Source organism: Bordetella genomosp. 11 (assembly GCF_002261215.1).
Classification (GTDB): Bacteria; Pseudomonadota; Gammaproteobacteria; order Burkholderiales; family Burkholderiaceae_B; genus Bordetella_C.
Genome location: NZ_NEVS01000001.1, coordinates 1310640 through 1425419, shown reverse-complemented (window position 1 = coordinate 1425419; position 114780 = coordinate 1310640). Strand labels below are relative to the sequence as shown.

Here is a 114780-nt window from a genome sequence, read left to right as displayed (position 1 = left end):
GCAGGGCCTGCTGGATCAGCCGGGCGTTCGCCGACACCGGATGGACTCGGTTGATGAGCAGATGCAGCGGCGGCGGCTCGATGCCCAAGTGGCGGTACGGCGCGATGTCCTCCAGCAACTGCATGGTGCCGCGCCGCAGCTCTCGGGCGGCGAGGATTTCCGGGGTCACGGGCGACAAGGCGAGATCGGAGGCGAGCACCGCCATCTCCAGCGTCACCGAGCGTGCGCCCTGGGTGTCGATCAGCACCAGGTCGTAGAGGGACGTCAGTGCCGGCAGCAGGTGCCGTAGTCGCAGGCGTCCGTCCGGCGCGTGCAGCAGCAAGGTGTTCAGCTCGCCCCGGTGGTCGTTGGAGAGCACCAGGTCCAGGCCTGTGATGATCGTGCGGGACACGAGCTGGCCGAGGTCGCGCTCGTTGAAGGCCAGCAATTCATAGATGCCGCCAGGCGCGCGGTGGGCCAACTCGTAGTACGAGGACAGGGTGGGCTGCACGTCGAGATCGAGCAGCAGCACGCGCAGCCCCGCGTCGGCGACGAACCCGCCCAGGTTGGCGGCCGTGGTTGTCTTGCCGACGCCACCTTTGGTTGAAATGATGGATACGACCTGCATGGCGTTCTCCGTGTGAGGATGGACAGTCCGCGGGAGAACGGGTCAGGCCCGGTTGTTGACGCGCTCGGCGATCCACTCATCGATCTCGATGGAGTCCCAGCCGACGGCGCGCACGCCAAGGCGCAGCGCCTTGGGGAATTTGCCGGCGCGCATCAGGTTGTAGAGGTGGGCGCGCTTGAAGCCTGACTTCGCTTCGACCTCTTCCAGGCGCAGGATGCGGCGCTCGTTCGGTGGCAGTACAGGTGTTTGCGACATGTCGGTCACTCCTGAACGCTCAGTGGCGTTTGTTGGCGTGACCTCTATTCAATAGACTTGACTGCGGAAAGACATTGCAAATGCAATCTCCGCGACTGCACATACAAGCTGGAAAATCTCAGAAGGTGGCGCTATGCAGCCGACGCCTGGCGGTGGCGAACTTGCCGTTCAATGTCCGCTCGGCGATCCCCATGACGCCGCGGTGGTGGGCGACTAGTGCGCTGACCACGGCCTCCTGGGTCTTGAAGCTGGAGTACGGCGCGCCCGAGGGCGACTGGCCGAGCATCAGCTCCAGCATGCCTCCGATGATGTTTAGGTAGGTGGCCTCTGCCCGATCGCTGATTGGGCACTGTGCGCAGGCTGGGATCACCGTGGCCTGCTTGAGCAGCGCATCGTGTTTTTCCTGCAGCTCGCGAAGTTGGCGTCTGGACTGCTCCAAGGCGGATTTCAGCGCCAACTGTTCGACCAGCATGGCTTGCCCAGTCTCCAGCGAGATCATCGGATGGGCGATGCGTTCGCTGCGCGAGAAGAGAAAGCCCGGCCGGTGCTCGGGGTAATGCTGGTGCATCCAGCGCTTCAGATCGACGTGGCGGACGGTGAGATCAGGCGAGTCGATCAATGCGGCATCATGTGTCGTGATGCCGTTCTGCCCGAAGGGCAGTTCCCCATTGAGGATCCCATCGTAGATGCGGTCGGTGTACAGACGAAGCTCGCTCCAACGAGGGCAATCCAACGAGTTAGGCAGGTTCCTTGGCGACGAGATCGAGGCCAGGATCACATGCTTGAACCGCAGCAGCCCGGCCCACCTAATGGAGGCTTCAATTGGGCGATAGAACACCTTCGATGTCGGTGCATCATTCTTGTTGTCGTGCATGCCCCGTCTCCTTCCAGGAGAAGAACTACATGGCCGACTCCTTTGCCGCCGTTCTTGTGGTCAGGCTTGGTGTGGGCAGGCAGCGAGTCCCGAAGCAGCTCCGCCACCGGGCTTGAGTGGATCTCACCGTTTCATGCGACCAGCAGCCGTCGTGCGCTCGATAAGTCCGGCACCAGAACATAAAATGGTGGAGCTGCCAGCCGGTGGCGATGCTCAAGGCTGAAGCGTTATAGGTTGCTGCGCTTTCAGCAAATCCTGTTTGGTATCGTCTGATACAGAGATGGTTTCACACCTGCCCCCGCGGACCTTCAATCGACAAGGGCCCAACGGGTGTGAGCCGTTTTCGCGGCCTTCCATGCATTCTGGGAATCCTGATATACCGACATAGCATCGGTGGCAGGCAGTCGGTTCGGTCGCGTCCCACACACCAAGGAGACTCAGATGGAAACGCATTCTAAGAACGAGCACAGTCAAGCGCATGCCGGGATGGGCCCGTACGCGAAGTTCTGGGTGAACATGATCCTGGGGCTCGCCGTCATGTACGTCGTGATGTTCACCATGATCGACGGCATCGGGGACTTCAGGAACAACCTCAACATGCTCTACATGGCAGTCACGATGTGGGCGCCTATGGGCATCTTCATGCTCGCGACAATGCCAGGCATGTTTCCGAATCGAAGACTGAATCTTGCGCTCTACGCAGTTTTTGTTGTGCTGACGTTGGGCTCTCTTATGGCTACACGGGAACAGGCTCTGATAGGCGACCGACAGTTCTTGGCTTCCATGATTCCTCACCACTCGGGGGCCATCCTTATGTGTCGCGAAGCGAAGCTTTCGGACCCCGAGCTTGTTGCCCTGTGTCAATCAATTTCAAGTGGGCAGCGGCAAGAAATCGAGCAGATGAATCGTATTGCGGCGCGTCTTCACTAAGTTGTGGATGGCGATCGCCAGCATCGTTTGCTGGTAGCGCAACAGCCCAGCTTCAGCAGACTGATGCTTCAGCGGGAGGGGAAGCTCGCCGCATCCGAACTACACCGGCAGAGGACGCATCGGGCTCCTCCTCGTGATGGCGGATGTTGGGGGCAGAGAGAGGGGCGAGGGGGGGGGGGCGGTCAGTTCGAGACCGCGGTGGACCGGGTGCGCGAAGCGCTGGGTTGATGCGCTGAGTGCTGATCTATGGAAGTCCTTGGACTTCTTTGGACGATCTTGTTGCCGGGGACGAAAAACAAGGCTACAATTGAGGTCTTCGCTGAGCACCTCGGCGAAGAAAGTGTTCGGGAAACAACGACTTACGCGCCTAGTGCAAGTCTCGTTTCCCGCTCCAGAATTCGATCGGCAGGGTTCCATCAAGGTCCAGGAATAACTGCCATCAGCGCCAAGAAAAGGCCGCAGCAAAAAGGAGCGAAATCGCGAGATTCGCTCCTTTTTTCATTCCACCCTCCTTCGTCTCGCCCTTCCTCGTCCGTCCTTTTCGTTCCAGCATCCGGCGAACGTCGTCTCGATCCGTCCGCGGCGCCGACATTGTCGGCAGATCCCTCTCTTGCAAAGCAAAAACGAGGCACGCCGTCGGGCGCGCCGAACCGCCCTCTTACGGCTGCAGTTCAAGCTCCCACCGCACCCAGTCGCCCCGATAGATCATGTTCGCGTAGTAAAGAGTCGAGCCTTTCTTATCGCGCCGGCCGATACGCCCGCGCCCATCGTCGACAAGCTGAATGCCGCCCGGCTTTCATTGCGACGAACGACATTAAAAAAATACTTTAATGTGATTTTCCAGGATGAAAGCAAGCTTTAATACGACCACGAGATCGGCGGGGCCTTGATGCTGTGCATCTGGCTTTATGGACGGCCATACAGGCATCGGTTTCTCTGCCGGACCCGGCCCGGCCCTACTCCAGCGGCGCGAAATATCGCGAATCGAGCATGACCCGCCGCGCAATGCCGACCAGAGCCTCTATCCCTTCGGACATGGACGCGTTGCGGTACGCCGCGCATATCTGCAACGGCTTAAACGGCGTCGCCTGCCGATAACTCACGACAGAACCGCGCTGGATTTCATTTCGCAGGATGCACGTGGGCAGCACGCCGACGCCCACGCCCGCGGCGACCAGCCGCCCCAGCATGGCCAGGCTATTGCAGGTACTGACCCGCAGCCCCTGCCCGCCTTCCCGTTCCCACCAATTGACCATCATCTCGTGCAGGGGCGAGGGCTCCGGCATGCAAAGAATGGTGAATCGCGACAGCGATACCGGATCGACGAACGCGTCCGGCAGCGAGGTGGAGCGGCTTCCCATCCAGGCCAACGGCGCGAGCGCCAGCGGTTCTACATGCGTCCCGGTCAAATGGCCGGGGTCGGCCAGGATCGCCAGGTCCAGTCGGTTATGCGCCAGGCCCTCCAGCAGCACAAAGCTATTGCTGACCGTTAATTCAACCTTGAGGCGAGGATAGCGCTCGCCCAGCAGCGTCACGATCTTCGGCAGCACGGCGATGGCGATGGTCTCCGAAGACCCCACCCTTAGCGTGCCGTGCAGAGGATCGCCCGTGCGCAGACGGGTTTCCAGCTCGTCCAGCAGCCGCAGTATTTCGTCGGTGTATTGCACGGCGACGGCACCCGCGGCGCTCAGCCTGGCCGCGCGCCCGTCCCGCTCAAAGAGCTTGGTGCCCAGCGCGTCCTCCAGCTCGCGTACCCGTAAAGAGACGGTGGGCTGGGTGACATTCATGTGCCGCGCGGCCGCCTGGAACGAGCCCAGCTTCGTAATGGCCGCCAATGCCTCGATCTGGGCCAGGGAATACCGACGCATCAGTTTTTCCTATGAAATCTGCCTAAAAACTTTAATTAGTTTAATAAATGAGGCGTTGCTAGGATACGCGCACCAGTCTGGAGCATGGATTCCCGAATCTCGATCGCGCTCCGGAGCTGGCTCAGGAGACAAGGCAATGACCAAGACAAAACAACTCCGCGCTGCCATCCAGGCGCCGCAGATCCTCGTGCAGCCCGGGGTATTCGACGGCTTCAGCGCGCGATTGGTGGAGCACATGGGTTATCCCACTGCCTTCATTACAGGCAGTGGGGTAAGCGAGAGCCGCCTCGGGCAGGTCGATGTGGGCATCATGGGCATGGAAGAAAATGTGGCCGCTGTACGCAGCATTGCCGCCTGCTCGAATCTCGCGCTGCTGGCCGACGGGGATACCGGCTACGGCAATGCGATCAACGCCTACCACACGGTCCGCGCGTTCGAACGCGCAGGCGCGGCGGGCATCATGCTGGAGGACCAGGCCTGGCCCAAGCGCTGCGGCCACATGCGCGGCAAAGAGGTCATTCCCCAGGATGAAATGGTGCAGAAGCTGCGCGCCGCCTGCGAAGCGCGCACCGACCCCGACTTCGTGATCAAGTCGCGCACCGATACGCTGGCCACCCATGGCCTGGACGAAGTCATCCGGCGCCTGAATGCCTACGCGGAAGCCGGGGCCGACCTGCTGTTCGCCGATGCGCTGCTGGATGCGGGACAGATCCGTACGGTGGCGGCCAATGTGCCCAAGCCGCTTTGCGTGAACATGGGGTTCGGCATTCGCCAGCGCTCGACGACGCCGCTGTTGTCCGCCGCGCAATTGCAGGACCTGGGGGTGGCGGTTGTCATCTATCCGCGCCTGCTGACGGCCTGCGCATTGGCCGGCATGAAAAATGGCCTGGAAATACTGGGCCGGTCGCTGGCGACCGGTCAGCCCGAGGATCGCCCGGACGCCGCGCTGAGCTTCGAGGAACTGAACGACATCATGGGGATGGCGGAGGTCAAAGGCCTGGAAGAGAAGTTCCTGACCGACGATCAGAAGGCCGCGAAGTACGGCGGCGAGCCGGTCGGCGCGGTCCACGCCACGGCGAAGGCGGCAGGCCATGCATAGCCCGGCCACTGCCTCCGGCGTATTGCCCCCAGGTTCGGTCGACTGCCATGCCCACGTGATCAGGAAGGATCTTCCTTTGGTCAGCGAGCGGCATTCGCAGCCTGGCCGCGACGCAACTGTCGAAGACTACCTGGATACGCTCACCGCCCACGGGGTGGCTTATGGCCTGCTGACCGCGCCCAGTTTCTACGGACCCGATAACCGGGTCCTGCTGGAGGCGCTGCGGGCATCCAAAGGCAGGTTGCGCGGCACGGCGATCGTGCAGCCCGATATCGACGAAGCCGCTCTGGCATCCATGCAGCGGGAGGGCGTGTGCGGCATCCGGCTGAACTGGGTGAAGCGGCACGCGATCCCGGATATCCGGTCCCGGGAATACCAGGGCCTGCTGGCGAAGGCCAGGAACCTGGGCCTGCATATCGAGGTGTATCTGGAAGGCGAACACCTGGCGCCCGTGCTTGCCGCCCTCCGCGCCAGCGGGGTGCGCACGGTGATAGACCATTTCGGCAATCCGCCCGGCAACGAGGGCGAACGCAGCGAGGGCTTCGTGGCCTTGCTGGACGCGTTGGAAGCCGGGAATACGTGGGTGAAGCTATCGGCGCCATTCCGCCTGCGGGGCAGCGATGCGCGGGTTCTTGCAACGCGCATCGTCGAGCGATCGCACGGCGAGCGCGCCCTGTGGGCGACGGATTGGCCGTGGGTGGGCCATGAGGACGCGGTGACGTACCGGCAATGTATCGAAGGACTGTTCGAATGCGTGCCGGACAGCGGCATCCGCGACCGGATCCTGACGAAGAACGCATACGAAGCGTTTGGATTCGGCGAGTAGCAAGGCACGCGCCGGCCTGGCGCGTGCATCTTCAATTCAGTACCCATCGAGGAGACGACACGATGAGAAAGCATAAGCTTCTGGTCGCAGCATTATTTTCAATGATCCTGGGCGCGGGCAATGTCGCGCTGGCCGGCGACACCGTAAAGATGATCATTCCGACAGCGCCCGGCGGCGGGACGGACTCCCTTTTCCGGGCCGCCGTGCGTTACGCGGAACCCTATCTGGATGCGACCATCGTCGTGCAGAATGTCGGCGGCGCGGGCGGCGCGATAGGTGTGGGCCAATTGGTGCGTTCGAAGCCGGACGGCCTGACCATGGCGGGGGTCTGGATGGGCCCCATCACCGTGGCGCCGCATTCCATCCCGACGACCTACGGGCTGGACGACTACATTCCCGTTATCCAGCTGGATGCCGCCCCCTACGTGCTTTGCGTACGCAAGGATTTCCCGGCCAACAATGGCAAGGAAATGCTCGATCAGCTCAAAGCCCAGCCGGGTCACTACACCTTCGGCACCGACGGGGTGGCGGGCCCCGGCCAGTTGGCGGCCGAGCGTGTCTTCCAGGCTTTCGGGGTGAAGGCGCGCGACATTCCCTACCGCGGCGCGGGCGAGAGCATGACCGCCCTGATGGGGAAAGTGGTCGATATCTACGTGGGTTCGGTCCCGCCCGCGGTTGCCATGGAGAAAGCGGGCGAGGTCAAGTGCCTGCTTGCCACGAGCGCCGATCCCGTGAAGGCCTTGCCGCAGGCCACGAGCTTGACCGCCCTGGGAATTCCCGAGAAAGAAACGCTGCTGTGGCACGGAATCGTCGTACCCGCTGGCACTCCCGATGCACGGGTGGAGCATATCGCCGACGCATTCGAGAAGGCCGCCAACACGCCGGAAATGGTCAAGTTCTTCGAGACGGCAGGCGTCGAAAAGAAGATCCTGCGCCGCAAGGCGTTCGCCGCGCACATCCGCAAGGAATACGCGGAGCTGGGCCAGCTGGTCAAGGAATTGGGCCTGCAGAAGCAATGATGCGGCATGGCGCGGCGCCGCCGCGCCCCGCGCATCACGGCTGCGGCAAGGACTGCGCCACCAGCAGCAGATTTTGGGGCTGCACACGGATGATGCCGCCTCGCGGGCTGTCGATGTCGGCGATAAGCATGAAAGAGAGCGACACCACGACCGGCATGACGAACAGGAAAACCCTGCGCGTGCCTTGCCCGCGGGAACCATAGCCCACCAGCACATTGGACAGGACGCCGATCAGGATCATCAGATACCACACGGCGGGCGGGATGCGATTGGTCCATTCGGCTTGCGTGTAGCCTTGCCGGTTGATGACGTCGTTCATTCCGGAAAGCACCAGTGCGGCAACGGGCGTCGGTTCCAGCGACGCGCCCACGCGGGTCGCTGCCCACATCTCGCCTTGCAGGAGGACGCTCGCGCGATTGATGGCCTCGAGTTCCCGCCTGTCGCGGTACTGGTAATACAGGATGCGCTGCCGCAGGTACTTTTCCAGCAGGGATCTCAGCTGGGCGGCCTGGGCCGCGGGCAGAAGATCGGCGCGCAACACCTGCGTCCCGATCGCATTCGCTTCTTCCTCTTCATAGTCTTTGCGCTGGTCGTAGCGGCCGACAGCCATCGACAGGCTGAAGCCGATCACCAGCGCCAGCAAGGTCAGCGTGGCCGACTGCACGACGCCGAAATCCTCGCGGGCGGCGCTATCCAGATGCGTGTGCCGCTGCGCGGCCACCCCTATCCACGCCGCGAACATCATGAGCAGCAGCGATACGACGAAAAACAAAATCGGACGGCTGACAAGTTCGATCATTTCTTCCTCTTTGTTCGTGTGACCTGGACCCGTTGCTACTAAAGGCAAAATTCAAAACACGCCACGTCCGGTGCGGACTCGCAGGACCGGCATGCCCCCGCCAGCGGCGCGTGTGGCTGACACCGCGCGTATGCGCTGGGCAGGAAGCGTAGTACCGCCTGGCCCGCAAGAGGTGTAATTTCCGCATCGCCGGGCACACCCTCCCGTCCGCCGGCGTCGCCGGGAGAACTCGCCTTTCCGTGCGCGGTTTCCTAGAATGGAACGTCACGACATAACAAGCCCGCCCCGAAGGCATGGCGCGGCGAGACAAAGGAGGACGCATGAGCGGAAGATTGTCCGGAAAGGTCGCCGTCGTATTCGGCGCCGGCTCCATCGGGCCCGGCTGGGGCAACGGCAAGGCGTCGGCGGTGAAATACGCGCGCGAAGGCGCCCGCGTGGTGGTCATCGATATCAAGCTCGCGGCCGCGAGCGAAACCGCCGCGATCATCGACGGCGAAGGCGGCCAGGCACAAGCCCTGGAGTGCGACGTGACGGATCAGGCGCAGGTGGCCGAGCTGGTTCCGGCCATTATCCGTGGCCACGGGCGCATCGATATCCTGCATAACAATGTGGGCGCGCCTATCATGGGCAGCATCGAGGACATCCCCATCGCCGATTGGGATCGCGCCCAGGACCTGAACCTGAGGGGCACCTTCCTGACCTGCCGCGCCGTGCTGCCCCATATGAAGGAAAACCGCGGCGGGGTCATCACGAATATCTCGTCGATCGCGGCGATACGCCACACGGGATATCCGTACGCCGCCTATTGCGCGAGCAAGGCCGGACTGAACCAACTGACCGTATCGATCGCGCTGGAATACGCCCCTTTCGGCATACGCGCCAATACCATCATGCCCGGCATGATGGACACCCCCCATATCTACCAGGCCATCGCCGGCCAATACGAGAACGACCGGCAGGCCATGGTGGCGCAGCGTTCCGCCCTTTGCCCGATGGGCCGCATGGGCACGGGCTGGGACGTGGCCAACGCCGCGGCCTTCCTGGCCTCGGACGAAGCGGCATACATTACCGGGGTCAACCTGCCGGTGGATGGCGGAATCACTTGCCGCATATAGCGCCCTGGGAGCCGTCGCAGGTCTTTTTAAGCGGAGCACCACTAGAATTCCCGGGCAAATCCATCGCCGCCGCAAGGCTTCAAGCCCGACCTACTGCCCGTGCCCGCCTCCTCCCCAGGTAAACCCGAAGCACCCCTATCCACCCCGGACCCGCGCCGGGACGACCGCATCGATCCGCAGGTATGGAAAATCGCCGGGGTGGTCATGCTGGCCCCGCTGATGGCGCAACTCGACTCCACCGTGGTCAACGTATCGCTGTCGACCCTGGCGTCCGAACTGAATACCAGCCTGACCACCATCCAGTGGGTTTCCAGCGGCTACCTGCTGGCGCTCGCGCTGACCCTGCCGTTGACCGGCTGGCTGGTGGATCGCCTTGGCGCCAAGCGGGTGTACCTGATCTGCTTTTCGATATTCACGCTGACTTCGCTGTTCTGCGGTATCGCGACGGACGCCAGCAGCCTGATCGTGTCGCGGGTCCTGCAAGGCATGGCCGGCGGCCTGCTGACCCCCATGTCGCAGATGATGATGGCGCGCACGGCGGGACGCCACATGGCGCGGGTCATGGGGTTCGCGGTCATGCCGGTGATGATCGGTCCCATCCTGGGGCCGACCCTGGCCGGACTGATCCTGCAGCATGCCGGGTGGCCGTGGATCTTCCTGGTCAACCTCCCCGTAGGCATACTGGCAACCCTGCTTGCGTGGCGTGTGCTGCCGCCGGACCGGGACCTGCGCGTCCGGCGCAACTTCGACGCCCTGGGCTTCATCATGCTCGCGCCCGCGCTGGCAATGCTGCTGCACAGCCTGGAGACCCTGGCCAGCGCGGAGGGTTCCGCCACCGGGGACGGCATCCGTCTGGAACTGGGCATCGCCGTGCTGCTGCTTCTGGCCTTCCTGTGGCACGCCGCGCGCCGCGGCGCGTCCGCCTTGATCGACATCCGCCTGTTCCGCGCGCGCTCGTTCGCGCCTTCGGCCGCCACGCAGTTCCTGTCGAACTGCATGACCTACGGCGGGCAGTTGCTGTTCCCCCTATACCTGATCGCCGCGCGCGGCTACAGCCCCTCGCGCGCCGGTATCCTGCTGGCCGCGATGGGCGTCGGCCTGCTATGCGCCTTTCCCTGGATGGGCCGCCTGACGGATCGCTTCGGCTCGCGCCGCGTGTCCACGGCCGGCGCGCTGATCGGGCTGGCGGGCACCCTGCCCTTTGTGCTGGTCAGCGTCTACGACCTGCCGGACATCGTGATTTGCCTGCTGCTTTGGGTCCGCGGCGTGGGATTGGGGTCGATCAATATCCCTTCGATATCGTCCGCCTATGCCGGCATCCCCAAAGAGGAGCTGCCGGTCGCCACGACGGCGCTGAATATCGTGCAGCGGCTGGGCGGTCCCGTCGCCACGACCTGCCTGGCAATCTGGCTGCACGCCAGCCTGGAGACACACCCCGCCTCGCAGGGCTCGGCGTTTTCCAGCACATTCGCCGTATTCTGCGCGATACATGCGCTGGGCGTGGTCGCGGCGCTGACGATTCCGGCGCGGCGCGGGTAATTCCGATGCGGGGCCACCCCAGCACTTAATCGATCAGCAGTGGCTCGGTGTTCCGGATCTGTTCGATGAAATGCCGCACGGCGGGGGAACGCTCGTGGCGCCGGTACAGCGCGGCGATGGAGGACGGGATGCCGGGCCCGGCGACCTGCCGGAACACCACATCCGGCAAGGCGATGACGCGCTTGACTACGCTGGGCAGGATCGCCACGCCCGCTCCCAGCGATACGTGGGTCAGGACGGACAGCAAAGAACCCGGCACCGCGGCGATGCGCGGCGCGAAGCGGCCCCGCCGGGCGACTTCGCGCAAGCCGAGGTCCTGCTCCGGGACAATGAATGCTTCCTTCGCCAGGTCGCGCGCGCGGATCGGGTCACCGCCCGGGCGCCCGTCGCCGGCCAGCCGGTGACCGGACGGCAATGCCAGGCAAAAGTCATCCCTGACGAGCACATGACTGGCGATTGCCGCTGGTAGCGACACGGGCAGCCGAACGAACCCGATGTCGACGGTTCCGGCCTCCAGGCGCCCCGGCAGTTGGTCCATGGGCAGCTCGCTGGCATTGAGCATGACGTCGGGCCAGGCCGCGCGAAAGCGGCGCATCTGATCCTGCAGCACGCCGGTAAAGGCGGCCGAGCCCACGTGCCCCAATTCGACCCGCCCCACCTGGCCGCGGCCGGCGCGCCGGCCGACGTTCACGGCGCGGTCGTAGCGCTCGAGGACGGCGACTGTTTCCGCCAGAAAAGCCTCGCCCGCCGGGGTCAGCGCGACCGAGCGTTTGGTCCGGTTGAATAGGCGGGCCTGCAGCGCCCGTTCCAGTTCCTGGACTTGCAGCGTCAGCGTGGACGAGGACACGCCCAGCATTTCCGCCGCGCGCGCGAAATGCAATTCGCGCGCGGCAACGACGAAGGCACGGAGGTGGCGCAGTTCCAAGGAAGCTCCAGTATTCGATTTTTCTGAATTATTTTGCCGTACTGCTCTATTGAACTCAATTACCGCCCGATGATGCAATGGCATGGAGGAGTCACGGCATGCGCCGTGACGGATGATAAGGAGTTCCCATGTACAAATTCGGTTGCGCCCTCCTGCTGGGGGCGCTGGCGTGGCCCATGGGCGCGCGGACGGCGAACGCGGTAGAGCTGGCGACACAGCCCGTCCTGACACTGGCGGCCGCGCGGCAAGTGGCCCAGGCCGCCGAGGAAAAAGCCAGGACCTCCGGCTGGCCCGGCGTCATTGCGGTGGCCGACAGCGCCGGCTTGCCGATCCTGTTGATCCGCATGGACGGCGCCGCCGTGCCGGCCGGCGTCGAACTGGCGCCGGGCAAGGCAAGAACCGCTGCCCTATTCCGCCGCGCGACCGGCGCGCTGGAAGATGCGGTCAACGGGCAACGCCCCGCCGCGATCACGGCACGCGGCTTCGTGCTTATGCGCGGTGGCCTGCCGATCGTGGTCGATGGACAAACCGTGGGCGCCATCGGCGTATCGGCGGATACGCCGCAGCACGATGAAGAAATCGCGCGGGCTGGCGTGGCGGCGTTGAGATGAAGCCGGCCGATCCGCCGGCGCCGCGTGGACGCGGAGGCCGCTCATGGAAACCGTAATGGAGGCCCGGCCCGCCCGCGGCGGAACAGCCGTACTGCTGATCGCCTCGCTCGGTTGCGCGATGACGGTGCTGGACACCAACGTCGTGGGTATCGTCCTGCCGACCATTGCGCGGGACCTGGGGGCGTCTTTCGCCCAGGTCGAATGGGTCATCAGCGCCTATGTGCTGTGTTTCGCGTCCTTGCTGCTGCCGGCCGGAACGATCGCCGACCGCTTCGGACGCAAGCGGGTGTTCCTGTACGGCATCGCGCTGTTCGCGCTGACTTCCCTGGGCTGCGGACTGGCGCCGTCGGCGCCCGTGCTCTACGCCGCCCGCGCGGCGCAAGGCGCGGGGTCGGCTTTCCTGCTGGCGCCGGCGCTGGCGATCGTCGGCCATGCGTTCCATGACGAAGGCGCGCGTGGACGCGCGTGGGCGCTCTGGGGGGGCATCATGGGCTTGACCATGGTCCTGTCACCACTGTTGGGCGGCATCGTCAACAGCGCGCTGGGATGGCGCTGGGCCTTCCATGCCAACGTGCCGATCTGCGCGGCCCTGGGGATCGCGGTGCTGCGCCGGGTGGACGAATCGCGCGATCCAACACCGCGCCCCCTTGATTTTCCGGGGATCGCGCTCTTCGCCGCGGCCATGTTCGCCGTGACCTGGGCCTTGATACTCGGCCCCGGGTCAGGCTGGACCAGCGGCGCGGTGCTGGGGCGCGTTGCCGCCGGGGTGGCGCTGTTCGGCGCATTTTGCCTTGCCGAACGGCTGCGGCCGCACCCCATGCTGGATCTGGACCTGTTCGCGTCCCTGCCTTTCGTGGGCGCGGTCCTCGCCATGTTCGCCTACGCCGCCTCGGCGCAAGTCATGGCATCGGTGCTGCCGCTGTTCCTGCAGAACTCGCGCGGGCAAAGCGCGTTGGCGGCGGGCGTCGGCATGCTGCCCTTTGCCCTGGCCATGCTGGTCTTCCCCCAGGTCGGGCGGCGCCTGTCTCCATGGCTGGGCGGACCCGGCATCCTGGCGCTGGGCCTGGCCGTCGTTGCCCTGGGGAATATCGTCATGGCCTACGCCGCGCATCGGGCTGGGCCGGCCGCGGTCGTCATCGGCATGGCCTTGCTGGGTACCGGGGGAGGCTTGCTCAATGGCGAAACGCAGAAAGCCATCATGGGAACCGTGCCGCCAGACCGCGCCGGGATGGCATCCGGCATCAGTACCACCGCGCGCTTTTCGGGCATCCTGCTCGGTTTCTCGGCACTGGGCGCCGTTCTGGCCAGCAATGCCGGCGCGGCCATACGGGCGGGCATGACCGCTTCCGGCATCCGCGTGGACGAAGCCTTCATCGGCCGCATCGTGGCCGGGGATATCCAGAGCGCTATCGCGGCCTATCCGCCCACCATGTCGCGCATCCTGTGGGCGATCGCGCATGGCGCATACGCACAGGGGTTCTCGCGCGCGTTCCTGCTGGCGGCGGGCACCGCAATGGGCTGCGCCGTTATCGTCTTCCTGGCCATGCGCAAGCCGCGGCGGCGCGATCGCGCGGATACCGGGCGACGGGCGCCGGCGCGGTAGGCCGGTTGGAATGTTCAGGAAGGGGTCGAGGCCCGCCCCGATTCGTTTTCCGCAATGTACTGTTCGATCACGGCGCGATAAGAGACATCGGGCTTCAGGCCCAGCGCCGCCGCGCGCGGGCTTTCGAAGCGCGCCGGCCATCCGCCCACGATGCGGGCGATGGCGGCATCGGGTGCCGGTGTCACCAGGCCGGCGGTTTGCTCCCCGGCCACGGCCCGCAGGGCATCGAGCATCTGGCGCACGCTCACCGTCAATGCGGGAAGATTGATCGCCGTACGGCCACCCAGGGCTTCACGGTCCGCCTGCGCGACGGCCAGGATGCCCGCCACGGTATTGGCGGGCGAAGCCAGCGCGACCTCTGTGGCCAGGCCGACCGGACATACCGTCGGAATGCCCGCCAAAGGTTCGCGGATAATCCCGGACAGGAAACTGGACGCCGCGCCGTTGGGGCGTCCGGGCCGCACGGACACCGTCATCAGGCGCGCCACGCGGCCGTCGACATAGCCCTTGCGGGTGTATTCCGCGATCAATTGTTCGCAGATGAACTTCTGCGTGCCATAGCTGGACTGCGGCGTGGGCAGGGTATCGTCGCGGATCACCGCCGGCAGGGGAATGCCGGGATCCGCGCCGAACACCGCGACCGAGCTCGAAAAAAACAGCACGGGCGGCCGCCCCGAGCGCAGCGCCTGCGCCCGCAGGCCGTCCAGCAATGCGCGCGTCGTATCCAGGTTGGATCGCAGCCCGAGATCGAAATCCGCCTCGCATTCGGCGGACACCGCCGACGCGAGATGAAACACCGCGTCGTGCCCGGCCGCCAGCAAGGGGGGCATGCGTTCCAGCAGATCGCCGATGTCCACCGTGACGCGCGCGTCCGTGGCGACATCCGGGTGCGCCGGCGCGACGCGATCGGCCAACGTCAGGCTGGCGATGGGCCGCCCGCGGAAATGCCCTTGCTTCAATAAGGCGCGCGCCAGTTGCGTGCCGAGGAAACCGGCGCCGCCGGTGATCAGTATTTTCATCCCGTTGTCGGTCGCCATGGCGTCAGCTCCCCAGCCCGGCAGCCCGGACATCGCGCAACCAGCCCAGCCCCTCCCGGGTGCCGGCGGCAGGCCGGTATTCGCAGCCTATCCAGCCGTCGTAACCGACTTCGTCCAGGACACGGAACAAATGCGGGAAGTTGACCTCGCCCGCATCCGGCTCGTGCCGGGCCGGCACGCCCGCAATCTGGATATGCCCCACCCGGCCTGTCGGAACATACTGGCGGATGCGCATCTCCAGATCGCCTTCGACGATCTGGCAGTGATAGAGATCCATCTGCACCTTCAGGTTGGCCGCGCCGATCTCTTCGACCACCGCATGCGCGTCGGCCTGGCGATTCAGGAAGTAGCCCGGAATGTCCCGCGTATTGATGGGCTCGATCACGACGTCGCGGCCCGCCTGCGCGGCAGCTTCCGCCGCCCATGCCAGGTTGCGCACGTACGTATCGCGCAAGCGGGCGCGATCCACGCCCTGGGGCGCCAGTCCGGCCATGACATGCACGCGCGGGCAGGATAGCGCCTGCGCATAGTCCAGCGCCCGACCGATGCCGTCGCGGAATTCCGCTTCGCGCCCCGCCAGGCACGCCAGCCCGCGTTCGCCGGCATCCTCGCGGCCCGGCGGGGCGTTGAACAGCGCCTGGGTCAATCCGTGCGCGGCCAGGCGCGCGGCCAGATCCCGGGCCGGCCAGGCATAGGGAAACAGGAACTCCACGCCTTTGAAACCATCCTCGGCGGCGGCCTGGAAACGATCCAGGAAACCGTGTTCGGTGTAGAGCATGCTTAGATTCGCCGCGAACTTGATCATCGTGTCTCCTTACCATTGCGCCGCGAAATTCCGGCGCAGTTCTTCGATGTGGGATTCGTCCAGCGGCTGGGCGCGGCAATCGCCCAACAGCCATAGACTGGCGGTTTCTTCGAGTTCTTCCAGTACAGCCATCGCGCCGGCCGGTGTTTCATGCCAGACCTGCGGGCCGAGGCGATCGCACATCACGGCGCGCAGTTGGCGGCCCTCGTCCGCATGCCGGGCGACCAAGTCGGCGACGATATCCGCCACCGCGGGATCGCCGGGACGGAAATAGGGCACCAGCGGCACGTGCCCGACCTTCATCACCTGGTACGGCGTCAGCGGCGGCAGGATATCGTCGTCGCGCCATACGCCCCGCAAGGTCAACGCCACCAGATGGCGCGAATGCGTGTGCAGCACGCAGCCCGCGTGGGGTGCCGCCTGGTAGATACGGCGGTGCAGCGCCAGGGTTTTACTGGCGCGGTCGCCGGCGCGCTGGACGCCATCGTCTCCCACCCAGGCGAGCCGGGCCGGATCCAGGTTGCCAAGGCTGGCGTCGGTGGGCGTGATCAGGAATCCGCCGCCCGCCTGCGCGGGAACGCGCGCGCTGATATTGCCCGTGGTGCCATGCACATAGCCGCGCGCGTACAGGCTGCGGCCGATGCGGCAGATTTCCTCGCGCAGCGTTTTCAGATCGGTGTCCATTGGGTCTCCATGGCGCCGGCCGGCATCCATCCGCATGGGGCGCACTGGGGCGGGACGATCTTATCACCCGCCATCGGCGCCCGCGGGCGCTGGCAGGGCCCACGCGATCGCCTTATCCGGCCTCCAACAACGAAAAAGCGCGGATGAAGAAATCGTCGGCGCCGAAGTTGCCGGACTTCAGCGCCACATGCAGCGCCGGCACGTAGGCATCGGTACCCCGCGCATGGCACCACGGCACTCCCGGATCGATCTGCGCGCCGATCTGCAATTGCGTCAGTCCCAACGCCTGCACGCAGGCACCCGATGTCTCGCCACCCGCCACGACTATCTGCCGCACGCCCGCCTGGACCAGGCCGCGCGCGATACGCGCCAGGGCCTCTTCGACCAGGGCACCGGCGCGGTCGGCACCCAGGCTTGCCTGCACTTGCCGCACCGCGTCCGGCGGGGCCGATGAATAGATCAGCACGGGCTCGCGCGCCACGCGCGGACGGGCCCACGCCAGGGCCCGTTCCACTTCGTCCATGGCCGGGTTCGCGCCCTGGAGCAGGCGCGCGGGATCGATCGCCAGGGCCGCGCCGCCAGCGTCGATATAGTGGCGGACCTGGCGCAACGTGGCCTGCGAGCAACTGCCCGAGACGATGGCCCGCGCGCCCACCGGCGGCGGCAGGCGCGCGGCCATGGGCGATGGCCGCAGGCCGAAATTCGCGGGCAAGCCGATCGCCAGCCCGGACCCGCCGGTTACCAGCGGCAGGTCGCGGACGGCTTCCCCCAGGCGCAGCAGATCGTCATTGGAGATGGCGTCGACGATGGCCAGCCCGGTGCCGTCCCGGCGCAGGTCATCGATACGCGCGCGGATGGCGGATACGCCCGCGGCCACCGCGCGGTAATCGATCAGTCCCACCGGGCGGCTGCTTTGCGCCTGCAGCACGCGCACCAGATTGGCATCGGTCATGGGCGTCAGGGGATGGTCGCGCATGCCGCTTTCGCTCAACAGCGCGTCGCCGACGAACAAATACCCCTTGAAGACGGTGCGTTGGTTATCGGGAAACGCCGGGGTGGCGATGGTGAAATCGACGCCCAGCGCGGCCATCAGCGCCTCGGCCACCGGGCCGATGTTGCCGCGCGGCGTACTGTCGAAGGTGGAGCAGTACTTGAAATAGATCTGCCCGGCACCCTGCGCGCGCAGCCATTCGAGCGCGCGCAGCGACTGCGCGACGGCGTCTTCGGGCGGCGTGGTGCGGGACTTCAGCGCCACCACGACGGCCTCCATGCCTTCCATCGCGGGCGCGCCCTCCGGTACGCCGAAGGTCTGCACCGTGCGCATGCCGGCGCGCACCAGGTTATTGGCCAGATCGGTGGCGCCGGTGAAATCGTCGGCGATGCAGCCCAGGCGGATCATGGCCGCGCTCCGGGCAGCTGGATGCCGGGGAATATCTTGATCACGGCGCTGTCGTCTTCCGCCGCATGGCCGGCGCTCGATGCCTGCATGAACATCTGATGGGCCGTCGCGGACAGCGGCAAGGGAAACTTGCTGGCGCGCGCCATATCCAGCACCAGGCCCAGGTCCTTGACGAAAATGTCCACCGACGACAGCGGTGTGTAGTCCGCCGCCAGGACATGGGCCATGCGGTTCTCGAACATCCAGCTGTTGCCGGCGCTATTCGTGATGACTTCATACAGCGCTTCGGGATCCACGCCTTCGCGCAGGCCCAACGCCATGGCCTCGGCGGCCGCGGCGATATGCACGCCGGCAAGCAGCTGGTTGATGATCTTCACCTTGCTGCCCGCGCCGGCGCGATCCCCCAGTTTGTATACGCGCGCGGCCATGGCGTCGAACAGGTGCTCGCACTTGGCATAGGCCTGCGGCCGCGCCGCGGTCATCATGGTGATCTCGCCGCTGGCCGCGCGGGCCGCCCCTCCGGAAATCGGCGCATCGACGTACAGCAGGCCCAGGTCCTCCAGGCGCGTTTCCAGCGCCGCCGACCAGTTCGGATCCACGGTCGAACACATGACGAATACCGAGCCGGCCGCCAGGGCAGCGGCGCAGCCCTGTTCGCCGAACAGCACCGATTCGGTTTGCGCCGCGTTCACGACCACTGAAATCACGACCTCGCAGTGGCGCGCCAGCGCGGCCGGACTATCGTGCGCCCGGCCGCCTTCGCGGGCGAAAGCCGCCGCCACGTCGGGACGCACATCGTGCACCTGCACGTCATGGCCCGCGCGGCGCAGCGAACGCGCCATGCCCGCGCCCATCGCGCCCAGGCCGATGACTCCGACGGACTGTTTTTTCATCCTGGTCTCCTCGTCTTGTATCGCCTCGCGGGGCCGGCGCGATCGCGTCAGCTCACCAGGCGCGGCCGGCTGTGCCAGCCTCCGCGTGCAAACGTAACACAGCACGTCGATCCACGGATGGCTTTGAACCGGACCCCGCATGGCCGATCTTGTCTGCCCTATCGGACAAGCTCGGCCATGCAATACGGCAAGAGACCCGCCGGACGCGGCTGCGTGGAGGATGGTCAGGCAAATGCCCTGCGCTGATCCAAAAGAAATGGCCGATCGATCTGGGCGGCCAATGACTCGATGTCGGCGGCGCTCACGTGGGCGTGTGCGAAGTGCTGCTTCCATCCGGAAATGACTTTGCAAACCCGACGAACCTGCTTCCTGGCCTCGTCTTTGTCGAGGCCGAACAGTTCGCACTCGGATAAAGCGTTATCGAGCGTCGAGTCGCCCGCGGCCGCGCCGACTCGCATCTGCTGGAAGCCGAGGGCCTGTCCGGACGGCAGAACGTCGAAAGCGGGAGAGAGTTCGTATTCGCCACTCGGGGTCATCAACAGCACATGGTTTTTCTCATGATCGTCTGTGTTGTCCATCAGGATGTTGAACACCATACGCCGGAAAATCTCTTGCATCTGCGCCACGTTCCGATTGCCCGCGGTAACCCCGCGCCTGCGCAGCAGTTGGGCGAGTTCCGGATACCCCAGTTCCTGCCTGGCTGCCTTCAGCGCTACGTTGGCCGACAGGGCGTGCCTGCGCGTGCCGTTTTCCCGATCGAAACGCTTCACGGCGACTGCGTGCCCGTGGCGCACCTTCACCGCTTGCGTAGGCGCAACATGAATGGCGGCGTGTACGGCAAGCGTCATCGTGGCGTGCTCCACCAGCGACATATCATTGAGTTCGCCGGGCTCGTTGAATTTCAATACCCATTGATGACCCTGCAGGTTCAACAGCGCCTTCGGACGCGCGCCGCCCAAGGTGGTACCGGGCGTGATCAGGCGGCGCTTCTGCTCATCCACCGGTTCGCCGTTCATGACCTGGCGCACCAGTTGCTCCATCTCGGCGGCGTCCGCGAGCCTCGGCAATGGGCCGGTGGATCGTGCGATGTATTGGTCCGCGGAAACGGACACGCCCAGCGCACCGAAGCGCTCATCGCCCGCGTAGAACAGAAAGTCCAGCACCGAAAGACGGGGTGGCTTGTCCAAAAAGCGGATAAGGCGCTCGCCCCAGCGATCGGGGCGGGCATCGTCGACCGCACCCGCGGCAGTTTCCTTTTCCCTGGGAGAAAGTTCGGCGGCAATCAGGGGCAGGTCTTCGCTAAGAGGAAAACCCGACTTCAGCCAGGCTGGAGCGTAGGTCAGCGAGACGCCCTTCAAGGCGCGCACGATATGCAACTCACCGATCAGGCGCGGCGCCTCGGGGTTTGCAAGCCACCACAAGTAGAGCGCGTCCCCGGCCTGGTAATCCTTGATATCGAACTCGATCATGGTTCGGCGCCTTCGTCGTGATCGGATTGTCGTGCGACCTCGTACAGCACTGGCCGTTTGCGTATGGACCGGGCCTTGGCTGCGCGTACCGCATCCTCCAGGGCGCCTCGATCGTATTCGGGCGCCGCGAGCTCGACCAGCGCGTCGGATCGGCCGACGAGCCACAATGCCGTGGCGTAAACACCCATGGAAACGCTCGGATCGCCCTTCTCCATGCGCATGAGCGTAGGCTCGGAAACGCCGATGCGCTGGGCCCAGGACTTTAATGGCTCGCGACGGCGTTTACGGGCTATAGAGAGATTCTCACCGAGCAAGCGCAGGTCCGCCAGCACGCCGGGCGGCATGGAATTAAGAGCGGCAGATCGCTTTGGCATATTTACATTTTAGTAAATTGCCGAAAAAACACAATTATATGTTTGTTTAGAACGCCGGTCTGCCTATTCATCCATACCTGGATCCGTGGCGGCGAAAGGCTTCAGGCCCAATGCGTGGACGAGCGTGTCGTCACCACCAGCGGATCGTGCATCAGTATCGTGGCGAACTGGTGAACCAGCTCGGCCTGTGCCGGCACGCGCTTCATGACCAGGTGCAGCTCGCGGAACGCCCAATGATCGAGCAGGCTTACCGCGCCGACGCGCCCGTCGCGCAAGGCAGGCTCCGCCACGCTCATCGGCACCAGGGCCACGCCCACGCCGGCCGACACCAAATGCATCACCGCCGCGAAATCGTGCGCATACACGCGCGCCTTCACGGGCTTGCCGATTTCGACCGCACGCTCCAACAGGAACTGCGTATTGCTGCTGGCGAGGTCGCGGCAAACGAAATCGTTGTCCAGGATATCTTTCAGGCTCGCCCGCGAACGCTGCACCAGCGGATGCGCCGGTGGCGTGACGCATACCAGCCTGTCCATGGCATATAGCTCGCACACCAGGTCCGGGTCGTCGACCTGCCCCGCGAATACGCCGATATCGGCTTCGCCTTCCCGGATATAGCCGGCGATGTCTTCGCTGGCCATCTCCTGGATCTCGACATCGACGCGCGAATTGGCCGCGAGGAATCGCGCCACGCTGGGGATGATGAAACCATGCAAGGCGCTGCTATTGGCCAGCAGCCTTACCTTGCCGTGCAACTCCTGGGCGTGCGCGCCCACTTCTTCGTGCATGGCATGCAGGTTCGTGAACAGCACGTCCACATGTTTTGCCATGGCCTCGCCGGCCGGCGTCAGGGTCATTCCGCGCGGGCCCCGCACGAACAAAGGGCAGCCCGCGGTGTATTCGAGGCTTTTCAAGCGATAGCTAGCCAATGACGCCGTCATATTCAGCGTCGCCGCGCCCGCGGCCAGATTGCGGGCCTTGGCCACGGCCTTGAAAAGGCGCAGGTCCTTCAGGTCATAGGCGTAGGGCATCGGTTTCTCCTGACGCCGCCCGGCAAGGCGGGCGGTCCCGGTTTGCGGCATTCCCGTAGCGAGCCTGGCGCTGGCTGGCGGGATGCCCCTGTTTGGCTTGCCCCAGAACTGTATTGCACCACCCCGGCTCTTTGCACGCCCCGGCGACCCCTGCGGGTATCCCCCTTATGGGCGATACGCACCAGATTAATGCATCTACGCACCATCGGCGTGCTTCCAGGCGTCGGGGCCCGCTTCGACATGGTGCCGCCCCTTCGGCGGCACGGCCCGCGAGGACCGGCGCCACCCGGACCGGTTGATGACGGCCACGCCGCGTTCGCGGACGGCGGAGATCCGCCACCCGCGATCACAAATTGGCACAGGTTTTGCTTTTGGCCAGGATGCACCTGCGTCATCGCTCCGATGCGCATGTGGCCGCTGCACGAAGCCTTGCCATGCACTCCCGCCGGCGCCAGCCGGCTCATCGTTAAGGATCCCGACAACATGAACCGCAGACACGTACTCAAACAATTGACGGCCGCCAGTGTGATGGCAATGACGGGATGGCTGCCGGAGGCCCTGGCCGCCGAAGACACCATCAAGGTCGGCATCCTCCATTCGCTGTCCGGCACGATGGCGATTTCGGAGACCTCGCTGAAAGACGTCGCCCTGATGACGATCGAAGAGATCAACGCGGCCGGCGGCGTGATGGGCAAGAAGCTCGAGCCCGTCGTGGTCGACCCCGCCTCGAACTGGCCGCTCTTCGCCGAAAAGGCGCGCCAGCTGCTGTCGCAGGAAAAAGTCGCCGTGGTGTTCGGCTGCTGGACTTCCGTATCGCGCAAGTCCGTCCTGCCGGTTTTCAAGGAGCTGAACGGCCTGCTGTTCTATCCCGTCCAGTACGAAGGCGAAGAGCTCGAACACAATGTTTTCTACACCGGCGCGGCGCCCAACCAGCAGGCCATTCCCGCGGTGGAGTACCTGATGAGCGAAGACGGCGGCGGCGCCAAGCGCTTCGTGCTGCTCGGTACCGACTACGTTTATCCGCGCACCACCAACAAAATCCTGCGCGCCTTCCTGCATTCCAAAGGCATCAAGGACGACGCTATCCAGGAGGTCTACACGCCCTTCGGCCACTCGGACTACCAGACCATCGTCGCCAATATCAAGAAGTTCGCCACCGGCGGCAAGACCGCGGTTATCTCCACGATCAACGGCGATTCGAACGTGCCTTTCTATAAGGAATTGGGCAACGCGGGACTGAAGGCGACCGACGTGCCGGTCGTGGCGTTCTCGGTCGGAGAAGAGGAACTGCGCGGCGTCGATACCAAGCCGCTGGTCGGCCACCTGGCCGCCTGGAACTACTTCGAATCCATCAAGAATCCGGTCAACGCCGAGTTCATCAAGAAGTGGAAGGCCTACGCCAAGGCGAAGAACCTGCCCAATGCCGACACGGTCGTCACCAACGACCCGATGGAAGCCACCTACATCGGCATCCATATGTGGAAGCAGGCGGTCGAACAGGCCAAGACCACCGATGTGGCAAAGGTCATCGCGGCCGTGGGCGGCCAGAAGTTCAACGCGCCGGACGGCTACACCATCGAGATGGACAAGACCAACCATCACCTGCACAAGCCCGTGTACATCGGCGAAATCCGCGCCGACGGCCAGTTCAACGTGGTCTGGAAAAGCAAGGGACCGATCCGCGCGCAACCGTGGAGCCCCTACATCCCCGGCAACGAAGGCAAACAAGGTCTGTAAGGAACCGCATCGTCATGCGCATCGCGCTCATCGCAACCATTCTTCGCCGCCTGCTGGCCGCATGCCTGCTGGCCATGCCCATGGCGGCGGCGCTGGGCGCGGGGCTCGATGCCTCGCTGCTCGCGCCGCTGGCCGGCGACGACACCGACGCCAAGGTTCAGGCGATCCGCCAACTGGGCCAATCCACCGACCCCGCCGCCGCCGATGTCCTGGCGGCGATGGGCTCGGACCGGCTCTACGCCACCGCCGACGGCCGCGTGCTGATCGACACCGGCAAGGGCGCGCTCGACCCGGCTACCGGGCAGAGCCAGCCCATGCCGGCGGATGCGGGCTCCGTCATGATCAATAACCGCCTGCGTCGCGCGATCGATGGGGCGCTGGCGGAATCGCGCCTGCACGCCGCCGATCCCGCGCAGCGCCTGGCCGCCGCCCAGCGCCTGCAGCAAACGTCGCAGGCCGCCGTCCTGCCGCTGATCGTTGCCGCGTTGGACAAGGAGAAGGACCCGCAGGTGCGTAGCGCGCTGGAGATCGCGCAGGCCAATCTCGAATTGAAAAGTCCGGACGCCAACGTGCGGCGCCACGCCGTCGAGATCCTGGGACGCAGCCTGAACACCGGTTTCATTCCGGTGCTGACCGCGATGGCCGGACGCGACGCGCAAGGCAACTACGCGGAACCGGACGCCGGCGTGCGCGATGCGGCCGCGGCCGCCCTGCGCGCCATCGACCGCCACCTTGCCGCCATCGAATGGGCCGGCAATCTTTTCTACGGCATCAGCCTGGGCAGCGTGCTGTTGCTGGCCGCGCTGGGCCTGGCCATTACCTTCGGCCTGATGGGCGTCATCAACATGGCCCACGGCGAACTGCTGATGATCGGCGCCTACGCCACCTTTGCCGTGCAGGCCGCCTTCCGCGCCTGGGCGCCCGCCTGGCTGGATTGGTACGTGATCGCCGCCCTGCCCGTCGCCTTTGTCGTGACGGCGCTGGTGGGCATGGCGCTGGAACGCACGGTCATCCGCTGGCTATATGGCCGCCCCCTGGAAACGCTGCTGGCGACCTGGGGCATCAGCCTGATCCTGATGCAGCTGGTGCGTTCGCTGTTCGGCGCGCAGAACGTCGAGGTCAGCAATCCCGGCTGGATGAGCGGCGGCGTCACCGTCATGGGCGGGCTGGTGCTGACCTACAACCGCCTGGTCATTGTCGTGTTCTCGCTGCTGGTTCTCTTCTTCGTGTGGCTGCTGCTGAACCACACCCGGCTGGGCCTGTTCGTGCGCGCCATCACGCAGAACCGCCGCATGGCCGACTGCGTCGGGGTGCCCACCGGCCGCATCGATATGCTGGCCTTCGGCCTGGGCTCGGGCATTGCCGGATTGGCGGGCGTCGCCCTGTCCCAGCTGGGCAATGTGGGACCCGACCTGGGCCGCGGCTACATCGTCGATTCCTTCATGGTCGTCGTGCTGGGCGGCGTCGGCCAGCTCGCCGGCACCGTCATCGCCGCCCTGGGCCTGGGCGGACTGAACAAGATCATGGAGCCCTACGCGGGCGCCGTACTGGCCAAGATCGCCATCCTGGTACTGATCGTGCTGTTCGTGCAAAAACGCCCGCAGGGCCTGTTCGCCCCGCGCGGTCGGAGCGTCGAATGAAGATGTCGCCTTCCATGGACCTGGCCGCGATGGCGCGGCCTCCCCTGTATTCCCGTCGCGCCTGGCTGGCCCTGGCGCTGGCCGCGCTGATCCTGGCCCTGCCGCCCCTGCTGAACCTGGCCTTTCCGCCGGGCAGCCCGCTGCACATGTCCTCCTATGTGGTGGCGCTGCTGGGCAAATTCATGTGCTATGCGCTGGCGGCCCTGGCCCTGGACCTGGTCTGGGGCTACGCGGGCATCCTGTCGCTGGGCCACGGCCTGTTCTTCGCGCTGGGCGGCTATGCGCACGGCATGTACCTGATGCGCGCCATCGGCCACGACGGCGTATACAAGAGCGACCTGCCCGACTTCATGGTGTTCCTGAACTGGAAGTCCTATCCCTGGTATTGGTCCTTCACCGAGCATTTCTGGTATGCGGCGCTGCTGGTGGTGCTGGTACCCGGCGTGTTGGCCTTCGTGTTCGGCTACTTCGCCTTCCGCTCCCGTATCAAGGGTGTGTACTTCTCCATCATTACCCAGGCCCTGACCTTCGCGGCGATGCTGCTGTTCTTCCGCAACGACACCGGCTTCGGCGGCAATAACGGCTTCACGGATTTCAAGCGCATCCTCGGCTTCGACATCACCTCGGCCGGCACGCGCGCGGGCCTGTACTGGATCACCCTGCTGGTCCTGGCCGGTTGCCTGGTGGTGGCGCGGGCCGTCACGCAATCCAAGCTGGGCCGGGTATTGACCGCCGTGCGCGACTCGGAAAACCGCCTGCGCTTCCTGGGCTACGAACCGCTCGGATTCAAGCTTTTCGTGTGGACGCTGTCGGCCGTCATGTGCGGCATCGCGGGTGCGCTCTATGTGCCGCAGGTCGGCATCATCAACCCGGGCGAAATGTCCACCGAGAACTCCATCGAGATGGTCATCTGGGTCGCTACCGGCGGGCGCGGCACGCTGATCGGCCCCATTCTGGGCGCCGGCGTGGTCAACGGATTGAAGACCTGGTTCACCAGCGTGTTTCCCGAGTTCTGGCTGTACGCGCTGGGCCTGATCTTCGTGCTGGTGACGCTGTTCCTGCCGCAAGGCATCGTCGGCCTGGTGCGGCGACTGGCGGCGGCCCGCGGGACGAAACGCGCGACCCCCGCCGACGAGGCGCCCGACGGCGACAGGAGGGTTACCGAATGAACGCTGCAACACCGGATCGCGGCCTCGCGGCCGACGCCGCCACGATGGACAACGACGGCGCCGGCGGCACCGCCAGCTACGGCCGCGTCAATCCCAAAGAGGTCGATACCGCCCACGGCGCCATCCTTTACCTGGACGGCATCACCGTCAGCTTCGACGGCTTCAAGGCGTTGAACAACCTGACGCTGGACATCAGCGTGGGCGAGCTGCGTTGCATCATCGGTCCCAACGGGGCGGGCAAGACCACGATGATGGACGTGATCACCGGCAAGACGCGCCCGACCTCGGGATCCGCCTACTTCGGCCAGAACATCGACCTGACGGCCTTGAACGAGGCGCAGATCGCGCATGCCGGCATCGGCCGCAAGTTCCAGCGGCCGACGGTATTCGAGAACCATACCGTGTTCGAGAACCTGGAACTGGCGATGAAGACCGACAAGCGCGTACGGCCCACGCTGTTCGCCCGCCTGGACAGCGCGCAGGCCGACCGCATCGCCGAAACGCTGGCCCTGATCCGGCTGTCGGCGCAGGCATACCGGCCCGCCGGGCTGCTGTCGCATGGCCAGAAGCAATGGCTGGAGATCGGCATGCTGCTGATGCAGGAGCCGCGCCTGCTGCTGCTGGACGAGCCGGTGGCAGGCATGACGGACGCGGAGACGGAACGCACCGGCGAACTGCTGAACGAACTGCGCGGCCACCATTCGCTGATGGTGGTGGAGCACGACATGGACTTCGTCACCCGCATCGCCGGCGGCGGCAAGGTCACCGTGCTGCACGAAGGCTCGGTGCTGGCCGAAGGCACCATGACGGACGTGCAGTCCGATCCGCGCGTCATCGAAGTCTATCTGGGCCGCTGACCGATGAAACCCACCCCGAAGAGGCCCACCCCCGAAGCGCTGCGCGCTTCCCCCTCAAGGGGGCGACGCCAGAGGACCGGCGGAGCCGGATCCTCGGCGTCCCCGGTCGGCTGCACCTGTTTCTTGCGTGGGGAGAGGCCCCACCCCCAAGCGCTGCGCGCTTCCCCCTCGAGGGGGCGACGCTGGAGGACCGGCGGAGCCGGATCCTCGGCGTCCCCTATCTGGGATACCGGTTTTATGCGGTTCAGGTTGCGTGTAGCGCCAATGGATAACTGACATGCTCGATGTACAAGCCATCAACCAATATTACGGCGGCAGCCACACGCTGCGCGGCGTCTCGCTGGACGTGAAGCAGGGCGAATGCCTGGCGCTGCTCGGACGCAACGGCGTGGGCAAGACCACGCTGCTGAAATGCCTGATGGGCGTGCTGCCGCTGGCCAGCGGCAAGGTGCTGTTCGACGGCCAGGATATCTCGCGGATGCCGCCGCACCGGCGCGCGGCGATGGGCATGGCCTACGTGCCGCAGGGACGCGATATCTTCGCCCGTTTGACCGTGGAGGAAAACATCGTGATGGGCATGGCGGCGTTTCCGGGATCGAAGGCGCGGCGCATCAAGGACGAGATCTACGAACTGTTCCCCGTCCTGAAGACCATGCTGGCGCGCCGCGGCGGCGACCTGTCCGGCGGCCAGCAGCAACAACTGGCGATCGCCCGCGCGCTGGTGGCCGAACCGCGCCTGATCATTTTCGACGAGCCGACCGAAGGCATCCAGCCATCGATCATCAAGGACATCGGCCGCGTCATCCGCCTGCTGCGCGAACGCGGCAACATCGGCATTCTGCTCTGCGAACAGTACTTCGACTTCGCCCATGAACTGGCCGACCGCTTCGTCGTCATGTCGCGCGGCGAAGTCGTGGCCCGCGGCGAACAGGCGGCCATGGGCGACGCGGAGGTGCGGCGGCACCTGTCGGTCTAGGGCCGCGCGCGGCGCCGCAGGCCGGATGCGCCGCGTGCTTACCAGCTCACCCCCAGCCCGGTCCCATAAGTCGATTCGGTCATGCTTTGGCGCGTGCCGCTGACCTGGTCGCGCGCGTATTTCACGTACAGGGACAGCGTCTTGTTGATGTTGTAGCGCAGCCCGACCTCGCCGTTCATTCCGAATCCGGCGGCCCCCAGGGCCCGATAGACCTCGCCCATCGTGTACACCTGGAACTGCTTGCCGCTCAGGTAGCGCGAATAGTTCCATCGCAGGCCGGCCGCGTAGAAGCCTTCGTTGCCGCCGTCGCTGTAGCCGTATTCCATGCGCCCCGCCAGGGCGGACAGCGAGAACGCGCCCAGCTCGTCGTCCCAGAACTGGTAGCCGGGGCCGGTGCCGTAGGCGGTCTGTCGGCTGACGTCTTCGACGAAGTCGCGCTTGTAGCGCAGACGTCCCTGCCAGAAGGCCTTGGCGCTGAAAAAGCGGTCCAGCGTGTAGTCGCCGCCGTAGTTGTCGGCGCCGATGTCGTCGCCATCCTTGCTGCGGTGGTAGCCGGCGGTCAGGATGTTGCGCCACAGGCCCCGCCGCGCATCCACGGAAAAGTCGGCCGCATAGTCCTGGGAATTCACGGAGGCCGTCTTCTGGTTCACGGAAAGGTCCAGCTTGCCCTTGACCGCCGTTTCACCCCAAAGGGGTTTGGGCGCGGTCATGCTGTCCAGCGACGACAAGGCCAGATCGGTCTTCACATCGTTTTCGCCATCGGGGCTGCGCTCCACGCCGTCAACCACGACCTTGCCGGTATCGGCACGCACCAGCTTGGCGTAATAGTCGTGCTGCAGCGTCTTGTCGCGGATGACCAGCTCTTTGTCGCTCTGCAGGGTCTTTACGTGCTTGAACTGCAGGCGCACATCGCCGCCATAAGGCGTATTCACCAGCAGGATGCCGTTGTCCAGGGAGAGTATGTCGCCCGTTATGCGGTCGCCGTTGTCCATCCAGACCGTGCCCGCCTGGGCGCAGGCGGCGAACAGGGCCAACCATGAGAGCAGGAAAAATCGGTGGATACGGCGATGCGCCGCCGTGCAAGCGTGTTTCGGCATGGGCGTGAAGGAAGGAGTTGACCAGGAGCGGCGAGCCGCGCGCCGGCTTCGCCATCGACCGAGTACTCATCCTAGAGATTTCACGCGAATGGATGTAACGATAGGCTGAGCAGGTAAGCGGGCGTAGCGCGACGGACGAGCATCCCCAGGCGCGCCGGTGGGACCTGATGCGTCTTGTAGCGACACCGCCGCTACGCTGAGCGGCCCGCGTCCTCCCCGCCCCGGCCGGACGAAAGCGTGCATTTTGGTTTCATGTATAATCTCGTTCCTGCTGACGACCGCGGCCTAGTGCCGCGGTAAAAATTTGGCCCAGGCGAATCGCGCCGATGCCAACGTCGTGCGGCAACGCGGGAATAGCTCAGTTGGTAGAGCGCAACCTTGCCAAGGTTGAGGTCGCGAGTTCGAGACTCGTTTCCCGCTCCAGAATTCAGTTGCCTGGGCATCGTTCCAGGCAAGGCAAAAAGGAGCTCCGGCTCCTTTTTTCGTTTCCGCGGCCGTCCATCCGCTGTCCGGCTGGAACGTATCTCCGGACACGTCCGCCCTTCTGCAACACACCGCGATACCGCGGCCTGGGCGGCACGCGTGAGGCGGCTGGCAAGCAAACACAGCAATCCTTCGCGGGCGTGCCGGCGAGCGGCGGCCTGAAGGCAACCGCAACGGCCGATATTGCCCAATTCGACCACCGCCGCGAAAAATGCCCGGCCGCGCCGCTTCAGGATGCTATTTCGGCGTCGAGCGCCATGGCGCGCTGGACCGCGGGCCGGGCGCGGAAACGCTCCACGTAGGCCTGTACCGGCGCTGACGCCGGTATCAGCTTGAATGCGAGTATCCAGCCAAGGGCGCTGGCCCACAGGACATCGGCCGCCGTATAGCGGTCTCCCAACAGCCAGGGACCGCGCTCCAATTGCCTCTCGATGAGGCGAACGACCATCTCGTAGCTGCCATAGGGACAACTGGACGCCGCTCCCGGCTCGCGATCCATGGATTTATCGATCATCGCCGGCTCGAAGCATGAACCGTAGAACACCATCCAGCGCAGATAAGGCCCACGCAAGGGGTCGCCGATGGCGGGCGACAGGCCGCGCTCGGGATACAACTCGGCCAGGTACATGAACACGGCGGCCTGCTCCGTGACGACCACGTCGCCATGGCGCACCGCCGGCACCTTGCCCATGGGGTTCAACGCCAGGAATTCGGGCGTGCGCTGCTGTCCCTTCTTCAGGTCCAGCAGGTGGATCTGGTAATCGGCCTGCAACTCCTCCAGCAGCATGCGCGTGCCGGCCGAACGGCTCTGGGGCCAATGGAAAAACGTGATGTGTTCTGGATGCATACGGGACTCCTCGGCGAAACGAACGGATCGGGTCTATAAAATGGCTGGACCGCCGTTATAGTGCGGCGGCCCTTTCCAGTATTGGAAAAACACGCATGAGCCAGCCTCCTCCCCGGGTCGCCGAGCGACCCAAGGGCGTCGTCGACCCCGCCCTCGCGCGCCGCATGTTCCGGCTGGAACGCTACCTGCCTTCACCCGCGTTGAGCCCGCACCTGGACCATTTCTGGCTGGTGGAGTGGGATCTGCGCGGCAAGCCGGACTACACGCAGCGCACGTTGCCCTACCCCTGCGTCAACCTGGTCTTCGATGCCGGCCGCACGGCGATCTTCGGCGTCATGCGCGGCGCGTTCGATTACACCTTGACCGGAGCCGGGTGCGTGCTTGGCCTGCGCTTTCGCCCAGGCGCATTCCGTGCGCTGCTCAAGCGCCCGCTGCATACGATCACGGATCGCATCGTGCCGCTGAGCGAAGTCTTCGGCGTGGATGCCGTTGCGGCCGAACGACAGGTGCTGGGCGCCGGGGACGATGCGACCATGATCGCGGCGGCGGAGGCATTTCTCGCACCGCATGCGACGGCCGGCGATCCCAAGGTCGATGAACTGGGCGGCATCCTGGCAGCGATCGAGGGCAATCCGCTGCTGAACCGCGTCGAGCAATTGGCCGGGCACACCGGGCTGGGCATGCGCACGCTCCAGCAACTGTTTTCCAACTATGTCGGCGTCAGTCCGAAGTGGGTGATCCGGCGCTATCGGCTGCATGAAGCCGCCGATCGTCTCGCCAATGGCGCCGCCGTGGACCTGGCGGACCTGGCGCACGCATTGGGCTATTACGATCAGGCGCATTTCACGCGGGACTTCCAGAAGCTGGTGGGCAGGCCGCCACAGGCGTACCGGGAAGCGCAACCGCCGACTACCCCCCGGTAGACACCTCCCGCTATTCCAAGGCCTGATAGGCCACGGTACTGCCGCGGTTGCGCGGAGTTCGCCTTCCGGCACGCCCGGGCGCTCCGCCCCCCCCGGGCCTATGGTTTTCCCCAGAAATTATTGCTATGTGGGAAAACCCCGGAATCCCGTTTGACCGTCTTTTCGGCCCGCGCCTAGGATGCATTCACAGCAGACGAATGGCTGACGGCCGTCCAGGCATGCACATGCGGACAGGCCAGCCTCCTTCCCAAACTATCCAAGTCCCGGAGCCGGCACATGGCGGAAGCGCTTCTGATCGACCAGGTCACGGATGTGACGCATGGCATGTACCAACCTTACGGCTGGCATCACTGGCCGGCCTTCCCCTGGATGAGCTATCAATTCCGCCGCGCCCTGGGCGAAACCCAGGAGGGCGGCGGCGCGGTGTCCGAATGCTTCCTCGCCGCCAGCCGCATGATTCCCGGGGACCGGGAAAGCTGGCACCGGGAATGGAAACGCATCGCGGATTTCAACCAGGCTCGCGGTGACGAGGCGGCCGGCAAGGGACACATCCGCACCGCGATGAACTGCTGGCTGCGCGCCGCCAATTACTATCGCCACACCGAATTCTGGCTCGACTACTCGGACCCGCGCCGGCTCGTCGCCTTCACCGACATGGAGGCATGCTCGCGCAAGTTCATCGAGAACCTCAACCCCGCCGGCGAGGTACTGCAGATTCCCTACGAAAACGGCAAGTCGCTGTACGCCTATTTCGTGCGCGCGCCGTTCGACAACGGCAGGCAGCCCGTCCTGATCTGCATGGGCGGGTTGGACTCGATCAAGGACGAGATGTGGTTCATGCAGGCGCACGGCGCCCTGCAGCGGGGCATTTCCGTTCTCATGATCGACGGCCCCGGCCAGGGCGGCACGCTGCGCCGCCACAAGATCCCCACCCGGCCGGACTACGAAGTGCCGATCGGCAAGTGCATCGACTATCTGCTGACACGCCAGGATATCGACCCCGCCCGGATCGCCGTCTGCGGATCCTCCCTGGGTGGGTACTACGCCGCGCGCGCCGGCTGCTACGAACCGCGCCTGGCCGCGGCGATCTCGCACGGCGCGATCTGGTCGATATCGGAACTGTGGGCCAACGCCGGGGAAGACCATGGCCTTGCCGATCACATCAAGACCGTGTTCGGTGCCGGCTCGATGAAAGAGGCGCTGGAAAAAGCCCGGCCATTCACGCTCGAAGGCCATCTCGATCATATGCGGTGCCCCTATCTGATCGTGCACGGCGGCCACGACGTCCTGGGTGTGGCCTCGGCGCGCAAGGTCGCCGATTACGCGCAGTCCAAGGGCGTCGATGTGACGCTGCGTTTCGTGACGGAAGACGAGACCGGCGCGGACCACTGCCAGCACGACAATCCGACCATCGGGCAGGAACTGATGATCGACTGGCTCGCCGACGTTTTCGGCATCGACGAGCGCGAGCTTCGCAAGACCGGGATGAATCCACTGATCTGAGGGCGCCGACGTGAAGCCCGTCATCGGGCGCGCGACAGTCGATCGGCTCACCACGGCGCGGACACCGCGCCGAAGCTCCGCTTCCAAGGGGAAAACCATCGTGCAAAACCGCCACGCCGCCCTGGCAATGTTCATTATCCTGCTTGTGTCCTACGTGCTGAACGCCGTTGACCGGACCTTGTTCTCGGTCCTGGCGATCGAAGTGCGCACCGCGATGAATCTGTCGTTGCCGCAAGTCGGCCTCGCTTCGACCGTATTCACGCTGGGCATGGGCCTGGCCGCGATCCCGACCGGCTACCTGCTAAGCATCCGCACGCGCAAATCGGTCGTGTTATTGGGCCTATTGGTCTTTTCCGTGGCAACGCTGCTGACCGCTTACGCGCAGGGCCTGCCGGATCTTCTGATCTACCGCTTCGTATCCGGCCTGGGCGAAGCCATGCAGGCGACGGCGATCATCGCCATCGGCGCCAGCTATTTCCACAAGAACCGCGCGCTGGTGACAGGCTCGGTGTCGTTCGCCTACGGCATCGGCGCCTTCCTGGGCCCCACGACCACCGCCGCGCTCTTGAACGCGTTCGATTGGAAGAAGCCGTTCGTGGTCTTCGGCCTGGTGGGCGCGGTGGCAATGGTACTTGTCTGGCTGTGGATCAAGCCCTGGTTCAGCGAAAGCCGGGACAACGAAGCGGCGGCGAACGGCGCGGGCACTGCCGGCGCGCGACTGGGAAATGAAACGATCTGGAACCCGACGTCCGTCACGTTGGGCATCGCATCGATCTGCGCCGGCGTAGCGGTCTACGGCTTCTCCGGCCTATACCCGACCTACCTGCGCAATGAACTCGGCTTCACGCCGGCGCAGGCCGCCTACGTAATGAGCGCCATCGGCATCGGTGGTTTCGCCGCCCCGCTCAGCGGTTGGCTGGGCGATCGTCTCGGCTATCACAAGGTGCTTTTCCTGGCGCTTCCGCTCGTGGCGCTGGCGGGCGGGATCTCCTTCACGGAGCTGAACCGGTCGGTCTTCCTGCATGCCCTGGCCGCCGGTGTCTTCGGCGTGTCGGTCCTTAGCCTGCTGTACTCGAACCTGTCCGCCATCATCATCGAATCGATGAGCCCCGCCAAGACCGCGCAGGGCTCCGGCCTGTTCATCGCCAGCTACTACATTCCCGCGGCGTTCGCGGGCTACCTGCTGGCGGAACTGAAGGAACTTCTGGGCTGGACAGTCGCCGGCATTGTGCAGACATCCGGCTTTGCCATCCTTTCCATGATCCTGATTCTGATCGCGACAACGATGCGCCGCAAAGCCGCGCTGTCGCCCCCGGATGTCGATCTCGGCGCCCACAGGCTCAAGGCCTAGGCAGCCCTTCACCCAAAGGAGTCCCGCAATGGCAGGAAACAACGCGCACACGCCGTCCACCGCATCCCCGGACGAGGCCGGAAAAATCGTCGGGGTCATGCCCGGAGGCGGCACGGTGCCGCTACGGCTGCCCGCCGGTGCCTTGGACTATCTCGACCGCAACCAGTACATCTCGAATATGGAGGTCATCGACTTTTTCCCGTCGATCAAGCTGACGATCTTCGGGGATGAGCATTCCTGCATGTGGGCGAAGGGCTCGCGCCGCCTCATCGCCTTCCAGGGCGGTTGGGTGGATATCACGGATCCCAGGCGGGCGACGGTGATTCCCGAACCGGACCTCGCCACGTTCCAAAGCTGCGTGTACAACACCAAGCTGCGGAAATGGATCCGCGTCGTCGCGCACCAGATGCCGCTGACGCCGGGGACGATGCAGTACCCGCGCGGCAAATATCACGAGGAATACGCGAAGAAGGCGATCGGCGATCCCGGCTTTCGCGGCATCAAGACGTACGACGTCACCAACCCCGAGAAGCCGGTGCTGCTGAATGAATTCGAAACCGGGAAAACCGGCCACGGGGTGCACCTGCCCTTCTATGACGGCGGCCGGTATGCCTATCTGGCCTGCGGCTGGGACGACCAGCTGCGCATGGAAAGCACGGAACGCGTCTACAGCAACGGCCTGATGATCGTCGATATGTCCGATCCCGCCAATGTGAAAGAGGTTTCTCGCTGGTGGGCGCCGGGCCAGATGCTGGACGAGGAAGCCTACTATCGCGCGACCTATCCCTTTGCCGGCGATCAATGCTCGTGGACCTGCAACCGCACGCCATGCATCGTACCCGTCAGGGTCGAAGACGGAGGCACGGTCGGCTATGGCGGATGGGGCCATTTCGGCATGTATGTCCACGACCTGTCCGACATCCGCAACCCCAAGGTGTATGGCAAGGTGACGCATCCGCTCGAGGCCATCGGCGGGATTCCTTACCATCATGTAGTGCCCGTGACCGCCGACCCGCAGCGCTATCCGCAGTTGCAGAACCTGGTTATCGCGATACCCGAAGCCCTGGAATCCGACTGCCGCGAGCCGTTTCACACGAGCTACGTCGTGGACGTCAAAGACCCGGCGAACCCGCGCATCGTCGGCCTCTTCCCCCGTCCGCTGCCGCACCCGGACGCGCCCTACAAGGACTTCGCCATGGCGCGGGGCCGGTTCAGCTCGCGCGTCATGCAGCACTGGATCGCCCCGGGACAATCCCGCCCCGATATCGTCGCACTGTCATATCTGAATGCCGGGCTGCGCGTCTTCGATATTTCGGATCCGACCGCACCGAAAGAGGTGGCCTACTTCGTTCCGCCGCGCGACGGCGATATCGACGACTACATGAGCTGGCGCCGCGGCACGTCGGAAGCCGTCTTCATCGAATGGGACCGCAAACTGATCTGGCTATCCACGCATGCGGGCCTCTATTGCCTGTCCGCGCCGTTCCTGGGCACACCGGTGCTGGAGCCCATGGCCGTCAGCGCATGGTCGGTCCCGCACGTCAACGCCGGCTGGGAAGGATAAGGCCATCCTTATGCTGATCGATATCCATAGCCACGTCATTCCCGACCGCATCGTCGCGGCAATGGCGGCCGACCCCGACCGGTTCCAGGCCCGGATCGCCGGGGAAGGCGCCGCGCGCAAGGTCATACACGACCAGGGCTACGTCTACCCGCTGTTCGATGAATTCCATAAGGTGGATGCCAAGATCGAGGCCATGGACCGCAAAGGCGTCGATATTTCCGTCATCTCGCCGGCGCCGCCGATGTTCTATTACTGGGCCGACGCCGACCTGGCGCTCGAGGTCGCCGGCCTGGTCAACGACGGCGTCGCCGACATGGTCGGCGACAAGCCGGAACGGCTGCGCGGCATGGCAACCGTTCCGATGCAACATCCCGATGCCGCGGTCGCCGAATTGGAACGCGTGGTGCGGGAGTACGGCTTCAAGGCGGTGGAGATCGGCACTTCCATCGAGGGCGCGCAGCTATCCGAAGAACGCTTTCGCCCCTTGCTGCGACGCGCCTCCGAACTGGGCGTCTTCGTGTTCGCGCACCCCTATTACGTCGGCGCCAAGAGCGGCCTCGAAAGCTTTTACCTCACCAATCTGATCGGCAACCCGCTCGACACCACGGTCATGATCGCGAACCTTATGTTTTCGGGCCGGCTGGACGAACTGCCGGACCTGAAGATCGTACTGGCGCACGGTGGCGGTTTTGTTCCGTACCAGATCGGACGGCTGGTGCACGGACACGCGGTACGCAGCGAGACGCATGGGATCAGCAAGTCCTCGCCGAAGGAACTGCTCAAACGCATCTATTTCGACAGCCTTGTTTTCGAGCCGCAGGCGCTGCGTTATCTTATCGATCTCGTCGGTGCCGACCAGATCTGCATCGGCACGGATGCGCCCTTCGATATGGCCGACGACCGTCCCCAGGCTACCCTCGATGCGGTCCCCCGCATCACCGCCACGGAGCGACAGTGCGTCTGCTGTCGCACGGCGCTGAAGCTGCTTCGCGAGGGCTGAGTCCATCAAGGAACCCCTGCCGGAGAACGAAAGTCCAATGGCATACCGGCGATGGCGCGCAAGCCATTAACGGACGGACGAGGAAGAGAATCGTGACCAACGCCACATCGACGTCACAGACGGTCGGCAGGGCCATCCAGCTGATCCGCCTGGTTGCATCCAGCAAATCGCACAACTTGCGCCTGGTCGATATCGCCGAAATGGCTTCGCTGGATAAATCCACCGCGCATCGCCTGTTGCAGCGCCTGGTGCAGGAACGCATGCTGGCGCGCGATCCCGGCCGAAGGGGGTACAGGCTGGGCCCCCTGCTTCACGAACTGGGCCTCGGGGCGCTACCGGAGACCAACGTAGAGGAAGCCGCGGAGCCAGCGCTGCGGATGCTGGCCCGGACGACGGGGGACATGGCATTCCTGAGCGGCCGCAGCGGGCTTGAGATCGTCTGCCTGAGACGGATCGCCGGCCACTTCGAAATCCAGACCTTGGCGCGTAACGTGGGCGACCGGCATCCGCTGGGCATCGGCGCCGCCGGTCTCGCCATCCTGGCCGCGATGAACGATCGCGACGCGGATGCCACGATCCAGGCCATTGCCCCCCAGCTCGGGCGCTACAAGCTGACGGAAGAGGTATTGCGCGAACGGCTGTCCCAGACCCGCCGGCGCGGTTACGCGCTGGACGAGGGCAGCGCGGCGCTCGACATCGTCGCGCTCGGCAGAGCCGTGCGCAACCGCGGCGGCGTGCCCAGCGCGGCCGTGTTCGTGGCCTCCATCAGCGGCCGCATGACCGAGGCGCGGCAGCGCCTGATCGACAAACACGTCGCGGATTGCGTGGACGCCATCGAGGCGACCCTATGGCGCTGCGGCCATCCCGCGTCCCACGCGCTTCGCGGTCAGGCCACCTGCGCCGACGACCGTGCCACGGACGATCCCGCCGTCACGCAGTCATCGAGCCTGTTGGCGACGGGCACATCGGATCGCTCCCTATCCGCAGGACCCGGACGACCGAGACTGACGCTTCCCGGGCGATAGGACTGGCGCCCCCGTTCCGGCCCAGTCACGACCGCCCGGAATAAAGCGGCGCGCAACCGCGATGAGCGGCACTTTCCGGGAACCGGCACGGAACTTGTTCTTGACGAGATCCGGCACGGCCTTTACTTTTTTGGCTGGTCCGTGCCCGTTGCACGGCTGCGGCGATCCGATCGAACCACCGCGCATTGGCGCGCCAGGCCTGGGAAAATGAGCCATCTCGTCCTATTGCTGCTGGGTGTCGACTATCTGCGCAAGCGCGCGCAAGCCCTCGTCGTCGCCGGCTGGATATTCCTGCTGGCGGGCATCGTCGTTTTCATCGACGCGCTGGACGGCGCCCTGTATTTCCCCCTCAATTTCTTCGCGGTACTGTTCGTCATCGAAGGCCTGGCGACGCTGGCCATCGCCAAGTCGGGGGTGGGCGGGCAGCGGGTGCTGCGCTATGTCAAAGGCGTGTTCGTGCTGGCCGCCGGCGCCCTGATCCTGGCCGGCCACCATCACGGGCATTTCGTGCTATCCATGATGTTCGGCCTGCTGTTCCTGGTGGACGGCCTGATACAGTGCACCGCCGCCTACGTGGTGCGCTACGAGCGCTGGCGCTACGTCTTCGCCTCCGGGGTGGCCGAAGTACTGCTGGCGATCTTCTTCTTCCAGCCCTATCCCACCCACTATGTGGGCACCGTGCCGTACTGCCTGGGGCTGTTCCTGGCCTTTGCGGGGATCAAGCTGTTGTCGCTGGCGCGCCGCGTCCGCCACCTGGACTCCAACCCCGCCCTTGCCGACAACCCGAACCCGGAGTTCATGCCCACGCGCGAGGACGCTGCGGCGCGGACGGTGTTCGAAGGACCGCCGCTGGCATCCGAGCGGGCGCTGACGGTGCATGTCTGGACGCCGTCCGGCTCGGCCAAGGCGCAGACGCGGAACTACCCCGTGGTGGACCGGTATATCGCCGCCGTCGACGTCAATGGAGTGGTGTCCACCGGCCATGCGGCGCTGGAGTCGCCCGAAGGCGTATACGTCAGCCTGTATCCGGCCGCGGAAATCGATCATTCCCCTGAGCAGTTCGGCACGCTGCTGCGCGCCACGGCCGAAAACAACGTCCCCGGCATCTTCCAGCCCGACTACCGCACCGAATCGAAGGCATGGTGCCCATCCACCGTGCAAGTACGCATCCGCAACTATGACGCCGCCAAGCTGCAGGCGTTCTGGGACGGCTATCGCGAGAACACGACCTACAACCTGACATATCGCAATTGCTCCAGTTCGGTGTCCAACGCCCTGGAGGCGGCGCTGGACGGCGTGGTCGGCCGACTGCATGGCGCGCGCGCCGGCTGGGGCCTGCTGCTGCGGCTGCTGCTGACGCCGGAACTATGGGTGGCGGCGCAGATCCGCAAGCGCGCCCTGACCATGGCCTGGACGCCGGGCCTGACGCTGGACTATGCCCGCGCACTGAGCATGCTGGCCGACCCGCGTCCCTTTGGCTGGTGGAAGATGTCGCAAGCGGCGATCCGGCAGATCGGCCAGCGGCGCGCCGGGTGGCGCCGCCAGGACCGCGAGGCCGTCGCACGCAATGCGCGGCCGCAACCCACCACCGAGTCTCGACAATGATGAGGCGCATCGCAGCCGCATGCCTGTGGTCCCCGGTACTCGCGCAATAGCCGGCTCCGCCGCGGCCGATCCTGTCCCGCGGATGACGGCCCCATGATCCTGCAAAGCGCGATCGTGCCGGCAATACTGGCGTCCGCCATCTGGGGCGCCTTCGCGCTCTGGTTCCAGGCGTCGCGGGCAGGCTGGGCGCGCGTCCTCCTGCCCCTGGGCTGGCTCGCCGTCGCTACCGCCGCGCTGATCGGTCTGGCGCGCGGCCATCATCTGCCCGCCTGGCTGTTCTGCGCGGCGCTACTGGTCCTGCTGGCCTGGTGGTGGCTGGGTGTGCGGCCTTCCAACGAGCGCCAGTGGATGCCCGAGGTGGCCCGGCTGACCCAGGGCGCGGTCGACGGCGACATCGTCACCCTGCACAACGTGCGCAACTTCGCCTGGCGTTCGGCGACCGATTACGACGCCCGCTGGGAAACGCGCGTCTATCGACTGTCGTGCCTGCGATCGGTGGACCTGGTGCTGTCGTATTGGGGCCGGCCGGCGATCGCCCACGCCATGGTGTCGTTCGGTTTCGACGGTGGGCAGTACGTGGTGTTCTCGGTCGAAATCCGCCGCAAGGTGGACGATGTTTTTTCCGAGATCGGCGGCTTCTTCCGCCGATACGAGCTGGCGGTACTGGCTTCCACCGAAGAAGACAGCCTGCGCGTGCGCACCAACGTGCGGGGCGAGGACAGCTATCTGTACCGCGTGCGCATGCCCGAGGGCGCCGCCCGCTCCCTGTTCCTGTCGTATGTGGACATGGCTACCCGCCTGGCGGCAAAGCCGCGTTTCTACAACACACTGACCGCCAATTGCACGACCATCGTGTACCAGCTGGCCAAGAGGATCGTGCCCGGCCTGCCGATGGATTACCGGCTGCTGCTATCGGGCTACCTGCCCGAGTACCTGTATCGCCTGGGCGCGCTCGAGGGCGCCGGCAGCGTGGCGGCATACCGGCGCGCCGGCCGCTATACCGAACGCGCACGCGCCACCCTGGACCCAACGCGGTACTCGCACAACATCCGCGTTGGCGTGCCCGGCGTGGCGGCAAAGGCACGTGTCGACCCATCCTGAATCCCGGGAACACGACGCTCGCGGCTTCTTTGGCCGCCGCCATCCGCGCCAGCTTCGCGACGGTATTCATTCCAGGTAAAGCGAGGCCGCGGCATACGGCCTGGCCATGCGCCCATAAACGCCGCTGTATAGCCTCATAGAGCCGCCCGGGCTGGCGCGCCCCGGCCCCCTTCCCTACCATTTCCGCATCTTTGGACATGAGGGCGGAGGGGAAGATGTACAGAATCGGTGTCGACGTGGGCGGGACATTTACCGACCTGGTGCTGGTGCACGCGGAAAGCGGCCGGACCGTATTCCACAAAGTGCCTTCCACCCCGGATGATCCTTCGGAGGCGATCCACCGCGGCGTCACCGAACTGATCGCCGAAAACCGCCTGGACCCCGCGGAAATACGCCACATCGGCCACGGCACCACGGTGGCCACCAACCTGGTCATCGAGCGCAAGGGCGCGCGCTGCGCGCTGATCACCACGAAGGGCTTTCGCGACATCCTGGACATCGGACGCCAGACGCGGCCGCACAACTTCGATTACGGCGTGCGCAAGCCCGAGCCCCTGGCGCCGCGCCGCTGGCGCAAGGAGGTGCGCGAGCGCGTGGAGGCCTCCGGCGCCGTGCTGGAGCCGCTGGACGAAGAAGAAGTACGGCGCGCCGCGCGGGAACTCAAGGCGGAGGGCGTGGACGCCATCGCGATCTGCTATCTGCATTCCTATCGCAATCCGGCGCATGAACAGCGCAGCCGGGACATCGTGCGGGAGATTCTGCCGGATGCCTACATCTGCCTGTCCAGCGAAGTCCTGCCGGAATTCCGCGAGTACGAGCGATTTTCCACGACGGTCCTCAACGCCAAGGTGGGACCGCGCATGGAAAGCTATCTGGCGAACTTCCTGAATCGCGTGAAGGAAGCCGGGGTACGCCAGGAGCCCTTCACCATACATTCCAACGGCGGCCTGATGTCGGTGGAGGCCGTGCGCCGCTTTCCGGTCAAGACCTGCCTGTCCGGCCCGGCGGCCGGCGTGGTAGGGGCGGCCATGATGGGTCGCGCCATCGGCTATCCCAACCTGGTCACCTTCGATGTGGGAGGCACCAGCACCGACGTATCGCTGATCGCCAACGGCCAGGCCATGTTCAGCGCCAGCCGCAGCGTGGCCGGCTACCCGGTGAAAACGCCCATGGTGGATATCCATGTGATCGGCGCCGGCGGCGGCAGCCTGACCTGGCTGGACGATGCCGGCTCGCTGAAGGTAGGTCCGCAAAGCGCGGGCGCGGTGCCCGGACCGGTCGGCTATGGCCGCGGCGGCGAGCAGCCGACGCTGACCGACGCGCAGATTTCGCTGCATCGCCTCAATCCCCAAAGCGTCCTGGACGGCAAAATGCCGATCCATGCCGACGCCGCCAAGGCGGCGCTGCGCGAGCGGATCGCCGAGCCCCTGGGCATCGGCCTGGAAAAAGCGGCCGAGGGGGTTATCCGTATCGCCAACGCGAATATGAGCCGGGCCATCCGCGCCGTATCCACCGAGCGCGGCTACGATCTGTCGGAGTTCGCCCTGTTCGCCTTCGGCGGCGCGGGCCCGCTGCACGCATTGGGCGTAGCGCGCGAGTGCGGCATTCCCACCGTCATCGTGCCGCCGGCACCCGGCAATATGTGCGCGCGCGGCATCCTGCTGACGGATATTTCCTTCGACTTCGTCGCCAGCGAGATCGCGCTGGTGCAGGCCGGCAACTGGCCGCGCATCGGCGACCGCTTCGACGGCTTGCGCGCGGCCGCCGACCGTTGGCTGGACGACGAACAGGTGCCGCCCGCCGACCGCCGCTATCAGTGCTTCATCGACGCCCGCTACGTGGGACAGAACTTCGAAGTGCAGGTGCCGATGGAGGCGGTGGCCGACGATGGGCTATCCCGTTTCGAGGCCGCGTTCCACGACGCGCACAGGAAGGAGTACGGCTACGACGTGCCGACCCGGCCGATCGAGATCATCAACTGCCGCATGAAGGCCATCGGCACCATCGCCAAGGCGCCGATGGCCCTGCTGGCGGACGGCGGCGGCGACCGGCCACGCGGCAGCCGGGAGATCCATTTCGGCGAACGCCACGGCTGGATGCCGGCCGCCGTGTACCACCGCGGCGACCTCGCCGCCGGCGCCCGGCTGACCGGTCCCGCCGTGATAGAGGAGATGAGCTCCACCACCGTGATCGAACCCGAACACAGCCTGACGGTGGACGCCTACGGCAACCTGATCATCGACATCGCATAGACCCACGGCCCAGGGGACGGAAATGAAACAGCAGGAAGCAGTGCACGATCCCATCGAGATGGAAGTCTTCAACAACCGGCTTCTGTCGATCACCGAGGACATGAACAACACGCTGGTGCGCTCCTCGTTCTCGACCAATATCAAGGAGCGCAAGGACTGCTCCGTGGCGCTGTTCGACGCCGCCGGCCGGCTGGTCGCTCAGGGAACCCAGATCCCGCTGCACCTGGGCTCGCTGAACGGGGCGGTCAGGACGGTACTGCAACGCTACGGAACGGACGGCATCCGCGACGGCGACGCCTATATCTGCAACGATCCCTACCTGGCCGCCGGCAGCCACCTGCCCGACGTCAATGTGGTGACGCCGGTCTTCCACGGCGGCCGCCTGGTGTTCTTCGCCGCCAACATCGGCCATCACTCGGACTTCGGCGGCGTGGTGGCCGGCTCCATCGCGGGCGGCCTGCGGTCCATCTACGCCGAAGGCCTGCGGCTGCCGGTCATCCGCATCCTGCGCGAAGGCGTACTGGACGAGGACTTGCTGAACCTGATCTCCCACAACACGCGCGATCCCGAGGAACGCACCCTGGACCTGAAGGTGCAGATCGCCACCAACGAACGCGGCGCGGCCGCGGTCAGGAAGCTGATCGGCCAGATGGGCCTGGAGAAAACCCTGCGCGCCGTGGAGGACGTCATCGTCTACACGCGCAATCGCCTGCGCATGCGTATCGCCGAGCTGAAACAAGGCACCTACACCTTCGAGAACTGGCTGGACGACGACGGGCTGGGCGACGGCGATCCGATCGCCATCCGGGTGTCCGTGACCGTGGACCGCGACCGGCTGGTATTCGACTTCGCCGGATCGGGCCGGCAGGCGCGCGGCGCCATGAACCTGCCGGTGAACGCGCTGAACGCCTGCGTCTACTATGCCGCCAAGGCCCTGCTGGATCCGGCCCTGCTGGCCAATGAAGGCCTGTTCGAGCCCCTGGAGATCCGCCTGCCGCCAGGCAGTATCGTCAATCCGGATTCGCCGGCGGCCGTGGGCGCGCGCTCGCTGACGGCGCAGAAAGTGGCGGGCGCCATCTTCGGCGCTTTCCGGGGCGTGCTGCCGGAAAGCCGGGTGATGGGCGCCGGCAACGATGTCTGTCCGGCCATCGTTTTCTCCGGACGCAACGCCCATCGCGCGGGCGAGTTCGTCTATCTGGAATCGATAGGCGGCGGGTCGGGCGCGACCGCCGACGCCGACGGCATGGACGGCATCCATGTCCACATGACCAACTCGTCCAACCTGCCGGTGGAGGCGCTGGAGAACGAATACCCGTTGCGTGTGGATGAATACGCCTACGTGCAGGATTCGGGCGGCGCCGGCCGGCGCCGGGGCGGCATGGGGCTGCGGCGGCAGATCCGCAGCCTGGCCGACGGCATGGTCTTCACCGCACGCGCCGATTCCCATAAGGTCGGCCAGGCCACGGGCGCGCTGGGCGCGGGTCCCGGACGCCGCGCGCGGCTGGAACTGCACGAGGCCGATGGCACGGTACGCGAACTGTCGTCCAAGCCGGCCGCCATGACCTTGCTGGCCGGGCAAAGCGTTCGCATGGAGACCTCAGGCGGCGGCGGGCTGGGCCCGGCGCCCGAGCGCGCCGCCGCCGACGTGGCGGACGACCTGGCCGACGGCATCGTGTCCCGCGAGTGGGCGGAAACCCATTACGGCGAGCAGATGCGGCGCCTGCGCGGCTGAGGCTGCCGCGCGAAGGGCTTCATTGCGCCGGCGCGGCGCCCGCCGTTGCCGTGACGTTGCCAGGCACCTGCTGCAGGATGAAGCGGCGCAGCCACGCGTGCGCGGGATCGCTCTGGTGGCGTCCATGCCAGAACATGGCGATGCGCAGGCGGGGCAAGGGCAAGGGGGCCGGCAGCACCACGGTGCCGCTCAAGGGCGCCAAGGCGCCGGCCATGCTGGCGGGCAAGGTCGCGATCATGTCGGAAGCGTGCAGCACGAAGGGCACGGCCAGATAACTGGACAGCACGATGCCGACGCGCCGGCGCCGCCCCTGCGCCGACAAGGCGGCGTCCAGCTGCGTGTTGAAGTAGCCGGCATGCCCCACCGCATCCATGTGCTCGTGATCGAGGAAAGTGTCCAGGTCCCAGGGGCGGGCCAGCAGAGGGTGCCCTTCGCGCACCAGGCAACAGGCGCTCTCTTCGAACAGGACACACGCGCGCAGGCTATCCGGTGGGTCCGGGTAATGGCCGATGTACAGCTCGATGTGGTTCTGCGTCAGCATGTCCTGGCCGCCATGCAGCGTGGGCGGCAAGATGCGCAGGCGCAGATGCGGCGCCGCCGCGCGCAGCTTTCCGACCAGCGCGGGCAGCACGGCGAACTGGATATAGTCGCTGGCGTAGACATTGAAGTCCTTGTGCGCGGCGGCCGGGTCGAAGTCCACGGCGCCGGCCGTTTCGGTAAGCCAGGCTTCCAGCAGCGGCCTGAACTCCCGATGCAGGTGCATCGCGCGCTCGGTGGGCCGCAAGGAGTTGCCGTGCCGGGTCAGCAGCGGATCGCCGAACAGGTGGCGCAGGCGGCTTAGCGCGGAACTCATCGCGGGCTGGGTAATCCCCAATTGGGCGGCGGCCTTGGATACGCTGCGCAGGGAAATCAGCGCGTCGAAATGCGGCAGGAGGTGTAGGTCCACGGACTGCATCGTGTCTGATCTATAGGTCTATAAGCGCCACTATGTGTGGCAGGCCGCGCGTTGTTCGTACCATGTCCGGGGGGATTTCCCCTGCGCATGTCTTTTTACTACGACTCGATGAGAAGGATCTCAATCATGAGCACAAGGGGAAAATTCGGAACGTTGCTGGCACTGGCCGCGGCGCTCTGCGGGACGCCGGCCGGCGCCCAGGAAACGGCGGCGAAGTGGCCCGACAGGCCGGTCCATTTCATCGTCCCGTTCGCCGTCGGAGGATCGACGGATCTGGTGATGCGGCGGGTGGCCGATGAACTGGGCAAGCAGACCGATCAACCCATGATCGTGGAAAACCGGGTCGGCGGCGGAGGGCTGGTCGGCTCGTCGTGGCTGACCCGGCAGAAGCCGGACGGTTATACCCTGATGATCGGCACCATCTCCACGCATGCCATGCATCCCAGCGTATTCAAATCCCTGCCCTACGACATCTTCAAGGATTTCACGCCCATCACCATGATCGGCAGCATTCCGGACCTGATCGTGGTCAATCCGGCCGTTCCCGCCAGGACGTTGCAGGAATTCATCGCGCTGGCGAAATCGGAGCCGGGGCGCATCAGCTACGGCTCGGGCGGCCCGGGAACATCCAGCCACCTGGGCACGGAATACTTCGCCGCCGAGGCGGGCATCAAACTCAACCATATCCCTTACAAGGGCAGCGGACCGGCGCTGGTGGACGCGCTGGGCGGTCACGTCGACATGATGCTGGACGTCATCATGACGTCGCTGGAGCCGGTCAAGAGCGGCCGCATGCGCGCGCTCGCCGTCACGTCGTTGCAGCGCTCGCCGCTGATGCCCGATGTGCCGACCGTGAGCGAACTGGGCATCAAGAACTTCGAGGCCATCATCTGGTTCGCCATTTACGGGCCGGCCGGCCTGCCCAAGGATCTGCAGCAGCGCATCGCCGACAAGGTGGATGCCGTGTTGGAGCGCCCGGAGATGAAGGCCTACCTGCTGCAACAAGGCATACAGGTCGTGGCCGCCGGTCCCGCCCAGTTGTCGGCGCAGATGAAAGCCGACTACGCCAAATGGAAGCACGTCGTGGAGATTTCGGGTTTCCAGCCGCAGTAGCGCCGGTCCGATCCCCTATTGCTGCGTCATCAGGTAGATGATCCGCCCCAGCGCGCCCAGCACCAGCACCGTGGTGGCAAGCGCCTGGATGGCGAAGCCGGGGAAGCGCTTTTCGGCCGCCGCCACATAGCCGGCGAAGTAGATCAAGCGGCCAACGATCCAGACCAGGCCCAGGATGGTCGCCCAGAACGGACTCCAATAGATCGCGAACAACCACAGGGCGGGCAGGAAGATCATCATCCATTCCAGCGTGTTCGCATGCGTCCGCACCGTGCGATCCAGCAGCGGGGCCCCGGTCATCGCCGGCGGCGCGATGCCGGTTTTCATATGCGCGCGCGCGCTGGCCAGCGCCATACCGAAACAAAGCAGTCCGGACAGTAGCGTCACGAGGGCGACGCTGTAATAGGCATCCATACAAGGCTCCTGTTCAATGTCTACACCACACCGTTCCGCATCCCCGGCACGGCACCCTCCGCGCGTGTCAATAGTCCGCGCTTGTCCGCCCGATGCCGAGCTGGCCGGCGATTTCGTCGGCCTCCCGCCGTAGCAGCGCCGCGATCGCCAGGTAACGGTCATCCTTCATGACGCGGCTGCTCAGGGCCGCCACGCTCAGGGCGGCGTAGGGCCGCCCCGCCCGGGTGGGGATCGCCACGCCGACCGCGCTGACTTCCGGGAGGATGTTGTCGTGATTCAGCGCGAAGCCCAAACGGCGGGCATTCGCCACCATGCGGCGCACGACGTCGGCGTCGAGCATGCCGTAACGGGCGATGCGCGACGCATTGCGCTCGATATAGGCCTCGCATTCCGCGGCCGGCATATGCATCAGCAGGGCCAGGCTGGCGGCTGCCGCGCCCAGCGGCCGCCGGTTGCCGACGTCGATCGTCAGCGCGCGGACCGGATAGCCGCCTTCATGGCGGGCGATGCATACCGCATCGGCGCCGCTGCGCACCATCAGAAAACAGGTATCGCCGGTTTCGGTGGAAATGCGCGCCATCGAGGCCGCGGCGATTTCGCGCAGGGGGAATTGCTGTTCCGCGGCCAGCCCGAGCTCGAATGCCAAGCCGCCCAGATAGTGCCGTCCATCGCCATCCCGCATCGCCAGTCCTTCCGCGCACAGGCCGCGCAACAGCCGATGCACGGTGGCGCGCGGCAAGGCGGTGCGCGCCACGAGGTCGACAATGCGCGCGCCCTCGCGCGTGTTCTCCGCCAGGGCACGCAGCACCCGCGCCGCGAAGCTGACCAATTGCGCCCCGCGCACGGGCTCGCGCGCCTCGCCGGCCGGATCCCCCGCGTCGGCCGGCCCGGCGGCGTCCATCATGTTCACATAGTGTTCGTTATTCAATGGTTTTCACCGATTTCATTGTCCGGTCAGTTTCCTGAACTTATTATTTCCCGGCAGGCGACACAGACCGCCGCGCTATGAATATACACATAGTGATCACAAGGAGGAAGACAATGAAGCTTGCGCGTCTCTATACGCTCGGCCTGGGGGTGGCGGCCGCCTTATCGCTCGGATCGCCCTCCGCCCATGCGGCCGAACCCTATCCATCCAGGCCGATCCGCTTGATCGTGCCCTACGCGCCTGGCGGCGGCACCGATATTTCGGCGCGCGCGCTGGCGCAGCATATGGGGCAGGAGCTGGGACAGCCCGTCATCGTGGAGAACCGGCCGGGCGCCGGGACGCTGGTGGGCACGGCCTTTGTCGCCAAGGCGGCGCCGGACGGCTATACGCTGGTCTACGGTTCGGTGACGCACACCATCGCGCCGGCCCTGTACAAAAACAAGATGCCCTTCGATGCGATCAAGGACTTCACGCCGATCTCCCAGGTCGCCACCTTTCCTTTCGTATTCCTCGTCCAGTCCACCTCGACGATCACGTCCATCCCGCAACTGATCGCGGACCTGAAGGCCAGGCCGGGCGCGTTGAATTATGCGTCCGTGGGCAACGGCACTGGCACCAATCTATCGGGCGAGATGTTCAAGCTGATGACGCATACCAGGATGACCCACGTGCCATACAACGGTTCCGGTCCGGCCATCACCGCATTGCTCGGCGGCCAGGTCCAGGTCGCGATCAGCGACCCGCCCCCGGCCATGGGCTTCATCAAGGACGGCAAGCTGCGCGCGCTGGCCGTGACGACCGCGCAGCGCTCGTCCGCCCTGCCCGGCGTGCCCACGCTGGCCGAAGCCGGCGTACCGGGATTCGAGTTCACCTCCTGGTGGGGCGTGTTCGGCCCCGCGGGACTGCCGGCGGACGTCACCCGGCGGCTGAACCACGCCATCGTGAAGTCCCTGCAATACCCGGACGTGAAGGCCGCCCTCGCATCGTTCGCCGCCGAACCCGTCGGCAGCTCGCCATCGGACTTCGGTGCCACCGTGCGCAGCGAGGTCGCCAAATTCGCCAGGATCGTCCAGGACGCGCACATCTCCATCGACTGACGCTTCTGAGAGGCACGGCCGGGATCCCCGCGCCTCTCGTTCTCGCATTCGTTCCCATGTTTCATGACTTTCCGCCGCCCATGCAACCATCATTCCACTCACCCATGAAGCCCGTGCTGACACTGGACGCCGCCAAGCGCGTCGCGCAGCATGCCCTGGATACCGCGCGCCAATACGCGCTGAAGGTAGCGGTCGCCATCGTCGACGACGGCGGACGGCTGCTGTATTTCGAACGCATGGACGAAGTGCCCTGGGGCAGTGGCGAGGTCGCCCTGGCCAAGGCCGCCAGCGCCGCCGCCTACCGGCGCGATACGGCCGTCTTCGACGACCGGCTGGCCAACGGGCGCCTGGCGGTGCTGGGCCAGCCCGAGGCATTTCCCATCCAGGGCGGCGTGGCCCTGCGCATCGGCGGCCTGTGCGTGGGCGCCATCGGCGCCAGCGGCGCCCTGGCATCGGAAGACACCATGCTGTGCCAGGCGGGCGCCGCCGCCCTGGCTTCCGTGGAGAACGATCTTGGCTGACACGTCCGCGACATCCGCGCCGCTGGAGCGGCGTCCTTTCGGTTCGACCGGCCTGCGGCTTTCCCGCCTGGCCCTGGGCGGCCACGAATACCTGCCCGACGGCAGGTCGCGCGGCTTCAACGAAAACATGAAGCAGGCCGTCTCGCCGGGCTACGTGGGCGAGGGCTATGGCGGCCCCAAGCGGCGCCAGGTGCTGGCGGCCGCCTACGACCTGGGCATCAATGTCTTCGACGTGACGATCGATTCGGAAAAGGAAGCGCTGGGCCGCAACCTGCGCGAGATGCCGCCCCCTTACGACATCCACATCCAAACCCGGCCGGAAGGCATGTGCTACGGCTACGACGAGAACAACCGCAAGCTGCTGGACTACGCCCTGTTGCGCGCCGAAGTCCAGCGCGGCCTGAAACTGCTGGGCCGCGATTGCATAGACCTGTTCAACGTGGGCCTGCTGAACTGGTCCATCGACAACGATCCGGACTACATGGCCACCCTGGCGGGCAATCTGGCGGCCCTGAAGCGCGAAGGGCTGATCCGCCATGCCGTGGCGGATTCGTTCTCCGGCGAACGCCTGTACCTGGCCATGATGCGGAGCGGCGGGTTCGACGCCGTCAACGTGGACCTGAACCTCGGCGACGCGCAAGCCCTGCAAACGGTGTTGCCGGCGGCGCGCGCGGCCGGCCTGGGCTGCGTCGCGCGCGAAGCTTTCTTCAAAGGGGCGTTGTTCCAGATCGGCGCCCAGGCAGGCATCCCGGACAAGGCACTGCTGGCGCAGATGGCTTTGAAATGGGTCAACCTGCACCGTCCCGACGTGTTGATCGTCGGCGTGGACAACGCCGATCAGCTGCAGACGAACGCCCACAGCTTGCAGGCCGGCGCATGGACATCGGAAGACGAGGACCTGCTGGTGCGCCTGCGTGCCTCGCCGGCCTTTCGCCGATACGAGGCCGACAAGTTCCGCGAATTCTTTCCCCATCCCGTGGAGACGAATAGCCATGACGCCTGACCTGGACCATCGTTGGCTGAAAGACAGCCTGGCCATGATCACGACCATGCGGGCGGACGACGCCTCGCGGTGGGATCCCGGAAAACTGGTCGAGCTGGCGCGCTCGTTCTCGCTCGGGGCGCTCGGCTTCAGCGTCGGCGGCGTGACCGCGTTCTACCCGACGCGTTTGCCGGACCACCCGGTCAGCCCGTCCCTGGACGGCCGCGACCTGGTCGGCGAAACGATAGCCGCGCTGCACGCCGCCGGCATCCGCGCCATCGGCCGCATCGACCCCAGCCTGGGCAGCCCACAGGCCTACGCCCGGTATCCGGAACGCTTCGCACGCGACGCGGACGGCCAGCCCATCAAGCTGCACGATTTCTACCTGACCTGCCCCAACGGCGACCATTTCCGCGTTTTCATGATCGACGTCGTGCGCGAGATCGTCGAGCGCCATGCGCTGGACGGACTGTGGGCCAACGCCGCGCAATTCTCGCCGTGGAGTACCGGACGCTGCTATTGCGATCGCTGCCGCACCTCGTTCCGCGAGGCCTTCGGCAAGGACTTCCCCGAACGCGAAGACTGGAACGATCCCGTCTGGAAGCAATACAACGAGTGGCGCTACACGCGCATCGCGGATTGGAACCGCATGGTGAAGGCCGTCATCGACGAGGTCCGCCCCGCGTGCGCGTGGCTGCCCTTGAGCCAGGTCATCGAATCCTGGGACCACACGCGCAAGGGCGGCTGGGACATCGACATGACGATCCCGCACGCCGACGGCGTGGTGCTGGAGGCGCAGCGCCGCTACTGCAATCTATGGTGGCCCGGCATGGAAGCGCGCTACGCGCAAGGCATGGACGATCAGCGCGGGTCGGGCATCACCATCAGCTATTTCTATCCCTGGTGGCGCTTCACCCACGCGCCGGTCGCGGAGAACCGCGTGTGGGCCGCGCAGATGGTCGCCAATGGGGCGCGTCCGTGGCTGCACCTGACCGGCTATTTTTCCGAGCACTTCGACCGGCGCGGGCTGGAGCCCATGCGCGCGCTGTTCCGGTTCTTCCACGAACGCGGCGACGTCTATCAGGATCGCCGCTCCGCCGCCGAAGTCGCATTGGTGTATTCGCGCACCTGCCTGGACTATACCGGCGCGGCACAGCCCGACCTGAACTACCTGGACGGCTTTCGCGGCGCCTACAACGCCTTGATGGACGGCCGCCTGCCCTTCGACCTGCTGTCCGACAAGAATCTGTCGGCGCGATCGCTTGCCCGCTACAAAGCCGTGCTGCTGCCCAATCTGGCATGCATGGACGAGGCGCTGGCGCGGATTCTGCAGGACTATATGGAAGGGGGCGGCCACGTCGTCGCGACCTACCGCACCGGCTTCTGCGACCGCTGGGGCAATCCCCGCACGGAACCCCTGATCTCGAGCCTGCTGGGCGCCCGCTATACCGGCGAAACCCGTACCGACCTGAAAGCCGCCTATGCGCTCATCGGCCGCCGGGATCATCCGGTACTGGCGGACACGGGCGACACCGACCTGCTGCCCCTGGCCGGCGGTGTGTGCCGCTTCGAAGCCGGCCTGGCGGACGATGCCGACGTCCTGCGGCTGGTGCCGCCCGTGGAGGCGCGGCCCGGCAGCGGCATGAGCGTGCCGGAATTCAATGCCGCGGCAGGCATCACGGATATCCCGCTGTTGCTGAGCCGCAGGATCGGCGCCGGCAGCCTGGTGTATTTCCCATGGGAGCCCGACCGCATCGGCTTTCATTTCGGCCTGCGCGACCCCATGCGCCTGCTCGCGCAGGCCTTGCGTGCCGCGCCCGGGTGGTCGGATCTGGTGACGATCGACGGCCCGGGGCTGATCGATACCTCCGTCATGGACAAGCCCGGAAGCCGCGTGGTCACGCTGGTGAACTTCAACACCCACGGCGGGATGCGCAGCGGCAATCGCCGCGCGGTCGAAGAAGTCATCCCGCTGCACGAGCTGCGGCTGGCCGTGCGGCTGCCCGCCGGTGCGCGCTGCGTGGGCGCCGAGCTGGCGGTAGCCGGCACGCCTGTCCCCTACCTTCAGGAGGGCGAGCGCGTGCGCGTGACGATACCCCGCATGACGGAGTTCGAATCGCTGGTACTGTCCTGGGAGACATAGCCGCGCGTTACCGGCATTACCCGCCCTTCTTCGCGGCGCTGGCGCGCAGCGCCGCGATGGTGGTGCGCGGGGACAGCGCATCCTGGCTGACCGGCAGTTCGAGCAACGCGGGCCGCCCCGCCTTCGCGGCGCGGTCGAAGGCGGCCGCGAAGTCCCCGGTGCGTTCGACGCGCTCCGCATGCAGGCCGTAGGCTCGCGCCAGCGCGACGAAATCGGGATTCGTCAGGTCCGTGGCGCATACGCGCCCGGGATAATGCCGCTCCTGGTGCATCCGGATGCTGCCGTACATCGCGTTGTTCACGACGATGACGATGATGTTCAGCTTGTAGTGCGCCGCGGTGGCAAGCTCCTGGCCATTCATCAGGAAACAGCCGTCGCCCGCGAAGCAGACCACCGTGCGTTCCGGGTGGCGCAGCTTGGCCGCGACCGCGGCGGGCAGGCCGTATCCCATCGTGCCGCTGGTGGGAGCCAGCTGCGTGCGCACGCCCCGGTACTGGTAAAAGCGCTGCACCCACAAGGTATAGTTGCCCGCGCCGTTGGTGATGATGCTGTCCGGCGGCAGCGTCTCGCGCAAATGCGCGACCACCGCGCCCAGGTCCATGCCGCCCGGCATGGGGCCGGGTCGCAGATTGTCCAGGTAGTCGGCGCGCGCGGACTCCGTCCATGCCGCCCAGCGGCGCACGGCCGGTGCCTCCAGGCGCGCGGCTTCCCTGGCGAAAGCCGCCACCCCGGCGTTGATGGGCAGGTCCGCCTGGTACACGCGGCCCAGCTCTTCGGGATCCGCATGCACATGCACGAGTTTCTGGCGTGGCCGCGGCACGTCCAGCAGGGCGTAGCCGTTGGTGGTGGTTTCCCCCATGCGCGGTCCGATCGCCAGGATGAGATCGGCCTGGCGGATGCGATCGGCCAGCCTGGGGTCCATGCCCAGCCCCGCCTCGCCCACATAGCAGTCATGCCGGTTGTCCAGCAGGTCCTGGCGGCGGAAGGCGCAAGCGACCGGCAGTCCGTGAGCGTGCGCGAACGCCGCGACGTCTTCGCTGGCCTGCCGTGTCCAGGCGCCGCCGCCGAGCAGCGCCAGCGGCCGTTGCGCGGCGGCCAGCAGATCGCGCAGTTCCGCCATGGCCTGCGGCGTCGGGCCTGCCTGGGCGGTACGGTAGGGCGGCGCATCGTCGACCTGCACGGCTTCGGCCAGCATGTCTTCCGGCAGCGCCAGCACCACCGGGCCGGGCCGCCCCGACGTGGCGACGTGAAAGGCCCGGCTGATGTATTCCGGGATGCGGCGCGGGTCGTCGATCTGGTCCACCCATTTGGCGATGTGGCCGAACATGTGGCGGTAGTCGATTTCCTGCCAGGCTTCGCGGCCCATGCAATCGCGCGCCACTTGTCCCACGAACAGGATCAGGGGCGTGGAGTCCTGCCGGGCGGTGTGCACGCCGATACTGGCGTTGGTGGCGCCGGGGCCGCGCGTGACGAAACAGATGCCCGGCTGCCCGGTCAGCTTGCCGTGCGCCTCGGCCATATGCGCCGCGCCGCCTTCCTGCCGGCAGACGATCAGGCGGATGACGTCGCGCGCGTCGTGAAAGGCATCGATGGCGGCGAGGAAGCTTTCGCCGGGCACGCAGAAGGCGGTATCGACGCCGTGCAGGCGCAGCGCATCGACCAGGACCTGGCCGCCAGTGCGGGAAGCGAGCGTGGATGCGGTCATGATACGGAAAACTCCTCGGTCAACGGTTCGGGGGCGGACACGCCTTCCCATCGTGAAGCGCCCGGCGCCAGGCCGGCGGCGGGACAGATGAACTCGTGATTCAGCCCCGCCACGGCGGGGCAGCCCAGCAGCGCCAGGTCCACATCGATCTCGCGCGACAGCAGGCGCAAGGCATGGTGCACACCCTCCTGCCCACCGGCCGCCAAACCGTACATCGCGGGGCGGCCGATGAAGGCGGCGTGCGCGCCCAGGGCCAGCGCCTTCAGGACGTCGGTGCCTCGGCGCACGCCGCCGTCCAGCAGGATGGCCAAGCCGGGCGCGGCCGCGGCGATGGCGGGCAAGGCGTCGAGCGAGGCGACGGCGCCGTCCAGCTGGCGTCCGCCGTGATTGGATACGAACAGGCCATCCACGCCGATGCCGCGCGCGCGCCCGGCATCGGCGGCGCGCAGCACCCCCTTGACCAGCAACTTGCCCTGCCACCGTTCGCGTATCCATGCGATTTCGGCCCAGGTCATGGACGCGCGACCGGCGCGGTGGTCACCCTTCGCCGCCGTGATGATGCGGCCGCCGCGCTGCGCCGTGAAGTTCTCGAAGCGCGGGATACCCTGCCGCCACAGTGTGCGCGCGAAAGTAGCCGCCATCCAGCGCGGCCGGATCAGGCCGCCCCAGACCAGTTTCGGACTCAGGCGCAGGGGGATGCTGAAGCCGTTGCGCAATTCGTTTTCGCGGGTCGAGGCGATCGGCACGTCGACCGTGACGACCAGCACGCGCACGCCGGCGTTCGATACCCGCTCCAGCAAAGGCTGGATGACTTCCGGACGCGCCGGCAGATAGGCCTGGTACCACGTGTCCGGATTGGCCTGGACCACGCGCTCCAGCGGCGTGGTGGACGCCGCGCTCAACACGTAGGGCACCTGGGCCTGCCGGGCGGCCTGTGCCATCGCGATATCGCCCTCGTAGCCGCACAGCCCGGCCACGCCCATGGGACTGATGCCTATCGGAGCGGCGTAGCGCACGCCGAACAGTTGCACCGACTGGTCCCGCGCCGAGACGTCGACCAGCGGCCGGGGCAGGAAACGCCAGCGCGCGAATGCGGCCCGGTTGGCCCGCAACGACGATTGGTCCTCGCTGCCGCCATGGACATAGCCATAGATGCCCGGCGGCAAGCGCCGCCGCGCCACCGCCTGCAGATCGGCAATGGAAAGGGCCTGGTCCGCACGCATCGCGTCAGGCTCCCTGGCGTGCAGGCACGCTTTCCAGGCGCCCGATGGTTTCGGGCACGACAAGCGCGCCCAGCAGGAAGACCAGGCTGATGCCGCCTGTGAAGAAGGCCAGTGTCGTGGGCAGGGCCGCGGGCGTGGCCGAGGCCAGCGACACGGCCGTGGGCATCATGCCGCCGATGGCGAAGCCCAGGTTCCATGACAGGCCGGTTCCCGTGGCCCGTATCGCCGTTGGAAACCGTTCGTTCAGGAAGATCAGGATGGGCGCGTAGCCGGAACTGCCCAGCGCGCTCAGGATGATGGCGTACACGCCGATGGCGAGTGGACTTTGCGCGGACGGCAGCAGGTGATACAGGGCGGGCATCGCGAACAGCTGTATGACGCCCACCAGCAGGAACGTCCGCTTGCGGCCCAGATAGGTGCTGAGATGCCCCACGGCAATCGCGGCGATGACCACCGCCACGCTGCTGGCCATCAGGATGGCGGCCGCCACGCCGCCCGGCGCCTGGTTCACGACCTTGAGAAACGTGGGCAGGTAGCCGGAGGTCAGGTAGTACGCGCTGCCGCCGCCGATGGTCAGCAGCAGGTTCACGAAAAGAATGCCGCGGTAGTCAGGCGAGAACAGCGTGCGCAGCGGCGAAACCGGGATCTGCGTGGCGTGTTCGAGACGGGCCTGCGCCGCCCGCGCGGCCTTTTCCGCGGCCAGCTTCTTCCATAGCGGCGATTCCTCCAGGCGGTTGAAAATGAACACGCCCAGCACCGAGCTGATGATGCCGGTGAAGAACATGCAGCGCCATCCCCACTGGTCGAACTGCTCGCCCGGAAAGATCTCCGTCATGACCATATAGGTAAGCGAGGCCATCAAGGCGCCGATGCCCGCCCCGCCGCCGCCGATCAGTCCCGAGACCGCGCCGCGGTATCGCGGCGCGACGGACTCGGTGCCTATGGTATGCGTGGACGCCACCACGCCGCCGACGAATACGCCCTGCACCAGGCGCAGCACCACGAACAGCACCGGCGCCAGCAGCCCCACCTGCGCCACCGTGGGCAGCAGGCCGAATGCCGCGGTGGCGAGACCGACGCCGACCACGGCGACGATCATGGCCCCCTTGCGGCCCTTGCGGTCGGCGTAGGAACCGAATAGCGCGGAACCCAGCGGGCGCATCAGCAGCGTCACGGCGAAGGACGCGTACACCGCGGCCAGCGACAGCATCGCATGTTCCGACGGGAAGAACAGGCGGCCGACCACCGGCGCGACGAACAGCAGGACGAACAAATCGAACAGATCCAGGGCCCAGCCCAGGCAGGACGCAACGACCGCGCCCATGACCTGCCGGTTGCCCGCCGCCGGCTCGGCGGCCATGCGTTCCACTCCTATGGACATCGTTATCTCCTCTGGTTTTATGCATGCGCGCGATTCAGGTCGAACCGCGCGCCGCCTGCCGCGCCATCGCGTCGGCGATTTTCTCGGCGATCATGATCGTCGGGATATTGGTATTGGCGGACGGCAACGCGGGCATCAGCGATGCATCCACGACGCGCAGCCCGGACACCCCGTGCACGCGGCCCTGGACGTCGGTGACCGCGCCGGCGTCGCCGGCCCCGCCCATGCGGCAGGTGCCGCTGGCATGCCACACGCCGAAGACCTGACGGCGCACGAAGGCCGCCAGCGCCGAGGCATCCTCCAGGATGGCGGACATCGTCCGCCCCCCGTTGAAGAAGCGGCCGATCATGGCCCGTCGCAAGGGGGCTGGCGCATCCAGCAGTCCACCCGCCAGCCGGGTGAGCAGCGCATTGGCGCGGGTGTGGCGGCTCAGCGCCTTCACGCGCGGCGAAAATGCGGCGGGGAAGAAATCCCGCTCGTCGGCGGTCAGCGCCGATGCGCCGACGATGCCGGCCAGCAGGCGCACGCCAGCCGCCATCCGCGCGACGTCGCGTTCGTCGTCCAGCAGATTCAGCTCTACCTTGGGCGGCAAGTCCGGATCGGCCGATGCGAGCGTGACGCTGCCGCGCGAATACGGCCGGTTGCACCACAGGAAGAACAAGCCCAGCCGGTTGCCCAGGCCATGCCACGCCGCGCGGGTTGCGCTGGACAGGTACAGGTCGGAAGGCTCCGCGCCCGGAAGGCCCGAGGACAAACGCGCCGCCAGCATGCTGGCGCGGCGGCGGCTCAAGGGCATGCGCAGGCCCGGCGGCAGGAAATGGCAGAACGTCAGCGTGGGATGGTCCTGCAGATGGCGCCCGACACCCGGCAGATGGGCGACACAGTCCAACCCGAGCGCCGCCAGGGCCTCGCCATCGCCAATACCCGCCCGCATCAGCAGCGCCGGCGATTGCAGCGCGCCGGCACACACGATGACTTCGCGCGCCTCCAGCCGCAACGGCGTACCGGCGGCATCGACGGCATCCACGCCGGTGGCACGCGTCCCCGCCATGCGAAGGCGTCGCACGCGGGTACGCGAAAAAATGCGCAGATTGGGCCGCGCCCGCGTCGCCGCATCCAGGTAAGCGGTGGCCGTGCTCACGCGCCGGTCATGTTCATTGGAGAACGCCGCGGGGAAGTAGCCATCGCCGAACTCGGCGTTCTGGTCTTGCAGCGCCGCCAGGCCGCTGCGCTGCAAGCCTTGCGCGAATGCCTGGCAGAAAGGCGGCCAGTCGCCTGGGGCGATGCGACGGATGGCGATGGGGCCGTCCCCGCCATGCAGGGGATGCCCCGGAAAATCCAGATCGCGCTCCAGCTTGCGGAAGTACGGCAGCACGTCGTCCCAGCCCCAGCCGGCGGCGCCGGCAGCCGCCCAGCCGTCGTAGTCGCGCGGCAGTCCGCGGTTGGCGGATTGCACGTTGATGCTGGAGCCGCCGCCCATCACGCGTCCCTGCTCGTAGACACGCGGCGCGGCGCCACGCGTCGGCGTGGCCGCCAGCCCGGGCCAGATCCAGCGGTCGCCGCAGAAAACCGGCATGGGATAGCTATCGAGGATCTCCGCCGGCACGGCGCCGGGCGGGGTGTCCTCGCCCGCCTCCACGAGCGCGACGCGGCAGGCGCGCAGCGCGGACAGCCGATGCGCCAGCACGCAGCCGGCCGAACCGCCGCCCACGATCAGGTAGTCGAACGAACCGCCAACCGAAGACATCTTGCTAGCTGCCCCGGAACTTGGGCGCGCGCTTGCCGTGGAAGGCTTCCACGCCTTCGCGGAAATCGTCGCTGCTGCGCAGGCGGCTGTAGCAATGCCCTTCCAGTTCGATGGAGGCCGAGAGCGAGGCGTCCTCGGTGTCGTTCAACAGCTTCTTGGCGGTACGCTGCGCCAACGGCGAGAAGGTCAGCAGCTCGGCCACCAGCCGGTCGGTCGCCGCCTCCAGTTCGCCGTCGGGCACGACCTCGGTCGCCACGCCCCAGTCGTAGGCCTGGCGCGCGCCGATACGGCGCGAGCGCATGACGATGTCCTTGGTGCGCGTAATGCCCACCATCTTCTGCAGCCGCGCCGAACCGCCCGAGCCCGGGATCTGGCCCAGCTTCTGTTCCGGCAACGCATATTGCGCCGTCTCGCTGACGACGCGGAAGTCGCAGGCCAGCGAAATTTCGAAACCCACGCCGAAGCAATAGCCTCGCGCGGCGGCGATCACCGGCTTGGCGCAGCGCGCGGGCGCGGCGATATTCCAGGCCAGCTTGGACACGTGCTCGGGCGATGCTTCCAGAAAGCCCTTGATATCGCCGCCGCTGGAGAAGTGCTCTCCTTCGGCGCGCAGCACGATGACGCGCACGCGCGCATCTTCGTCCAGCGCTTCGAACACCAGGCGCAACTGGTCGCGCTGCGGCATGGAAACGATATTGAACGGCGGACGGGCCAGCACGATGTCGGCGCGCTGGCGGTCGGCGTCGATCTCGACGCGGAACCCGTCCAGCTGGGCGGGCAGGTCATGGGCGGGATGCTTGAGAGTCGTCACGGGTTTGCTCCTTCGGAATGGGAAAATCCGGATGCCGGCGCGGCGGCGGGCTTGCGCAGCCCTTCCCATCGCTCCAGCAGATCGTCATGGTGGATGCCGAACAGGTCCAGCACCCTTCCCACGGTATGGTTGACCACGTCGTCCAGCGTGGCGGGCTGGTTGTAGAACGCCGGCACGGGCGGGAAGACGATGCCGCCCATCTCGGTCACGCTGGTCATATTGCGCAGGTGCGCGAGGTTCAGCGGCGTTTCGCGCGCCAGCAGGACCACCCTGCGCCGTTCCTTGAAGGCCACGTCGGCCGCGCGGCTGACCAGGTTATCGGCCAGCCCCAGCGCAATGGCCGCCAGTGTCTTCATCGAACATGGCGCGACAACCATGCCTTCGGTGCGAAAGGATCCGCTGGCCACCGAGGCGCCGATGTCCTTGACGTTGTGCACGACATCGGCAAGATCCTCGATCTCGCCACGCTTGAGGTCCAGCTCCTGCGCCGCGGTCAACGCGCCGGAGTGGGACAGCACCAGGTGGCTCTCCCAGTCCGGGCAGCGGCGCAGGTACTGCAGGATGCGCACGCCGTAGATGGCGCCGCTGGCGCCGGTGATCGCCACGACCAGCCGTTTGCGAGGCGCCTTGCTCATCGATCGGACACCGCATTGAAGTCCACGCCGGCATCCGTCTCGATCCAGGATCCCAGATCGATCTCTTCCTCGCCGGGAATCCGGACCTTGGTGAACACGTGTTCGTGGTAGGACACGGGACGGGTGGCATCCAGTCCCATCTTGGCGCTGATGCCCTGCAAATGGGCGGGCACGGTATCGGCGCCCGCGCCGGCGGCCACCGTGGTCGACGGGTCCAGGACCGAACCCTGCGCGCCCGATATGACCACCAGATCGCGGTCGGCCTGGAAGCGCGTGGCCACGGCCCACTCCACCTGCCGCGGATCGTGTACCTCCACGTCCTCGTCCACCACCACGACCTGCTTGATGTCGTAGTGCGCGCCGAAGGCGCACAGGATGACGTTCTTGGGCTGGCCCTCATGCGTTTTGCGCAAGCGCACGAACAGGTGATAGCGCCCCACCCCGCCGATCGACAGGTGCACGTCGGACACGCCGGGGAAACTGCGCTGCAGGTGCGCCAGCAGCGTCGCTTCGCGCGGGATGGACCCCAGCAGCAGGTGTTCCATCTCGGCGGGAACAATAGTGTGGAATACCGGATCGCGGCGGTGGGTGACCAGGTCCACCGCGATCACTTCGCGCTGTTCGCGCGCGCTGTAATAGCGGGGGAACTCGCCGAACGGCCCTTCCGCTTCGCGCACGTCGTGCAGGATGCGGCCTTCGATGACGATCTCGGCGTCGGCGGGAACGTGGATATCGCTGGTCATGCAACGCGCGACCGGCAGGGGACGCCCCTGCAGCGCGCCCGCGATTTCCAGCTCGTCGTGGTCGATCGGCATAATGGCCTGCGAGGCCAGCAGCGTCAGTGGATCGGCGCCGATGACGATGGCCACCGACAGATCCTGGCCGCGCTTTTCGGCCTCTTTGTAGAAGGCATGCAAATGCCGCGGCAGCAGCAGGATAGCCATGCGGTCGCCCGCATGCACCTGGATGCGGTTGATCGAGACGTTCTGCACGCCCGTCACGGGATTGCGCGCGATGACCATGCCGGCCGTGATGTAGGGGCCGTTGTCGTGTTCGCTGTGCGTGGGCACGGGCAGCAGGGCGCGCACATCGGGGTCGCGATGCACGACCTGCTGGCAGGCCGCCTGCCCCGCCGGCACTTCTTCACAGGGCAGCGGCGCCTCGGCCGCGCGGCGGTAGGCCGCCAGCAGGCCGGATTCCGGCACGCCCATGGCCTCGGCGATCCACGCGCGGCGCGACATGAAGCCGGACACCACCGGCATCGGATGGCCGCCCGGCTGCTTGAAATAGGCAGCCTGCCGGCCGTCCAGTCTTTTGGCGATGGCCGCCACCTCGTGCTCCAGCGCGGCGCCGTCGCGGATGACGGCCATGCGCCCGGTGGCGGCCAGGTTGTTCAGCCACGCGCGCAGGTCGGTGTAGGGCGTAGCCGGGGTGGAAGTTGTCATGGAATGCAGCTCCGGGACGGATTAGGTTCGGTAATGCCGGGTCAGGCGGACTTGCCGCCGGCGGGCGCGGACGCGGCGGACGGTTCCGCGGATGCGGACGGCCCGGCCGCCGCGGCACGATCCGCGTCGTACTCGCCGGCGATCAGCTTGCGCCGCAGCACCTTGCCCACCGGCGATTTGGGTATGGCCTGCACAAAGACGTACTCGCGCGGGCGCTTGAAATTCAGCAGGTCGGATTGCCGGCAGTGGGCATCCAGCGCCGCCTCGTCCACCGGCGCATGCCGCTTGACGAACGCCACGACGCGCTGGCCCCAGCGTTCGTCGGGCAGCCCGGCGACCGCCACTTCGTCCACCGCCGGGTGCAGGGACAGGACCGATTCGATATCCACCGGCGATATGTTTTCGCCGCCGCTGATGATCATGTCGTCGACCCGGCCGGTCACGAACAGATCGCCGTCCTCGTCGATGTAGCCGGTGTCTCCGGTGCGATACCACCCGTCCAGCATGGACTTGGCATTGGCATCCGGGCGGTTCCAATAGCCTTCGAAGGCTTCGTCGCCCATCAGGTCGGCGATGATTTCGCCTTCTTCGCCGCGCGGCGCGATGGCGTCGGGCGACGATGCGCCCAGCCGCATGACGCGCAGGCGCGTGTTGATGCCCGCCCTGCCCGCGCTGCCCGGCTTGCGCGACGCGTCGGGATCCACGGCGCAGGTGTAAACCTCCGAAGACCCGTAGTGGTTGACGAACAGCTCGGGCGCGAAGACCGCCTTCAGGCGCTGCAACAGGGCGTCGTGCATGGGCGCCCCGGCAAAGCCCAGCTTGGTCACCGACGATACGTCGCCGCCATGCCGTTCGCGATGCGCCAGCATATCGTGGTACAGCGTCGGCACCAGGTACAGGCAGGTCAACCGGTGTTCGGCGATTGCCGCCAGCGCCAGCCCGGTATCGAATTTCGGCAGGCAGGCGAACAGGCCGTCCACCATCGCCATCGACAGCAGCGAACGCACCCCCATGGTGTGGTACAGCGGCATCACGCCCAGCGTGCGTTCGCCGCGCCGATACAGGTTCTGCGCGACATGCGCCAGCGCGGCGGCGCGCTCGTGGCGGTGGCGGCGCGGCACGCCCTTGGGCTTGCCGGTCGTACCGGACGTGTACAACATCAGCGAGAAATCGTCCGCCTGCGCCTGCGGCACCAGCGCCGCGCCCGCATGCGCGGCAAGCAGCGCCTCGAAGGTGACCAGGGCGCCCGGGGCTCCGCCGGCCGCCACTTTGGGCAGGCTGGCGGCGGCCGGGCTGCCCAGCACGGATTCGGCGCTGACCGGTTCGTAGAACACCGCGCGCACCTGCGCATCGCGCGCGCAATACTCGACCTCGTCGGGTTTCGCGCGCCAGTTCAGCGGCGTGACGACGATGCCCTTGAACTGGCATGCCCAATGCAGCGTCGCCATCTCGAAGCGGTTCTGCAATACCGCCAGCACGCGGTCGCCGCGCCGCAATCCCAGCGCATCCAGGCCCGCCGCGAGCGCGGCGATGTCGGCGTGCCATAGCCCATAGGTGCGCACGAGCGTCCCGTCGGCGATTGCCGGCGCGTCGGGGCTGCGCTCAACGCTTTGCAGAAAAGTTCTACCGAGATCCAGCATGCCTTACTCCCCCTGGGGCGATTCGGGTGCGCCCGCCGCGCGCCGCACGGCGGCGGTTTCCATGACCGCGTTGACGATATTGGTGTAGCCGGTGCAGCGGCAGAGATGACCGGACAGCATGTCGCGCACATCCTGCTCGGTCGGGTCGGGCTGGCGGCGCAGATAGTCCTGGCAGGACATCAGGATGCCCGCCGTGCAGAAGCCGCATTGCAGGGCGTGATGGCGGCGAAAGGCCTGCTGCAGGTCGTTGAGCATGCCGTCGGCATCGGCCAGACCCTCCACCGTATCGACCTGGCGGCCCTCTATCTGGACCGCCAGCGTCAGGCAGGCGCGCGAGGCGACGCCGTCGATCAAGACGGTGCAGGCGCCGCAGACGCCGTGTTCGCATCCCACGTGCGTGCCGGTCGCGCCGAGTTCGTGCCGCAGGAAATCCGACAGCAGCATGCGCGGCGGGCAGGCGCCGCGGCGCGGCGTTCCATTGAGGACCACGTTCAGCACGTGCTCACGATCGTGTTCGAGTCTTTTCATGCCATCACCTTGCGCAGGACGCCGGCGCCCAGGCGCCGCACCAATTGGCGGCGAAAGGCCGCGCTGACGTGGGGGTCGTCCTGCGCGCCCAGGTCCCACGCGAAATCGTTGACGGCCGCTTCCAGTTCCTTGCCGTCCAGGCGCGGCCAGCGCCGCGCCATCGGCCGGTCGGCGACCCCGCCCACGGCCAGCGTGATCCCGCCCGCATCGGCCAGCGCCGCCACGGCCACCAGCGCGAAATCGCCGTGCCGCGCCGAGAACTCGTCGAACGCGTAACGCGTTCCCGCCCGGGCCAGCGGGAACCGCACTTCCTCGATCAGCTCTTCGGGGCCGCGCGCGGTCATCAGCATGCCCTGGAAGAATTCGGCGGCCGGCAGGGTCCGGCGCCGCCGCCTGCCGCGCAGCACCACCTGGCCTTCCAGCGCGGTCAGCACCAGGGGCAGCTCGGCGCTGGGGTCGGCGTGCGCGACCGATCCGCATACCGTGCCGCGGTTGCGGATCTGGAAGTGCGAGATGAAGGGAAACGCCTGCGCCAGCAGGGGCACCGCGTCGGCCAGGCCGGTGCGCCACTCCACGCTGGCCTGCGTGGCCGCCGCGCCCACGGCCAGGCAGCCGTCCTGCTCGCGCACGTAATCGAGGTCGCCGGCGCGGGATATATCGATCAGCGCCGCCGGCTGGGCGAGCCGCATGTTCAGTACCGCCATCAAGGACTGCCCGCCCGCCAGGATGCGGCCATCGCTGCCCAGTTGCGCCAGCGCGTCCACGGCGTCCTGCGCCGATTCGGCGCGGATATAGTCGAATGCCTGTGGTTTCATTGCCGCGACTCCCGGCGGCCCAACAGGCGCCGCCACCAAGAAGGGCGCTTGCCTCCGCCCGCCTGCTGCCCCAGTTGTTCGAACAGCTGCCGCAGGACGACGCGCGCCGCGCCCTCCAGCATGCGGCTGCCCACCGCGGCAACCTTGCCGGACACCTGGGCCTCGTAGTCGTAGGTCAGCCGGGTGCCGGCGCCTTCCGCGTGCAGCGTGACCAGGCCGCTGCCCTGGGCGGTGCCCACGCTGGAAAGGCCGGTGCCGGCCAGCCGCAGGCTGCGCGGCGGATCCAGCTCGGACAGCGCGACCTCGGCCGCATAGCGGGCCTTGATCATGCCCACGCCCACGGTGACGTCGGCGCGATAGCGATGCTCGCCGATCGGCGTAAGGGCATTGCAGCCGGGGATCACCCTGGCGAGCGCCTGCGGATCCAGCAGGACGGCAAACACCTTGTCCGGCGGCGCGTCCAGGCGTACCTCGCCCTGCGCGGACAAGGAACGGCCGGCACGTTCGCCGCCTTCGCGGGCCTGCCCCGCCGGCACATGTCCGCTGGATGGCGGCGGATCCTGCACGCCGATCAGGTCCATCACGCGCGCCGGCGTCAGCGGCAGGGTCACATCGTCCACGCCCAGCGCGTCGGCCACGGCATTGGCGATGCATACGGGCGTGCTCATATTGTTGCCCTCGCCCAGGCCCTTGGCGCCCAGCGGCGTGAAAGGGCTGGGCGTCTCCATGTGCAGGATGACCGGTTCGGGCACCTCGCAGGTCGTGGGCACAAGGTAATCGGCGAAGGTGCCGGACAGGAAGCTGCCGTCCGGCCCGTATCGGAATTCCTCCATCAAGGCCGCGCCCAGGCCTTGCGCGAACGCGCCGCGTATCTGGCCGTCGGCCAGGGCCGGATTCAGGATGCGGCCGGCATCGTGCGTGGTCACATAGCGGTCGATGCGCACGCGCCCCGTATCGCGATCGATCTCCACCGCGCAGACGTCGAAGGCGAAGCCGTAGGTGGCCGACGTATTGATGCGGTCCTTCCCGTCGGGCGGGGTCAGCGATTCGGGCGACCAGAACACGGTCTCCCGCAGTCCCGGCTCGATGTCCTTGGGCAGCAGGCCGGGCGCCCAGTGCGGATTCGCGGCCAGGCGCGTGAACGGCACGGCGGCCTGCGGCGCATGGCGCGGCGCGATCGTGCCGTCGCGGAACACGATGTCGCCGGGCGCACAGTCCATTTGCGCCGCCGCGATGGTGGCCAGCTTGTCGCGCAGCCGGCACGCCGCCAGGTGCACCGTCCCGGCCACCGCGCCCGCGAAGCGGCTGGAATAATTGCCCGCGGCCACCGACCAGGCATCTTTCTGCGTATCGAACTCGACGCTGACCATGATGGCATCGGGATCCACCCCCAGCACGTCGGCCACGACCTGCGCGCAGACGGTGCGATGGCCCTGCCCCGCGGGCGCGGATGCGATCACGACGCCGACCCCGCCCAGCGGGTCCACCGACACGGTTGCCGCGGCGATGCCGCCGTTCTTGGGCCCGGCCTTGTCGCGCGCTTCGCGCGGCATCACCGTGGTGATATAGCCCATATTGGAAATCGAGGGCTCGACAATGGCGGCGTAGCCGATGCCGTACAGCCCGCCGCGCGCGCGGACTTCCTCGCGCCGCGCGTACAACGCTTCCAGGCCGCCCTGCCGCCACGCCAGGTCCAGCGCGCCGTGGTAGTCGCCGGAATCGATCAGCGCGCCCGCGGCGGCGCGATAGGGGAAGGCATCCCGGCCGATGAAGTTGCGGCGATACAGCTCCAGCGGGTCCAGCGCCAGCTCGCCCGCGATACGCTGCATCAACCGCTCCAGCGCGAAGTACACCTGGGGTCCGCCGAACCCGCGCACCAGGCCGGCCGGGGTCTTGTTGGTCAGCACCACGCGATTGCGCACGGCCAGGTTGGGGATGTCGTACGCCCCCGTCAGGCAGCCATGCATCCGATAGAAAGTCGCCGGTTCGGGGGCGCGCAGATAGCCGCCGCAATCGTCGTACTGGTCATAGGACAGCGCCTGGATGCGCCCATCCGCCGACACCGCCGCCTCGATGTGGCACAGCCGCCCGGTGGCCGAGGTGGCGCCGGCCAGATGCTCCAGCCTGTCCTCCACCCACTTGACCGGCGCGTTGGCCTTGCGCGCGGCCAGGCACATCAGTACCGCATATGGAAACACCGCCTGCTTGACGCCGAAACTGCCCCCCGAATCGGCGAAGGTACGATGCCGCAGCCGGTTGCCCGGCACCTTCAGCGCCAGCGCCATGACGGTATGCAGGGAGAACGGCCCCATGAAATTGGAGCGGACGTCGTAGCCGTCCTGCGCGGACACATATTCCGCGATCACCACGGCGCACTCGATGGGCGTGCAGGAATTGCGCGGGTAGCGCACGGTCAGGCCGATGCGATGGTCCGCGCCGGCGAAGGCGGATTCCGGATCGCCATAGCGGAAAGAGCGGTCGCTGACGATATTGCTTCCCACCTTATCGTGCAGCACGGCCGCGTCGGCGGCGATCGCGTCCTCGATGGACACGGCGGCCGGCAGCGGCTCGTATGCCACGTCCACCAGGTCCACGCCATCCTCGGCCGCGTAGCGCGACTCGGCGATCACTACCGCCACCGGCTCGCCGACGTAGCGCACCTTGTCCATCGCCAGCGCCCACTGCTCCATCGGCTGCTTGACGCCCACGACGAAGGGCCGCGACCAGCCCGCCACGTCGTCGGGCGTGAGCACGGCCCGCACGCCGGGCAGCGCCATGGCGCGCGCGCCATCGACACGCGTCACGCGGGCGTGGGCATGCGGGGAACGCACGATTGCCGCATGCAGGGTGCCGGCATGCGTGGCGGCATCGTCGCCGTACTGGCCGCGCCCGGTCAGGATGGCCTGGTCCTCCACGCGCATGCGGGGTGATCCCACGTGCGCGCGCGGCGCCGTTTCGTCCATCGCGGCCGTGTCCCGAGTTTCAGCCCTGGCGTCCATGCACTGCTCCCGTCATTCCGCCTGTATGCCCGCCGCCTGGATCACCTTGGACCACTTCGACATCTGGGCATCGAAAAACTGGCGGAATTCCTCCAGCGATCCCCCCACCGGCTCCACCCCTTGCTCGGCGAATATCTTGCGTACGTCCGGCGCCTGCAGCGCCTTGTTCAACTCGGCGTTCAGGCGCTCCACGATGGGGCGCGGCGTGCCCGCCGGGGCGGCCAGCCCGTACCAGACGGAAACCTCGAAACCGGGGTAGCCCTGTTCGGCCACCGTCGGCACGTCCGGCGCCAGCGGCGAGCGCTTCGCGCTGGTGACACCCAGCGCGCGCATCTTGCCGGCCTTGATGTGCGGCAGCACATTCGGCGTGTTGTCGAACATCGTGTCGACCTGGCCGCCCAGCAGATCCGTGACCATGGGCGCGCTGCCCTTGTACGGCACCTGCACCAGCCGGATGCCGGCTTCCTCCTGGAAGTAGGCCATGGTCAGGTGATTCGACGTGCCGGTACCCGCGGTGGCGTAGTTCAGCTTGCCCGGCTGCGCCTTGGCCCGCTTGACGAGGTCCGCCAGCGACTGCACGGGCGAGGACGCCTTCACCACCAGGAAGTTCGGCGTTTGCGCGCCGACGATGATGGGCTCGAAGTCCTTCTTCGCGTCATACGGCAGCTTGCGATACAGGAACTGGTTGGACACCAGCGGGAATCCGACGATGACCAGGGTGTAGCCATCCGGCGCCGCGCGGGCGCCCGCCTCCGTACCGATCACCGTGCCCGCGCCCGGCTTGTTCTCGACAATGAAAGGCTGTCCCATCGCCTCCTGCAGCTTCTTGGCGAAGACGCGCGCCATGGTGTCGTTGAAGCCGCCCGGCGTATACGGCACGATGATGCGCACGGCCTTGTCCGGATATCCGGCATGCGCCGGCCCCGTCATCGCGGCCGCGGCCGTCAATGCCGCCGTTGCCAGGCATTTCCCCAGTTTTCTTATCATCCTTGTCTCCACGTTTTTACGTTGTCATTCGCGAGCCGGGCCATCCGGATACCGGGTGGCGCCGGCGCCGCGCCTTAGCGGGCAGGCTGCCCGCCGTCCAGCGCACGCGGCGCGACCACGCCGGCGTCCTGGTAGATGTGCTTCACTTCCGTGAAGTCGATCAGTGCGTCGTAGCCGTGCAGGCGGCCCAGGCCGCTGCGCCGGTAGCCGCCGGTCTCGGCTTCGGCATACAGCTTGTTGTGATCGTTGATCCATACCGTGCCGTTGCGCAGCGCCCGCGCCACGCGCATGGCGCGCGCCCCATCATGCGTCCATACGCTGGCCGACAAGCCGAACTCCGTATGGTTGGCGCGCGCGACCGCCTCGGCCTCGTCCTGGAATGTCTCCAGCACCAGCAAAGGCCCGAAGATTTCCTCCTGGATAAAGAAGGCACCGGTGTCGCGGTGCGCCACCAGCGACGGCGACATGAAGCAACCCGCGGCCAGTTCGCCGCCCGGGCGCTGCGCCGCCAGCACGACTTCGTCGGCGCATTGCTGGGCCTGCTCCACGCGCGCCCAGACCTGCTCCCGCGCGGCTTCGTCGATCAGCGGTCCCATTTGCGCCTGCGGCTGCATGCCCGGACCCAGGCGGATCGCCGCGAGGGCCTCCCGCAAGGCGCGTTTCATCGCGTCGTAACGCGATGCATGCACCAGCACCCGGCGCGCGGCGGTGCACTGCTGTCCCGAGATAATCGTCGCGGCGGCCGCCAGCCGGGGCGCGGCCCAGTCCGGGTCGATGTCCTCGAACACCAGGCAGCACGATTTACCGCCCAGTTCGAGCGACAGCTTCTTCATCGTGGGCGCGGCCGCGGCCATGATGCGCTGTCCCACCTCGTTCGACCCGGTAAAGCTGATGACGTCCACATCGGCGGAAGCCACCAGCGTCCGCGCCACGTCGCTGCCGGTCTCCGTCAGCATATTGACCACCCCGCCGGGCATATCCGCATCCTCGGCAAGCGCGGCGATGATGGCCGCGCTCAGGCCCGCCGTCTGCCACGCGGGCTTGACCACCACGCTGCAACCGGCCGCCAATGCCGGGGCCAGGGCGCGCACCAGCAGCACCGCCGGCGCATTCCAGGGGATGATCAGGCCGGCCACGCCGGCCGGCTCCTTGATCAAGGTAGAGAACACGCCCGGCTCCACTTCGAAGGCATGCCCGGGGATGTAGCGCGCCAATCCGGCGTAGTACCTGATTTCCGAAATCGCCGCCGCGATCTCGCCGCGGGACTGCGCCAGTACCTTGCCGTTCTCGCGGGTCAGGGCTCGCGCCAGCGCGTCGGCCCGCGTCTCCATGCGATCGGCCCAGCGCAGCAACGTCATCTGCCGCACGCGCGGGCTTTGCGCCCAGGCCGTGGCATCGAAGGCGCGGCGCGCGGCGGCGATGGCATCGCGCGCGTCCGCCTCGCCGCTTTCGGCGAAGCTGCCCAAGGCCGTGCCGTCGGCGGGATCGCGGCGCCGGCCGCTTTCACCGGCGGCTGCCCGCACCCATTGCCCGCCGATCAGGTTCTTGCCTTCGCTATCTGCCATGTGTGTTGCTCGCTCAGACATACGCCGGGCCTTCGATGGCCGGATGCGCGGCGATGAAGGCCTCGTCGACCTCCACGCCGATACCGGGCTTGTCCGACGGACGGACGCATCCATCCGTATCGAGGGTGAAAGCGCGGTCCACCAACGCGTCGCGGAACAGATTGCCCTTGGACACATCGGCCTCGAAGTACCCGGCGTTGTCGATGGCGGCGAGCACGTGCACGGTCGCCGCCATGTTGATGCCGGTCATGGACGAATGGATATGGATGGGAAGCTTGCGCACCGATGCCATGGCGGCGATGCGCAGGGTCTCGGTGATACCGCCGGTTTTCGAGAGGTCCGGCTGCCATATCGTGACGTTGCGCTCGTCGAACAGCCGCTCGAACTCGAAGCGGGTGTAGTGGTTCTCGCCCGCCGCCAGCGGCAGGCGGCCGAAGCGGCGGGCCTGCGCGTAGCTGGCCGCGTCGTGGGCGGGAAACGGCTCTTCCAGCCAGCCGATGTTCAATTCGTCCAGCACCGGCATGACGGCACGCGCGTCATCGACGCGGTAGGCGGCATTGGCATCCGTCAGGATGGCGATGTCCTCGCCCAGTGCCTCGCGCACGGCGCGCACCCGCGCAAGGTCGCGCTGCACGGTATCGCCCAGCCGCAGCTTGACGGCGCGGTAGCCAGCTTCGACATGGCGCCTGGCCTCCGCCACCAGCGCCTGCGGATCCTGCCAGCCCAAGGCCACCCCGCCCGCATAAGCCGGAATCGCGCGCCGCGAGCCGCCCAGCAGGCGGTAAAGCGGCCAGCCCACCGCCTTGCCGCGGATATCCCACAAGGCCATATCCAGGCCGCTCATCGCGATGGCAGCGCCGGCGCCCAGGCCATGGCTGGCCAGCTGGCGTTCATAAATGCGCTGCCACACGCCCACGGTGTCCGTGGCGTCCATGCCCAGCACCATGGGCTTCAAGGCGCTGTTGATGAAGTGCGCCACGGTGGTGTGCGCGCGGCCGTGATGCGATTCGCCGTATCCGACCAGGCCGCCGGCCGTGGTCACCTTCACGATGACCGCGTCGCGCTTGACCGCCCGCCCCACGCCCAGCGTGACGCTGTTCTGCGCGGGCACGGGGAAAGAGACGGCATGGGCCTCGATGTCCCGTATCGCCAGCTCCGATGGCGAAGCCGATGCGCCCGGCGCGCGGTGGGTCTCCTGCATCCTCGTCTCCATTCCTTGTTTCTCGTGCCGTGCCGTTTGCCGGCCGGTCGTGTGAAGAAAGTCTAGGGAGGCGGGTATATCAGGTCAATTAATCTTTAATGATCATCAAAATCAGTTTTTATGATGATATGGCCATGCCATCGGTTGCCCTTGCATTGAAGGGGGGTCGGTTTCTCGTGTTCTCCATGCCCCGCTGCCCATGCAGCGTCGCGATGGTCCCTGTCCTGGCACATAAGTGTTACTGATGGAAAACGGCTCGCCGCGCGCCTCCCCCCAGCTGTTGAACGGTTTCTCGACAGCCGGGCGGCAAGCTCCTATACTGAAAATAGACATCATGTCTGAAAACGAGGAGACAAATAAATGAGAATGTCGATGCGGCAGGCGTGTGCCTGCCTGGCGAGCCTGTTGTCTATCCTGGGCGCCGGTACCGCACGCGCAGGCGATGCCCTGCCCGAGCTGATCAAGGTCATCGTGCCTTTCTCTCCCGGCGCCAGCAACGATGTATTCGGCCGTGCCCTCAGCGCGCGCCTGTCCAAGGAATTGGGGGTGAACGTTATCGTCGAGAACAAGCCGGGTGCCGGCGGTGTCATCGGCGCCGCGGAAGTGGCGCGCGCCAAGCCCGATGGCGCCACGCTGCTGTTCTCGTCGGTGTCCTTCGTGACCAATGCCGCCACCCAGGAGAAGCTTCCGTACGACGCGCTCAAGTCGTTCGAGCCCGTTGCGGTGGTCGCGCGCGGCGCCATGGTCCTGGTGGTCGGCAAATCGACGCCGTACACCAGCGTGCCGCAGTTCATCAAGGACGCGAAAGCCCGCCGCGGCAAGCTCAATTACGGCTCGGCCGGCATCGGCTCGATCGGCCAGATGGGTGCCGAATTGCTGAACATGGAAACCGGCGCCGATATGGTCCACGTGCCCTACAAAGGCATTTCCAATGCGGTCACCGACATGATAGGCGGGCGCCTGGAATCCATGATCACCACGCCCGCGTCGGTCAGCGGTCCCTTGCAGGCCAAGGAAATCCGGGTACTGGGAACGACCTCCACCACGCGGTCCCGCTTCTTCCCCGACGTGCCGACGATCGCCGAAACCGTACCCGGCTATTCAGTGGACGTGTGGTGGGGCATCTACGCGCCGGCGGGAACGCCCGTGGCCTACGTGGACAAGCTTAACGCCGCCATCCGCAAGGTCAGCGCCGAACCCGACATGCGCGAACTCTTCGCGCGCGAGGCCACCGAGCCGACCGGCATGGATCGCAAGGAAGCCACCGCGTACGTGGCATCCGAGTTGGCGAAGTGGCGCCGCCTGGCCAGCGAACGCCATATCGTGGCGCCCATGTAAATCATCCACGCCCCGTCCGCGCGTTGCGGCGGGCGTGGCGACAGCCGCCGCTCAGGAAGGGAGTTTGATCCCTTCGAGCTTGGCATAAGGCGGCGCATACATCGCGGCGTCGCCGCCCAGGTCGGCCGTCAGCCTGGCCGCCGCCGTCATCACCAGGGGCAGGGATTGATCGAACACCGCCTTATTGAATCGGAATAGCGGAATACCCAGCGACACCGCGCAGACCAGGCGTTGCCTGACACCGAATACGGGGCAGGCGATCGCGGCGCTTTCGGACTCGCGCTCCGCCAGCGAGACCGCGTAGCCGGCCTTGCGGATCCGGTCGTAGACAACGCCTTTTTCACCGCCGAAGGCCAGCAGCACTTTGCCGGCGGCCCCCTTGTACAAGTCGACGCGTTCGCCTTCGCGCACGTGCATCCGGACCGAACGCGGCTGCGCCATGCGATGCAGGCAGATCCGCTCGTTGTTTTCCCTTATGTAGATCGCCGCGGTTTCCTTGGTTTCGCGTATCAGTTCGCGCAGCACCGGCGCCGCGTAGTCCCATAAGCGGAAGGACTCCTGGTACAGCATGCCCAGGTAAAAGGGCGCGGGTCCGAGCATATAGCGGCCGTCCTCGAGCCGCTTGATGAAGCGGAACTGTTCGAGCGATTCGCAAATGCGCAGGATGGTGCTGTGGTAGAGCCCGGTGGCATTCATCAGGTCGGTCAAGGTCATGCCTTCGACGCTGTCTTCGAATGCCATCAGGATGGACAAGGCCCGGTTGACGGACGCGACGCCCGCGTCGGCGGCTTTCGCCATGATTGACTCCTAGGTTCCGGTGTAGCTACGAGGCGCGGACCCTATACCGCCTGGATCCGTGAAAACGCGCGGGGACGATGGAGACGCGCGTTCCTGAAGCGACGGACATTGTATATTCTGCAAAATAGACATTATGTCTATTTTCTTGGTAAGCTGGAAAAATGGAATCGACAACCACACATCGCGCATCGCTCAAGCGCAAGGATTTCTCCGCCCAGGCGCAGGGCCCGCTGCGCGGGCTGCGCGTCATCGACCTATCGCGGTTGGTCGCGGGCAACATGCTGACGTTGCAGCTGGCCGATTTCGGCGCCGACGTCATCAAGGTGGAGCCGCGCAACGGGGACACCCTGCGGGCATTCAAAACCGGGGGCGTCGAGGCGTTCTGGAAGGTCTATTGCCGCAACAAACGCAGCGTATGCATCGACTTCCGGCATGCGACGGGCATCGATCTGCTGCGCCGCATGCTCGACAAGGCCGATGTGCTCGTTGAAAGCTTTCGTCCCGGTGTGCTCGAAGAGATGGGCCTGGCGCCGGACACCCTGCATTCGAGCAACCCGCGCCTGGTGATCGTACGCATTTCAGGGTGGGGGCAAACCGGCCCGTTCAAGCGGCGCCCGGGCTTCGGCACCCTGGTCGAAGGCTACTCCGGTTTTGCCAGCATGAACGGCTTCGCGGATCGCGAACCGGTTCTGCCCCCCATGTTCCTGGGCGATATGACCGCGGGCCTGTATGGCGCGAGCGCCGTCATGACCGCCCTGTGGGAAGTCAGGGTCAACGGCGGCAAAGGCCAGGAAATCGACCTTTCGCTGTTCGAACCGATGATCTCGGTGCTGGGCCCGCAAGCCGCCAACTACCGCATCACGGGCAAGGTCAAAGCCCGCACCGGCAGCCGCTCCAGCACGACCGCGCCGCGCAATACCTACCGTACCGCCGACGGCCGCTGGGTCTGTGTGTCGACCTCCACGCAAACCATGGCGGCGCGCCTGTTCCGTGCCATCGGCCGCCCGGAAATGAACACCGATCCACGCTACAGCAGCAATGTGGCCCGCCTGGAGCACGTGGCGGAAGTCGACGCCATCGTGGCGGATTTCGTCGGGCAGCGCACCCTGGACGAAAACCTGCGCGTATTCGAGGCGGCCGACGTCACCGTCGGCCCCATCCATGACGCGTCCGATCTGCTTTCGGACGGCTACGTCATCGCGCGCGAGAGCCTGGTCGACGTGCGGGACGAAGAGCTGGGCTACATGCCCATGCACAACATCGTGCCGCGCCTCTCCGCCACCCCGGGCACCCTGCGCCGGCCGGCGCCGCGCAAGGGCCAGCACACCGCCGAATGCCTGACGGAACTGCTGGGTGAAATCGATCTGCGGCCGTTGGTCGACGACGGCGTCATCTTTCCCGAGGCGCCCCCGGCGGCCTGATTTGCTTAATGGAGACGAGCGAATGAGCATGATAGGAAAACCCATCGCTTCTCCGGGCGCCTGGAAGGGCCCGGAGATCGACTGGACGAAGGAAGGGTTGCATGTGCTGTCCGACGCGGAACAGCGCGAGATCGATCTGGCCCTCAAGCACCTGCTGGCGCAGGGCAACCTGGACTTCCCGGACATCACCCCCGAGAACTTCCCGCTGGACAAGGTTGGCGAGCTGATGCGCGGCTTGCCCGAGCGCCTGCGCCATGGCCGCGGCTTCCTGATGCTGCGCGGCCTGAATCGCCAGGCGTATACCGATGACGACATGACGCGCATCTACTTCGGCCTCGGCTCGTATCTGGGCAGGCCCATGACGCAGTCCTACCTGGGCGATATCCTGGGCCACGTCATGGACGTAAGCGACTACGAACCGAAGTCGCGCGGCTACCGCAAGGGCGGCGGCCAGCTGATGCATACCGATTCCTGCGACATCATCGGCCTGATGTGCCTGCGTTCCGCCGTCTCGGGCGGCGACAGCCGCATCGCCAGCGCGCTGGCGGTACACAACGAGATGGCCGAGCGCTACCCCGCACTGCTCGAGGTCCTGGCGCGCGGGCTGTTCCTGAAGCGCACCGACGAAGACGGCCGCCGCGCCACGCGTACCTTCAGCGCCGAACGCGTGCCCTTCTTTCATGAAGAAAACGGCGAAGTCACCTGCTACCTGCCCACGGGCTACGCCCGCCTCGCGGAAAAAAGCGGTCAGTGCGGCTACACGCCTGAAGAATCCGAAGCGCTGTATCGCGTGCGCAAGGTCGCGGCCTCGCCGGAGCTATACCTGGACATGGGTTTCAAGGAAGGCGATATCCAATTCCTGAACAACCGCATGATGGTCCACGGCCGCACCGACTACGTCGATGCCAAGCCGCTGGAGCAGCGCCGACATCTGCTGCGCCTGTGGTTCGAAGTGCCGAGCTGGCCCGCCATGCCGCAAAAGCAGGTTTTCCACACGGCCGAAGACCGGCGCCTGTGGAGCCAATACCGCAAGCCCCTGATCGAATTGCCGTCCATTCATTATCAGATGCTGCTGGAAGGCAAGCTCGGCGAGATGGTGGAGTAAGCCGTGCCCGGTATTGCCGGCGCGCCATCGAGCAGCCGGCAATGCCGCTTTCCCATGCGTCTCCAGGCAAAAGCGCGGCAGGCCGTCTGGCCTGCCGCGCTCAACCGCCTGGCACCGCCGGTTCGTGCCACCCGGCGGATACCTTCTAAATGACGTACAGATCCACGTACTCGTGGACCGGCATGGCTTCCAGCTTCTTCTGGTCGAGCGACACATCCAGGATGCGGTTTTGCTGCCGCGCCGGGAACTGGCGAGCCAGATTGGTGCGGAACTTGGCCTCCAGCAATGGGATGCCGTCCTGGCGGCGGCGCCGGTGCCCGATGGGATACTCGCACACCACTTCGCCCAGCGTGCTGCCGTCGTTGAACTCGATGGTCAGCGCGTTGGCGATCGAGCGCTTGTCCGGATCGTGATAGTCCCGCGTGAACGCAGGGTCCTCCACGCATTCGATCTTCTCGCGTAGCGCGTCGATGCGGGGATCGCGGGCGAACTCATCCTCGTAATCCGCCGCCGTCAGGTGGCCGAAGATCAGCGGCACAGCCACCATGTACTGGATGCAGTGATCGCGGTCCGCCGGGTTGTTCAGCGGGCCTTTCTTGTCGATGATGCGGATGCAGGCTTCGTGCGTGCGGATGGTGATCTTCTTGATGTCCTTGGCCTGCTTGCCCTGCGCGGCCATCTGCTGGTGCAGCTGCATCGCGCATTCCACCGCGGTCTGCGAATGGAATTCGGCGGGATAGGAAATCTTGAACAGCACGTTCTCCATCACGTAGCTGCCGTACGGGCGCTGGAACTTGAACGGCTGGCCCTTGAAAGAGACGTCGTAAAAGCCCCAGGTCTTGGCGGTCAGCACGGACGGATAGCCCATCTCGCCGGTGCGGGCGATCAGGGCCAGGCGCACGGCGCGGCTGGTGGCATCGCCCGCCGCCCAGCTCTTGCGGCTGCCCGCGTTCGGGGCGTGCCGATAGGTGCGCAGGCTTTGGCCATCGACCCAGGCCAGTGACACCGCATTGATGATCTCTTCGCGGCTCAGGCCCAGCATTTCGGCGACCACGGCCGTGGAGGCCACCTTGACCAGTACGACGTGGTCCAGCCCGACCTTGTTGAACGAGTTCTCCAGCGCGATGCAACCCTGGATTTCGTGGGCCTTGATCATGCCCGTCAGCACGGTGCGCATGCTCAGGGCGGGCTTGCCCGCGGCGACCGCGTTGCGCGACAGCCAGTCCGCCGTGGCCAGGATGCCGCCCAGGTTGTCCGACGGATGGCCCCACTCGGCGGCCAGCCAGGTGTCGTTGAAGTCCAGCCAGCGGATCATGGCGCCGATGTTGAACGCCGCCTGTACCGGATCGAGCTGGAACTGCGTGCCGGGCACCTTCGCCCCATTGGGCACCACCGTGCCGGGAACGATGGGCCCCAGCAGCTTGCGGCAGGCCGGATATTCCAGCGCTTCCAGCCCGCAGCCCAGCGTGTCGATCAGGCAGTTGCGCGCGGTCTCGTAGGCCAGCTCGCTCTTGATTTCATAGTTCAGGACGTAGTCGGCGATGTCGACCAGGACCTGGTCCGGCTGCGGCCGGACATTGGAGATATGCGAGGACATGATGTTGCCTTCCCGTTGCGTGAGGCGGATTACTTGCGCTTTTCCAGGGGGACGAATTTGCGGTCTTCCGGCCCCACGTAGTTGGCCGTGGGCCGGATGATCTTGTTGTCCACGCGCTGTTCGATGATGTGCGCGGCCCAGCCCGCCGTGCGGGCGATCACAAAGAGCGGCGTGAACATCGCCGTGGGCACGCCCATCTTGTGGTAGCTGACCGCGGAATACCAGTCCAGGTTGGCGAACATCTTCTTGGCGTCCCACATCACGCTTTCGATGCGTTCGGCGATGTTGTACAGATGCATGCTGCCGCTGTGCTTGGACAGCTTGTGCGAGATCGCCTTGATGACTTTGTTGCGCGGGTCAGAGACCGTATAGACCGGATGCCCGAAGCCGATGACCACTTCCTTGTTCTCCACGCGGCGGCGGATGTCCGCTTCGGCCTCGTCCGGCGTCTCGTAGCGGCTTTGCACTTCGAAGGCGACCTCGTTGGCCCCGCCGTGCTTGGGACCGCGCAGCGCGCCGATGCCGGCGGAGATCGCCGAATACATATCCGAACCGGTCCCCGCGACGACCCGGCAGGTGAAGGTCGAGGCATTGAACTCGTGCTCCGCGTACAGGATCAGCGAGCTGTGCATGGCCTTGACCCAGTCATCGCTGGGCTGCTCGCCGTGCAGCAGGTGCAGGAAATGGCCGCCAATACTGTCGTCGTCGGTCTCGACGTCGATGATGCGCCCATTGTGGCTGTAGTGATACCAATACAGCAGCGCCGAGCCCAGGCTGGCCATGAGGCGGTCGGCGATATCGCGCGCGCCCGGCTGATTGTGATCGTCCTTCTCCGGCAGGATGCAGCCGAGCACCGACACGGCCGTGCGCATCACGTCCATGGGATGGCTGGACGCGGGCAGGGCCTCCAGCGCAACCTGCAACTGCGCCGGCAGGCCGCGCAGCGCCCGCAGTTTGCGCTTGTAGGCTTGCAGTTCGGCTTTATTCGGCAGCTTGCCGTGGACCAGCAGGTGGGCGATCTCCTCGAACTCGCTGGTGTCGGCGATGTCCAGGATGTCGTAGCCCCGGTAGTGCAGGTCGTTGCCGCTGCGGCCCACCGTGCACAACGCCGTGTTGCCGGCCACCACGCCCGATAGCGCGACCGATTTCTTCGGCTTGAATCCCGTTGTAGCGCTTGCTTGGCTCACTTTGCCTCCTCCTGGTGTGACAAGGCCCCTGTCGGGGCCGGATTTACAGTCTACGCATCCCTGGTCGCCATGTCAGGTTCATCTACGTGAAGGTTGGTAAAGCGCGCAGCGCCGATTTGCGAAGTTTGCGAATATCATGGATATCCCGCGAACTCTTCGAACCGGGTTTTACCGACGATGCGCAAGATTTTCATGGGGGTGCGGCTGCGCCGCCTCCGCGAGGAACGCAAGCTGACGCAGGCCGCGCTGGCCGGGCTGCTGCGGGTCTCGCCCAGCTATCTGAGCCAGATGGAGAAAAACCAGCGGCCCCTGACGATGCCCGTGCTGCTGCGCCTGCAGGAAGTCTTCGGCGTGGGCGCCGACGCGTTCTCGGAGGACAGGGAACGGCGGATGGTGGCGGCCTTGCGAGAGGTCGCCGCCGGCCTGCCGGCCACGCATGGGGACGGGCCCAATGACGCCCGCATCTCGCTGGCCGAGATACGAGAAGTGGCGGCCAGCATGCCGGCCGTGGGACGTGCGCTTATCCAGCTGCATCGCCGGCACCGGGAAGCGGTGGACCGCCTCGAGGCCATCGCTGAAATGGTGGGCCCGGACGAGGGCTCGCCCGACATCGACAGGCCCGTCATGCCGCCGCCCCCGTACGAAGAGGTGCGCGACTTCTTCTTTACGCATCACAACCATTTTGCCGAACTGGACCTGCGCGCCGAACGGTGTCACGAGTCATGGGGTCTGGCGGACTGCACGCCGCAAGGCCTGGCGGAGCGGCTGGCCCGGCGCCTGCGCGAGCGGCACGGCGTTTCCATCGAAACGCCGCGGCTGGCGATGGGCCTGCAGCGGGCCTACGATCCGCAAGAGCGGCGCCTGCTCCTTCCCGCCCATCTGGAGCCCGGCCAACAGGCCTTCCAGATGGCTACTCAGCTGGCCTTCCTGGAAACGGACGGGGTGCTGCGCCGCATGGCTGACGCACCGCGCTTTTCGGGCGCCGCGGCAAGGCGGCTGGTACGCATGGGCCTGGCCAACTACTTCGCGGCCGCGCTGATCCTGCCCTACGGCCGCTTCCTGGAATCGGCCGAAGCCCTGCGCTACGACATCGACCTGCTGGGCCAGCGCTTTGGCGTGAGTTTCGAAACGGTTTGCCACCGCTTGAGCACCATGCAGCGGCCGGAAGCGCACGGCGTGCCCTTCTTTTTCATTCGGGTCGACCGCGCGGGCAATATCTCCAAGCGGCAGTCGGCCACGCATTTTCATTTCTCGCGCGTGGGTGGCACCTGCCCCCTGTGGAATGTGTACGAGGCCTTTTCCCAGCCGGGGCGCATCGTGCGCCAATTGGCCCGCATGCCCGACGGCCGCGTCTATCTGTGGGTGGCCCGCACGGTATCGCGCCACGCGGGCGGCTTCGGCCAGCCGGGCAAGGTTTTCTCCGTTGCGCTGGGCTGCGATGTCGAACACGCGCACCGCCTGGTGTATGCCAAGGGCCTGGACTTGCACGACGCCGAAGCGCCCACGCCCATCGGCATGGGCTGCAAAGTATGCGAACGGCCGGACTGTCCGCAGCGGGCCGTGCCCTATATCGGCCGCGAGCTCGACGTCAACGAAAACGTCAGCAGCTTTACCCCGTACCCGATGGCCAGGTAAGGGCCCCCGCGGCCCCTGCCCCATTCGCGTTCGGCATGCCGGCGACGGCGATTCACTCGGCCGCGGCGCCGGCGGCGCGCGCCAATTCCAGGCGATTTCCGCCCAGCGACTTCGCGCGGTACAAGGCGCGGTCCGCGGCCGCGAGCGCGTCGGGCAGCGGGGGAATACCGCTTTCGAAATACGCCAGCCCGATGCTGACCGTTGCCGGTATCCCGTGGCTGTCGACTTTATCCACCGCCGCATCGGCGAAGCGCTTTGCCACGGCTTCGCCCAGCTCCCGGGCATCAACAGCATCCTTGCCGGACAACAGCGCGGCGAACTCTTCCCCGCCTATACGGGCAAGAATCGCATCGGCCCCAAGAACCGCGCGCGCGGTTTCCGCGAACGATTTCAGTACCCGGTCGCCGATGTGATGGCCATGCAGGTCGTTGATCGCCTTGAATTGATCCAGATCGAAGGCCAGGACCGCCACGGGCCCGTACCGCTGCCCGTCGCCCATGATGCGGGCGCCCTCTTCGAAAAACCATCGGCGATTGCCCAGGCGGGTCAGGTAGTCGGTTTGCGATTCGCGCAACAGCTGGCCGTGGGTCTCGTCGCGGATGAGCTTGAGCAGGGCCATGGGCAATACGACCGAGTACAGGACGCCCTCCAGCATGGTGATCTGGCTGGCGATCGACTGGGTCGCCGCGCCATACGCCGCCACCAAAGCGGGAAGGAGGACAACGCGCACGGCGTAGACCAGGGCATGCAGCCCGGCCAGCGCCACGACGACGTACCGCGACGGCAGCGCGGCCATCGCCTGGCAGCGCATCATCTCCCAGGCCGTCAACCCGCTCGCGATGGCGATGGGCGCCGCGCTGAGGTAATTCCAAACGACGTCCTGCCATCGGGCACCGCCGACCGCCCACATCAGCGCGGCCGCCATCAGCAAAACCGCCGACGCCCCGCGATACCGCCGGCCGCTCAACGAGCCGACACCGCCAAGGATGAGCAGATACCCCGACAGGATGACGAGGTTGCTGATGGCAAAACCCGCCGGCGCGGGCAAAGCCCCGCGGAAGAACACCGACGCGCAGCCGATGCCCAGCGTGGCATATCCCGCTGCCAGAATCCGCAACGTCGCGCCGCGCCTTGGATTGGAGCGATGTTCCCAGAACGTCATGCCGGCACTGGCGAAAAGCGTTCCGATCGCAAGGAAATAAAGGGTCAGGAGATCGAAGTGCATCCTGGATATAAAGGCACTGCGCCGATGTGTCCCGGCGGCTGGGCGATTTTACGTTGAAACGCGGTGCCATACCCGCCCTCCGCCCCCTTTGCGGGCGCCCGGAAATGCGCGTACAACGGAAATCCCCCAAGCCGCACGGTCCCTATCGCGATGGAAGAAACCTTCGAGCCCCTGCTCTCGCGCCGCGGCATCCTGATCGAGCGCATTACTTCCCATGGCAACGTCACGCCGGCGGACCGCCCCTATCGCCAGGAACGCGATGAATGGGTCACGGTCGTATCCGGTGCCGCGCGGCTGCTCATGGAAGGCCAGGAGCACACGCTGCGTCCCGGCGACCATCTGTTCATTCCGGCCGGCGTGGAGCACTGGGTTACCTACACCTCGCCCACCGAGGCAACGGTGTGGCTGGCCGTGCACATGCCGGCCGGCTAGCCGGCCACGCTCCGTACCCCGACACGATTGTCACTCCGCCGCCGGGATCCGCGGTGCCAGAATGCCCGTACCGCACACACCGCGCGATACGCGCGAACGGCCGCGGGCCGCGCGTGCCTCGCGCGTTCCGTGACATCGCACCGCAACCAGGAGAAGGCCATGACCGCATCAACCGGAAACGCAACCCAAGCCAAGCAATCCTTCATGCGCACGCCGCCCGTCGTATCGCCGCGGGATTGGGAGGCGGCCCGGCAACGCCTGCTCGTAAACGAGAAAGCGCACACCCGCGCCCGCGATGCATTGGCCGCGGAGCGACGGCGCATGCCCTGGATGGCCGTGGACACCGCCTATACCTTCCTGGGCCCCGCCGGCAAGCTCAGCCTGCTCGACCTGTTCGATGGCCGCCGCCAATTGATCGTCTACCGGGCCTTCTTCGAACCGGGCGTGTACGGATGGCCCGAGCACGCCTGCCGGGGCTGCTCCATGGTTGCCGACCAGGTCGCGCACGTGGCGCACCTGAACGCCCGCGACACGACGCTGGTCTTCCTGTCCCGCGCGCCCCAGCCGGATATCGCCCGGCTGAAACAGAGCATGGGCTGGCATATGCCCTGGTTCACCATTACCGACAGCTTCGATGCCGACTTCGGCGTTCATGAATGGCATGGCACGAACGTGTTCTATCGCGACGGCGACCGCGTGTATCGGACCTACTTCCTGAACAATCGCGGCGACGAACAGATGGGCGGCACGTGGAACTACCTGGACATCACGCCGCTGGGCCGCCAGGAAACCTGGGAGGACTCGCCCGAAGGCTACCCCCAGACGCCGACCTACAAGTGGTGGAACTGGCACGACAGCTACGTCGCGGACGCCGCGCCGGACCGGAAGTGGGTAGAGATATCGGATGCCGGCGAGGCGGCGTTCCGCAAGGAAAGCGCGGCGAAAAGCGGCAAGCCGGATGCCGCCCCGCCGGCGGCATGCGTGCATTGCCGCGACGACTGAATCACGCCTGGCCCGGCAAAGTCCGGGCCGCGTTCCATCCCATGGCGTTGTACACGTGGTAGCGGGCGATACCGATGTACTCGTGCAAGGCGAAATCGGCCACCGCGAAGTTGTACGACAGCGGCAGCCAGGACGATACGGCCGTCAGATAGTCGGCGCGTGCCGCGATGGCATCGATACCGAAATGCGCGAAGTACATCAGGCTGCGCCGCATATGTATGCCCGAAGACACCAGCAGCACGCGATCCGCGCCATGGCTTCGCAGCATGGGACCGGTGAACTGCGCGTTCTGCCATGTGTTCAGGCTGTTCGGTTCGAGCAGGATATCCACGGCGGGTATCCCCAACCGGACGAGGGCGTCCCGGTAGACCGACGCTTCGGGTTTGCCGTATCGCTGGGCGTCGCCGCCGCTGGCCACGATCTTGCAATCCATGCGCGCTTTGCGGCAGTCCAGGTAAAGGCTGGCGGCTTCGACCAGGCGCGGATACGCGAAAACGCCGGGTTCGAACTGGCCCGTGCCCGGGATCCTCGCGGTACCGGCGCCCAGCAGGACGATGGCATTGCGCGTCCCCCACTCGAAGGCCGGCCGGCCCTGGTAGGGGGATTGCAGGCCCCCCAGCAACCACGCCGGCACCGGGCCGCAGCCCACGGCCAGGAACAGGACGAGTGCCGCCAGGTACAACGCCGCGCCGACGCGCCGCCGATGCAGCACGATGCATAGCGTGGCGATGGCGAGAATGGCGATCAACAGGGTTAACGTCATACGGTGCGTCGGTGCTTTCGGGCTGCATGGGGTCGCGGGATTCGCGACGTGGGACCACAAAGTACCATCGCGGGCGCGATCGTTCCCACCGCGCCCCCGCGCACGGCGCACCGCGGCGCCGGATTCTGACAATCCCATGAAATCGCCGCGCGCCCCGTTTTGACAAGGCGCGGGCGTCTGGCCGAGAATCTAGCCCCATCCCTGCCCGCGGCCCATGCGCCCGGAGCGTCCCTTCCGGAACGGCGGCGATCGCCCCCTTCCCCTACCGCAGCATCCTGTGAACCCGCACAGCAACTTTCGCGTCATCGCCGTGGTGGTCGCCACGACCCTGTTCATGCAGAACATCGACAGCACCGCCATCGCGACGGCGCTGCCGGCAATGGCGCGGGACCTGGATGTCAATGCGGTGCACCTGAGCGCCGCCATCACGTCCTACCTGGTGGCCATGACGGTCTTCATTCCCGTCAGCGGCTGGGTGGCGGACCGCTTCGGCGCCAAGCGCATTTTCATGTGCGCGATCTTCCTGTTTACCGCGGCATCGTGCGCCTGTGCCCTGTCCAACGGACTTGGCGGATTGGTCCTGGCGCGCATCGTGCAGGGCGCCAGCGGAGCGATGATGGTCCCGGTGGGGCGGCTGGTGCTGCTGCGCGGCGTGCGCCGGGAAGACCTGCTTTCGGCGACCACCTGGCTCTCGATGCCGGCCATGGTCGGCCCGGTGATCGGCCCGCCGCTCGGCGGATTCCTGACGGACACCTTCTCCTGGCGCAGCATTTTCTGGATCAACCTGCCTATCGGCATCCTGGGCCTGGTATTGGTCTGGCGGCTCATTCCGCATACGCAGACCGAACGGCCGCCGAAGCTGGATATTCCGGGCATGACCTTGATGGGCCTTGCCATCAGCGTATTCATGATCGGCGTGGAGACCGTCGGTCGGGGTATCGTGGCGCCGGAATTCCCCTGGCTGGCGATTGCCCTCGGGCTGCTGCTCTTCGGGCTGACGGTCAGGCATTGCCGGCGCGTGCCGAATCCGGCCATCGATTTTTCGCTGCTGTCGATTCCCACCTTCAAGGCCGCCACCGCCGCCGGCAGCCTGTTCCGCGCGGGCGCGGGCGCCCTGCCCTTCATGGTGCCCCTGACGCTGCAGCTGGGGTTCGGCCTCTCCGCATCGCGCAGCGGCATGCTCACGCTGGCAAGCGCGGTCGGCGCGTTCTGCATGCGTCCCATGGCGCAGTTCTTCCTGCAGCGGTTCCGGGTGCGCACCATCCTGCTGGGCGGCTGTTACGCCTTCGCCGTCACCTTGCTGGTGTGCGCGACGCTGACGGCGGACTGGCCGGAGACCGCGATCTTCGCGCTGCTGCTATGCGGCGGACTGGCCCGCTCGCTGAACTTCGCCTGCATGAACGCGCTGACCTACGCCGATGTGCCGCCGCAAAAGCTTTCCGCCGCCACGTCCTTTTCCGGAACGGCGCAGCATCTGCCGCGCGCGGCGGGCGTCGCGGTGGCGGCCGGGGTCATGCAGGTGTCGATGGTGCTGTCGGGCCGCGACCATGCCGCCCATTGGGATTTCGCCTGGTCGTTCATCGCGATCGCGGCGGTGGTGCTGGCGTCCGTGCCGGGCTATGCGGCGCTCAGGCCGGAAGCCGGAGCGGGCATTTCGCGGGGACGCTCGCGCAAGGCCGCCTGATCGCCCCGTCCGCCCACATGGCGGCGGCATGCATCCCCGCGCGCGGGCCATCGGCCAACCTCGCCGCGCGGCGCGCGACACCCGTGCCTACCATCCCGCCACTTCGATGACCGCGTTGGCGAACTCGCGCGGCGCTTCCTGCGGCAGGTTGTGCCCGATGTCGCCGGGCAAATCGATGTGCCTGTACTTGCCCGTGAACTTCTTCGCATACGCCGCGGGCGATGGATGCGGGGCGCCGTTGGCCGCGCCTTCCATGGTAATGGTCGGCACGGCGATGGCGGGCAGGACGGCCAGGCGCCTTTCCAGCGCGTCGTACTGCGGTTCGCCTTCGGCCAGGCCGAGGCGCCAGCGGTAGTTGTGAATGGTGATCGCCACATGGTCCGGATTGGCCAGGGACGCGGCGGAACGTTCGAAGGTGGCATCGTCGAACTGCCACTTCGGCGAGGCGGTCTTCCAGATCAGTTTGGCGAAGTCATGCCAGTTCTTTTCGTAGCCCAGCCGGCCGCGCTCGGTGGCGAAATAGAACTGATACCACCAGGCCAGTTCCGCCGCCGGCGGCAGCGGCTCGCCATTGGCTGCCTGGGTGCCGATCAGGTAGCCGCTGACCGACACCATCGCCTTGCAGCGCTCGGGCCATAGGGCGGCGATGATGTTGGCCGTGCGCGCGCCCCAATCGTAGCCGCCGATCACCGCGCGGCGGATCTGCAGCGCATTCATCAGGGCGATGACGTCCGCGGCCACCGCCGATTGCTGGGCGGTGCGCCTGGTGTCGTCGGACAGGAAGCGGGTGGTGCCATAGCCGCGCAGGTGCGGCACGATCACCCGGTATCCCTTGGCCGCCAGGATGGGTGCCACTTCGACATAGCTGTGGATGTCGTAAGGCCAGCCGTGCAACAGAATGACCACCTGCCCGTCGGCGGGTCCCGCCTCCGCGTAGCCGATGTTCAGCGCGCCGGCGTCGATCTGCTTGATGGTGGCGAACGCGGCGGCGCGGGCGCGGCCGGCTTTGCCGCCCTCCGGCGGGACAGCCTTTCCGGCCGGGGCGGCGGTATCGGCGTGGGCCAGGCCGGCAAGGCCGAGTTCCATGGCGCCGATACCGGCGGCGGCGGTACCGAGAAAACGGCGGCGGCGATTATTGATCTGGTCCGACATGCTTGACTCTCCCTGTGCAATTTGACGGGGCGCCGCGCTGTCCACAGCGGGCGGCCCGGCCGCATCCGGACAGTTCTCCCTCCCGGTCCCGGCTTGCACGCATTACATCGGGCCGATGTATCGGGCGTTTCTCGGCCGGGGCCCCTCCCGTATCGCCATGTAGCCGCCCATGCCGCCGAATACAGTGCGATACATTCCGGCGGACAGGCCCGCCCGCGCCAGGTATCCGCCACTTCGCTAAGATACGGGCGGCGCCATTGCATCGTATGGGGCGACGGTAGTTCATCACCACGGAGCGAACATGCAGCCAGAAAGCCACGCCGCAATGCCGAGATCGGCCTGGGTCTATCCCCTGCTGGCCGTGGTCTTCTATATCGCGGCGTCCGCCTACGGATACGCGACGCCTTTCGTCCCCACCCTGGGCAATGGGGCGATCGCCATTCTGCTGGCCGTCGTGCTCTTCGGCACCATTTTCGCGGCCGTCTACCATGCCGAGATCATCGCGCACGTCACCGGCGAACCCTACGGCACCCTGGTCCTGACCGCCGCGGTGACGGTGATCGAAGTCGCGCTGATCGCCTCCATCATGATTTCCGACGAAAGCGGCAGCCCGGCGCTGGCGCGGGACACGGTGTTCTCGGTGGTCATGATCGTCTGTACGGGCCTGGCCGGCATCTGCATCCTGGGCGGCAGCCTGCGGTTTCGCGAACAGCGCTACGGCAGCGTCGGGGCCTCCGCCTATCTGACGGTGCTGATCGTCCTGGCGACGCTGACCCTGGTCCTGCCCAATTACACCCAGGAGGTCAAGGGCCCGTCCTATTCCGACATGCAGCTGGTCTTCGTCGCCGTGATGACCCTGGTGCTGTATGCGGCGTTTCTCTACATCCAGACGGTCAGGCACCGTGAATACTTCATCACGCTGTCCGACGATACCCCGGACCACACCCATGCCATCTCCGGCCGCATGGTGGCGACCAGCATCGTCCTGCTATTGATTGCCCTGGGCGCCGTCGTGCTGCTGTCGAAGAAATTCGCCAACGTGGTGGAGTTCGGCCGCGAGGCCATCGGCGCCCCGCCCGCCGTCACGGGCCTGGTGGTCGCCATACTGGTGCTGCTGCCGGAGGGCATCTCGGCGTATCAGGCGGCCCGGCGCAACGAACTGCAGAAGTCGCTGAACCTCGCCCTGGGCTCGTCGCTGGCCACGATAGGCCTGACCTTTCCCGCCGTGACGGTACTCAGCCTCGCCCTGCACAAACCGCTGGTGCTGGGTTTGGAGCCGGGGGAAACGGTACTGATGACGCTGACCCTGGTGGTCAGCATCCTGACCCTGGGCAGCGGGCGGACCAACGTGCTGTACGGATTCGTGCACCTGGTGATCTTCGGAACGTTCATTTTCATGACATTCCTGCCTTGACGGCCAACCCGCCCGCGGCCCGGGGCTCCTTCAGTTGGGCTGTATCCCCGCGTCCTCGGCGATCTTCTTCCAGAAAGGGATTTCCTGGGCGATACGATCGGCGAAGGCCTTGGACGTACTGCTGGCCGGTGTGATGGACATGCCTTCCACCCGTTTGCGCACGTCCTCGTCGGCCATGATGGTCTTGATCGTCTGCTCCAGCCTGGCCACCACGGGCGCCGGGGTCCCGGCGGGCACGAACAGGCCGCTCCACAACTCGACGTTCATATCGATGCCCAGCTCCTTCATCGTGGGCGTATCCGCCAGGAAGCTGGTGCGTTGCGGCGACGTCACGGCCAGCGCGCGCACCCTGCCGCCGGACATGCCTTGCATCGCGGGCCCGGAATCCACCAGGGTCATGGTCACGTCGCCGGTACTGACGGCCATCATCGACTCGTAGCTGCCCTTGTAGGGGATGTACTCGAATTGCGTCTGCGTCCGGCGCTTGAACAGCTCGGTGATCAGCTGGAACGAGGCAGAGCTGGCGCTGTAGTTGGACTTGCCGGGATGCGCCTTGGCGTAGGCGACCAGGGCCGGCAACGAGGCGGTATCGGGATTGGCTTTCTGCGTAAGCAGCACCAGAGGGAAGGTACCGACCAGCGAAACCGGCGTCAGGTCCTTTTGCGGATCGTAGGGCAGTTTCTTGTACAGGGAAGGATTGAACGAGATCGGCCCGCTGGCGCCCATCAGCAAGGTGTAGCCGTCCGGCCGGGCCTTGGCGACGAAGTTCGCGCCGATGATAGAACCGGCACCGGGTTTGTTCTCCACAATGACGGGCTGCTTGAGCAGCATGGACATTTTCTCGCCCACCACGCGGGCCAGAAGGTCGTTGGCGCCGCCGGTGCTATAGCCGACGATGATGGTGATGGGCTTGGACGGATAGGCGTCTTCGGCATGAACGGCGGGGGTGCCCAGCACGGCGGCCATCACGGCAACCGCGCCCAGGCAGCGCGTGGGGAAACGCGTCAGGGTCATCGATGTCTCCAGGTGTTATCGCTACTTGCATCGGCTTCTACGGCCGCATGGCGGATTGGATCGGGGTCAGGCACTGTGGGCGGGCAGGCTCTCCTTCAACTGGATGGCGCGGGCCAGCTCCAGCCCCTTCACCAGTCTAAAAACGGTGCGGCACGCGGTCACGTCGACGCCCAGGCGGTCGCCCTCGCGCACGACATAGCCGGTCAGTTCATCGATCTCGGTGGGCACGCCCCGCGCCAGGTCCAGCGCCATGGAACCGGCATGCCGCGTGATGGGACGCTGCCCCGCGCGGGTCTGCTTGACCAGTTCCATGGGGTCGAAGGCCAGGCGGCCGCCCAATGCCGTGACGACGGCGACGCATTCGCGCGCCAGGTCGTCGATCAGGTCGCGCACCTCGGGCGCGTCGTAGCGGGCGCGGTTCACGCCCAGCAACAAAGCGCCCACCGGGTTCATCACGGCATTGAAAACGAATTTCGACCACACCGCGTCCATCGGATCCGGGATGGCCTGCGCGGGCAGCCCCGCGTCGGTCAAGAGCGTCGCCAGCCATGCGCAATCGTCCACCGTACCGCGCACGGGCCCGATCCAGGTGGCATTGCCGCGGATCAGGTGTTCGACGCGGCCCGGGCCCAGGAAGCGGCCCGCGTCCAGCGTGACGCCACGGGCGACCGGGCCGTTCCCGCCGGCCAGCAGGGTCTCGCTGTTGCCCATGCCGTTCTGCAAAGTCAGCAGCAAGGGCGTGCCGTCCAGGACCTCGCGCAGCGCGGCCCACGCGGCGGCGGTCTGGCCGGACTTGGTCAGGAAGACGACGGCGTCGAAGGCCACGCCGGCCAGCTCGCCGGCGCCCGTCACGGCCCGCAGCGCGACCGTGCGCGGTTCGGCCCCTTCGACGCGCAGGCCCTCGCGGCGGATCGCCTCGACATGGGTCGCGTTGACGTCCAGCACGGTCACCTGCGCGACCGCCTGCAGGTGGGCGGCGAAAATCCCGCCCATCGCGCCACAGCCGACGATCAATATGCTCCGCATCGCCGCCTCCTTACAGCGCGGCGACGCGCACGTGCATGACCGCGGCCTGCCCCGCGTCGACGGCGGCCAGGCAGCGGGTGATCGCGGCTTCCAATTGTTCGGGCTCGGCGACGTATTCGCCGTGCGCGCCGAAGGATTCCGCCACGCGGTCGAAGCGGCGTTCGCCGCGGACCGCCAGTTTGGCCTGGAAGTTGTCCACGCCGGCGGCTTCGCCGTCGGGATAGACGCGCAGCACGGCTTCCTTGACGGCCTGCCAGCCGCCGTTGTCCAGCACCACGGTGAAGATGGGCAACTGGTATTGCTGCGCGACCGCATAGACCGACGTCGGCGTGGAAAAATGGAAGCCGCCGTCGCCGACGAACTGCACCACGCGCGCGTCGGGCCGCGCCAGTTTGACGCCCAGCGCCATGCCGCCGCTATAGCCCAGGCCGCCGCCGGAACATCCCAGCAGGCTCAGCGGCTTGCTGCGCGGAATCTGCCCCAGCACCGCCGGCGAGTTGCGGATCGCCTCGTTCACGACCACGTCATCGCTGGAGATGGCGCGGCCGACGGCGGCGCACACATATTGCGCGGACAGCGCCTGCGCCGTACCCGGCTGCGAGGCGGCGCGCGCCAGGTTGGCCTTGCGCTGCTCGTTGTCCGCGGCCCAGCCGTCGCGGCGCTGCCGCGCCCGCTGCTCGAACTCCGGCGAGGCCAGGCGTTCGACCGCTTCCAGCACCTGCTCCAGCGCGCGGCCGCAATCCGCCTGCAGGCGGCGATGCGTGGGAAACCCCCACATCTGGAAATCCTGCTTGACGGGGTCCACATCGATGTGGGTCCACGCGGTCCGCGGATTTTCGCGGGCGAAAGCAGGCAGCCAGGGCACATCCACATCCAGCAGCATGCCGAAGTCCGCGCCCGCCAGCCCGGCCTTGGGATCGAAGCCGCCGAAGCAGGCCGCGTCGCGCGGCACGTTCATGTAGGTCGGCATGAATTCGTAGACGCGCATGCCGCAGCGGTCCGCCAGACGTGTCAGGGCATCGACCGCGCGCGCACTGCGGCCGAGGTAGGCGGTCACCACGATGGGCGAACTCGCCGCGATCAGGTCGCGCGCGACGGCTTCGGCGTGTTCGGGATCGATACCGCCCAGTGTCACCGCGCCGTAGCGGTCCGCGGGATAGGCCGGCATCTTCGATTCCGGCCAGGATTCGGCCAGCGTCTCGCGCGGCAACGTCATATAGACCGGCCCCGGAGGATCGCTTTGCATCATCGTGTGCGCGCGGCGCAGCGCCTCCTTGGCGACGACGCCGGACGGCAGCGTGTACTCCCACTTCACATAGGGGCGCACCAGGCTGCCGATGTCGAAGGGGTCCTGGACGAAGTGCACGTAGTTGTCGCGCGAGGCAGGCAGTTCGCCGCGCAAGGTATACGGCGCCTTGCCGGCCATCAGCATCACCGGCAGGCGGCTGCGGAACATGTTGTGCATGCCCATCGCCGCGTTGGCGGTACCCGCGTCCACATGCACCATCACCGCCTGTCCGCGCCCCGTCATGGCGGCGTAGCCGGCTGCCATATGCATGGCCACGTTCTCGTGCGGGCAAAGCACCGTGGCCGGCGCGCGCCGGCCTTCACGCTGCCAGCGGGCCAGTTCCTCGATGAGCGTCACATGGTCGGTGCCCAGGTTCGAGAAGATGTACTCGACGCCGGTATCGGCCAGCCCTTCCAGGAAATAATGCGCCGCCGTGCGCGTGGTTGCCGCGCCGGACGCTGCGTGCTGCTTGTCCATATGGTCTCCGTTGTTGTGTCGTTGCTGTCGTGGCCGACGCCACTGCTGCTGTCGTTGTTACTGGCGGTGCTGCCGCGGTCGCTTTGCGGGGTGCTCCGGCTCAAACGCCTGTCTCGAAGTAGTAGTGCTTGGTCTCCAGGAAATCGTTGAGCCCTTCCGCGCCGTGCAGGCGGCCGTACCCGCTGTCGGCATGGCCGCCCGTTTCGGCCTCGGCGAACAGGCGGTTGTGGGTGTTGGCCCAGACCGTGCCGAAGCGCAGCCTGGCGCCCACGCGTTCGCCGCGCACGCCGTCGCCCGTCCACACGCTGGATGCCAGGCTGTAGCGCGTGGCGTTGGCGCGGTGGATCGCGTCCTCTTCATCCTTGAAGCGTTCAACGATCAGCAGCGGGCCGAACAACTCGTGCTGCACATAGTCGGAATTCAGGTCCTCGATGGCCACCAGGCTGGGCGTCAGGAAAGCACCCTTTGCAAGCGCGCCGCCCGGCGCTTCGCCGCGCACCAGCACCTCGCCGGCATCCGCGGCGCGCGCGACGAGACCGGCGATACGGTCGCGGTTGGCGATATCGATCAGGCTGCCCATCTGCGATTGCGGATCGCTGCCCACTCCGACTCGAACCGCGCGGAAAGCGTCCGCCAGGCGCCGAGTGAAGTCGGCGTAGACGCTGTCCTGCACCAGGACGCGAGCGATGGCGGTGCATTGCTGCCCGGCCATGATCAGGCTGCCTGCCGTGATGCCCTTGACGGTGGCATCCGACGCGCCGTCGGCGAAAACCAGCGCGGGCGCCTTGCCCCCCAGTTCCAGCGACAGGCGCTTGAGCGTGCCCGCGGCTGCGGCGGCGATCTTCTTGCCCACCGCCGTCGATCCCGTGAAGCTGACCACATCCACATCGGGCGACTCGCACAGCGCCTGGGACACGGCGGAACCGCTTTCGATGACGGAATTGACGATGCCGGCGGGCAGGCGCGGATCGGCCGTCAGGCACTCCAGGGCCAGGTTATGCGCCAGCGCTGTCTGGAAAGCGGGCTTGATCACCGTCGCGCAGCCCGCGGCCAGCGCCGGGGCCAACGAACGCACCAGCAGGGTAATGGGCGCGTTCCATGGCAGGATGATGGCCGCCACGCCGGCCGCTTCGCGCCGCAGCGATGCATGGCAGCCTGGCTCGACCTCGATGACCCGGCCGAACAGATTGCGCGCCAGACCGGCGTAGTACTTCAGTTCGGAGACGCCGGCCAGGATTTCACCCAGCGCCTCGCGCCGCAGCTTGCCGTTCAGCGTGACCAGCCAGTCGGCGATCTCTTCCTTGCGGGCTTCCAGGCGCACGGCGAAATCCCACAGCACGTCGGCGCGCAGGCGCGGCGACCGACGCCAGCTGGGCTGTTCGAAGGCGCGGCGCGCGGCATCGATGGCGGCCCGCGCTTCGTCGATGCCGCCGTCGGCGAAATGCGCCGCGGGCTCGGATGTCGCGGGATTTTGCGACAGGCCCTGCCGGCTTTGTCCCGCCACGGATTCGATCCAGGCGCCGTCGATATAGTGCTTGGCAAGCTGCATGCGTGTAGTCCTCCTGTATTCGGTGCAAATGTGGCGCGGCACGGACAACGTCGCGGCGCCGCGAAGGCGTGCGTATCCATCGCGCTCGGTCGCCCGCTGTCTCGGCGTGGCGGCCGGCACGTTCTGCTTGGGTAGTCGGTAGGCGTCGCGGGGGCATGCCGCTTTGGCGCGCCTTCGCCGCGTGACGGATTGCGCTATGAAGACCGGCCTTGCGCCAGACCGGGCGCAAGCGTGTGGGAGAAATCCGGCACCCGACCGGGCGCGCGGCGGCATGCCAGCGAGGGCATCAACGCAGGGCTGCGAAGTAAAACAGAATGTACGAGGGCACGGCGGATGCCGGCGCTGCTACACATGGCCATGACAGTCTCCATATAGCTGGCCGCACCGCGCGGCCGCTATGCCCATGTCCGGCGACATCAGTCGCCCCGGGCTCTTGGCGGATTCATCGTGCCGGCCTGTGCCGCCGCGATCGTCCGTCCTCTTTGTCTATCGTCTTCGACGGAAATTATCCTGTCGGAGCCATGCATTCCGAAATGAATTTAAATTATCAACCATAACGCCCGGGATATACCTCGCCGGGCGTTGGGGGGCGACAGCGCCGCCCTCCCGTGGGGAGGCGTCGCGTAGCGACAGGAGGGCAGCGGCGCCGCGCGGGATCAGCCTTTCAGGCACCCCAGCGCCTTCAGGCGCGCGTCGACCCAGCTGGTGTCATGCGTACCGGCCGCGATATTCGCGAAGGTCTTTTCCTCCGCCGCGTTCTTGGCCTTGCCCGCTTCGTAAACGGCTTCGACATCGGCATAAGGAATGCACAGCAAGCCATCCTCGTCGCCCAGGATCAGATCGCCGGGTTCGATCGTCATGCCATCCAGCGCGATCGTGCAGTTGATTTCGCCCGGGCCATCCTTGTACGGACCGCGGTGCGTGATACCCGCGGCGTAGACTGGAAAATCGCTGCGGCGCAGCGCGCCGGCATCGCGTATGGATCCGTTGATCACGATCCCGCCCAGCTTCCGGCTCTTGGCGTAGGTCGCCATGATCTCGCCGATGATGGCATTGGTCAGGTCGCCGCCGGCATCGACCACGATGACGTCGCCGGGCGCCGCGACATCGAGCGCCTTGTGCACCATCAGGTTGTCGCCGGGCCGCGACCGCACTGTCAGCGCCGGGCCGGCCATGTACGTGCCGTCATGCATGGGCCGCAGGCGAGGGCCGCCGGCCGTCATGCGCGACATGCAGTCGCTAAGATTGGCCACCGGCATGCCGACGAACTTGGCGGCGACGTCGGCGGAGACGGCGCGTTGGCGGGGGTGGATTGCAAAACCGATCATGAGAGATTCTCCGTGTGTGGCTCGTTCGGTAACAGATTCGGGCCGCCGTCAAGCGCCCAGCGGCGGCAGGGCAGTGCCCACATCGTAATCGACCGAAGCTGGCGACGCGCTGGCAGTCGGCTGCCCGCCGCCGCCGACCGTGGCTGAAAACCGGTATTGACAAGTTTTTATTGTCAATCAAGTCAGTGTTCCGTGGCTAGGCCGACCGGCTCCGGATCCCTAAAGTGGCATCCAACGCGGCACCGGACTTCAAGCAAACACGCCGCGCCCCACTGATCTCAAAACCTACGGGAGTACCGCCATGACGACCTCATCCTCTTCCTCCATCAAGCGTGTCTGGTTCATCACCGGCGCCGCGCGCGGCCTCGGCGCCCTGATCGCCGACGCCGCGCTGGCCGACGGCAACGCCGTCGTCGTTACCGGCCGCAACGTCGCCGCCCTGGCGGAACGCTTCGGAGATTCGCCCAACGTCCTGCCCGTCCAGCTGAACGTGACCGACGCGACTCAGGCGCAGGCCGCCGCCAGTGCCGCGGTCGCGCGTTTCGGCCGCATCGACGTCGTGGTCAATAATGCGGGCTTCGGCCTGCTGGGCGCGGTGGAAGAAGCCGACGACGCCGACGTGCGCCGGATGTACGACACCAATGTCTTTGGCCTGCTGAACGTGACGCGCGCCGTCCTGCCCCATATGCGCGAACGGAAGACCGGCCATATCGTGAATATCTCGTCTATTGGCGGCTACCGCGCCGCTGCCGGCTTCGGCGTGTACTGCTCCACCAAGTTCGCGGTAGAAGGCCTGACCGAAGCCCTGCACGACGAACTGGCGCCGCTCGGAATCCACGCCACCGTGGTCGAGCCGGGCTATTTCCGCACCGACTTCCTGGATGCATCGTCCCTGGTCAAATCGCCGGCCGTCATCGCGGATTACGCCGAAACAGCCGGCAAGGTGCGAGAGCATGCCGCGCGGATCAGCCACCAGCAGCCGGGCGATCCCAAGCGCCTGGCAACGGCCATGATCAAGCTGATCGACGCCGAACGTCCGCCGCTACGCATGCCCTTTGGCACCGACACCCTGGCCGCCATCGCCGGCAAGAATGCGTATGTCGCCGAGGAAACCGCGGCTTGGCGCGAACTTGCCGCCTCGACGGATTTCCCGAAGCAAGAGATAGCCGCCAGCATCACACCTTGAGCCGAATCCTTCGCCTGGGCGCCTGCTTGCCGGCGCCCAGTTCCTCTTGGTTCAAGTGCCATTCCGTGCTGGCCAGAAGCCGCTCCGTCATGAAGTCGATGAACAACCGCACGCGTGCCGGCATCTGCGTGCGCCGGGCGTAGCACAGATACATCGCGATCCGCTGCACCGTGTGCGGCAGCAGCAACGGCACCAACTGCCCAGCCCGGATCAACGGCACCGCGGTGAAACTGGCCAGCTGCCCTATCCCCAGCCCCCCCAGCACCGCGCGGGTTTCCAGTTCGGGATCATTGATGCAGAAGGACGGCGGGATATCGCGATAGACGATTTCTTCTCCCACCTGGAATTCCCAAGGCGCCACCTTGCCGGTATTGGGTTGCAAATAGCCGGTGCAGCGGTGCGAAACCAGGTCATCGATGGTCGCGGGAGCGCCATGCCGCACCAGATAGTCCGGCGAGGCGCAGACGATCAGCTGGATGGGCAGCACCCGCCGCGCGATGATTCTTCCGTCCGGCTGCTGGCCCGCCCGAAAGCCGACATCGATGCGTTCGGCCACCCAGTCCTGGAAACGATCCTCCATCTGGATGTCCAGCTGCACGTCCGGGTATGCCTGCGCGAATGCCTCGAACAACGGCCACAACACGGTACTGCCCACGCTGCGCGGCGCCGTGACACGCAGGGGGCCGCTGGCCAGATCCGCGTGACGGGCGCTGGCCATGGCGTCGTTCAGCGCCTCCAGCGGCGATTGGACCGACTCCAGGAAGCGCCGCCCCTCGTCGGTCAGACTGATCTGCCGCGTGGTGCGGTGGAACAGGCGTATGCCCAGGTGCTTTTCCAGCTGCGTGACAGCCAGGCTGGCGGCCTGCGGCGTCACACCTTGCTCGATGGCGGCCTTGCGCAGGCTGCCCAGCGTGGCCGTCCTGACGAACAGCGAAATGGCGCGGATTTCGTTCACTGGATTCCTTACTCTGCCGCTGGACAAGGATGCCGCATGAAGCGGCAGGTCGCTTGTCAGCGCGGAATGATGCGAATTTCCATCGTCTCCGCCATCAATCCAGCCCTTCCGGCCGCCGCTCGTGCCAGCGCGTCGCCTGCTCGTATGCATATGCGGCACGCAGGATCACAGGTTCATCGAACCCGCGCCCGACGAATTGCACCGACAACGGCAACCCCGCCGGAGAAAAACCCGACGGCACCGCGATCGAACACATATCCAGCAGATTGCCCATGCGATTCAGGCGCGCCAGCGTCGACGTGGTCTGGTCCACCTGGTCCACCGGAATCGCGGGCAGCGGCGTCGTCGGCAGCAGCAGGAAATCCGCGCCATCCATCGCCGCCATCATTTCGGACTTGGCCCGCTCGCGCGCCTTGAGCAGATTCAGGTACTCCGCCGCGCCGATGGCCCGTCCCGACAGCACCCGCCGCCGCACATATGGATCCACCACCAGGTCGTCGCGTTCGGCGATGGCACCCAGATTGGCATAGCCTTCGGCGCTCATGATCCCGCCCGCCATGTTCATGGCTTCCACGGACCCTTTCGGCAAGCGCCGCCGCACCACGCGCAAGCCCAGCGACTGCAGCGTGTCCAGCGCCTGGTCGTAGGCTGCCAGCACGGCCTCGTCGACGCCTTCGCGTTCCTCGTCCGGCATGGCCCAGACCCGCATGCCATCGGCGCCAACGCGCAGGCCCGGCAGCACGGACCGTACCGGCGCATGGCGCGAAGCCGGATCGAGCGGATCCAGACCGGCGATCGCATCCAGCATCAAGGCAGCGTCCGCGACGGTGCGCGTCATCGGCCCCACGGTATCCAGGGTCGCGCTAAGGGGCATCAAGCCGTCCCGGCTGACCAGCCCGACCGTCGTCTTCAAGCCCACCAGTCCGCACATCGACGCCGGAATGCGCACCGAACCGCCCGTATCCGTGCCGATCGCCGCGCAAGCCAGCCCGCCGGCCACGGCCACGCCCGATCCGCTGCTCGATCCGCCCGGCACCCGGTGCGTACGCATGTCCCAGGGGTTGCGGGGCGTTCCGAAGGATGAATTGGTACCCCACCCGCCAAAGGCAAACTCCACCGTCTGCGTCTTTCCCAGCACGATCGCGCCCGCGCCTTGCAGCCTGCGGACCACGGTCGCCGTATGGTCGGAGATGCGTGCCGGCAGCGACTTCGAGCCGTACGTCACCGGCCGGCCGGCGATATCGAACAGATCCTTGATCGCCACCGTGACGCCATGCAGCGGCCCCAGCACGATGCCCGCCTCGCGCAACTGGTCCGCGGCCCGCGCCGCGGACATCGCCGCGTCGGCGTAGACGTCCATGTAAGCGTGGAGCGCGGGATCCAGCCGCTCGATCCGGTCCAGCCGCGTGCGCACCAGCGCCTGGCTGGTCAACGCGCCGCTGTCCAGTTCGCGGCCGATCTGTTCAAGGGAAGCAAAGGCATCAACGGAACTCATGGGTTCCTCCAGGCTGGGGGAGCGGGCGATGTGACGCGACATCGTACCTCCGCACGGGGCCCGTAGGACGGTCTTGCGGACGATCTCGCCCAACGGGATAGCGAAGACTGGTTTGATAGCCCGCGGCACCGCGCCCCATCCCCCCGGAGGCCGCCTCAAACGGCCCGAACCGGGCGGCCGTGCAGCTGTCGCCGGATGATGTTAGAATCTTTGGCTTCCTTCCGGCGCCCCTGTGGGCGATCGCCAGGAGAAAATAAAGGCGCAATGGCAGAGTGGTTATGCAGCGGATTGCAAATCCGTGTACGTCGGTTCGATTCCGGCTTGCGCCTCCAGACACATCAAGGCCCGCATCGCTCGATGCGGGCCTTTTCGTTTTGCCTGTACGGCTGCCAGGCGCAAGCCGGCAGACCCATTCCGATTTTGTTGGGACTGGCGACTGGCCAGCGGCCACTTAAGGCAGCCACCTAAGGTAGCCACTTAAGGCAGCCACCTAAGGTAGCCACTTAAGGCAGCCACCTAAGGCAGCCATTCAAGGCAGCCACCTGCACCGTCAGGCAATTTGGCGATGATTTCCAAATTACCACCCATGGCAGATCAAATACGTACAGCGTTTGATAGGGTGCCCATCAAGCTGCCGAATCAAGCCAGCACATCAAGCCCGTGCTTCTTTATGACCTGTAGCAGTCGCGCCGCGATACCGCTCGGCTGCTTCGCGCCGCTTTCCCACTTCTGCACGGTGGAAGTGCTTGTGTTGAGGTACTTGGCGAACACGGGCTGGCTGACTTTTGCTGCCCTGCGAATCTTCACAATGGCCTTTGCGTCGAAGTGCGGGGGCGCAGCGAGACACATCTCATCGAACTCTCGCATCGTTTGTTTGCTCACCACACCAGAACGCTGAAGGCCGGCGGCCGCGCTATGAATAGCCTCGAACGCATCACTTTTGAATCGAGATTTAGTCGCCATTACTGACAATCTCCCTGAGTTCCTTGAGCTTGAGCTGGTCATCGAGCTGCGCACTGCTCATGGCCGCGAACAGCGTAGCAAATCGTTTGAACGCAGCCTCTTCAGCCTGATCGATGTTCTCACGATCATTCTTTGCGTACAGATACACGAAGAACCAGTGGTCCCCCACCTTCTCAACGACAATGCTGCGATGCATGTTCTTGTGGAGGCGCTTTTTCCAGACATTACCGCCCAGGTTGTCGCCTTTGCCCTCGGCCAGATCTTTGCCGGCGCGCAGCAGTTCTTCATCGAGAATCTGTGCCTTGGCAGCAAGCTTGGCAAATGCCTTGGTCTTGAAAAAACGGGGTTGTTTTTTGCGCATTGCATCTGCCATCTGGATTTGCAAATATAGCACTGGGTGCTAGATTTTTAAAATCGGTTCCGGCTTGCGCCTCCAGACACATCAAGGCCCGCATCGAGCGGTGCGGGCCTTATCGTTTTTCCCCACTTACCCCAGTTGCTGCATCAGCCGCGCCTCGACGGCACGCTTCAGCCGGGCCAGGGTTTCGGCCGAGGTGGGATCCTCCACGTCGATCATGACTTCGGTCCAGGTGTCGATCGGTCCCATGCCGGCTTGCTGGGCGAACGGGGATTTTGCGTCGATAGTCCAGACGGGCGAGCTATTGCCGTCGTCGATGCGGTCCTTGATGGCCCCGACGTACTTCACTTGCCGGAAATCGCCCGTTGGAATCTGGTTTTCGGTAATTACTCGCTGCATGGCTATCTCCCGGTGGGTAAGCCTTCGATGGTACTCCACAAAGGACGCCGGCCCGCATCGGCGCCGCCTGCCTGGAATGCCGCTCGTGCCCTGCAGCCGAAATCGCGGCGCAAAAAAACCAGGGCCGCTCGCGGCGAACCCTGGTCGAATGGCGTCAGCCCGGTCCGGCGTTATCGCACCGGGGCGGGCTCCGCCCCTACCTCCTTGCGCACCTTGGCGACCTGGTCCGCGCTGACCGCGGGGGCCTGGTTGCCCCAGCTATTTCGCACGAAGGTCACAACCGCGGCAACCTCCGCGTCGGTCAGGCGATAGTCGAAGCCCGGCATCGCGTACGCCGTGGGTGCCGAGCGGGTACCCGGCATCTGCGCGCCCTTGAGCACCAGATGAATCAACGAGGCGGGATCCTTGCTCAGTACCGTCGAGCTTTGCGCCAACTGAGGGAAGGTTTCCGTGTACCCCTTGCCGCTGCTGCGGTGGCAGGCCGCGCAGTTGTTCAGGAAGGTGATGGCGCCGTCGCTCTTGTCGCCGCCCGTGCGCAGGGCCTGGCCCGTCGCATCGTTGTAGGCGAGCTTGGGCGCACCCTCCTTATCGGCGGGCTTCAGCGTCTTCAGGTAGGCCGCGATGGCGTTCAGGTCGGCGTCGCTCATGTATTGCGTGCTGTCCTGCACTACCTGCGCCATGCCGCCGAAGGCGGCGGAATGCGCGTTGCGGCCGCTCTTCAGGAACGCGACGATGTCTTCCTTGCTCCACCCGCCCAGTCCGCTATTGACGTCGCCGCGCAGGTCCTTCGCCAGCCAGCCTTCCACGACGCCGCCGGACAGGAACTCGGGACCGTCGGCGTCGGTGGATGCCTTTTCCTGCAGCGCGAAGCCGCGTGGCGTATGGCAGGCGCTGCAGTGGCCCAGGCCCTCGACCAGATAGCGTCCGCGCAGCACCTCGGCGCCGCCGGCGGCCGCCGCCTGTTCGTCGGCGCCGGGGGCCGGCTCGGCGGCGACGTCCGGCGCGAACAGCGCCCGCCAGATGCCCAGGGGCCAGCGCATCGATAGCGGCCACGGAATATCCGCGTCCTTGTTTTGCTGGCTGACCGGCGCCACGCCGTGCATGAAGTACGCGTACAGCGCTTTGACGTCGTCGGGCCGGATATGGGCGTACGAGGTATAGGGCATGGCCGGGTACAGGTTGCCGGTGCCCTTGCCCACGCCATGGCGCACGGCGCGGTCGAAGTCCTCGTAGCTATAGCCGCCGATGCCGGTGTCCTTGTCGGGCGTGATATTGCTGGAGTACACCGTGCCTATCGGTGTCTCGAAGGGCAGGCCGCCGGCGTAGGGCTTGCCGCCCGGCACGGTGTGGCAGGCCACGCAATCGGCCGCGCGCGACAGGTATTCGCCTTGCTTGATCATTTGCGCATCGGCATTGCCCGCCGCGGGCGCCTGCGCCCAGGCCTGGGTAGCCGCCAGCGTGAAGGCGGCGGCGATGAGATGTGGCTTCATCATGTTGACGCCTCCTTATGCCTGCACCAGCGGGCCGGGATTCTTCAGATACTGCTCGCGGATATGGTGCGCGGCCCAGTAGGCCAGCCCCCCGACCAGCCCCGTCGGGTTGTATCCCATGTTCTGCGGGAACAGGCAGGCGCCCATCACGAAGACATTGGAAACGTCCCAGCTCTGGAGATACCGGTTGACGACGCTTTCCTTGGGATTCGTTCCCATGATCGCGCCGCCGGTGTTGTGCGTGCTCTGGTAGACGCGGGTGTCGTAGTGCGAGCCCTTCTTGCGCACGGCGATGAAGTGCTTCTCGGGGTTCATGGCCTTGGCGACTTCGTCCATGCGCGTGCCGAGGTGCCCGATCATGTCGAACTCGTTATCGTGCCAGTCGAAGGTCATGCGCAGCAGCGGTTGGCCGAACGCATCCTTGTAGGTCGGATCGAGCGACAGATACGCGTCGCGATAGGACATGACCGAGCCCGAGATGCCGATGCTCATATAACGCTGGTAGGTATCCTGCACGGCTGCCTTCCACCCGCTTCCCCAGCGCGGCGCGCCCGGCATGGTGGGCGTTTGCGCGATGGGCCGGCCGCCATAGCGGATATGCCGGATCGAAGCGCCGCCGATGAAACCCAGCGGCCCGTGATCGAACTGGTCGCCGTTCAGGTCGTCCATCGCTACGCCGCCCGCCCCCGTTCCGACGAAGGGATTGAGCTGCGTGCCCTTGGGCAGCAGAACATTGACCGCGCCGTTCATTTGGTAGGCGTAGTTCTTGCCCACCGTGCCTTCGTTGGTGACGGGATCGTAGGGCTTGCCGATGCCGGAAAGCAGCAGCAGGCGTACGTTGTGCATCTGGTACGCGGTCAGGATCACCAGATCGGCCGGCTGTTCGACCTCGCGCCCCTGCGCGTCGATGTAGATGACGCCCGTCGCCTTCTTGCCCGACGAATCCAGATTGACCTTGAGCACGTGCGAATGCGTGCGCAGTTCGAAATTCGGCTTTTTCAGCAGAACGGGCAGGATGGTGGTCTGCGGCGAAGCCTTGGCGTACATATAGCAGCCGTAGTTCTCGCAGAAGCCGCAGAAATTACAAGGCCCCAGGCGCACGCCGTAGGGGTTGGTGTACGGCTCGGATGCGTTGGCGGCCGGCGCCGGATAGGGGTGGAAGCCGACCTCGCGCGCGGCTTTCTCGAACAGCTGCGCGCCCAGGGTATTGGGCAGCGGCGGCACCGGATAATCCTTGCTGCGCGCGCCTTCCAGCGGATTGCCGCCGGGCACGATCTTGCCCTGGAGGTTGCCCGCCTTGCCCGACGTGCCGCACACATACTCGAACTGGGTGAAATAGGGTTCCAGTTCCTCGTAGGTCACGCCGAAATCCTGGATCGTCATGTCCTCCGGGATGAACTTCTTGCCGTAGCGTTCCTCGTAGCGCGTGCGCAGCTGCAGTTCCTCGGGCAGTACCCGGTAGTGCATGCCGTTCCAATGGAAGCCCGCGCCGCCCACGCCATTGCCCAGCAGGAAGGACCCGTTTTGCCGGTAGGGCACCGCAAGGTCGTTCACCCCGTGGCGTATGGTCACGGTTTCCTTGGCCAGCTCCTGGTAAAGCTTGCCGCGTATCGAGTACGCCAGTTCGTCGATGACCTTCGGATACTGCGCATCGGTCGGCGTATCCCGCATGGGGCCGCGCTCCAGCGCCAGTACATTGAGGCCCGCTTCGGTCAACTCCTGTCCCATGATCGCACCGGTCCAGCCGAATCCGACCAGCACCACGTCGACTTTCTCTCGCTTGATCGCCATCGCTCAGCCCTTTTCCCCGGAAATGGATACGGGCCCGTACGGGTACTTGACGTTGGGCTGGTCGGTCCAGTCCGCGAAGTCCGCGCGGGCGCCCGGAAAGCCCACCATCTTCCACCCCGCCATCTGCTTGTTTCCCCCGTAGATGGGGTCGGCGAAATAGCCTTCTTTCGTGTTGGAAAGCAGGAAGTTGAAGAAGGTGCGCGACGGCACGTTGTCGAAGGCGATCTTGCCCGAGTCCAGATCCTTGAGGACTTGCTCCTGCAGCGGCTTGTCCAGGTCGACGAATACCTTGCCGTGCTGCTGCTTGCACCATGCATCGCACGCCGCGATGCCGTGGCGATAGACATCGCGCGGCGTCTGGTTGATCTGGTAGCCCAGCTCCGGCACCACGTCGGGATGGAACGGGCCTTGCATGTACCACAGCTGGCCGTGGCCCCAGGGCGTTTCCATCTGCCGGTCGATGAATTCCGGAACCCCGGCCTCGATAGCGCCGGCACCGTACTGGTCGGCCGGGATCAGGTGATCCACCGCGGCAGCGACGAACTTCCATTCCGCTTCGGTGAAGTACGTGGGGGTGTAGGGCTTGGGGGGATTCGCGCTTGCCGCCGTGCCGGTCTGCGCCGGCTGGCCGGTACAGCCCGTTTGGCTTACCGCGGCACCCGCGGCCAGGGTCGAGGCGGGCACGATGGCCAATACCTGTTGCAGGAAACGCCTGCGCGGCTCTCGCTCTTGAGTCATGAAGCTTCTCCGTGGAAACCGGCAGCGAAACAGCCTCTACTATCATCTTTCGGGCTGTACTTCGCCGGAGCCGGACCCGGCACTTATATCAGATACCGCCTTACAGGGTGTTAACGCGCATCGGCCGCCGGCGCCAGGATGGTCCCGCCCGGCGCCAGCGCTACCGCTTCAAACGCTCCTCGATAAGGATCGTTTTTTTGGATTTACACCCCGCGCCGCACCCTCTCAGCGCACGCAATCCTTCTGGGCGGCCGTCGGCGGAGCATCAGGCCGGTAGTCGTCGGTCAGCGTATTCAGGAAGCAGATCAGGTCGTGCACGTCCTGCTCCGACATCGGGGGCTTGGAACCGGCCGGGCGGCCGTCCAAAGGCATCTGGGTATCGATGTTGCCCCAGTATCGCGCGGGCAGGTCGTTGTACTTTTGCACTTTGCCCGTCCCTTTCGCATACTGCACGGTGATCAGCCCGTAGGTCGGGTAGTCCTTGTCGTAGCCGGGGTCGCCCGGCTTGAGCACCTTGCCGCCGACGGTCGGATACCACAACTCCGGGTTGGTATCGCGCGTGTTATAGAAGCGGATCGCCTGTTCCAGCGAGTGGATGACACCGTTGTGGAAGAACGTCTGCCGCAGCGCGACGTTGCGCAGCGTCGGGGCCTTGAACATGCCGCAGAACCTGCTGGGCTTGCCGTCCTCCGTCAAGGCATGATCCGGCCGCTGCGGGCCGCACAGGCCCATATCGAAACGGCCGGCGTCCTTGTCGTTCGCCGGGATATCGTTGCGATTGGCCAGCGGCCGCGTCGCGTGGGCATCGTTGCGCGGCACGCCGATGGCCTCGTACGAGAAGTCCGTGAACAGGGCGCTGCTGCCGCGAAAACCCGCCCCCTGGTAATGGCACGAGGCGCAATTTCCCGTGTCCGGATCGGTGAAGACCTTCATGCCGCGCAACTCGGCCACGGTCAGCTCGCCGCCTTTCTTGTTGGAGGTGTACAGGTCGAACTTGCTGTTGTACGGCCGGAAACTGATATCTTCCAGCTGGAAGGCCTGTAGCGCCGCGGTAATGTCGCGGAAGGCGGCGGCGGTATCGTCGAAGGCATGATCGCCGAAAGCCTGGCGGAACAGCGGCGCATAGTCGGCCGCCTTGACCTTGGCCACCACGGCGGCGGCCGATGTGTTGGCCATTTCCACCGGATCGAGCAGCGGTCCCTCGGCCTGCCCGGCGTGATCCGCGGCGCGGCCGTCCCAGTCGAAGCCGCCGCCGGGCCCAGGCACGCTGATCGCGTCGGGATTGTCCAGCAAATCGGAATACGGCGGCGTCTTGTCCTTGTACCGCAGCGAAGGCACGGCACGCACGCCGCGATCGGCCAGGGCGGCGCCACCCGGTTGCGCGGCCAGGTCGTTGGGCGGACCGTAGGCGAACTTCGGGTCATGGCAGGTGGCACAAGACATCTTGCGCGAACCGGACATGTTGTGGTCGAAGAACAGCCTCTGCCCCACCTGGGCCGCCAGGCTGAGCGGCTTCTGGCGGATCACGGGGTTGTTCCACGGGGCTTCCCGCGCGGCCTGCCCCGGCGGGGACGCGGCCGTACCCTGCTCGCCGCTCCCGCCCGCGGCCACACCCGCCACGGCTGCCATCGCCAGCAGCGCGACCGCCACCGGAAAACGCTTGCGCATGCAAAATCCTTTGGATTGCGGAAGTTTCACTTCACCGCCCAGACGCTCACCTGCGTCTTGTCCGGGCCGATCTGCGGCGGCGTGGCCGCATCGGTCGACTGCTTCTGGCGATAGTCGGCTGGAATCACGTAGGCGTGATTCATCGGACGAACCGAGTCGAAGTGCGTGTCGCCGCTGTTCGCATACTCCGGCAGGACCTGCAGGTGTTCGGCGATGAACTTCTCGGTGTACTTGGCGCGGTTCATGTACGAGCCGTCGATGGCCGGGTCGGCCAGCTGGAACATGTCCTGCATGGTGCGAACGAAGGAGAAATGGCTGTATGCGTCGCTGTCGACCACGCCCTTGGGCGCGTTGGGCTGGTTGGTCACCACCAGGAAGATCGAATTGCCGTGCCCGTGGTTGCCTTCCGTGTAGTTGACCACCGAGGGGTCCGGGGTAAAGCTGCCGTCGGGGTTCTGCTTCAGCGGCTGCGATACCGTGCTGTTGCTGACGTTCCAGCCGCAGCAGGAATTGAAGCCGCTGCTGGCGGTGGCCTCGTCGAACATGATGACGATCGCCGAGCGCTGCTGGGTGTTCTTCCACACCCGCGACCCCTGGATCTTCTTGATGATGTAATCGACGTAGTTATCGCCGCGGGTAATGATCGCCGGGGCGGCGCAGTCCGTGATCGGCGCGCCGCCGGTCGTCTTCACCGTCGTGCCGTGCATGTCGTCGCACTGGTCCGGGATCAGGAAGTTCAGCGCGCCGACATCGCCGCTGTCCAGGTCCTTGCCGAACTGGTCTACCTCATAGTTGGCGGGAACCACATATTTGGTGCCGTTCTGCATATTGGCGTCGAACTGTCCTCCACCCAGGGTGCGATTGCTGAAGAAGAAGTCCGGCAACAGGCGCGCGTCCTGGTAGGGCATGGCCGGATGGTGCTTCGTCCGGTACATATTGCTGGCCAGGGGCACCGTGCCGCCCGACGGGATGGGGGTGGGGTCGTTGCCTATGCCGTTCGGATATGCGGTATCCACACCGGTGATGGCGGCGTCGGCGACACTGTCCGTACGGGGGTCCTGCCCGGGGTTCATCGTTTCGCCGTAGACGCGCCAGTTCATGCCGGCGTTTTCCAGCGCCGTGAACAGGTTGGGCGCCGTAATGTTGTGGTTGGTGCCGTTGCAATTGGCCGTCGCGTTGAAGGGCGAAGACACCAGGCCCGGCTTGTCATGGGTGGGCAAGGGGTCCTTGGGCGCGTTGGCGCCGGTGGCGCTGCAGTTCCACTGCGAATCGTCGGTGATGCCGAAGTCGTCGCCGCCGCCGACCGCGGTGTAGTTGGGTTCGCTGGGCTGGCCGGTCGAAAAATAATTCGTCAGCTGGTTGTTCTCTTTCAGGTACTTGGCGATCTTGGGCGCGTAAGGCTGGTTGAGAATCGTATTCGAGCCCTTGTTTTCCAGGAACAGAACGAATAGATGGTCGTAGCGTGGGATGCCCTCCACGTTGAAGGCCGCCTGTTGCGCCTGCAGGAAGGTGATCGGCTTGCGGGTCTCCGGCGTGGTCGCCGTCTCGGGCGTGACGTTGATCTTATTGGTCAATTCCGGATCGCCACCGGCCACGGCCAGCGCATCGGGATACAGGTCCCCGCGATCGAGCTTGGTCGTGGCGTAGGTGTAGCGGCTGCCCAGCTGGTTGGCTTCGAACAGCAGCGACGTACGGGTGGCGCCCTGCGTGGCGTGCACGTCGACGATGACGTCGGCGGCCTGCACGTTCAGGCGGGCGGCCAGGTTGGCCTTCTCCGCGGCATAGCTGCTGTCGTCGTCCTCGACCATGCGCTGGATTTCGCTGGACATCGGGCTGATGACGATCTTGCCGGCCCCCTGGTCCTGGATCTCTTCGGCTGAGACGCGCAGCGCCATGCGCCTGGCGACTTTCATTCCGCTGGCGCTATTGACCGCGTCGGTGCCGACGTCGGCCAGCAGCGCCGCCACCGCCGGGGCCTGCAAGGAGAAGGCGCCGTTGCCGTTGGTGGTTACCGGGTTCTCTTCCGGGTCGCATTTGCCGTTGGTGTTGGCATCGATACAGACCTTGGCGTTCTGGAAATAAGCGGCATCGATGTTGGGATTCGTCGTGCTGCCCGGCTGGTAATTCGAGCCAGTCACCACGCCCTGCATGGTGACGGTGGCAGGCGCGTCGTTGCTGGCGGCGGGACTGGACGAATTGTCGTCGCCACCATTGCAACCGGCCAGGGCCAGCGCCGCGGCGATCGCCGTCAGCGAGGCGTAAAGCGGCGCGCGCCGCGAGTCACGAGAGTGCTTGGATACGATCATGGACCTTTCCCTCTACGGAATGAGGTGTACGGAATGGACGGATTCAGACGGCCAGGTTGACGGCGGGCACGCCCGTGTCGACCGTCACGGTCGTGGTGCCGGCCACCGCCGGCGCGGCGGGCAGCTCGCCATTGACCAGCGGCTTCATCTTGCGGAAATCGCAGGTCAGCCGGTCCGCGGTCAGCGTCACCACGGCATAGCCCTGGGCGTCGGTATCGACGTACTTCAGCCACGCGTTGAAGGTGGACATCGTGCCGTTGAGCTTATTGGTCACGTTCTGGTAGACCAGCGGCTGCAAGCCCGCCAGCGAGGGCTGCGCGTGGACTTCGTCCACGTAGAACCTGAACAGCGAAGTACTGGACACACCGGCCGTTACCAGGTCCACCATCACCGGCGTCGGCGAGCTGGCGTCGAAATCGTCCATGACCGGGCCGGAGAAGAACGCATGGATGTCGCCTGTCAACGCCACCACGTTCGGAATGGTGTTGTTCTTCAGGAAGGCCATCATGTCCTTGCGCTCGGCGTTGTAGCCGTCCCACTGGTCCGCGTCGAACAGGATGACGTTCAGGAACGACACCGGCGGCAGCATCGCGTTGATCGCCGCGACGGAAGCGTTGACGGCGTCCACGCCGAATGCCGTGTCGAACAGCGCATGTATGGCGGTAAAGGCGCCAGGCAGCGTGCCCGAGGTCTTGATCGCCTGGATGTCCTGGCGAACGGCCGGCAGAATGGCCGTGTTGCGCAAAGGCGCCAGGTCGCCCGGGTCCGTCGCCACGATGGCATCGGTGACCAGTTGCACCACGGCCTCCTGGCCATCGACCTGCATGCGCAGCAACGACACCTCGTTGCCCCACAGGCGCCAGGCGGTCTTGGGCTTGCTTGCCAGCATCTGGTCCTTCCACCAGGCCAGCTGCGTGCTGCCCAGCATGGACTGCGTACCGCCCGCGGCGATCTTGGCCTGCTCGGCGGCGGCCAGCGTGTCCCGCCCGACCAGGTAACGGCTGCCGAGGAATCCGCCGGTCGCCGATTCCGGAATGACATGGTCGTCGCGGTACAGGCGTTCGTCGGTCATCACCAGCGTGGCCAGCGAGCCGAAGGTGAAGGAACGGTAGATCTGGATGTTCTCGAAGGACGGATTGTTCAGGTCCAGCGTGACGTCCGCGGGCATGAACTCGAACCACGCCTGGCTGGCGCTGCGGCGGCGGGCGAGCTGCTCGGTCTCGTCGTCCGTGGCCGTGTAGGTCTGGTGATCCTGCCAGGCATCGTCGGAGAACTCATGGTCGTCCCATATCGCGATCATCGGAAAACGCGCGTGCAGGGCCTGCAGCCGAGGATCCGAGCGATAGCTCTTGTACAGGGCACGGTAGTCCGCCACCGTGGTGGCGTAGACCGACCCGTCGTCCAATTTGGTCCCGTTGGGCAGGACCAAGGGCGCATGCGTCTTCTCGGTCTGGCCGGTCAGCACGCGGGCGGGGAGGCTTTCGTAGATGTAGTCGCCCAGATGGACGACGAAGTCCAGGTCTTCATTCAGCATTTCGCCGAACGCCGCCCAATGGTTGGCGTTCCAATCCTGGCAGGCGATGAAGGCGAACTTCAGTTGCGCGACGCCCGCGCCATCCGCCGGCGCGGTTTTGGTGCGACCTGCCATGCTGGTGACCGTGCCCGCGACGAAGCGATAGAAATACGTGGTCGTGGGTTCCAGGCCGACGACCTTGTGACGCACCGTGTAGTCCCACGACGGATCGGCCTCGATCGTATCGTTGACCAGCAAGGCCGAGAACGTATCGTCCGTGGCGACCTGGACGATTACCTTCACCGGGTCCGTGCCGTTGGCGCCTTCCACACGGGTCCAGAGGATGATGCTGTCGGACCGGGGATCCCCCGATGCAACGCCCTGCGCGAAAGACACCGGCGCGGGATTGCCGGGGCCGGCCGGGGCCGTCTCGCTGCTGCTGTCATTGCCGCTGTCGTTATTGTCGCCTCCGCACGCGGTAAGCGTGCCGGTCATGGCGACCGAGACAGTCAGGAAGCTGCTCCACTTGATGAAATTTCGACGGTCCATGTTCACGGATGTATGGGTTGTCGATCGTCGAACCGTTTGAATGCGCGAACGCAAGGACCGCCGACCGGATTGGAAGTGCGGCATTACCCCATACGCACATTGCGCAGCGGTTACACAAAATCGCGCTTGTGCATGACACTGCCACAATGCGTTCAGCCATTCGCAAGCAGTTCATCGCCAAGTCGTCATATCGCGCGCATCGGCGGGAAGCGTCGTCATCGTCGTGGCTTCCCGTCGTCGTGCTTCGGAAGCGGGACAACGATGGCCTGCAACATGCGGGACATACCATCGTCCCCATGGCCATCACTGTCAGATTCTCCGATCAGGTGCGCGACTGGATCGCGCACAACCTCCACCGCGGTGTCGCCGCGCGGGACATCGTTTCCGAATTGATCACGCATCGCACGGCACCCGACCTGGCCGCCGCAATGGTGGGCGCCGTCGCGCACGCGCTGGCGCACGGCACGCCACTGCCGGACGGAAAGCTGGTGCTCGATGCGAACGTGGACGGGGAGGCCGCGCCTTCCGCCTATCGGCCGGACGCCATGCGCCTGGCGGCAGGACCGCTGATCCGCACTCCCGACCGCGATGTGCGCGTGCTCGCGCGCATGGTCCGGCCCAGTACCGCGATCCTGGCCGACGTGTTGGATACGGACGAATGCGCGCAGCTGATCGCCGCGGCGCGGCCGCGGCTGCGCCGATCGCTAGTGGTGGATCCCATAACGGGCCTGGATGTGGCGAAGGACCACCGCAGCAGCCTGGGCATGTTCTTTCGCCTGGGCGAAACGGCATTGATCGAGAAAATCGAGCGGCGCATCGCCTGCCTGATCGACCGCCCCGTGGAAAATGGCGAGGGGCTGCAGATCCTGCACTATCCGGCCGGCGCGGAAAGCGCCCCGCACTTCGATTACCCGATGCCCGCCAACGAGGCCAACCGCGAGTCCGTGGCACGCAGCGGCCAGCGGGTATGCACGCTGATCATGTATCTCAACGACGTTCCAGCCGGCGGTGAAACGACGTTTCCGGAGTCGGGCTGGTCGGTGTCGCCGCGCCTGGGCCACGCGGTGTACTTCGAATACGGCAACGCGGCCGGACAAACCGACCCGGCCTCGTTGCATGCGGGCGCGCCGGTGCTGGCCGGCGAAAAATGGATCGCGACGAAGTGGGTGCGCAGCCGCCGCTTCGTGCCGCGCGGCGCTTAGTGTCCGTAGCGATTGTCCTTGGCGCCACGGCTTCCGGCCGTGCCGCCCGCCGGGTCGCCGAGCGAGCCGGGCGCACCCTGGCTGCCCTTGACGGTGCCCTGGGCCGGCAGGCCGGACGAGGGGCCGCCCGGCGGCGATACGGACGTGGGTGGCGTCGCGGTGCCCGGCGTCACGGCCGGCGTACGGGGCCGCTGCGCGTTCGGCCCCATGTCCGACCCGGGCACGGGCTGGTTCAGCCCCGTCCCGGCGGGTTGATTGCCCGGCATGAGGGGCCGTGAGCTTCCCGACGACGATCGCTGGTCCGCGGCCTGCACGCCGGATACCGCCCACGGCGCCATCGTCAATGCGATGGCGGCGGCGATGCAGATCAGGACGCGCGCCGGCGGATGTTTTTTCGCCTTTTTCATGATGAGGCTCCATGTGTGGGGACCGGAGGCAGCCGGCGCGGGACCATGCGCCCCACGCGGCGCGACCCATGAGCGCACCGCAAAGCGTGTTCCCGCCGCTTCGGATGGGCATACCTATAATCGCCCGATGAACCGCAACGATCCCGCGCCCGTATGAACGAGGACAACAACACGATACTGCGTCTGCAGCACGGCGATGCCAGCGTCGATATCTGCCCCCATCTGGGCGGCACCCTGCTGCGCTATACATGGCGCGGCGTGCCCATCCTGCGGCCCAGCGACGGCGTACCCGGGATCGCCCGCCTGACGGCCTGCTATCCGCTGCTGCCCTTTTCGAATCGCCTCGCGGGCGGCAGGCTCGCGTTCGGCGGCAGGGTTTATGCCATTCCGCGGACCGTGGACTACGCGCCCCTGCCCATGCACGGAGTGGCCTGGCAGCTCCCATGGCAGGTGCAGGCCAGCACCCGCGCCAGCGCGGACCTGGCGCAGGCGTACACGCCCCGCGGCACGGAACCCGGATGGCCGTTCCCGTACACGGCCCGGCAGGTTTTCCGGCTGGACGACGACGGCCTGCACATGACGCTCTCGATCCGCAATACCGGCGCGGAACCGCAGCCGGCCGGCCTGGGTTGGCATCCGTATTTCCCGCGTACGCCGCGAACGCGGGTGTGGGCCGATGTCGGCGACATGTGGACCAACGATGACGCCAACCTGCCGCTGCGCCTGCAGCCCGCCCCGGCTGCGCTGGCATCCGGCATGCTGGCCGAACACGCCAGCTACGACAATGTCTTCCGCGGCTTCGGCGGCCACGCGGCCATCGCCTGGCCGGAACGCGATACCGCCGTCACGCTGCGAGCCGACGCGACATTCAGTCATCTGGTCATTTTCACGCCGCCCGGCAAACCCTATCTGGCGGTCGAACCCGTTTCGCACATGACGGACGCGTTCAATCGCTATACGGCCGCCGGCGGCACGGGCAATCCCGGACATGACGCGGACACCGGCACCGCGGTGCTGGAGCCTGGCGCGACGCTGACGGGCGGCATGTCGCTATGCCCCTCGACGCTGCGCGACGCCGGCATCGCCTGACCCGCCGGACGCCGCCATCGCGGCATATCGATACACCCCGTCGCGAGCGACACCGCGCACGATGAACACTTACCCAGGAGACCATCATGGACGCCTCCGTACTCGACGCCATCGCCCGCTGGCCCAATGTACCCGCCGTGGCGGGCTGGCTATCGCTGAATGCCGCGGGCCAGTGGCGGCTGCATCCGGAAGGCGACGCGGCGCGCGGCGGGGCGGGCGTATCCATCGGCAACCCCGCGATCCTGGCCTACATGGCACGCAACTACGATCACGACGACCTGGGACGCTGGTTTTTCCAGAACGGTCCGCAGCGGGTCTATGTCCGGCTGGATGCGGCGCCCTATATTCTTCGCACCGGCGCCGATGCGTCCACCCTGGAGACCCACACCGGCCTGCCGGTGCACGAGGTAACCGCCTGGTACCTGGACGAATCGCACCGGCTGTATGCACGGACCGACGCCGGCCCCGGCATGGTCGCAGGACGCGATGTGCCGGCCCTGATGGACGCCATGCGGCTGGAAGACGGAACCGACGCGCTGGAAGCGGCAGCCCGGCTGGACGATACCGGCGGCCTGCGGGTGCGCCATCCGGTATCCGGCAGCGCCGTGCCGCTGCGCCGCGTCCATCGCGACGCCCTGGAACAGGAACTGGGTTTCGTCGCCAATCCGCTCCCTTCCCCTGCCGACCGGGCTAGCCGTTAGAATCGGCATCATGAGCGAAAAGCCCACCCACTATTTCCCGGCGCCCCGCCGTGCCAACTTTTGCAGCCAGTGCGGTTCCCCCGTCAACCGGCGTGTGCCGGACGGCGATAACCGCGAACGCGATATCTGCGATCACTGCGGCGCCATCCATTACCAGAATCCCCGTGTCGTGGTGGGTACCCTGCCGGTCTGGGAGAACCGTATCCTGCTGTGCCGTCGCGCGATCGAGCCCCGCTACGATACCTGGACCCTGCCGGCCGGCTTCATGGAACTGGGCGAAACCACGGCCCAGGGCGCGGCGCGCGAAACGCTGGAGGAATCCGGCGCCCGGGTGGAATTGGGCCAGCTGTTCACCGTCATCGACGTGCCCCAGGTGGATCAGGTGCATATTTACTATCTGGCCCGCGCGCTCAGCCCGGACCTCGATCCCGGGCCGGAAAGCCTGGATGCGCGTTATTACGACGAATCCGAAATCCCTTGGGATGAGCTGTCGTTTCGCACGGTGGTCACCACGTTGCGGCACTTCCTGGAAGACCGCCGCCGCGGCGTCTTCGGTGCCCATCGCTATTCGCTAGAACATCATTGAAGCTGCCCTGGGTTGATCCCGATACGCCTCTGCCGCCGGTCGAGTGCGCGATGAGCGACCCCGACGGCCTGCTGGCGGCCGGCGCCGATCTGTCGGTGCAACGGCTCACGGAAGCCTATTCGCGCGGCATATTTCCCTGGTATTCGGAGGGCGAGCCGGTCCTGTGGTGGTCGCCCGACCCGCGCATGGTGCTGGCCTGCGACGACTTCATCGTCTCGCATTCGATGGCCAAGCTGCTGCGCCGGCTTGCCCGCGAGGAACAGCAGCCCCATCCGCGCGTGCAGGTGCGCGTGGACACCGCGTTCGAGCGGGTGCTGGCGGCCTGCGCCGCGCCGCGCGATCGGTTGTCCGGCACATGGATCACCGAAGACATGCGCGACGCCTACGCCGCCTGGCACCGCGCGGGCGCGGCGCACAGCGTCGAAACCTGGGTGGACGGCGAACTGAGCGCGGGCCTGTACGGCATCAGCCTGGGCGGCATGTTCTATGG

Annotated in this window: 98 protein-coding genes and 2 tRNA genes (2 of these 100 running past the window's edge); 44 read left to right on the top strand and 56 right to left on the bottom strand. The window is 66.2% G+C overall.

Annotation, left to right across the window (positions count from 1 at the left end; translation table 11 throughout):
• The 3 genes from CAL28_RS06390 to CAL28_RS06380 all read right to left on the bottom strand — a co-directional run.
• Window positions 1-607, bottom strand: partial view of a ParA family protein gene (locus tag CAL28_RS06390; RefSeq protein WP_094840497.1) — the 5' portion only. Its footprint begins 269 nt before the window's first position; only the first 607 of its 876 coding nucleotides appear in the window; its start codon is at window positions 605-607; the stop codon falls past the left edge of the window.
• A 42-nt stretch (window positions 608-649) separates the two neighbouring features.
• The gene (locus CAL28_RS06385) at window positions 650-862 is read right to left on the bottom strand and encodes an AlpA family transcriptional regulator (RefSeq protein WP_057405002.1); all 213 of its coding nucleotides are present in this window, start codon (window positions 860-862) and stop codon (window positions 650-652) included.
• Between the two features lie 118 nt (window positions 863-980).
• Entirely contained in the window at window positions 981-1736 is a 756-nt protein-coding gene (locus tag CAL28_RS06380; RefSeq protein ID WP_094840496.1) for a hypothetical protein, read from the bottom strand.
• Between the two features lie 441 nt (window positions 1737-2177).
• On the opposite strand from CAL28_RS06380, the gene CAL28_RS06375 reads away from it, so the two are divergent.
• Window positions 2178-2666, top strand: a complete 489-nt coding sequence (locus CAL28_RS06375) for a DUF305 domain-containing protein (protein ID WP_094840495.1) — start codon at window positions 2178-2180, stop codon at window positions 2664-2666.
• Window positions 2667-3622: 956 nt separating this feature from the next.
• Here the strand turns inward: CAL28_RS06375 and CAL28_RS06370 are convergent.
• Window positions 3623-4534 carry a LysR family transcriptional regulator gene (locus CAL28_RS06370; protein WP_141218144.1) on the bottom strand — a complete coding sequence of 304 codons (912 nt, stop codon included), beginning with the start codon at window positions 4532-4534 and terminating at the stop codon, window positions 3623-3625.
• Between the two features lie 136 nt (window positions 4535-4670).
• Between CAL28_RS06370 and CAL28_RS06365 the strand changes: the two genes are divergently transcribed.
• From CAL28_RS06365 to CAL28_RS06355, 3 genes are all read left to right on the top strand, one after another.
• Entirely contained in the window at window positions 4671-5633 is a 963-nt protein-coding gene (locus CAL28_RS06365; RefSeq protein WP_176463895.1) for an isocitrate lyase/PEP mutase family protein, read from the top strand.
• The gene (locus CAL28_RS06360; RefSeq protein ID WP_094840493.1) at window positions 5626-6459 is read left to right on the top strand and encodes an amidohydrolase family protein; all 834 of its coding nucleotides are present in this window, start codon (window positions 5626-5628) and stop codon (window positions 6457-6459) included. Before CAL28_RS06365 ends, CAL28_RS06360 begins: the two co-directional genes overlap by 8 nt.
• Window positions 6460-6521: 62 nt before the next feature.
• Window positions 6522-7478: a Bug family tripartite tricarboxylate transporter substrate binding protein gene (locus tag CAL28_RS06355; protein WP_176463894.1), complete on the top strand. Its 957-nt coding sequence runs from the start codon at window positions 6522-6524 to the stop codon at window positions 7476-7478.
• Window positions 7479-7512: 34 nt separating this feature from the next.
• Here CAL28_RS06355 and CAL28_RS06350 read toward each other — a convergent pair whose 3' ends face one another.
• Window positions 7513-8277 (bottom strand): hypothetical protein, encoded by a 765-nt coding sequence (locus CAL28_RS06350; protein WP_094840491.1) that lies wholly within the window; start codon window positions 8275-8277, stop codon window positions 7513-7515.
• Between the two features lie 320 nt (window positions 8278-8597).
• On the opposite strand from CAL28_RS06350, the gene CAL28_RS06345 reads away from it, so the two are divergent.
• Complete coding sequence (locus tag CAL28_RS06345; protein ID WP_094840490.1) at window positions 8598-9392, top strand: SDR family NAD(P)-dependent oxidoreductase; 795 nt, start codon at window positions 8598-8600, stop codon at window positions 9390-9392.
• 99 nt (window positions 9393-9491) lie between these two features.
• Window positions 9492-10931 carry a DHA2 family efflux MFS transporter permease subunit gene (locus CAL28_RS06340; protein WP_254926005.1) on the top strand — a complete coding sequence of 480 codons (1440 nt, stop codon included), beginning with the start codon at window positions 9492-9494 and terminating at the stop codon, window positions 10929-10931.
• A gap of 25 nt (window positions 10932-10956) precedes the next feature.
• On the opposite strand, the gene CAL28_RS06335 is transcribed toward CAL28_RS06340, so the two are convergent.
• Entirely contained in the window at window positions 10957-11856 is a 900-nt protein-coding gene (locus CAL28_RS06335; protein WP_094840488.1) for a LysR family transcriptional regulator, read from the bottom strand.
• 128 nt (window positions 11857-11984) lie between these two features.
• Between CAL28_RS06335 and CAL28_RS06330 the strand changes: the two genes are divergently transcribed.
• Both CAL28_RS06330 and CAL28_RS06325 read left to right on the top strand, forming a co-directional pair.
• Window positions 11985-12467, top strand: coding sequence for a GlcG/HbpS family heme-binding protein (locus tag CAL28_RS06330; RefSeq protein WP_094840487.1), 483 nt, complete (start codon window positions 11985-11987; stop codon window positions 12465-12467).
• Window positions 12468-12510: 43 nt separating this feature from the next.
• A complete protein-coding gene (locus CAL28_RS06325) occupies window positions 12511-14070 on the top strand; it encodes an MFS transporter (RefSeq protein WP_094840486.1) in 1560 nt (519 codons plus the stop codon).
• 14 nt (window positions 14071-14084) lie between these two features.
• Here the strand turns inward: CAL28_RS06325 and denD are convergent, their stop codons facing one another.
• From denD to CAL28_RS06285, 8 genes are all read right to left on the bottom strand, one after another.
• Complete coding sequence (denD, locus tag CAL28_RS06320) at window positions 14085-15089, bottom strand: D-erythronate dehydrogenase (protein WP_094840671.1); 1005 nt, start codon at window positions 15087-15089, stop codon at window positions 14085-14087.
• Between the two features lie 22 nt (window positions 15090-15111).
• Window positions 15112-15912 (bottom strand): 2-oxo-tetronate isomerase, encoded by an 801-nt coding sequence (gene otnI / locus CAL28_RS06315; protein ID WP_094840485.1) that lies wholly within the window; start codon window positions 15910-15912, stop codon window positions 15112-15114.
• Window positions 15913-15921: 9 nt separating this feature from the next.
• Window positions 15922-16596, bottom strand: coding sequence for a class II aldolase/adducin family protein (locus CAL28_RS06310; protein WP_094840484.1), 675 nt, complete (start codon window positions 16594-16596; stop codon window positions 15922-15924).
• Window positions 16597-16708: 112 nt separating this feature from the next.
• Window positions 16709-17995 carry a 3-oxo-tetronate kinase gene (gene otnK, locus CAL28_RS06305; protein ID WP_094840483.1) on the bottom strand — a complete coding sequence of 429 codons (1287 nt, stop codon included), beginning with the start codon at window positions 17993-17995 and terminating at the stop codon, window positions 16709-16711.
• The gene (ltnD, locus tag CAL28_RS06300) at window positions 17992-19029 is read right to left on the bottom strand and encodes an L-threonate dehydrogenase (protein ID WP_254926004.1); all 1038 of its coding nucleotides are present in this window, start codon (window positions 19027-19029) and stop codon (window positions 17992-17994) included. The genes otnK and ltnD overlap by 4 nt, the downstream gene beginning before the upstream one ends.
• Before the next feature lie 83 nt (window positions 19030-19112).
• On the bottom strand, window positions 19113-20357 hold the full coding sequence (locus CAL28_RS06295) for a type II toxin-antitoxin system HipA family toxin (protein WP_094840481.1): 1245 nt from the start codon (window positions 20355-20357) through the stop codon (window positions 19113-19115).
• Window positions 20354-20731 (bottom strand): XRE family transcriptional regulator, encoded by a 378-nt coding sequence (locus tag CAL28_RS06290; protein WP_176463893.1) that lies wholly within the window; start codon window positions 20729-20731, stop codon window positions 20354-20356. Before CAL28_RS06290 ends, CAL28_RS06295 begins: the two co-directional genes overlap by 4 nt.
• A gap of 101 nt (window positions 20732-20832) precedes the next feature.
• Complete coding sequence (locus CAL28_RS06285; RefSeq protein ID WP_094840480.1) at window positions 20833-21762, bottom strand: LysR family transcriptional regulator; 930 nt, start codon at window positions 21760-21762, stop codon at window positions 20833-20835.
• A gap of 483 nt (window positions 21763-22245) precedes the next feature.
• Here CAL28_RS06285 and urtA point away from each other — a divergent pair, with 483 nt between their 5' ends.
• From urtA to urtE, 5 genes are all read left to right on the top strand, one after another.
• Window positions 22246-23499, top strand: coding sequence for an urea ABC transporter substrate-binding protein (gene urtA / locus CAL28_RS06280; RefSeq protein ID WP_094840670.1), 1254 nt, complete (start codon window positions 22246-22248; stop codon window positions 23497-23499).
• Between the two features lie 14 nt (window positions 23500-23513).
• Complete coding sequence (urtB, locus tag CAL28_RS06275; protein WP_094840479.1) at window positions 23514-25139, top strand: urea ABC transporter permease subunit UrtB; 1626 nt, start codon at window positions 23514-23516, stop codon at window positions 25137-25139.
• A 2-nt stretch (window positions 25140-25141) separates the two neighbouring features.
• Window positions 25142-26308, top strand: coding sequence for an urea ABC transporter permease subunit UrtC (urtC, locus tag CAL28_RS06270; protein WP_440588365.1), 1167 nt, complete (start codon window positions 25142-25144; stop codon window positions 26306-26308).
• 44 nt (window positions 26309-26352) lie between these two features.
• The gene (gene urtD / locus CAL28_RS06265; RefSeq protein ID WP_254926031.1) at window positions 26353-27165 is read left to right on the top strand and encodes an urea ABC transporter ATP-binding protein UrtD; all 813 of its coding nucleotides are present in this window, start codon (window positions 26353-26355) and stop codon (window positions 27163-27165) included.
• Between the two features lie 277 nt (window positions 27166-27442).
• The gene (gene urtE, locus CAL28_RS06260) at window positions 27443-28141 is read left to right on the top strand and encodes an urea ABC transporter ATP-binding subunit UrtE (protein WP_094840476.1); all 699 of its coding nucleotides are present in this window, start codon (window positions 27443-27445) and stop codon (window positions 28139-28141) included.
• Between the two features lie 38 nt (window positions 28142-28179).
• On the opposite strand, the gene CAL28_RS06255 is transcribed toward urtE, so the two are convergent.
• Window positions 28180-29238, bottom strand: a complete 1059-nt coding sequence (locus CAL28_RS06255) for a DUF481 domain-containing protein (RefSeq protein WP_094840475.1) — start codon at window positions 29236-29238, stop codon at window positions 28180-28182.
• Between the two features lie 347 nt (window positions 29239-29585).
• Between CAL28_RS06255 and CAL28_RS06250 the strand changes: the two genes are divergently transcribed.
• Window positions 29586-29661: transfer RNA gene (locus tag CAL28_RS06250), tRNA-Gly, on the top strand.
• Between the two features lie 289 nt (window positions 29662-29950).
• Here the strand turns inward: CAL28_RS06250 and CAL28_RS06245 are convergent.
• The gene (locus CAL28_RS06245; protein ID WP_094840474.1) at window positions 29951-30568 is read right to left on the bottom strand and encodes a glutathione S-transferase family protein; all 618 of its coding nucleotides are present in this window, start codon (window positions 30566-30568) and stop codon (window positions 29951-29953) included.
• Between the two features lie 95 nt (window positions 30569-30663).
• Between CAL28_RS06245 and CAL28_RS06240 the strand changes: the two genes are divergently transcribed.
• From CAL28_RS06240 to CAL28_RS06195, 10 genes are all read left to right on the top strand, one after another.
• Entirely contained in the window at window positions 30664-31491 is an 828-nt protein-coding gene (locus CAL28_RS06240; protein WP_094840473.1) for an AraC family transcriptional regulator, read from the top strand.
• A gap of 276 nt (window positions 31492-31767) precedes the next feature.
• A complete protein-coding gene (locus CAL28_RS06235; protein ID WP_094840472.1) occupies window positions 31768-32994 on the top strand; it encodes an alpha/beta hydrolase family protein in 1227 nt (408 codons plus the stop codon).
• A 100-nt stretch (window positions 32995-33094) separates the two neighbouring features.
• Window positions 33095-34345, top strand: coding sequence for an MFS transporter (locus CAL28_RS06230; protein ID WP_254926003.1), 1251 nt, complete (start codon window positions 33095-33097; stop codon window positions 34343-34345).
• Between the two features lie 28 nt (window positions 34346-34373).
• Window positions 34374-35909 (top strand): LVIVD repeat-containing protein, encoded by a 1536-nt coding sequence (locus CAL28_RS06225; RefSeq protein WP_094840470.1) that lies wholly within the window; start codon window positions 34374-34376, stop codon window positions 35907-35909.
• Window positions 35910-35919: 10 nt separating this feature from the next.
• Entirely contained in the window at window positions 35920-36909 is a 990-nt protein-coding gene (locus tag CAL28_RS06220; RefSeq protein ID WP_176463892.1) for an amidohydrolase family protein, read from the top strand.
• 92 nt (window positions 36910-37001) lie between these two features.
• Window positions 37002-37934 carry an IclR family transcriptional regulator gene (locus CAL28_RS06215; protein ID WP_176463891.1) on the top strand — a complete coding sequence of 311 codons (933 nt, stop codon included), beginning with the start codon at window positions 37002-37004 and terminating at the stop codon, window positions 37932-37934.
• Window positions 37935-38141: 207 nt separating this feature from the next.
• Window positions 38142-39539 carry an HdeD family acid-resistance protein gene (locus tag CAL28_RS06210; RefSeq protein ID WP_094840467.1) on the top strand — a complete coding sequence of 466 codons (1398 nt, stop codon included), beginning with the start codon at window positions 38142-38144 and terminating at the stop codon, window positions 39537-39539.
• Window positions 39540-39632: 93 nt separating this feature from the next.
• Window positions 39633-40640 carry an Lnb N-terminal periplasmic domain-containing protein gene (locus CAL28_RS06205; RefSeq protein ID WP_094840466.1) on the top strand — a complete coding sequence of 336 codons (1008 nt, stop codon included), beginning with the start codon at window positions 39633-39635 and terminating at the stop codon, window positions 40638-40640.
• Between the two features lie 215 nt (window positions 40641-40855).
• Window positions 40856-42892, top strand: coding sequence for a hydantoinase/oxoprolinase family protein (locus tag CAL28_RS06200; RefSeq protein ID WP_094840465.1), 2037 nt, complete (start codon window positions 40856-40858; stop codon window positions 42890-42892).
• Between the two features lie 22 nt (window positions 42893-42914).
• Window positions 42915-44624 carry a hydantoinase B/oxoprolinase family protein gene (locus CAL28_RS06195; RefSeq protein ID WP_094840464.1) on the top strand — a complete coding sequence of 570 codons (1710 nt, stop codon included), beginning with the start codon at window positions 42915-42917 and terminating at the stop codon, window positions 44622-44624.
• A 19-nt stretch (window positions 44625-44643) separates the two neighbouring features.
• Here CAL28_RS06195 and CAL28_RS06190 read toward each other — a convergent pair whose 3' ends face one another.
• A complete protein-coding gene (locus tag CAL28_RS06190; RefSeq protein WP_176463890.1) occupies window positions 44644-45570 on the bottom strand; it encodes a LysR family transcriptional regulator in 927 nt (308 codons plus the stop codon).
• 135 nt (window positions 45571-45705) lie between these two features.
• Here CAL28_RS06190 and CAL28_RS06185 point away from each other — a divergent pair, with 135 nt between their 5' ends.
• Window positions 45706-46692: a Bug family tripartite tricarboxylate transporter substrate binding protein gene (locus CAL28_RS06185; protein ID WP_176463889.1), complete on the top strand. Its 987-nt coding sequence runs from the start codon at window positions 45706-45708 to the stop codon at window positions 46690-46692.
• A 15-nt stretch (window positions 46693-46707) separates the two neighbouring features.
• On the opposite strand, the gene CAL28_RS06180 is transcribed toward CAL28_RS06185, so the two are convergent.
• Window positions 46708-47106 (bottom strand): MAPEG family protein, encoded by a 399-nt coding sequence (locus tag CAL28_RS06180; protein WP_094840461.1) that lies wholly within the window; start codon window positions 47104-47106, stop codon window positions 46708-46710.
• A gap of 67 nt (window positions 47107-47173) precedes the next feature.
• Window positions 47174-48034 carry an IclR family transcriptional regulator gene (locus tag CAL28_RS06175; RefSeq protein ID WP_094840460.1) on the bottom strand — a complete coding sequence of 287 codons (861 nt, stop codon included), beginning with the start codon at window positions 48032-48034 and terminating at the stop codon, window positions 47174-47176.
• A gap of 113 nt (window positions 48035-48147) precedes the next feature.
• Here CAL28_RS06175 and CAL28_RS06170 point away from each other — a divergent pair, with 113 nt between their 5' ends.
• From CAL28_RS06170 to CAL28_RS06155, 4 genes are all read left to right on the top strand, one after another.
• A complete protein-coding gene (locus tag CAL28_RS06170) occupies window positions 48148-49131 on the top strand; it encodes a Bug family tripartite tricarboxylate transporter substrate binding protein (protein WP_094840459.1) in 984 nt (327 codons plus the stop codon).
• 104 nt (window positions 49132-49235) lie between these two features.
• On the top strand, window positions 49236-49652 hold the full coding sequence (locus tag CAL28_RS06165; RefSeq protein ID WP_176463888.1) for a GlcG/HbpS family heme-binding protein: 417 nt from the start codon (window positions 49236-49238) through the stop codon (window positions 49650-49652).
• Window positions 49645-50655 carry an aldo/keto reductase gene (locus CAL28_RS06160; RefSeq protein WP_094840457.1) on the top strand — a complete coding sequence of 337 codons (1011 nt, stop codon included), beginning with the start codon at window positions 49645-49647 and terminating at the stop codon, window positions 50653-50655. The genes CAL28_RS06165 and CAL28_RS06160 overlap by 8 nt, the downstream gene beginning before the upstream one ends.
• Window positions 50645-52777: a beta-galactosidase trimerization domain-containing protein gene (locus CAL28_RS06155; protein ID WP_094840456.1), complete on the top strand. Its 2133-nt coding sequence runs from the start codon at window positions 50645-50647 to the stop codon at window positions 52775-52777. The genes CAL28_RS06160 and CAL28_RS06155 overlap by 11 nt, the downstream gene beginning before the upstream one ends.
• Window positions 52778-52793: 16 nt before the next feature.
• On the opposite strand, the gene CAL28_RS06150 is transcribed toward CAL28_RS06155, so the two are convergent.
• The 14 genes from CAL28_RS06150 to CAL28_RS06085 all read right to left on the bottom strand — a co-directional run bounded on the left by CAL28_RS06150 (window position 52794) and on the right by CAL28_RS06085 (window position 71459).
• Entirely contained in the window at window positions 52794-54482 is a 1689-nt protein-coding gene (locus tag CAL28_RS06150; protein WP_094840455.1) for a thiamine pyrophosphate-binding protein, read from the bottom strand.
• Window positions 54479-55705, bottom strand: coding sequence for an alpha-hydroxy acid oxidase (locus CAL28_RS06145; RefSeq protein ID WP_094840454.1), 1227 nt, complete (start codon window positions 55703-55705; stop codon window positions 54479-54481). The genes CAL28_RS06150 and CAL28_RS06145 overlap by 4 nt, the downstream gene beginning before the upstream one ends.
• A 4-nt stretch (window positions 55706-55709) precedes the next feature.
• Window positions 55710-57086, bottom strand: a complete 1377-nt coding sequence (locus tag CAL28_RS06140; RefSeq protein WP_094840453.1) for an MFS transporter — start codon at window positions 57084-57086, stop codon at window positions 55710-55712.
• Window positions 57087-57120: 34 nt separating this feature from the next.
• A complete protein-coding gene (locus CAL28_RS06135; protein WP_094840452.1) occupies window positions 57121-58833 on the bottom strand; it encodes a GMC family oxidoreductase in 1713 nt (570 codons plus the stop codon).
• Window positions 58834-58837: 4 nt separating this feature from the next.
• Window positions 58838-59644 (bottom strand): enoyl-CoA hydratase/isomerase family protein, encoded by an 807-nt coding sequence (locus CAL28_RS06130; RefSeq protein WP_254926002.1) that lies wholly within the window; start codon window positions 59642-59644, stop codon window positions 58838-58840.
• On the bottom strand, window positions 59641-60279 hold the full coding sequence (locus CAL28_RS06125) for a UbiX family flavin prenyltransferase (RefSeq protein ID WP_094840450.1): 639 nt from the start codon (window positions 60277-60279) through the stop codon (window positions 59641-59643). The genes CAL28_RS06130 and CAL28_RS06125 overlap by 4 nt, the downstream gene beginning before the upstream one ends.
• Entirely contained in the window at window positions 60276-61724 is a 1449-nt protein-coding gene (locus CAL28_RS06120) for a UbiD family decarboxylase (protein WP_094840449.1), read from the bottom strand. The genes CAL28_RS06125 and CAL28_RS06120 overlap by 4 nt, the downstream gene beginning before the upstream one ends.
• 41 nt (window positions 61725-61765) lie before the next feature.
• A complete protein-coding gene (locus CAL28_RS06115) occupies window positions 61766-63364 on the bottom strand; it encodes an AMP-binding protein (protein ID WP_094840448.1) in 1599 nt (532 codons plus the stop codon).
• 3 nt (window positions 63365-63367) lie between these two features.
• Entirely contained in the window at window positions 63368-63892 is a 525-nt protein-coding gene (locus tag CAL28_RS06110; protein ID WP_094840447.1) for a (2Fe-2S)-binding protein, read from the bottom strand.
• The gene (locus CAL28_RS06105; protein ID WP_094840446.1) at window positions 63889-64707 is read right to left on the bottom strand and encodes an FAD binding domain-containing protein; all 819 of its coding nucleotides are present in this window, start codon (window positions 64705-64707) and stop codon (window positions 63889-63891) included. The genes CAL28_RS06110 and CAL28_RS06105 overlap by 4 nt, the downstream gene beginning before the upstream one ends.
• Window positions 64704-67706 (bottom strand): xanthine dehydrogenase family protein molybdopterin-binding subunit, encoded by a 3003-nt coding sequence (locus CAL28_RS06100; RefSeq protein WP_254926001.1) that lies wholly within the window; start codon window positions 67704-67706, stop codon window positions 64704-64706. The genes CAL28_RS06105 and CAL28_RS06100 overlap by 4 nt, the downstream gene beginning before the upstream one ends.
• 12 nt (window positions 67707-67718) lie before the next feature.
• Window positions 67719-68693 carry a tripartite tricarboxylate transporter substrate binding protein gene (locus CAL28_RS06095; protein WP_094840444.1) on the bottom strand — a complete coding sequence of 325 codons (975 nt, stop codon included), beginning with the start codon at window positions 68691-68693 and terminating at the stop codon, window positions 67719-67721.
• Between the two features lie 74 nt (window positions 68694-68767).
• Window positions 68768-70258: an aldehyde dehydrogenase family protein gene (locus tag CAL28_RS06090; RefSeq protein ID WP_094840443.1), complete on the bottom strand. Its 1491-nt coding sequence runs from the start codon at window positions 70256-70258 to the stop codon at window positions 68768-68770.
• 13 nt (window positions 70259-70271) lie between these two features.
• The gene (locus tag CAL28_RS06085; RefSeq protein ID WP_217906532.1) at window positions 70272-71459 is read right to left on the bottom strand and encodes a mandelate racemase/muconate lactonizing enzyme family protein; all 1188 of its coding nucleotides are present in this window, start codon (window positions 71457-71459) and stop codon (window positions 70272-70274) included.
• Between the two features lie 360 nt (window positions 71460-71819).
• On the opposite strand from CAL28_RS06085, the gene CAL28_RS06080 reads away from it, so the two are divergent.
• A complete protein-coding gene (locus CAL28_RS06080; protein WP_094840442.1) occupies window positions 71820-72797 on the top strand; it encodes a tripartite tricarboxylate transporter substrate binding protein in 978 nt (325 codons plus the stop codon).
• Window positions 72798-72848: 51 nt separating this feature from the next.
• Here CAL28_RS06080 and CAL28_RS06075 read toward each other — a convergent pair whose 3' ends face one another.
• Window positions 72849-73595: an IclR family transcriptional regulator gene (locus tag CAL28_RS06075; RefSeq protein WP_094840441.1), complete on the bottom strand. Its 747-nt coding sequence runs from the start codon at window positions 73593-73595 to the stop codon at window positions 72849-72851.
• A gap of 161 nt (window positions 73596-73756) precedes the next feature.
• Between CAL28_RS06075 and CAL28_RS06070 the strand changes: the two genes are divergently transcribed.
• Window positions 73757-75016: a CaiB/BaiF CoA transferase family protein gene (locus CAL28_RS06070; RefSeq protein ID WP_094840440.1), complete on the top strand. Its 1260-nt coding sequence runs from the start codon at window positions 73757-73759 to the stop codon at window positions 75014-75016.
• Between the two features lie 22 nt (window positions 75017-75038).
• Window positions 75039-76121, top strand: coding sequence for a TauD/TfdA family dioxygenase (locus CAL28_RS06065; protein ID WP_094840439.1), 1083 nt, complete (start codon window positions 75039-75041; stop codon window positions 76119-76121).
• Between the two features lie 145 nt (window positions 76122-76266).
• Here CAL28_RS06065 and CAL28_RS06060 read toward each other — a convergent pair whose 3' ends face one another.
• Window positions 76267-77718 carry a bifunctional 2-methylcitrate dehydratase/aconitate hydratase gene (locus CAL28_RS06060; protein ID WP_094840438.1) on the bottom strand — a complete coding sequence of 484 codons (1452 nt, stop codon included), beginning with the start codon at window positions 77716-77718 and terminating at the stop codon, window positions 76267-76269.
• A gap of 29 nt (window positions 77719-77747) precedes the next feature.
• Entirely contained in the window at window positions 77748-78905 is a 1158-nt protein-coding gene (gene prpC / locus CAL28_RS06055) for a bifunctional 2-methylcitrate synthase/citrate synthase (RefSeq protein WP_094840437.1), read from the bottom strand.
• A 177-nt stretch (window positions 78906-79082) separates the two neighbouring features.
• Between prpC and CAL28_RS06050 the strand changes: the two genes are divergently transcribed.
• Window positions 79083-80540 (top strand): short-chain fatty acyl-CoA regulator family protein, encoded by a 1458-nt coding sequence (locus tag CAL28_RS06050; RefSeq protein WP_094840436.1) that lies wholly within the window; start codon window positions 79083-79085, stop codon window positions 80538-80540.
• 52 nt (window positions 80541-80592) lie between these two features.
• Here CAL28_RS06050 and CAL28_RS06045 read toward each other — a convergent pair whose 3' ends face one another.
• A complete protein-coding gene (locus CAL28_RS06045; protein WP_094840435.1) occupies window positions 80593-81765 on the bottom strand; it encodes a GGDEF domain-containing protein in 1173 nt (390 codons plus the stop codon).
• Window positions 81766-81915: 150 nt separating this feature from the next.
• Here CAL28_RS06045 and CAL28_RS06040 point away from each other — a divergent pair, with 150 nt between their 5' ends.
• Together CAL28_RS06040 and CAL28_RS06035 are read left to right on the top strand one after the other, a co-directional pair.
• Entirely contained in the window at window positions 81916-82197 is a 282-nt protein-coding gene (locus CAL28_RS06040) for a cupin domain-containing protein (RefSeq protein WP_094840434.1), read from the top strand.
• A 159-nt stretch (window positions 82198-82356) separates the two neighbouring features.
• Complete coding sequence (locus CAL28_RS06035) at window positions 82357-83199, top strand: DUF899 domain-containing protein (protein ID WP_094840433.1); 843 nt, start codon at window positions 82357-82359, stop codon at window positions 83197-83199.
• 1 nt (window position 83200) lies between these two features.
• Here the strand turns inward: CAL28_RS06035 and CAL28_RS06030 are convergent, their stop codons facing one another.
• Window positions 83201-83962 (bottom strand): YdcF family protein, encoded by a 762-nt coding sequence (locus tag CAL28_RS06030; RefSeq protein WP_094840432.1) that lies wholly within the window; start codon window positions 83960-83962, stop codon window positions 83201-83203.
• Between the two features lie 334 nt (window positions 83963-84296).
• Here CAL28_RS06030 and CAL28_RS06025 point away from each other — a divergent pair, with 334 nt between their 5' ends.
• Window positions 84297-85646 carry an MFS transporter gene (locus CAL28_RS06025; protein ID WP_369597664.1) on the top strand — a complete coding sequence of 450 codons (1350 nt, stop codon included), beginning with the start codon at window positions 84297-84299 and terminating at the stop codon, window positions 85644-85646.
• Window positions 85647-85733: 87 nt separating this feature from the next.
• Here the strand turns inward: CAL28_RS06025 and CAL28_RS06020 are convergent, their stop codons facing one another.
• Window positions 85734-86798 (bottom strand): alpha/beta fold hydrolase, encoded by a 1065-nt coding sequence (locus CAL28_RS06020; RefSeq protein ID WP_094840430.1) that lies wholly within the window; start codon window positions 86796-86798, stop codon window positions 85734-85736.
• Between the two features lie 301 nt (window positions 86799-87099).
• Here CAL28_RS06020 and CAL28_RS06015 point away from each other — a divergent pair, with 301 nt between their 5' ends.
• On the top strand, window positions 87100-88212 hold the full coding sequence (locus CAL28_RS06015) for a calcium:proton antiporter (protein ID WP_254925999.1): 1113 nt from the start codon (window positions 87100-87102) through the stop codon (window positions 88210-88212).
• 30 nt (window positions 88213-88242) lie between these two features.
• Here CAL28_RS06015 and CAL28_RS06010 read toward each other — a convergent pair whose 3' ends face one another.
• From CAL28_RS06010 to CAL28_RS05990, 5 genes are all read right to left on the bottom strand, one after another.
• Entirely contained in the window at window positions 88243-89226 is a 984-nt protein-coding gene (locus CAL28_RS06010; RefSeq protein WP_094840429.1) for a Bug family tripartite tricarboxylate transporter substrate binding protein, read from the bottom strand.
• Window positions 89227-89292: 66 nt separating this feature from the next.
• On the bottom strand, window positions 89293-90252 hold the full coding sequence (locus tag CAL28_RS06005) for a ketopantoate reductase family protein (protein ID WP_094840428.1): 960 nt from the start codon (window positions 90250-90252) through the stop codon (window positions 89293-89295).
• A 10-nt stretch (window positions 90253-90262) separates the two neighbouring features.
• Window positions 90263-92017 carry a thiamine pyrophosphate-requiring protein gene (locus tag CAL28_RS06000; RefSeq protein WP_094840427.1) on the bottom strand — a complete coding sequence of 585 codons (1755 nt, stop codon included), beginning with the start codon at window positions 92015-92017 and terminating at the stop codon, window positions 90263-90265.
• A 100-nt stretch (window positions 92018-92117) separates the two neighbouring features.
• On the bottom strand, window positions 92118-93566 hold the full coding sequence (locus CAL28_RS05995) for an aldehyde dehydrogenase family protein (RefSeq protein ID WP_094840426.1): 1449 nt from the start codon (window positions 93564-93566) through the stop codon (window positions 92118-92120).
• A gap of 656 nt (window positions 93567-94222) precedes the next feature.
• The gene (locus CAL28_RS05990; protein WP_094840425.1) at window positions 94223-94894 is read right to left on the bottom strand and encodes an RraA family protein; all 672 of its coding nucleotides are present in this window, start codon (window positions 94892-94894) and stop codon (window positions 94223-94225) included.
• A 301-nt stretch (window positions 94895-95195) separates the two neighbouring features.
• Here CAL28_RS05990 and CAL28_RS05985 point away from each other — a divergent pair, with 301 nt between their 5' ends.
• Window positions 95196-96080, top strand: a complete 885-nt coding sequence (locus tag CAL28_RS05985; protein WP_094840424.1) for an oxidoreductase — start codon at window positions 95196-95198, stop codon at window positions 96078-96080.
• On the opposite strand, the gene CAL28_RS05980 is transcribed toward CAL28_RS05985, so the two are convergent.
• Window positions 96070-97035 carry a LysR family transcriptional regulator gene (locus tag CAL28_RS05980; RefSeq protein WP_094840423.1) on the bottom strand — a complete coding sequence of 322 codons (966 nt, stop codon included), beginning with the start codon at window positions 97033-97035 and terminating at the stop codon, window positions 96070-96072. The genes CAL28_RS05985 and CAL28_RS05980 overlap by 11 nt on opposite strands.
• 94 nt (window positions 97036-97129) lie before the next feature.
• Window positions 97130-98530, bottom strand: coding sequence for an amidase (locus CAL28_RS05975; protein WP_094840422.1), 1401 nt, complete (start codon window positions 98528-98530; stop codon window positions 97130-97132).
• Between the two features lie 258 nt (window positions 98531-98788).
• Here CAL28_RS05975 and CAL28_RS05970 point away from each other — a divergent pair.
• A tRNA-Cys gene (locus tag CAL28_RS05970) sits at window positions 98789-98862 on the top strand.
• 307 nt (window positions 98863-99169) lie between these two features.
• Here the strand turns inward: CAL28_RS05970 and CAL28_RS05965 are convergent.
• From CAL28_RS05965 to CAL28_RS05925, 9 genes are all read right to left on the bottom strand, one after another.
• On the bottom strand, window positions 99170-99493 hold the full coding sequence (locus CAL28_RS05965) for a helix-turn-helix domain-containing protein (RefSeq protein WP_094840421.1): 324 nt from the start codon (window positions 99491-99493) through the stop codon (window positions 99170-99172).
• Window positions 99483-99866: a type II toxin-antitoxin system RelE/ParE family toxin gene (locus CAL28_RS05960; RefSeq protein WP_254925998.1), complete on the bottom strand. Its 384-nt coding sequence runs from the start codon at window positions 99864-99866 to the stop codon at window positions 99483-99485. Before CAL28_RS05960 ends, CAL28_RS05965 begins: the two co-directional genes overlap by 11 nt.
• A gap of 114 nt (window positions 99867-99980) precedes the next feature.
• Window positions 99981-100250 (bottom strand): hypothetical protein, encoded by a 270-nt coding sequence (locus CAL28_RS05955; RefSeq protein ID WP_094840419.1) that lies wholly within the window; start codon window positions 100248-100250, stop codon window positions 99981-99983.
• A 170-nt stretch (window positions 100251-100420) separates the two neighbouring features.
• Window positions 100421-101743: a cytochrome c gene (locus CAL28_RS05950; RefSeq protein WP_094840418.1), complete on the bottom strand. Its 1323-nt coding sequence runs from the start codon at window positions 101741-101743 to the stop codon at window positions 100421-100423.
• Between the two features lie 12 nt (window positions 101744-101755).
• Entirely contained in the window at window positions 101756-103531 is a 1776-nt protein-coding gene (locus CAL28_RS05945) for a GMC family oxidoreductase (RefSeq protein ID WP_094840417.1), read from the bottom strand.
• A gap of 3 nt (window positions 103532-103534) precedes the next feature.
• On the bottom strand, window positions 103535-104269 hold the full coding sequence (locus CAL28_RS05940) for a gluconate 2-dehydrogenase subunit 3 family protein (protein ID WP_094840416.1): 735 nt from the start codon (window positions 104267-104269) through the stop codon (window positions 103535-103537).
• 225 nt (window positions 104270-104494) lie between these two features.
• A complete protein-coding gene (locus CAL28_RS05935) occupies window positions 104495-105937 on the bottom strand; it encodes a cytochrome-c peroxidase (RefSeq protein ID WP_094840415.1) in 1443 nt (480 codons plus the stop codon).
• A gap of 26 nt (window positions 105938-105963) precedes the next feature.
• On the bottom strand, window positions 105964-108243 hold the full coding sequence (locus CAL28_RS05930) for an alkaline phosphatase family protein (RefSeq protein WP_094840414.1): 2280 nt from the start codon (window positions 108241-108243) through the stop codon (window positions 105964-105966).
• Between the two features lie 43 nt (window positions 108244-108286).
• A complete protein-coding gene (locus tag CAL28_RS05925; RefSeq protein ID WP_094840413.1) occupies window positions 108287-110305 on the bottom strand; it encodes an alkaline phosphatase D family protein in 2019 nt (672 codons plus the stop codon).
• 296 nt (window positions 110306-110601) lie between these two features.
• Between CAL28_RS05925 and CAL28_RS05920 the strand changes: the two genes are divergently transcribed.
• A complete protein-coding gene (locus CAL28_RS05920) occupies window positions 110602-111507 on the top strand; it encodes a 2OG-Fe(II) oxygenase (protein WP_094840667.1) in 906 nt (301 codons plus the stop codon).
• On the opposite strand, the gene CAL28_RS05915 is transcribed toward CAL28_RS05920, so the two are convergent.
• A complete protein-coding gene (locus CAL28_RS05915) occupies window positions 111504-111914 on the bottom strand; it encodes a hypothetical protein (protein ID WP_094840412.1) in 411 nt (136 codons plus the stop codon). The two genes, CAL28_RS05920 and CAL28_RS05915, sit on opposite strands and share 4 nt — an antisense overlap.
• Before the next feature lie 153 nt (window positions 111915-112067).
• On the opposite strand from CAL28_RS05915, the gene CAL28_RS05910 reads away from it, so the two are divergent.
• The 4 genes from CAL28_RS05910 to aat all read left to right on the top strand — a co-directional run.
• Window positions 112068-113003 carry an aldose 1-epimerase gene (locus tag CAL28_RS05910; protein WP_094840411.1) on the top strand — a complete coding sequence of 312 codons (936 nt, stop codon included), beginning with the start codon at window positions 112068-112070 and terminating at the stop codon, window positions 113001-113003.
• Window positions 113004-113089: 86 nt separating this feature from the next.
• Window positions 113090-113704 (top strand): DUF2946 family protein, encoded by a 615-nt coding sequence (locus CAL28_RS05905; protein WP_094840410.1) that lies wholly within the window; start codon window positions 113090-113092, stop codon window positions 113702-113704.
• 10 nt (window positions 113705-113714) lie between these two features.
• Window positions 113715-114290: an NUDIX hydrolase gene (locus tag CAL28_RS05900; protein WP_440588353.1), complete on the top strand. Its 576-nt coding sequence runs from the start codon at window positions 113715-113717 to the stop codon at window positions 114288-114290.
• Window positions 114287-114780 carry the 5' portion of a leucyl/phenylalanyl-tRNA--protein transferase gene (aat, locus tag CAL28_RS05895; protein WP_094840408.1) on the top strand. 262 nt of this gene lie beyond the right edge of the window, so only the first 494 of its 756 coding nucleotides appear in the window; the start codon lies at window positions 114287-114289; the stop codon falls past the right edge of the window. The genes CAL28_RS05900 and aat overlap by 4 nt, the downstream gene beginning before the upstream one ends.

What these genes read in the sequence shown, in the direction of transcription:
- CAL28_RS06375 (WP_094840495.1), top strand. Translation starts at nt 2,178, where the DNA reads ATGGAAACGCATTCTAAGAACGAGCACAGTCAAGCGCATGCCGGGATG.
- CAL28_RS06365 (WP_176463895.1), top strand. Translation starts at nt 4,671, where the DNA reads ATGACCAAGACAAAACAACTCCGCGCTGCCATCCAGGCGCCGCAGATC.
- CAL28_RS06225 (WP_094840470.1), top strand. Translation starts at nt 34,374, where the DNA reads ATGGCAGGAAACAACGCGCACACGCCGTCCACCGCATCCCCGGACGAG.
- CAL28_RS05915 (WP_094840412.1), bottom strand. Translation starts at nt 111,914, where the DNA reads ATGAAAAAGGCGAAAAAACATCCGCCGGCGCGCGTCCTGATCTGCATC.
- CAL28_RS06200 (WP_094840465.1), top strand. Translation starts at nt 40,856, where the DNA reads ATGTACAGAATCGGTGTCGACGTGGGCGGGACATTTACCGACCTGGTG.
- CAL28_RS05935 (WP_094840415.1), bottom strand. Translation starts at nt 105,937, where the DNA reads ATGCGCAAGCGTTTTCCGGTGGCGGTCGCGCTGCTGGCGATGGCAGCC.
- CAL28_RS06035 (WP_094840433.1), top strand. Translation starts at nt 82,357, where the DNA reads ATGACCGCATCAACCGGAAACGCAACCCAAGCCAAGCAATCCTTCATG.
- urtD (WP_254926031.1), top strand. Translation starts at nt 26,353, where the DNA reads ATGGACAACGACGGCGCCGGCGGCACCGCCAGCTACGGCCGCGTCAAT.
- CAL28_RS06330 (WP_094840487.1), top strand. Translation starts at nt 11,985, where the DNA reads ATGTACAAATTCGGTTGCGCCCTCCTGCTGGGGGCGCTGGCGTGGCCC.
- CAL28_RS06065 (WP_094840439.1), top strand. Translation starts at nt 75,039, where the DNA reads ATGAGCATGATAGGAAAACCCATCGCTTCTCCGGGCGCCTGGAAGGGC.
- CAL28_RS06090 (WP_094840443.1), bottom strand. Translation starts at nt 70,258, where the DNA reads ATGGCAGATAGCGAAGGCAAGAACCTGATCGGCGGGCAATGGGTGCGG.
- CAL28_RS06005 (WP_094840428.1), bottom strand. Translation starts at nt 90,252, where the DNA reads ATGCGGAGCATATTGATCGTCGGCTGTGGCGCGATGGGCGGGATTTTC.
- CAL28_RS06145 (WP_094840454.1), bottom strand. Translation starts at nt 55,705, where the DNA reads ATGCGTGCGGACCAGGCCCTTTCCATTGCCGATCTGCAGGCGGTGGCG.
- CAL28_RS06015 (WP_254925999.1), top strand. Translation starts at nt 87,100, where the DNA reads ATGCAGCCAGAAAGCCACGCCGCAATGCCGAGATCGGCCTGGGTCTAT.
- CAL28_RS06105 (WP_094840446.1), bottom strand. Translation starts at nt 64,707, where the DNA reads ATGAAACCACAGGCATTCGACTATATCCGCGCCGAATCGGCGCAGGAC.
- CAL28_RS06060 (WP_094840438.1), bottom strand. Translation starts at nt 77,718, where the DNA reads ATGTCCTCGCATATCTCCAATGTCCGGCCGCAGCCGGACCAGGTCCTG.
- CAL28_RS05900 (WP_440588353.1), top strand. Translation starts at nt 113,715, where the DNA reads ATGAGCGAAAAGCCCACCCACTATTTCCCGGCGCCCCGCCGTGCCAAC.
- CAL28_RS05940 (WP_094840416.1), bottom strand. Translation starts at nt 104,269, where the DNA reads ATGACTCAAGAGCGAGAGCCGCGCAGGCGTTTCCTGCAACAGGTATTG.
- CAL28_RS06030 (WP_094840432.1), bottom strand. Translation starts at nt 83,962, where the DNA reads ATGACGTTAACCCTGTTGATCGCCATTCTCGCCATCGCCACGCTATGC.
- CAL28_RS06125 (WP_094840450.1), bottom strand. Translation starts at nt 60,279, where the DNA reads ATGAGCAAGGCGCCTCGCAAACGGCTGGTCGTGGCGATCACCGGCGCC.
- CAL28_RS06255 (WP_094840475.1), bottom strand. Translation starts at nt 29,238, where the DNA reads ATGCCGAAACACGCTTGCACGGCGGCGCATCGCCGTATCCACCGATTT.
- CAL28_RS06295 (WP_094840481.1), bottom strand. Translation starts at nt 20,357, where the DNA reads ATGATCGAGTTCGATATCAAGGATTACCAGGCCGGGGACGCGCTCTAC.
- CAL28_RS05945 (WP_094840417.1), bottom strand. Translation starts at nt 103,531, where the DNA reads ATGGCGATCAAGCGAGAGAAAGTCGACGTGGTGCTGGTCGGATTCGGC.
- otnK (WP_094840483.1), bottom strand. Translation starts at nt 17,995, where the DNA reads ATGATCCGCCTGGGCTGCATCGCCGACGATTTCACCGGCGCCACCGAT.
- CAL28_RS06165 (WP_176463888.1), top strand. Translation starts at nt 49,236, where the DNA reads ATGAAGCCCGTGCTGACACTGGACGCCGCCAAGCGCGTCGCGCAGCAT.
- CAL28_RS06020 (WP_094840430.1), bottom strand. Translation starts at nt 86,798, where the DNA reads ATGTCGGACCAGATCAATAATCGCCGCCGCCGTTTTCTCGGTACCGCC.
- urtC (WP_440588365.1), top strand. Translation starts at nt 25,142, where the DNA reads ATGTCGCCTTCCATGGACCTGGCCGCGATGGCGCGGCCTCCCCTGTAT.
- CAL28_RS06235 (WP_094840472.1), top strand. Translation starts at nt 31,768, where the DNA reads ATGGCGGAAGCGCTTCTGATCGACCAGGTCACGGATGTGACGCATGGC.
- CAL28_RS06040 (WP_094840434.1), top strand. Translation starts at nt 81,916, where the DNA reads ATGGAAGAAACCTTCGAGCCCCTGCTCTCGCGCCGCGGCATCCTGATC.
- urtE (WP_094840476.1), top strand. Translation starts at nt 27,443, where the DNA reads ATGCTCGATGTACAAGCCATCAACCAATATTACGGCGGCAGCCACACG.
- CAL28_RS05910 (WP_094840411.1), top strand. Translation starts at nt 112,068, where the DNA reads ATGAACGAGGACAACAACACGATACTGCGTCTGCAGCACGGCGATGCC.
- CAL28_RS05975 (WP_094840422.1), bottom strand. Translation starts at nt 98,530, where the DNA reads ATGAGTTCCGTTGATGCCTTTGCTTCCCTTGAACAGATCGGCCGCGAA.
- CAL28_RS06285 (WP_094840480.1), bottom strand. Translation starts at nt 21,762, where the DNA reads ATGCCCTACGCCTATGACCTGAAGGACCTGCGCCTTTTCAAGGCCGTG.
- ltnD (WP_254926004.1), bottom strand. Translation starts at nt 19,029, where the DNA reads ATGCGGGGTCCGGTTCAAAGCCATCCGTGGATCGACGTGCTGTGTTAC.
- CAL28_RS05920 (WP_094840667.1), top strand. Translation starts at nt 110,602, where the DNA reads ATGGCCATCACTGTCAGATTCTCCGATCAGGTGCGCGACTGGATCGCG.
- otnI (WP_094840485.1), bottom strand. Translation starts at nt 15,912, where the DNA reads ATGATCAAGTTCGCGGCGAATCTAAGCATGCTCTACACCGAACACGGT.
- urtB (WP_094840479.1), top strand. Translation starts at nt 23,514, where the DNA reads ATGCGCATCGCGCTCATCGCAACCATTCTTCGCCGCCTGCTGGCCGCA.
- CAL28_RS05930 (WP_094840414.1), bottom strand. Translation starts at nt 108,243, where the DNA reads ATGATCGTATCCAAGCACTCTCGTGACTCGCGGCGCGCGCCGCTTTAC.
- CAL28_RS05965 (WP_094840421.1), bottom strand. Translation starts at nt 99,493, where the DNA reads ATGGCGACTAAATCTCGATTCAAAAGTGATGCGTTCGAGGCTATTCAT.
- CAL28_RS06100 (WP_254926001.1), bottom strand. Translation starts at nt 67,706, where the DNA reads ATGGACGCCAGGGCTGAAACTCGGGACACGGCCGCGATGGACGAAACG.
- CAL28_RS06115 (WP_094840448.1), bottom strand. Translation starts at nt 63,364, where the DNA reads ATGCTGGATCTCGGTAGAACTTTTCTGCAAAGCGTTGAGCGCAGCCCC.
- CAL28_RS06210 (WP_094840467.1), top strand. Translation starts at nt 38,142, where the DNA reads ATGAGCCATCTCGTCCTATTGCTGCTGGGTGTCGACTATCTGCGCAAG.
- CAL28_RS06185 (WP_176463889.1), top strand. Translation starts at nt 45,706, where the DNA reads ATGAGCACAAGGGGAAAATTCGGAACGTTGCTGGCACTGGCCGCGGCG.
- CAL28_RS06290 (WP_176463893.1), bottom strand. Translation starts at nt 20,731, where the DNA reads ATGCCAAAGCGATCTGCCGCTCTTAATTCCATGCCGCCCGGCGTGCTG.
- CAL28_RS06120 (WP_094840449.1), bottom strand. Translation starts at nt 61,724, where the DNA reads ATGACAACTTCCACCCCGGCTACGCCCTACACCGACCTGCGCGCGTGG.
- CAL28_RS06355 (WP_176463894.1), top strand. Translation starts at nt 6,522, where the DNA reads ATGAGAAAGCATAAGCTTCTGGTCGCAGCATTATTTTCAATGATCCTG.
- CAL28_RS06000 (WP_094840427.1), bottom strand. Translation starts at nt 92,017, where the DNA reads ATGGACAAGCAGCACGCAGCGTCCGGCGCGGCAACCACGCGCACGGCG.
- CAL28_RS06010 (WP_094840429.1), bottom strand. Translation starts at nt 89,226, where the DNA reads ATGACCCTGACGCGTTTCCCCACGCGCTGCCTGGGCGCGGTTGCCGTG.
- CAL28_RS06385 (WP_057405002.1), bottom strand. Translation starts at nt 862, where the DNA reads ATGTCGCAAACACCTGTACTGCCACCGAACGAGCGCCGCATCCTGCGC.
- CAL28_RS06240 (WP_094840473.1), top strand. Translation starts at nt 30,664, where the DNA reads ATGAGCCAGCCTCCTCCCCGGGTCGCCGAGCGACCCAAGGGCGTCGTC.
- CAL28_RS06085 (WP_217906532.1), bottom strand. Translation starts at nt 71,459, where the DNA reads ATGCAGGAGACCCACCGCGCGCCGGGCGCATCGGCTTCGCCATCGGAG.
- CAL28_RS05955 (WP_094840419.1), bottom strand. Translation starts at nt 100,250, where the DNA reads ATGCAGCGAGTAATTACCGAAAACCAGATTCCAACGGGCGATTTCCGG.
- CAL28_RS06075 (WP_094840441.1), bottom strand. Translation starts at nt 73,595, where the DNA reads ATGGCGAAAGCCGCCGACGCGGGCGTCGCGTCCGTCAACCGGGCCTTG.
- CAL28_RS06345 (WP_094840490.1), top strand. Translation starts at nt 8,598, where the DNA reads ATGAGCGGAAGATTGTCCGGAAAGGTCGCCGTCGTATTCGGCGCCGGC.
- CAL28_RS05905 (WP_094840410.1), top strand. Translation starts at nt 113,090, where the DNA reads ATGGACGCCTCCGTACTCGACGCCATCGCCCGCTGGCCCAATGTACCC.
- CAL28_RS06045 (WP_094840435.1), bottom strand. Translation starts at nt 81,765, where the DNA reads ATGCACTTCGATCTCCTGACCCTTTATTTCCTTGCGATCGGAACGCTT.
- CAL28_RS06170 (WP_094840459.1), top strand. Translation starts at nt 48,148, where the DNA reads ATGAAGCTTGCGCGTCTCTATACGCTCGGCCTGGGGGTGGCGGCCGCC.
- CAL28_RS06135 (WP_094840452.1), bottom strand. Translation starts at nt 58,833, where the DNA reads ATGTCTTCGGTTGGCGGTTCGTTCGACTACCTGATCGTGGGCGGCGGT.
- CAL28_RS06050 (WP_094840436.1), top strand. Translation starts at nt 79,083, where the DNA reads ATGCGCAAGATTTTCATGGGGGTGCGGCTGCGCCGCCTCCGCGAGGAA.
- CAL28_RS06205 (WP_094840466.1), top strand. Translation starts at nt 39,633, where the DNA reads ATGATCCTGCAAAGCGCGATCGTGCCGGCAATACTGGCGTCCGCCATC.
- denD (WP_094840671.1), bottom strand. Translation starts at nt 15,089, where the DNA reads ATGAAAATACTGATCACCGGCGGCGCCGGTTTCCTCGGCACGCAACTG.
- CAL28_RS06310 (WP_094840484.1), bottom strand. Translation starts at nt 16,596, where the DNA reads ATGGACACCGATCTGAAAACGCTGCGCGAGGAAATCTGCCGCATCGGC.
- CAL28_RS06360 (WP_094840493.1), top strand. Translation starts at nt 5,626, where the DNA reads ATGCATAGCCCGGCCACTGCCTCCGGCGTATTGCCCCCAGGTTCGGTC.
- urtA (WP_094840670.1), top strand. Translation starts at nt 22,246, where the DNA reads ATGAACCGCAGACACGTACTCAAACAATTGACGGCCGCCAGTGTGATG.
- CAL28_RS06370 (WP_141218144.1), bottom strand. Translation starts at nt 4,534, where the DNA reads ATGCGTCGGTATTCCCTGGCCCAGATCGAGGCATTGGCGGCCATTACG.
- CAL28_RS06095 (WP_094840444.1), bottom strand. Translation starts at nt 68,693, where the DNA reads ATGATAAGAAAACTGGGGAAATGCCTGGCAACGGCGGCATTGACGGCC.
- CAL28_RS06080 (WP_094840442.1), top strand. Translation starts at nt 71,820, where the DNA reads ATGAGAATGTCGATGCGGCAGGCGTGTGCCTGCCTGGCGAGCCTGTTG.
- CAL28_RS05995 (WP_094840426.1), bottom strand. Translation starts at nt 93,566, where the DNA reads ATGCAGCTTGCCAAGCACTATATCGACGGCGCCTGGATCGAATCCGTG.
- CAL28_RS06110 (WP_094840447.1), bottom strand. Translation starts at nt 63,892, where the DNA reads ATGAAAAGACTCGAACACGATCGTGAGCACGTGCTGAACGTGGTCCTC.
- CAL28_RS06195 (WP_094840464.1), top strand. Translation starts at nt 42,915, where the DNA reads ATGAAACAGCAGGAAGCAGTGCACGATCCCATCGAGATGGAAGTCTTC.
- CAL28_RS06245 (WP_094840474.1), bottom strand. Translation starts at nt 30,568, where the DNA reads ATGCATCCAGAACACATCACGTTTTTCCATTGGCCCCAGAGCCGTTCG.
- CAL28_RS05950 (WP_094840418.1), bottom strand. Translation starts at nt 101,743, where the DNA reads ATGATGAAGCCACATCTCATCGCCGCCGCCTTCACGCTGGCGGCTACC.
- CAL28_RS05925 (WP_094840413.1), bottom strand. Translation starts at nt 110,305, where the DNA reads ATGGACCGTCGAAATTTCATCAAGTGGAGCAGCTTCCTGACTGTCTCG.
- CAL28_RS06025 (WP_369597664.1), top strand. Translation starts at nt 84,297, where the DNA reads ATGCAGAACATCGACAGCACCGCCATCGCGACGGCGCTGCCGGCAATG.
- CAL28_RS05990 (WP_094840425.1), bottom strand. Translation starts at nt 94,894, where the DNA reads ATGATCGGTTTTGCAATCCACCCCCGCCAACGCGCCGTCTCCGCCGAC.
- CAL28_RS06220 (WP_176463892.1), top strand. Translation starts at nt 35,920, where the DNA reads ATGCTGATCGATATCCATAGCCACGTCATTCCCGACCGCATCGTCGCG.
- CAL28_RS06140 (WP_094840453.1), bottom strand. Translation starts at nt 57,086, where the DNA reads ATGTCCATAGGAGTGGAACGCATGGCCGCCGAGCCGGCGGCGGGCAAC.
- CAL28_RS05960 (WP_254925998.1), bottom strand. Translation starts at nt 99,866, where the DNA reads ATGGCAGATGCAATGCGCAAAAAACAACCCCGTTTTTTCAAGACCAAG.
- CAL28_RS06180 (WP_094840461.1), bottom strand. Translation starts at nt 47,106, where the DNA reads ATGGATGCCTATTACAGCGTCGCCCTCGTGACGCTACTGTCCGGACTG.
- CAL28_RS05985 (WP_094840424.1), top strand. Translation starts at nt 95,196, where the DNA reads ATGACGACCTCATCCTCTTCCTCCATCAAGCGTGTCTGGTTCATCACC.
- CAL28_RS06380 (WP_094840496.1), bottom strand. Translation starts at nt 1,736, where the DNA reads ATGCACGACAACAAGAATGATGCACCGACATCGAAGGTGTTCTATCGC.
- CAL28_RS06350 (WP_094840491.1), bottom strand. Translation starts at nt 8,277, where the DNA reads ATGATCGAACTTGTCAGCCGTCCGATTTTGTTTTTCGTCGTATCGCTG.
- CAL28_RS06150 (WP_094840455.1), bottom strand. Translation starts at nt 54,482, where the DNA reads ATGACCGCATCCACGCTCGCTTCCCGCACTGGCGGCCAGGTCCTGGTC.
- CAL28_RS06155 (WP_094840456.1), top strand. Translation starts at nt 50,645, where the DNA reads ATGACGCCTGACCTGGACCATCGTTGGCTGAAAGACAGCCTGGCCATG.
- CAL28_RS06070 (WP_094840440.1), top strand. Translation starts at nt 73,757, where the DNA reads ATGGAATCGACAACCACACATCGCGCATCGCTCAAGCGCAAGGATTTC.
- CAL28_RS06325 (WP_094840486.1), top strand. Translation starts at nt 12,511, where the DNA reads ATGGAAACCGTAATGGAGGCCCGGCCCGCCCGCGGCGGAACAGCCGTA.